General features: G+C 57.5%; 97 protein-coding genes and 2 pseudogenes. 54 read left to right on the top strand and 45 right to left on the bottom strand.

Annotated elements, in window-relative coordinates:
* Window positions 1-150: 150 nt before the first annotated feature.
* The 13 genes from GIV26_RS17230 (at window position 151) to ureC (ending at window position 14127) form a co-directional block, all read left to right on the top strand.
* Window positions 151-2211: a TonB-dependent copper receptor gene (locus GIV26_RS17230; protein ID WP_198791518.1), complete on the top strand. Its 2061-nt coding sequence runs from the start codon at window positions 151-153 to the stop codon at window positions 2209-2211.
* A gap of 118 nt (window positions 2212-2329) precedes the next feature.
* Window positions 2330-3691 carry a PepSY-associated TM helix domain-containing protein gene (locus GIV26_RS17225; protein WP_057977768.1) on the top strand — a complete coding sequence of 454 codons (1362 nt, stop codon included), beginning with the start codon at window positions 2330-2332 and terminating at the stop codon, window positions 3689-3691.
* A gap of 193 nt (window positions 3692-3884) precedes the next feature.
* Window positions 3885-5150: an urea ABC transporter substrate-binding protein gene (urtA, locus tag GIV26_RS17220; protein ID WP_003188149.1), complete on the top strand. Its 1266-nt coding sequence runs from the start codon at window positions 3885-3887 to the stop codon at window positions 5148-5150.
* A 166-nt stretch (window positions 5151-5316) separates the two neighbouring features.
* A complete protein-coding gene (urtB, locus tag GIV26_RS17215) occupies window positions 5317-6819 on the top strand; it encodes an urea ABC transporter permease subunit UrtB (protein ID WP_236281633.1) in 1503 nt (500 codons plus the stop codon).
* The gene (gene urtC, locus GIV26_RS17210) at window positions 6819-7886 is read left to right on the top strand and encodes an urea ABC transporter permease subunit UrtC (protein ID WP_034126400.1); all 1068 of its coding nucleotides are present in this window, start codon (window positions 6819-6821) and stop codon (window positions 7884-7886) included. Before urtB ends, urtC begins: the two co-directional genes overlap by 1 nt.
* Window positions 7883-8716: an urea ABC transporter ATP-binding protein UrtD gene (urtD, locus tag GIV26_RS17205; protein ID WP_236281631.1), complete on the top strand. Its 834-nt coding sequence runs from the start codon at window positions 7883-7885 to the stop codon at window positions 8714-8716. Before urtC ends, urtD begins: the two co-directional genes overlap by 4 nt.
* A 147-nt stretch (window positions 8717-8863) precedes the next feature.
* Complete coding sequence (urtE, locus tag GIV26_RS17200) at window positions 8864-9562, top strand: urea ABC transporter ATP-binding subunit UrtE (protein ID WP_127880441.1); 699 nt, start codon at window positions 8864-8866, stop codon at window positions 9560-9562.
* Window positions 9563-9592: 30 nt separating this feature from the next.
* Window positions 9593-10432, top strand: a complete 840-nt coding sequence (locus tag GIV26_RS17195) for an urease accessory protein UreD (protein ID WP_236281629.1) — start codon at window positions 9593-9595, stop codon at window positions 10430-10432.
* A 158-nt stretch (window positions 10433-10590) separates the two neighbouring features.
* Entirely contained in the window at window positions 10591-10893 is a 303-nt protein-coding gene (gene ureA / locus GIV26_RS17190; protein WP_003171437.1) for an urease subunit gamma, read from the top strand.
* 9 nt (window positions 10894-10902) lie between these two features.
* The gene (locus GIV26_RS17185) at window positions 10903-11415 is read left to right on the top strand and encodes a GNAT family N-acetyltransferase (protein ID WP_127880443.1); all 513 of its coding nucleotides are present in this window, start codon (window positions 10903-10905) and stop codon (window positions 11413-11415) included.
* A gap of 5 nt (window positions 11416-11420) precedes the next feature.
* Entirely contained in the window at window positions 11421-11954 is a 534-nt protein-coding gene (locus GIV26_RS17180) for a GNAT family N-acetyltransferase (RefSeq protein ID WP_034126396.1), read from the top strand.
* Window positions 11951-12256 (top strand): urease subunit beta, encoded by a 306-nt coding sequence (locus GIV26_RS17175; RefSeq protein ID WP_054896379.1) that lies wholly within the window; start codon window positions 11951-11953, stop codon window positions 12254-12256. Before GIV26_RS17180 ends, GIV26_RS17175 begins: the two co-directional genes overlap by 4 nt.
* 170 nt (window positions 12257-12426) lie before the next feature.
* Window positions 12427-14127: an urease subunit alpha gene (ureC, locus tag GIV26_RS17170; protein ID WP_054896378.1), complete on the top strand. Its 1701-nt coding sequence runs from the start codon at window positions 12427-12429 to the stop codon at window positions 14125-14127.
* Here ureC and GIV26_RS17165 read toward each other — a convergent pair.
* From GIV26_RS17165 to GIV26_RS17155, 3 genes are all read right to left on the bottom strand, one after another.
* A complete protein-coding gene (locus GIV26_RS17165) occupies window positions 14124-19295 on the bottom strand; it encodes a dermonecrotic toxin domain-containing protein (protein WP_236281627.1) in 5172 nt (1723 codons plus the stop codon). The two genes, ureC and GIV26_RS17165, sit on opposite strands and share 4 nt — an antisense overlap.
* An 83-nt stretch (window positions 19296-19378) precedes the next feature.
* Complete coding sequence (locus GIV26_RS17160; RefSeq protein ID WP_034126393.1) at window positions 19379-20317, bottom strand: DnaJ C-terminal domain-containing protein; 939 nt, start codon at window positions 20315-20317, stop codon at window positions 19379-19381.
* A gap of 230 nt (window positions 20318-20547) precedes the next feature.
* The gene (locus GIV26_RS17155; RefSeq protein WP_236281625.1) at window positions 20548-27489 is read right to left on the bottom strand and encodes a dermonecrotic toxin domain-containing protein; all 6942 of its coding nucleotides are present in this window, start codon (window positions 27487-27489) and stop codon (window positions 20548-20550) included.
* A gap of 158 nt (window positions 27490-27647) precedes the next feature.
* On the opposite strand from GIV26_RS17155, the gene GIV26_RS17150 reads away from it, so the two are divergent.
* Window positions 27648-28916 carry an Hsp70 family protein gene (locus tag GIV26_RS17150; protein ID WP_054896375.1) on the top strand — a complete coding sequence of 423 codons (1269 nt, stop codon included), beginning with the start codon at window positions 27648-27650 and terminating at the stop codon, window positions 28914-28916.
* 564 nt (window positions 28917-29480) lie between these two features.
* Here GIV26_RS17150 and GIV26_RS17145 read toward each other — a convergent pair.
* From GIV26_RS17145 to GIV26_RS17135, 3 genes are all read right to left on the bottom strand, one after another.
* Complete coding sequence (locus GIV26_RS17145; protein WP_003188124.1) at window positions 29481-30494, bottom strand: AI-2E family transporter; 1014 nt, start codon at window positions 30492-30494, stop codon at window positions 29481-29483.
* A 176-nt stretch (window positions 30495-30670) separates the two neighbouring features.
* Window positions 30671-30970: a PsiF family protein gene (locus tag GIV26_RS17140; protein ID WP_072445911.1), complete on the bottom strand. Its 300-nt coding sequence runs from the start codon at window positions 30968-30970 to the stop codon at window positions 30671-30673.
* A gap of 71 nt (window positions 30971-31041) precedes the next feature.
* Complete coding sequence (locus GIV26_RS17135) at window positions 31042-31830, bottom strand: AraC family transcriptional regulator (protein ID WP_034125676.1); 789 nt, start codon at window positions 31828-31830, stop codon at window positions 31042-31044.
* Between the two features lie 98 nt (window positions 31831-31928).
* Between GIV26_RS17135 and GIV26_RS17130 the strand changes: the two genes are divergently transcribed.
* Together GIV26_RS17130 and GIV26_RS17125 are read left to right on the top strand one after the other, a co-directional pair.
* On the top strand, window positions 31929-32819 hold the full coding sequence (locus GIV26_RS17130) for a DMT family transporter (protein WP_034125675.1): 891 nt from the start codon (window positions 31929-31931) through the stop codon (window positions 32817-32819).
* 97 nt (window positions 32820-32916) lie between these two features.
* Window positions 32917-33447, top strand: a complete 531-nt coding sequence (locus GIV26_RS17125) for a ferritin-like domain-containing protein (protein WP_034125674.1) — start codon at window positions 32917-32919, stop codon at window positions 33445-33447.
* A 113-nt stretch (window positions 33448-33560) separates the two neighbouring features.
* Here the strand turns inward: GIV26_RS17125 and GIV26_RS17120 are convergent, their stop codons facing one another.
* Window positions 33561-35627, bottom strand: coding sequence for an AsmA family protein (locus tag GIV26_RS17120; RefSeq protein ID WP_236281623.1), 2067 nt, complete (start codon window positions 35625-35627; stop codon window positions 33561-33563).
* Between the two features lie 357 nt (window positions 35628-35984).
* Here GIV26_RS17120 and GIV26_RS17115 point away from each other — a divergent pair, with 357 nt between their 5' ends.
* Together GIV26_RS17115 and GIV26_RS17110 are read left to right on the top strand one after the other, a co-directional pair.
* A complete protein-coding gene (locus tag GIV26_RS17115; RefSeq protein WP_003188116.1) occupies window positions 35985-36305 on the top strand; it encodes a hypothetical protein in 321 nt (106 codons plus the stop codon).
* A gap of 151 nt (window positions 36306-36456) precedes the next feature.
* The gene (locus tag GIV26_RS17110; RefSeq protein WP_003188114.1) at window positions 36457-37089 is read left to right on the top strand and encodes a TetR family transcriptional regulator; all 633 of its coding nucleotides are present in this window, start codon (window positions 36457-36459) and stop codon (window positions 37087-37089) included.
* 5 nt (window positions 37090-37094) lie between these two features.
* On the opposite strand, the gene GIV26_RS17105 is transcribed toward GIV26_RS17110, so the two are convergent.
* Window positions 37095-37601, bottom strand: coding sequence for a C40 family peptidase (locus GIV26_RS17105; protein ID WP_060764595.1), 507 nt, complete (start codon window positions 37599-37601; stop codon window positions 37095-37097).
* Between the two features lie 341 nt (window positions 37602-37942).
* On the opposite strand from GIV26_RS17105, the gene ureE reads away from it, so the two are divergent.
* The 5 genes from ureE (at window position 37943) to GIV26_RS17080 (ending at window position 41608) form a co-directional block, all read left to right on the top strand.
* Complete coding sequence (gene ureE / locus GIV26_RS17100) at window positions 37943-38443, top strand: urease accessory protein UreE (RefSeq protein WP_054896372.1); 501 nt, start codon at window positions 37943-37945, stop codon at window positions 38441-38443.
* Window positions 38440-39114 (top strand): urease accessory protein UreF, encoded by a 675-nt coding sequence (locus tag GIV26_RS17095; protein WP_127880448.1) that lies wholly within the window; start codon window positions 38440-38442, stop codon window positions 39112-39114. Before ureE ends, GIV26_RS17095 begins: the two co-directional genes overlap by 4 nt.
* A 14-nt stretch (window positions 39115-39128) precedes the next feature.
* Window positions 39129-39743 (top strand): urease accessory protein UreG, encoded by a 615-nt coding sequence (ureG, locus tag GIV26_RS17090; RefSeq protein ID WP_236281621.1) that lies wholly within the window; start codon window positions 39129-39131, stop codon window positions 39741-39743.
* Window positions 39744-39765: 22 nt separating this feature from the next.
* On the top strand, window positions 39766-40338 hold the full coding sequence (locus GIV26_RS17085; RefSeq protein WP_236281620.1) for a HupE/UreJ family protein: 573 nt from the start codon (window positions 39766-39768) through the stop codon (window positions 40336-40338).
* 160 nt (window positions 40339-40498) lie between these two features.
* Window positions 40499-41608 carry an AGE family epimerase/isomerase gene (locus tag GIV26_RS17080; RefSeq protein WP_236281618.1) on the top strand — a complete coding sequence of 370 codons (1110 nt, stop codon included), beginning with the start codon at window positions 40499-40501 and terminating at the stop codon, window positions 41606-41608.
* A 108-nt stretch (window positions 41609-41716) separates the two neighbouring features.
* Here GIV26_RS17080 and GIV26_RS17075 read toward each other — a convergent pair whose 3' ends face one another.
* The 9 genes from GIV26_RS17075 to amaB form a co-directional block, all read right to left on the bottom strand.
* Window positions 41717-42622, bottom strand: coding sequence for a cation diffusion facilitator family transporter (locus GIV26_RS17075; RefSeq protein ID WP_003188105.1), 906 nt, complete (start codon window positions 42620-42622; stop codon window positions 41717-41719).
* A gap of 229 nt (window positions 42623-42851) precedes the next feature.
* A complete protein-coding gene (locus GIV26_RS17070) occupies window positions 42852-43619 on the bottom strand; it encodes an SDR family oxidoreductase (protein WP_034125868.1) in 768 nt (255 codons plus the stop codon).
* Between the two features lie 823 nt (window positions 43620-44442).
* On the bottom strand, window positions 44443-45159 hold the full coding sequence (locus GIV26_RS17065; protein ID WP_005784287.1) for an ABC transporter ATP-binding protein: 717 nt from the start codon (window positions 45157-45159) through the stop codon (window positions 44443-44445).
* Complete coding sequence (locus GIV26_RS17060) at window positions 45156-46031, bottom strand: ABC transporter ATP-binding protein (RefSeq protein WP_005784285.1); 876 nt, start codon at window positions 46029-46031, stop codon at window positions 45156-45158. Before GIV26_RS17060 ends, GIV26_RS17065 begins: the two co-directional genes overlap by 4 nt.
* Window positions 46028-47305 carry a high-affinity branched-chain amino acid ABC transporter permease LivM gene (gene livM, locus GIV26_RS17055; RefSeq protein WP_003188100.1) on the bottom strand — a complete coding sequence of 426 codons (1278 nt, stop codon included), beginning with the start codon at window positions 47303-47305 and terminating at the stop codon, window positions 46028-46030. The genes GIV26_RS17060 and livM overlap by 4 nt, the downstream gene beginning before the upstream one ends.
* A 2-nt stretch (window positions 47306-47307) precedes the next feature.
* A complete protein-coding gene (locus tag GIV26_RS17050) occupies window positions 47308-48222 on the bottom strand; it encodes an ABC transporter permease subunit (protein ID WP_003188099.1) in 915 nt (304 codons plus the stop codon).
* Between the two features lie 285 nt (window positions 48223-48507).
* Entirely contained in the window at window positions 48508-49644 is a 1137-nt protein-coding gene (locus GIV26_RS17045; RefSeq protein WP_005784282.1) for a branched-chain amino acid ABC transporter substrate-binding protein, read from the bottom strand.
* A 374-nt stretch (window positions 49645-50018) separates the two neighbouring features.
* Window positions 50019-51302, bottom strand: a complete 1284-nt coding sequence (amaA, locus tag GIV26_RS17040; protein ID WP_236281616.1) for an L-pipecolate oxidase — start codon at window positions 51300-51302, stop codon at window positions 50019-50021.
* 144 nt (window positions 51303-51446) lie between these two features.
* Window positions 51447-52937, bottom strand: a complete 1491-nt coding sequence (gene amaB, locus GIV26_RS17035; protein WP_236281614.1) for an L-piperidine-6-carboxylate dehydrogenase — start codon at window positions 52935-52937, stop codon at window positions 51447-51449.
* Window positions 52938-53090: 153 nt separating this feature from the next.
* Between amaB and GIV26_RS17030 the strand changes: the two genes are divergently transcribed.
* From GIV26_RS17030 to GIV26_RS16960, 15 genes and pseudogenes are all read left to right on the top strand, one after another.
* Window positions 53091-53981: a LysR family transcriptional regulator gene (locus tag GIV26_RS17030; protein WP_236281612.1), complete on the top strand. Its 891-nt coding sequence runs from the start codon at window positions 53091-53093 to the stop codon at window positions 53979-53981.
* 207 nt (window positions 53982-54188) lie between these two features.
* On the top strand, window positions 54189-55403 hold the full coding sequence (gene pncB / locus GIV26_RS17025) for a nicotinate phosphoribosyltransferase (protein WP_003188094.1): 1215 nt from the start codon (window positions 54189-54191) through the stop codon (window positions 55401-55403).
* 3 nt (window positions 55404-55406) lie between these two features.
* Window positions 55407-55931, top strand: a pseudogene (gene nadE, locus GIV26_RS17020) (NAD(+) synthase); the annotation flags it as partial.
* A 122-nt stretch (window positions 55932-56053) separates the two neighbouring features.
* Entirely contained in the window at window positions 56054-57316 is a 1263-nt protein-coding gene (locus tag GIV26_RS17015) for a tyrosine-type recombinase/integrase (protein WP_236281610.1), read from the top strand.
* Between the two features lie 332 nt (window positions 57317-57648).
* A complete protein-coding gene (locus GIV26_RS17010; protein WP_236281608.1) occupies window positions 57649-60090 on the top strand; it encodes a tyrosine-type recombinase/integrase in 2442 nt (813 codons plus the stop codon).
* Entirely contained in the window at window positions 60087-62216 is a 2130-nt protein-coding gene (locus tag GIV26_RS17005; RefSeq protein ID WP_236281606.1) for a site-specific integrase, read from the top strand. Before GIV26_RS17010 ends, GIV26_RS17005 begins: the two co-directional genes overlap by 4 nt.
* Complete coding sequence (locus GIV26_RS17000; RefSeq protein WP_236281604.1) at window positions 62213-62719, top strand: hypothetical protein; 507 nt, start codon at window positions 62213-62215, stop codon at window positions 62717-62719. The genes GIV26_RS17005 and GIV26_RS17000 overlap by 4 nt, the downstream gene beginning before the upstream one ends.
* A 66-nt stretch (window positions 62720-62785) precedes the next feature.
* Window positions 62786-63334 carry a hypothetical protein gene (locus tag GIV26_RS16995; RefSeq protein ID WP_236281602.1) on the top strand — a complete coding sequence of 183 codons (549 nt, stop codon included), beginning with the start codon at window positions 62786-62788 and terminating at the stop codon, window positions 63332-63334.
* Window positions 63335-63498: 164 nt separating this feature from the next.
* On the top strand, window positions 63499-63963 hold the full coding sequence (locus GIV26_RS16990) for a hypothetical protein (protein ID WP_236281600.1): 465 nt from the start codon (window positions 63499-63501) through the stop codon (window positions 63961-63963).
* Window positions 63964-64032: 69 nt separating this feature from the next.
* Window positions 64033-64341, top strand: a complete 309-nt coding sequence (locus GIV26_RS27390) for a DUF3223 domain-containing protein (protein ID WP_420793280.1) — start codon at window positions 64033-64035, stop codon at window positions 64339-64341.
* 534 nt (window positions 64342-64875) lie between these two features.
* Entirely contained in the window at window positions 64876-65199 is a 324-nt protein-coding gene (locus GIV26_RS16980) for a DUF7693 family protein (protein ID WP_236281597.1), read from the top strand.
* A gap of 261 nt (window positions 65200-65460) precedes the next feature.
* Window positions 65461-66258, top strand: a complete 798-nt coding sequence (locus tag GIV26_RS16975; protein WP_236281595.1) for a DUF2971 domain-containing protein — start codon at window positions 65461-65463, stop codon at window positions 66256-66258.
* A 591-nt stretch (window positions 66259-66849) separates the two neighbouring features.
* Window positions 66850-67326: a hypothetical protein gene (locus GIV26_RS16970; RefSeq protein ID WP_236281593.1), complete on the top strand. Its 477-nt coding sequence runs from the start codon at window positions 66850-66852 to the stop codon at window positions 67324-67326.
* Window positions 67327-67376: 50 nt separating this feature from the next.
* A complete protein-coding gene (locus GIV26_RS16965; protein WP_329610243.1) occupies window positions 67377-67925 on the top strand; it encodes an SH3 domain-containing protein in 549 nt (182 codons plus the stop codon).
* 89 nt (window positions 67926-68014) lie between these two features.
* Window positions 68015-69055: a DUF4062 domain-containing protein gene (locus GIV26_RS16960; protein WP_150617883.1), complete on the top strand. Its 1041-nt coding sequence runs from the start codon at window positions 68015-68017 to the stop codon at window positions 69053-69055.
* A gap of 44 nt (window positions 69056-69099) precedes the next feature.
* Here GIV26_RS16960 and GIV26_RS16955 read toward each other — a convergent pair whose 3' ends face one another.
* Window positions 69100-69555: a helix-turn-helix domain-containing protein gene (locus GIV26_RS16955; protein ID WP_150617884.1), complete on the bottom strand. Its 456-nt coding sequence runs from the start codon at window positions 69553-69555 to the stop codon at window positions 69100-69102.
* A gap of 157 nt (window positions 69556-69712) precedes the next feature.
* On the opposite strand from GIV26_RS16955, the gene GIV26_RS16950 reads away from it, so the two are divergent.
* Genes GIV26_RS16950 through GIV26_RS16940 form a run of 3 tightly spaced genes read left to right on the top strand, consistent with a single transcriptional unit; the run spans window position 69713 to window position 71011 of the window.
* Window positions 69713-70108 (top strand): DUF6957 family protein, encoded by a 396-nt coding sequence (locus GIV26_RS16950; RefSeq protein ID WP_198711987.1) that lies wholly within the window; start codon window positions 69713-69715, stop codon window positions 70106-70108.
* 40 nt (window positions 70109-70148) lie between these two features.
* On the top strand, window positions 70149-70619 hold the full coding sequence (locus GIV26_RS16945) for a hypothetical protein (RefSeq protein WP_150617886.1): 471 nt from the start codon (window positions 70149-70151) through the stop codon (window positions 70617-70619).
* Window positions 70620-70621: 2 nt separating this feature from the next.
* Window positions 70622-71011, top strand: a complete 390-nt coding sequence (locus GIV26_RS16940) for a hypothetical protein (RefSeq protein WP_150617887.1) — start codon at window positions 70622-70624, stop codon at window positions 71009-71011.
* A 271-nt stretch (window positions 71012-71282) separates the two neighbouring features.
* Here the strand turns inward: GIV26_RS16940 and GIV26_RS16935 are convergent, their stop codons facing one another.
* Together GIV26_RS16935 and GIV26_RS16930 are read right to left on the bottom strand one after the other, a co-directional pair.
* The gene (locus GIV26_RS16935; RefSeq protein ID WP_236281591.1) at window positions 71283-72764 is read right to left on the bottom strand and encodes a Shedu immune nuclease family protein; all 1482 of its coding nucleotides are present in this window, start codon (window positions 72762-72764) and stop codon (window positions 71283-71285) included.
* Between the two features lie 158 nt (window positions 72765-72922).
* The gene (locus tag GIV26_RS16930; protein ID WP_150617889.1) at window positions 72923-73363 is read right to left on the bottom strand and encodes a 3'-5' exoribonuclease; all 441 of its coding nucleotides are present in this window, start codon (window positions 73361-73363) and stop codon (window positions 72923-72925) included.
* Between the two features lie 468 nt (window positions 73364-73831).
* On the opposite strand from GIV26_RS16930, the gene GIV26_RS16925 reads away from it, so the two are divergent.
* Entirely contained in the window at window positions 73832-74164 is a 333-nt protein-coding gene (locus GIV26_RS16925) for a hypothetical protein (RefSeq protein ID WP_139048533.1), read from the top strand.
* Between the two features lie 177 nt (window positions 74165-74341).
* Here GIV26_RS16925 and GIV26_RS16920 read toward each other — a convergent pair whose 3' ends face one another.
* From GIV26_RS16920 to GIV26_RS16890, 7 genes are all read right to left on the bottom strand, one after another.
* On the bottom strand, window positions 74342-74692 hold the full coding sequence (locus tag GIV26_RS16920) for a copper-binding protein (RefSeq protein WP_236281589.1): 351 nt from the start codon (window positions 74690-74692) through the stop codon (window positions 74342-74344).
* Window positions 74689-77847, bottom strand: coding sequence for an efflux RND transporter permease subunit (locus tag GIV26_RS16915; protein ID WP_150617892.1), 3159 nt, complete (start codon window positions 77845-77847; stop codon window positions 74689-74691). The genes GIV26_RS16920 and GIV26_RS16915 overlap by 4 nt, the downstream gene beginning before the upstream one ends.
* Window positions 77844-79328: an efflux RND transporter periplasmic adaptor subunit gene (locus tag GIV26_RS16910; RefSeq protein ID WP_150617893.1), complete on the bottom strand. Its 1485-nt coding sequence runs from the start codon at window positions 79326-79328 to the stop codon at window positions 77844-77846. Before GIV26_RS16910 ends, GIV26_RS16915 begins: the two co-directional genes overlap by 4 nt.
* Window positions 79325-80581, bottom strand: a complete 1257-nt coding sequence (locus GIV26_RS16905; RefSeq protein ID WP_236281587.1) for a TolC family protein — start codon at window positions 80579-80581, stop codon at window positions 79325-79327. The genes GIV26_RS16910 and GIV26_RS16905 overlap by 4 nt, the downstream gene beginning before the upstream one ends.
* 99 nt (window positions 80582-80680) lie before the next feature.
* A complete protein-coding gene (locus tag GIV26_RS16900; protein ID WP_150617895.1) occupies window positions 80681-81022 on the bottom strand; it encodes a hypothetical protein in 342 nt (113 codons plus the stop codon).
* A gap of 98 nt (window positions 81023-81120) precedes the next feature.
* A complete protein-coding gene (locus GIV26_RS16895; RefSeq protein ID WP_150617896.1) occupies window positions 81121-82509 on the bottom strand; it encodes a heavy metal sensor histidine kinase in 1389 nt (462 codons plus the stop codon).
* On the bottom strand, window positions 82506-83189 hold the full coding sequence (locus GIV26_RS16890) for a heavy metal response regulator transcription factor (RefSeq protein ID WP_007247298.1): 684 nt from the start codon (window positions 83187-83189) through the stop codon (window positions 82506-82508). The genes GIV26_RS16895 and GIV26_RS16890 overlap by 4 nt, the downstream gene beginning before the upstream one ends.
* A gap of 278 nt (window positions 83190-83467) precedes the next feature.
* Between GIV26_RS16890 and GIV26_RS16885 the strand changes: the two genes are divergently transcribed.
* On the top strand, window positions 83468-83905 hold the full coding sequence (locus GIV26_RS16885) for a DUF411 domain-containing protein (RefSeq protein WP_191627721.1): 438 nt from the start codon (window positions 83468-83470) through the stop codon (window positions 83903-83905).
* Between the two features lie 48 nt (window positions 83906-83953).
* Here the strand turns inward: GIV26_RS16885 and copD are convergent, their stop codons facing one another.
* From copD to GIV26_RS16860, 5 genes are all read right to left on the bottom strand, one after another.
* Complete coding sequence (copD, locus tag GIV26_RS16880) at window positions 83954-84889, bottom strand: copper homeostasis membrane protein CopD (RefSeq protein WP_010205338.1); 936 nt, start codon at window positions 84887-84889, stop codon at window positions 83954-83956.
* Between the two features lie 2 nt (window positions 84890-84891).
* Complete coding sequence (gene copC / locus GIV26_RS16875; protein WP_007247295.1) at window positions 84892-85275, bottom strand: copper homeostasis periplasmic binding protein CopC; 384 nt, start codon at window positions 85273-85275, stop codon at window positions 84892-84894.
* A 73-nt stretch (window positions 85276-85348) separates the two neighbouring features.
* Window positions 85349-86221, bottom strand: a complete 873-nt coding sequence (locus GIV26_RS16870; RefSeq protein WP_224796365.1) for a copper resistance protein B — start codon at window positions 86219-86221, stop codon at window positions 85349-85351.
* Window positions 86222-86372: 151 nt separating this feature from the next.
* Window positions 86373-88238, bottom strand: a complete 1866-nt coding sequence (locus GIV26_RS16865) for a copper resistance system multicopper oxidase (protein WP_007247293.1) — start codon at window positions 88236-88238, stop codon at window positions 86373-86375.
* 148 nt (window positions 88239-88386) lie between these two features.
* The gene (locus tag GIV26_RS16860; RefSeq protein WP_010205335.1) at window positions 88387-88596 is read right to left on the bottom strand and encodes a co-regulatory protein PtrA N-terminal domain-containing protein; all 210 of its coding nucleotides are present in this window, start codon (window positions 88594-88596) and stop codon (window positions 88387-88389) included.
* Window positions 88597-89017: 421 nt separating this feature from the next.
* On the opposite strand from GIV26_RS16860, the gene GIV26_RS16855 reads away from it, so the two are divergent.
* A complete protein-coding gene (locus GIV26_RS16855) occupies window positions 89018-89344 on the top strand; it encodes a four-helix bundle copper-binding protein (RefSeq protein WP_007247291.1) in 327 nt (108 codons plus the stop codon).
* 203 nt (window positions 89345-89547) lie between these two features.
* Window positions 89548-90105, top strand: coding sequence for an arsinothricin resistance N-acetyltransferase ArsN1 family B (locus tag GIV26_RS16850; RefSeq protein ID WP_150617899.1), 558 nt, complete (start codon window positions 89548-89550; stop codon window positions 90103-90105).
* Here GIV26_RS16850 and GIV26_RS16845 read toward each other — a convergent pair.
* From GIV26_RS16845 to GIV26_RS16810, 8 genes are read right to left on the bottom strand one after another with little or no spacing between them, the layout of a single operon-like run.
* Window positions 90086-91273, bottom strand: a complete 1188-nt coding sequence (locus tag GIV26_RS16845; protein ID WP_007247289.1) for an MFS transporter — start codon at window positions 91271-91273, stop codon at window positions 90086-90088. The genes GIV26_RS16850 and GIV26_RS16845 overlap by 20 nt on opposite strands.
* On the bottom strand, window positions 91273-92346 hold the full coding sequence (locus GIV26_RS16840; protein WP_007247288.1) for an ArsO family NAD(P)H-dependent flavin-containing monooxygenase: 1074 nt from the start codon (window positions 92344-92346) through the stop codon (window positions 91273-91275). Before GIV26_RS16840 ends, GIV26_RS16845 begins: the two co-directional genes overlap by 1 nt.
* Window positions 92347-92383: 37 nt before the next feature.
* Window positions 92384-92806, bottom strand: coding sequence for an arsenate reductase (glutaredoxin) (gene arsC / locus GIV26_RS16835; protein WP_007247287.1), 423 nt, complete (start codon window positions 92804-92806; stop codon window positions 92384-92386).
* 20 nt (window positions 92807-92826) lie between these two features.
* A complete protein-coding gene (gene arsH / locus GIV26_RS16830; RefSeq protein ID WP_055135316.1) occupies window positions 92827-93540 on the bottom strand; it encodes an arsenical resistance protein ArsH in 714 nt (237 codons plus the stop codon).
* A 47-nt stretch (window positions 93541-93587) separates the two neighbouring features.
* Window positions 93588-94058, bottom strand: a complete 471-nt coding sequence (locus GIV26_RS16825) for an arsenate reductase ArsC (protein ID WP_198711992.1) — start codon at window positions 94056-94058, stop codon at window positions 93588-93590.
* Window positions 94059-94074: 16 nt separating this feature from the next.
* A complete protein-coding gene (locus GIV26_RS16820) occupies window positions 94075-95358 on the bottom strand; it encodes an arsenic transporter (RefSeq protein WP_236281585.1) in 1284 nt (427 codons plus the stop codon).
* A gap of 24 nt (window positions 95359-95382) precedes the next feature.
* Entirely contained in the window at window positions 95383-95739 is a 357-nt protein-coding gene (locus GIV26_RS16815; protein ID WP_053177965.1) for a metalloregulator ArsR/SmtB family transcription factor, read from the bottom strand.
* Window positions 95736-96158 carry an arsenate reductase ArsC gene (locus GIV26_RS16810; RefSeq protein WP_150617902.1) on the bottom strand — a complete coding sequence of 141 codons (423 nt, stop codon included), beginning with the start codon at window positions 96156-96158 and terminating at the stop codon, window positions 95736-95738. Before GIV26_RS16810 ends, GIV26_RS16815 begins: the two co-directional genes overlap by 4 nt.
* A 141-nt stretch (window positions 96159-96299) precedes the next feature.
* Between GIV26_RS16810 and GIV26_RS16805 the strand changes: the two genes are divergently transcribed.
* The 3 genes from GIV26_RS16805 to GIV26_RS16795 all read left to right on the top strand — a co-directional run bounded on the left by GIV26_RS16805 (window position 96300) and on the right by GIV26_RS16795 (window position 97768).
* Window positions 96300-96593, top strand: a complete 294-nt coding sequence (locus GIV26_RS16805) for a GNAT family N-acetyltransferase (protein ID WP_236281583.1) — start codon at window positions 96300-96302, stop codon at window positions 96591-96593.
* 230 nt (window positions 96594-96823) lie between these two features.
* Window positions 96824-97192 carry a hypothetical protein gene (locus GIV26_RS16800; protein WP_017337075.1) on the top strand — a complete coding sequence of 123 codons (369 nt, stop codon included), beginning with the start codon at window positions 96824-96826 and terminating at the stop codon, window positions 97190-97192.
* 90 nt (window positions 97193-97282) lie between these two features.
* Window positions 97283-97768, top strand: coding sequence for a GIY-YIG nuclease family protein (locus GIV26_RS16795; protein ID WP_060765759.1), 486 nt, complete (start codon window positions 97283-97285; stop codon window positions 97766-97768).
* A gap of 121 nt (window positions 97769-97889) precedes the next feature.
* On the opposite strand, the gene GIV26_RS16790 is transcribed toward GIV26_RS16795, so the two are convergent.
* The gene (locus GIV26_RS16790; protein WP_236281582.1) at window positions 97890-100487 is read right to left on the bottom strand and encodes an AAA family ATPase; all 2598 of its coding nucleotides are present in this window, start codon (window positions 100485-100487) and stop codon (window positions 97890-97892) included.
* Window positions 100488-100883: 396 nt separating this feature from the next.
* Here GIV26_RS16790 and GIV26_RS16785 point away from each other — a divergent pair, with 396 nt between their 5' ends.
* From GIV26_RS16785 to GIV26_RS16770, 4 genes are all read left to right on the top strand, one after another.
* Window positions 100884-101702, top strand: a complete 819-nt coding sequence (locus GIV26_RS16785; protein WP_236281580.1) for a hypothetical protein — start codon at window positions 100884-100886, stop codon at window positions 101700-101702.
* 939 nt (window positions 101703-102641) lie between these two features.
* Complete coding sequence (locus GIV26_RS16780; RefSeq protein WP_060765755.1) at window positions 102642-103232, top strand: hypothetical protein; 591 nt, start codon at window positions 102642-102644, stop codon at window positions 103230-103232.
* Window positions 103229-103465, top strand: a complete 237-nt coding sequence (locus GIV26_RS16775) for an ABC-three component system middle component 6 (protein WP_060765754.1) — start codon at window positions 103229-103231, stop codon at window positions 103463-103465. Before GIV26_RS16780 ends, GIV26_RS16775 begins: the two co-directional genes overlap by 4 nt.
* Window positions 103456-105150: a DUF2326 domain-containing protein gene (locus GIV26_RS16770; RefSeq protein ID WP_236281578.1), complete on the top strand. Its 1695-nt coding sequence runs from the start codon at window positions 103456-103458 to the stop codon at window positions 105148-105150. The genes GIV26_RS16775 and GIV26_RS16770 overlap by 10 nt, the downstream gene beginning before the upstream one ends.
* Before the next feature lie 71 nt (window positions 105151-105221).
* Here GIV26_RS16770 and GIV26_RS16765 read toward each other — a convergent pair whose 3' ends face one another.
* Entirely contained in the window at window positions 105222-106853 is a 1632-nt protein-coding gene (locus GIV26_RS16765) for an NAD+ synthase (protein WP_177114428.1), read from the bottom strand.
* 353 nt (window positions 106854-107206) lie between these two features.
* Here GIV26_RS16765 and nadE (GIV26_RS16760) point away from each other — a divergent pair.
* A pseudogene (nadE, locus tag GIV26_RS16760) lies at window positions 107207-107518 on the top strand (NAD(+) synthase); the annotation flags it as partial.
* Between the two features lie 136 nt (window positions 107519-107654).
* On the opposite strand, the gene azu reads toward nadE (GIV26_RS16760), so the two are convergent.
* Window positions 107655-108101: an azurin gene (azu, locus tag GIV26_RS16755; RefSeq protein ID WP_003188091.1), complete on the bottom strand. Its 447-nt coding sequence runs from the start codon at window positions 108099-108101 to the stop codon at window positions 107655-107657.
* Window positions 108102-108434: 333 nt separating this feature from the next.
* On the opposite strand from azu, the gene GIV26_RS16750 reads away from it, so the two are divergent.
* The gene (locus GIV26_RS16750; RefSeq protein ID WP_034125662.1) at window positions 108435-108617 is read left to right on the top strand and encodes a hypothetical protein; all 183 of its coding nucleotides are present in this window, start codon (window positions 108435-108437) and stop codon (window positions 108615-108617) included.
* A gap of 131 nt (window positions 108618-108748) precedes the next feature.
* Here the strand turns inward: GIV26_RS16750 and GIV26_RS16745 are convergent, their stop codons facing one another.
* A complete protein-coding gene (locus GIV26_RS16745) occupies window positions 108749-109639 on the bottom strand; it encodes a transglutaminase family protein (RefSeq protein ID WP_054896366.1) in 891 nt (296 codons plus the stop codon).
* The gene (locus GIV26_RS16740) at window positions 109639-112125 is read right to left on the bottom strand and encodes a circularly permuted type 2 ATP-grasp protein (RefSeq protein ID WP_236281576.1); all 2487 of its coding nucleotides are present in this window, start codon (window positions 112123-112125) and stop codon (window positions 109639-109641) included. The genes GIV26_RS16745 and GIV26_RS16740 overlap by 1 nt, the downstream gene beginning before the upstream one ends.
* Between the last annotated feature and the right edge of the window lie 213 nt (window positions 112126-112338).

Below are 112338 nucleotides of genomic sequence, written 5' to 3'. Positions count from 1 at the left end.
GCCCGGCAGAGCATCTTCCCCGGAGCCCGCAGCCGCGCGCCGCCCATCGTTTCGTAAGCCCTTCACCGCGTTACTTCACCCCGGCCGACTTTAGACAGACAGCCGCAGGCTGCTGGCCGTGTTGTTTACGATTGATTGATGGAATTTGTCATGTCCAGGTTTTCTGCTGACACCCGTTTGGGAAGTACTGCCCTGCTCACCGCCTTATGCGGCGCACTATTGGCTGCCCACGCTCACGCCGACGAGCATGAGCTGAGCCCTACCGTCATCACCGCGATCGCCCCCAGCTCACCGCTGACCGTGGTCACCAACCCCAAAGACCCTCGCCAACCGGTGCCCGCCAGCGATGGCGGCGACTACCTCAAGACCATCCCCGGCTTCGCCCTGGTGCGCAACGGCGGCACCAACGGCGACCCGGTGCTGCGCGGCATGTTCGGCTCGCGCCTGAATATCCTCACCAACGGCGGCATGATGCTCGGCGCGTGCCCGGGCCGCATGGATGCGCCAACTTCGTATATTTCGCCGGAAACCTACGACAAGCTCACCGTGATCAAAGGCCCGCAAACCGTGCTCTGGGGCCCGGGCGCGTCAGCGGGCACCATCCTGTTCGACCGTGAACCCGAGCAGTTCGGCGAGCTGGGCACGCGGGTCAACGCCAGCGTATTGGCCGGTTCCAACGGGCGTTTCGACAAGGTCATCGATGCTGCTGCCGGCGGCCCATTGGGCTATGTGCGCGTGATCGGCAACCAGGCCCACGCCGACGATTACAAGGACGGCAACAACGACACCGTCGCCTCGCGTTATGACAAGTGGAACGGTGACGTGGCTGTGGGCTTCACGCCCGACGCCGACACCCTGCTGGAACTCACCGCCGGGCGTGGCGATGGTGAAGCGCGCTACGCCGGTCGCGGCATGGACGGCTCGCAGTTCCTGCGCGAAAGCCTGGGGCTGCGTTTCGAGAAATCCAATATCGGCGAGGTGCTGGATAAGGTCGAGGCCCAGGTCTACTACAACTACGCCGACCATGTGATGGACAACTACAGCCTGCGTGTCCCTTCGGGCACCGGCATGATGGCGGGCCCCATGGCGTCCAACGTCGACCGCCGCACCCTTGGCGCACGCATCAAGGCGACCTGGCGCTGGGCGGATGTGCAATTGATCAGCGGCCTGGATGCACAGACCAATGAACACCGTGCGCGTAGCAGCATGGGCATCGACACGTATAAGGATTTGCCGCGCAACAAGGACGCCAATTTCCACAACTACGGTGTGTTCGGCGAACTGACCTGGTACGCCGCCGACAACGATCGCCTGATCACCGGCGCACGCCTGGACCGCGCCTCGGCCAAGGACTTCCGTCAACGCACCGGCTCGGGAATGATGTCGCGCCCGAACCCGACCGCCGGCGACACCCGCGCCGATACATTGCCCTCGGGCTTTGTGCGTTATGAGCACGACCTGGCGGACAGCCCCACCACGCTGTATGCCGGCCTGGGCCACGCGGAACGTTTCCCGGATTACTGGGAGCTGTTTTCCCCCAACACCGGCGCGGCCGGTTCGGTGAATGCCTTCGACGGCGTGAAGCCCGAGAAAACCACCCAGCTCGACTTCGGTGCCCAGTACAAGAGCGCCGACCTGGAAGCCTGGGTGTCGGGCTATGTCGGCCAGGTGCGCGACTTCATCCTGTTCGACTACAGGCCCGGCATGATGGGCACCACCTCCCAGGCGCGCAATGTGGACGCACGTATCATGGGCGGCGAAGTGGGCGCAGCGTACAAGCTGAGCCAACACTGGAAAGCCGACGCCAGCCTCGCCTATGCCTGGGGCAAGAACAGCAGCGACGGCAAGGCCCTGCCACAAATGCCACCGCTGGACACGCGCCTGGGCCTGACCTACAGCGAAGACGATTGGAGCGCGGGTGCGTTGTGGAGGGTGGTCGCGGCGCAACACCGTATCGATCCGAACAAAGGCAACGTGGTCGGCAAAGACTACGACAAGAGCGGCGGCTTCGGCGTGTTCTCGCTGAACGCGGCATACCGCATCAACAAGCACTTCAAGGTCAGTACCGGGGTCGACAACCTGTTCGGCAAGGCTTATGCCGAGCATCTGAATCTGGCCGGTAACGCAGGCTTCGGTTACCCAGCCAACGACCCGCAGGCCATCAAGGAGCCGGGGCGTACGCTCTGGACCAAGGTGGACATGAGCTTCTAAAAGCATCGCAGGCAAGCCAGCTCCCACAGGTGCAATACAGCCCCATGTGGGAGCTGGCTTGCCTGCGATGACGGCGTAACAGACCAAGAAAAATCAAAAGCCTTATGCGGAGCACCCGATGACCACACAAAAAATTTCCTTCTACAACCTGGCCTGGCGCTGGCACTTTTACGCCGGCCTCTTCGTCGCCCCCTTCATGGTGCTGCTGGCCCTCACCGGCATCATCTACCTGTTCAAACCCCAGCTCGACCCGCTGATGTACGGCCACCTGCTCACCGTGCCCGCCGCCGAACACGCGCTGAGCGCCGACGAGCAACTGCAGCGCGCCCAAGCCGCCTACCCCCACGCCGCGATCAGCAAATACCTGCCCCCTGCCGACGCCACTCGCAGCGCGCAGTTCGTGATGCGCAACGATGCCCACGAAGTGACGGTGTTCATCGACCCCTATCGCGGCACCGTCCTCGGTGAGCAGGACGCAAACAACAACCTGCAAGCCATCGTCCGCGCCCTGCACGGCGAACTGATGATCGGCACCGTCGGCGATCGCCTGATCGAACTCGCCGCCGGCTGGGGCGTGATGCTGGTGGTGTCCGGCCTGTACCTGTGGTGGCCGCGGGGCAAGTCATCTGCAGGCATTCTGTGGCCTCGCTTCAATACCCGTGGTCGGGTGTTCTGGCGTGACCTGCACGCTGTCGCCGGCTTCTGGGGCGCGGCGTTCCTGCTGGTGATGCTGCTCAGCGGCATGACCTGGACCGGGTTCTGGGGCAAGCAATACGCCGACCTGTGGAACACCTTCCCAGCCGCGATGTGGAACAGCGTGCCGCAGTCCGACCAGCAGGCCCGTGTGCTCAACACCGCCACCCAGCAGACCGTGCCCTGGGCCCTGGAAAACACGCCGATGCCAATGTCCGGCGACCACGCCGAGCATATGAATCACGGCGCAATGCACGCAGGCCCGGCCGCACCCACGGTGCGTCTGCAACAGGTGGTCGACCTGGCCAACGCACGCAAGGTCGAGCCCGGCTACAGCATTACCTTCCCCACCACCGCCACTGGTGTATTCACCGTCGCGGTGTTCGCCGACGACCCGCGCAACGACGCCACCCTGCACGTGGACCAGTACACCGGCAAGGTCCTGGCCGATGTACGTTGGGATCATTACAACCTGGTCGCACGCGCCACCGAAACCGGCGTGATGCTGCACGAGGGCAAGATGTTCGGCTGGGTCAACCAACTGATCGTGCTGGTGATCTGCCTGATGATTCTGCTCAGCGCGGTCAGCGGCGTGGTGATCTGGTGGAAGCGCCGGCCACAAGGCGGGCTAGGTGTGCCGCCGCTGCGCCATGACCTGCCCAAGTGGAAAACCGCGATGGCGATCATGCTCGGGCTGGCGATCATTTTCCCGTTGGTAGGGGCTTCGTTGGTCCTGGTGTGGGCGCTGGATCGCTTGTTGCTGTCACGCATCAGCGCAACCGCCTGAAGCATTGTCGCGCAACGCCCTCTTTTGAAGCCTGCCGTGCACTCAACGGCCTCCGTGGCGCCAACCTGGTGCGCCACGGAGCGGCTTTACCTCCCGAACCCGCCGGTAAACCGTGTCTGGCGTAGCAGGCACAGCCTTTGCAAAGCCCTGTGTATCTGCCCCACAACAATTATCGGTACACGGAGATCGCACCATGAAGCGTCGCAGCTTGATCAAGGCTTTCACTTTGTCGGCATCTATTGCCGCCATGGGTTTGACCTGGACCGTCCAGGCCGCCGAGACCATCAAGGTCGGCATCCTGCACTCGCTGTCCGGGACCATGGCGATCTCCGAAACCTCGCTCAAAGACATGGCGCTGATGACCATCGACGAGATCAACGCCAAGGGCGGGGTGAACGGCAAGATGCTCGAACCGGTGGTGGTGGACCCGGCGTCCAACTGGCCGCTGTTCGCCGAGAAAGGTCGGCAACTGTTGACCCAGGACAAGGTGGCCGTGGTGTTCGGCTGCTGGACCTCGGTGTCGCGTAAATCCGTACTGCCGGTGTTCGAAGAACTCAACGGCTTGCTGTTCTACCCGGTGCAGTACGAAGGCGAAGAGATGTCGCCCAACGTGTTCTATACCGGTGCGGCCCCGAACCAGCAGGCGATCCCGGCGGTGGAATACCTGATGAGCGAAGAAGGCGGCAGCGCCAAGCGTTTCTTCCTGCTCGGCACCGACTACGTGTACCCGCGCACCACCAACAAGATCCTGCGCTCGTTCCTGCATTCCAAAGGCGTGGCGGATAAAGACATCGAGGAGGTCTACACCCCGTTCGGCCACGCCGATTACCAGACCATCGTCGCCAACATCAAGAAGTTCTCCGCCGGTGGCAAGACCGCGGTGGTCTCCACCGTGAACGGCGACTCCAACGTGCCGTTCTACAAAGAACTGGCCAACCAGGGCTTGAAAGCCACCGAGGTACCGGTGGTGGCGTTCTCGGTGGGTGAAGAAGAACTGCGCGGCATCGACACCAAGCCGCTGGTGGGCAACCTCGCGGCCTGGAACTACTTCCAGTCGGTGGAAAACCCGGTGAACCAGAAGTTCGTCGCCGATTGGAAAGCCTACGCCAAGAAACACAACCTGCCGGGCGCCGACAAAGCCGTGACCAACGACCCGATGGAAGCCACCTATGTGGGCATCCATATGTGGGCGCAGGCGGCGGAAAAAGCCAAGTCCACCGACGTCGACAAGGTGCGTGAAGCCCTGGGCGGCCAGACCTTCGCTGCGCCGTCGGGTTTCACCCTGACCATGGACAAGACCAACCACCACCTGCACAAGCCGGTGATGATCGGTGAGATCCAGGCCGACGGGCAGTTCTCGGTGGTGTGGCAGACCGAAGCGCCGATTCGTGCACAGCCATGGAGCCCTTACATTCCGGGCAATGACAAAAAACCGGACTATGCCGTGAAGAGCAACTAACGCCCCCACAGCTCGAATGTGGGACATGGTCACTGTGGGAGCTGGCTTGCCTGCGATGCAAACAACTCGGTGTGCCTGACACACCGCAGCGATGCCATCGCAGGCAAGCCAGCTCTTACACACAGCCTGCTCCCACACTGTCCCCGCATGACCAGGACATTTTTATATGCCCACTGCCCTCCACCGCCTCATCCTCGCCCTGCTGTTGTTGCTGCCCTTTGGCGCACACGCCAGCGACGCCGAAGACTTCCTTGCCGCCAACCCGGTGCAGCAAGCCAAACTCCTGCAGGACTGGGCCGCCCACCCCGACCCAACGCGTATCGAGTTGGTGGATGCCCTTGAGCAAGGCCAACTCACGCTCAACGGTGAAACCAAGACCGTGCGCCTGAACAACCGCCTGCGCGGTTTGATCAATAACGTGCAAGCCAGCCAGCAACTGCTCGCCGCCGACCCCAAGGTGCGCCTGGACGCAGCGCGCACCCTGCAAAAAAGCGCGGTGCCTGCACAACTTAAATTCCTCGACCAGCAGGTTGCCGCCGAGACGGATGAGCAGGTGCACAGCGCCCTCAGCCTGGCCCTGGCCAACCTGCAACTGGTCGACCCCGACCCGGTGGTGCGCCTGGCGGCCGTGCGCTTGCTCGGCAGCACCGGCGACCCGCTGGCCCGCACGCGCCTAGAGGCGCTGCTGGCGCCAGGCGTGGAAGCCGACGCCGCCGTACACACCGCCGCTGAGACCAGCCTGGCCCAGGTCAAACGCAAACTGATGATGGGTGAGATCCTCGGCCAGGCGTTCAGCGGCATGTCCCTGGGCTCGATCCTGCTGCTGGCGGCCCTGGGCCTGGCGATCACCTTCGGCCTGCTCGGCGTGATCAACATGGCTCACGGCGAGATGCTGATGCTCGGCGCCTACTCCACTTATGTGGTGCAGTTGATGATGCAGCGCTATGTGCCCCAGGCCATCGAGTTCTACCCGTTGATCGCGTTGCCGGTGGCGTTTTTTGTCACCGCGGCCATCGGCATGGCGCTGGAACGCACAGTCATCCGTCACTTGTATGGCCGCCCCCTGGAAACTCTGCTCGCCACCTGGGGCATCAGCCTGATGCTGATCCAGCTGGTGCGTCTGGTGTTCGGCGCGCAGAACGTCGAAGTGTCGAACCCGGCCTGGCTGTCTGGCGGCATCCAGGTACTGCCCAACCTGGTGCTGCCGTACAACCGCATCGTGATCATTGCCTTCGCGCTGTTCGTGGTGGTGCTCACCTGGCTGCTGCTGAACAAGACGCGCCTGGGTCTGAACGTGCGCGCCGTCACCCAGAACCGCAACATGGCCGTCTGCTGCGGCGTGCCCACCGGGCGCGTGGACATGCTCGCCTTTGGCCTCGGCTCCGGTATCGCAGGTTTGGGCGGCGTGGCGCTGAGCCAGATCGGCAACGTCGGCCCGGACCTGGGCCAGAGCTACATCATCGACTCGTTCCTGGTGGTGGTGCTCGGCGGCGTCGGTCAGTTGGCCGGCAGTGTCATGGCCGCCTTTGGCTTAGGGATCGCCAACAAAATCCTCGAACCCCAGATCGGCGCCGTGCTCGGCAAGATCCTGATCCTCGCGCTGATCATTCTGTTTATCCAGAAACGCCCGCAAGGACTCTTCGCACTGAAAGGACGGGTGATCGACTGATGAACCAGCCATTAATGCTTACGGCCACGCAAAAAGCCGGCCCCAAAGTCACGATTGCAGTCGGTGCAGTCATCCTGCTCCTGCTGCTGGCGTTGCCCCTGTGTTCGTTATTGTCTGCGGACAACCCGCTGCATGTGTCGGCCTACACCTTGACCCTGGTGGGCAAGATTCTCTGTTACGCCATCGTCGCCCTGGCGCTGGACCTGGTGTGGGGTTACGCCGGGATGTTGTCCCTGGGCCACGGTTTGTTCTTCGCCCTGGGCGGCTACGCCATGGGCATGTACTTGATGCGCCAGGCGGCAGGCAGCGAGTTGCCGGCGTTCATGACCTTTTTGTCCTGGACCGAATTGCCCTGGTATTGGGCCGGCACCGACCACTTCCTCTGGGCGTTGTGCCTGGTGGTACTGGCCCCCGGTGTGCTGGCCTTGGTGTTCGGTTTCTTCGCCTTCCGCTCGCGGATCAAGGGCGTGTATTTCTCGATCATGACCCAGGCCCTGACGTTCGCGGGGATGCTGTTGTTCTTTCGCAACGAGACCGGGTTCGGCGGCAACAACGGCTTTACCAACTTCCGCAGCATCTTAGGTTTTGGCATCACTGAACCGGGCACCCGGGCGGTGTTGTTTTTCGCCACGGTGCTGTTGCTGGTGGCCAGCCTCTACATCGGCTGGCGCCTGGCGAAAAGCAAGTTCGGCCGAGTGCTCACCGCCCTGCGCGATGCCGAGAACCGCCTGATGTTCTGCGGCTACGACCCACGCGGTTTCAAGCTGTTCGTGTGGGTGTTGAGCGCAGTGTTGTGCGGCCTTGCCGGTGCGCTGTATGTGCCGCAGGTGGGCATCATCAACCCCAGCGAAATGTCACCGACCAACTCCATCGAAGCCGCTGTGTGGGTAGCGCTGGGCGGGCGTGGCACGTTGATCGGGCCGTTGCTCGGCGCTGGTGTGGTCAATGGCATGAAGAGCTGGTTTACCGTGGCCTTCCCCGAGTACTGGCTGTTCTTCCTGGGCGCGCTGTTCATCATCGTCACCCTGTACCTGCCCAAGGGCGTTATCGGCCTGCTGAAGAAATGAGGAACGTCATGCTTGAACCAATTTTCGACGCAGGCAGCGGCCGCGATGCGATTGGCATCGGCCAGGTCGCGGGCAAAGGGCTCAACACCCGGCACGGCACCATTCTGACCCTGGAAGATATCAGCGTCAGCTTCGACGGTTTCAAGGCCCTCAACGACCTGAACCTGTACATCGGCGTGGGCGAGTTGCGCTGCATTATCGGGCCCAACGGCGCGGGCAAGACCACGCTGATGGACGTGATCACCGGCAAGACCCGGCCCAGGCACGGCAAGGCCTGGTTTGGCGAAACCCTGGACCTGACCCGCATGAGCGAAGTGCAGATCGCCCAGGCCGGCATCGGGCGCAAGTTCCAGAAGCCCACGGTGTTCGAAGCCTTGAGCGTGTTCGAAAACCTCGAGCTGGCGCAGAAGACCGACAAGTCGGTGTGGGCCAGCCTGCGTGCGCGCCTGAACGGGGAACAGAAGCACCGCATCGAGGAAGTGCTCGACACCATCCGCCTCACCGCCTCCGTGCATCGCCCCGCCGGCTTGCTGTCCCACGGCCAGAAGCAGTTTCTGGAAATCGGCATGTTGCTGATGCAAGACCCGCAACTGTTGCTGCTGGATGAACCGGTAGCAGGCATGACCGATGCCGAAACCGAATTCACCGCCGAGCTGTTCAAGCGCCTGGCCGGCAAGCACTCGTTGATGGTGGTGGAACATGACATGGGGTTTGTCGGCTCCATCGCTGATCACGTCACCGTATTGCATCAGGGCAGCGTACTGGCCGAAGGGTCGCTGGAACAGGTGCAGGAAAACGAGCGGGTGATCGAGGTTTACCTCGGCCGCTAACGCTGACACGAACGGCTGATCGTTCCCACGCTCCGCGTGGGAATGCCAGGTTGGACGCTCCGCGTCCCGCTGAGCAACGGTGACGCAGAGCGTCACGGTATGCATTCCCACGCAGAGCGTGGGAACGATCATTGAGGAGAATCGAACATGCTGCAAGTCGACAAGCTGCACCAGTACTACGGCGGTAGCCACATCCTGCGTGGGCTGTCTTTTGACGTGAAGATCGGCGAAGTCACCTGCCTGCTCGGGCGTAACGGCGTGGGCAAGACCACCCTGCTCAAGTGCCTGATGGGCCTGCTGCCGGCCAAGGAAGGCGCAGTGAACTGGGAAGGCAAGGCCATCACCGGCTTCAAGCCGCACCAGCGCGTACATGCCGGCATCGCCTACGTGCCCCAGGGCCGGGAGATATTCGGGCGGCTGACCGTAGAAGAAAACCTGCTGATGGGACTGTCGCGCTTCCCCGGCTCCGAAGCCAAAGAGGTGCCGGCCTTCATCTACGAGCTTTTCCCGGTGTTGCTGCAAATGAAGCATCGACGTGGCGGTGACTTGTCCGGCGGGCAGCAGCAACAGTTGGCGATTGGCCGTGCCCTGGCGAGTCGCCCGCGCCTGTTGATTCTCGATGAGCCCACCGAAGGCATCCAGCCGTCGGTAATCAAGGAAATCGGCGCTGTGATCAAGAAGCTCGCGGAGCGCGGCGATATGGCGATCCTGTTGGTGGAGCAGTTCTATGACTTTGCCGCTGAACTGGCTGACCAGTACCTGGTGATGTCCCGTGGCGAAATCGTGCAACAGGGCCGTGGTGAAAATATGGAACGCGAAGGTGTGCGTGGGCTGGTAACCATCTAATCTGTAGCCTCCTAACGATAAGCACACGCCATGAACCTGCCCGTTACCCCTGCCCTGTTCACGCCCAGCTGGCACGCCGAGCTGGAACTCGGCTACGCGCGTGTCAAAGACACCACGCGCCCGGTGCTGCGCCGCCACCTTGGCCCGCTGCGGGTGCAAAAACACCTGTACGCCGAAGGCCCCGAGGTATGCCAGCACATCATCGTGCACCCGCCCGGCGGGATTGCCGGTGGCGATCGCCTGGACATCAGCGCCCATGTGGGCACGGGTGCCTGGGCACAACTGACCAGCCCCGGCGCCGCCAAGTGGTACCGCGCCAGCGGCCCGGCGTTTCAACACGTCAAGTTGACCGTCGAGGCCGGCGCGACGCTGGAATGGCTGCCTCAGGAAACCATCGTATTCAGCGCCGCCCAGGCCGAACTGACCACGCGAGTGGATCTGTCGGGCGATGCTCGGTTGTTCTACTGGGATGTGGTCGCTCTGGGCCGCCCGGCCAGTGGCGAACGGTTCGACCTTGGCCACTTTCAATCGCACCTGGACATTCGCCGCGACGGCCAGTTGCTCTGGCACGAACGCCAGCGCATTGTGGGCGCCGATGGATTGCTGGATTCGCCAATCGGGCTGGATGGGCAACCGGTGTTTGCCACGTTGCTGGTGACCGGTGAGCTCGACCCTGAACTGCTTGAACAATGCCGCTCACTGCCCCACGCGGTGCGCGGGGATTTGACCCAATTGCCTGGCTTACTGGTGGCGCGCTGTTTGGCCAGTGAAGCACTGCTGGCGCGGGGATGGTTGATTGATTTATGGCGGCTTTTACGCCCGGCGCTGTTTGGGCGTGAAGCAGTCGCACCAAGAATCTGGAGCACATGAAGATGCGCCCTTTTGTAGGAGCGAGCTTGCTCGCGAAAATCGTTAACGATAACGCGGGCATCCTGAATGCACGCGGCGCCCTCGGGTTTTTCGCGAGCAAGCTCGCTCCTACAGGGGTAAGCGCTCGTCTTTTTAACTGCCTTACTACGGACTGAACCATGGACCTGACCCCACGGGAAAAAGACAAACTGCTGATCTTCACCGCAGGCCTGGTCGCCGAACGGCGCCTGGCACGCGGAGTGAAGCTCAACTACCCGGAGACCATCGCCTACATCTCCGCCGCCCTGATGGAAGGCGCCCGCGATGGCCGCACCGTGGCCGACCTGATGCACTACGGCACCACCCTGCTCAGCCGCGAACAGGTTATGGAAGGTATCCCGGAAATGATCCCGGATATCCAGGTGGAAGCCACGTTCCCCGACGGCACCAAGCTGGTCACCGTCCACCAGCCCATTGCCTGAGGCGCAGCCATGATTCGTGATGCAACCGAACACGACCTGCCGGCGATCCGCGCCATCTACAACGACGCGGTGTTGAACACCACGGCGATCTGGAACGAGCAACCGGTGGACCTGGCCAACCGCCAGGCCTGGTTCAGTGCGCGCCAGGCCCAGCAGTACCCGATCCTGGTCGCGGTGGACAACGACGAAGTCACCGGCTACGCCTCATTCGGCGACTGGCGCCCCTTCGAAGGCTTCCGCTACAGCGTCGAACACTCGGTATACGTGCGCAATGACCAGCGCGGCAAAGGCCTCGGCCCGCGCCTGATGCAGGCCCTGATCGAGCGCGCCCGCAGCCGCGGCAAGCACGTCATGGTCGCCGCCATCGAAAGCGGCAACCTGGCCTCGATCTGCCTGCATGAGCGCCTGGGCTTCGTGACTACCGGGCAAATGCCGCAAGTGGGCATCAAGTTCGGCCGCTGGCTGGACCTGACCTTTATGCAACTGACGTTGAATCCGGGCGCCGAACCGCCCCAGGAGTGAGATCGATGAGCGCTGCACAACTGCGTCGAGTCAATGCTGAAAGCTTTGCCCATTACCGCCGGGGCTTGATCGAGCTGTTGCTGGACGCGGTGCAGCACGGCGCTTCGGTGGGCTTCATGGCCGACTTCGATGAGGCCCAGGCCCGGGACTACCTGACCGGCGTGCAAGCCGGCGTCGAGGACACCAGCCTGCTGCTGTGGGTAGTGGTGCGCGACGAGCAGGTGATCGCCAGCGTGCAATTGGCGTTGTGCCAGAAAGCCAACGGCCTGAACCGCGCCGAGGTGCAAAAGTTGCTGGTGCACAGCAGCGCCCGTCGCCATGGCCTGGGCCAGCAATTGATGAATACCCTGGAGCTCGCCGCGCGCCAGCACAAGCGTGGCCTGCTGTACCTGGACACCGAGGCCGGCTCCGGCGCCGAAGCCTTTTATCAGTCGCTGCGCTACACCAAGCTCGGTGAACTGCCCGACTATTGCCAAAGCCCGGACGGGCGTTACAGCCCGACCGCCATCTACTTCAAGACCCTGGGGCAACCTGCATGATTCCTGGTGAATATCAGATCCAGCCTGGCGAGATCGAACTGAATGTCGGCCGCCGCACCCTCATCCTCGGCGTAGCCAACAGCGGCGACCGGCCGATCCAGGTGGGCTCGCATTACCACTTTTTCGAGACCAATGACGCGCTGGAATTCGACCGCGCGGCCAGCCGTGGCATGCGCCTTAATATTCCGGCGGGCACGGCGGTGCGGTTTGAGCCGGGGCAGCGTCGGGAGGTGGAGTTGGTGGAGTTGAGTGGTGCAAGGCGGGTATTTGGGTTTGCAGGGCGAGTCATGGGCGATCTTTAGGGCCTCATCGCAGGCGAGCCAGCTCCCACCGTTGGAATGCAATTAGATCGTTCCCACGCTCCGCGTGGGAACGCCGCCAGGGACGCTCTGCGTCCGCTCTTTACGTCGTGACGCAGAGCGTCACAGGATGCATTCCCACGCAGAACGTGGGAACGATCGAGGACACACCCATGAAGATATCCAGACAAGCCTACGCCGACATGTACGGCCCCACCGTCGGTGACAAGGTGCGCTTGGCCGACACCGAACTGTTCGTCGAAGTCGAGCAGGACTTCACCGTCTATGGCGAAGAAGTCAAATTCGGCGGCGGCAAGGTGATCCGTGACGGCCAGGGCCAGAGCCAATTGCTCGCCCATGAAGTAGTCGACACGCTGATCACCAACGCATTGATCATCGACCACTGGGGCATCGTCAAGGCCGACGTCGGCTTGAAGAATGGCCGCATCCACGCGATTGGCAAAGCCGGCAACCCGGACATCCAGCCCGGCGTGACCATGGCCATCGGCGCGAGCACCGAAGTGATCGCCGGGGAAGGCATGATCCTCACCGCCGGCGGCATCGACTCCCACGTGCATTTCATTTGCCCACAGCAGATCGAAGAGGCCCTGACCAGCGGCGTCACCACCATGATCGGCGGCGGCACGGGGCCGGCCACCGGCACCAACGCCACCACCTGCACTTCCGGCCCGTGGCACCTTGCGCGGATGCTGCAGGCCAGCGATTCGTTCCCGATGAACATTGGCTTTACCGGCAAGGGCAACGCCAGTTTGCCCGAGCCGCTGATCGAGCAGGTCAAGGCCGGTGCTATCGGCTTGAAGCTACATGAAGACTGGGGCACCACACCCGCGAGCATCGACAACTGCCTGAGCGTCGCCGATGCCTACGACGTGCAGGTGGCGATCCACAGTGACACCCTCAATGAGTCGGGCTTTGTCGAAACCACCCTCGCCGCGCTCAAGGGCCGCACCATCCACACGTACCACACCGAAGGTGCCGGTGGCGGCCATGCACCGGACATCATCAAGGCCTGCGGCTTCCCCAATGTACTGCCCAGCTCCACCAACCCGACGCGGCCGTTCACGCGTAATACCATCGACGAACACCTGGACATGTTGATGGTGTGTCACCACCTGGACCCAAGCATTGCCGAAGACGTGGCCTTCGCCGAAAGCCGCATCCGCCGCGAAACCATCGCCGCCGAAGACATCCTGCACGACCTCGGCGCGTTCTCGATGATCAGCTCCGACAGCCAGGCCATGGGCCGTGTCGGCGAAGTGATCACGCGCACCTGGCAGACCGCCGACAAGATGAAAAAACAGCGTGGCCCCCTGCCGGGCGACGGCGTGGGCAACGATAACTTCCGCGCCAAACGCTACATCGCCAAGTACACCATCAACCCGGCGATCACCCACGGTATCAGCCATATCGTCGGTTCCATCGAAGTCGGCAAATGGGCCGACCTGGTGCTGTGGCGCCCGGCGTTTTTCGGCATCAAGCCCACGCTGATCCTCAAGGGCGGCGCCATTGCTTCGAGCCTGATGGGCGACGCCAACGCCTCGATCCCGACGCCGCAGCCGGTGCATTACCGCCCTATGTTCGCCAGCTTCGGCAGCTCCCTGCACGCCACCAGCCTGACGTTTATCAGCCAGGCCGCGCAGGCGGCCGGACTGCCCGAGGCCCTGGGCCTGAAGAAGCAGATCGCGGTGGTCAAGGGTTGCCGCGACGTGCAGAAAACCGACCTGATCCACAACGATTACCTGCCGGATATCGAGGTGGACCCGCAAACCTATCAGGTCAAGGCTGACGGTCAGTTGCTGTGGTGCGAACCGGCCGAGGTGTTGCCGATGGCCCAGCGGTACTTCCTGTTCTAGAGGATGGCGCTGATCGCTTGATCGGTCAGTGTCTGGTTCAAGGTGATCAGTTCGGCATTGATGCGGCCAAAGGTGTCGTCGTAGTCTTGCTGGGACATCAGTTGCCCCGGTTCACTTTGCGAAGCCGGTCGGCCCAGGCGCTGGGCCAACCGGCTGATGGTTTGGCGCAGGGCCTGCCTCGCGCTCTCAGGGAGGTTGGCTGCGGCGGCCCATTGTTCCTGCGCGGCCTGATAGTCAATCAGTGCATCGAACTTTGCGGCAATCGACGCGTAGTCAGCTGGATGAGCCCGCTGCAGAAAGTCGGTCCACATCGGTTGCTCCAGCAGGTTGCCACGCAGCAGCTCGCCTTGGTCCAGTAGCTGTACGCGGTTGAATGCCGCCTCGACCATGGGCTCTGTCACATATTCCTCGTGGAACATCATGCTCCGCGATTGCCAGGGCAGGTCCAGACGGGTTGCCAATGGCGTTGTGTACGCCAGGTAGATCTCGACTTCGTCGATATCGGCGATCAAATTGCCGTGGGCATCGTAATGATCGACGCGTACGCCTTTCGCGTCGTACTCCGGAAACTTGACGTCGTCGGCCTGCAGTTGGGACACGCGCTCATGGGCGATACGGCCCAACTCATCGAGCCGCCACTTGCCCCTGGCCAGGTTGAAGACAGTTTTGCGCACGGAGGCCACGTCCTCGCTGAAGTACGCCGACCAATGCAGCACGGCAACGCCCATCGCATTGAACATCTGGGCTCCGGCGTCCACGCAGGCTGCAGGGTCCCGGGCCATCAGGAACAACTGCTCGCGCAATTCGGCGTCTTCGCCCATCGCCTCAAGTATGCGCCAGACCTTGGCGGTAAGTTCCGGCAACCATACGCCGCCCCCGACTGTCGAGTCCCCGGAGTTTCTGACGGCACGAAGAACATTGAAAAAGCCCTCAGAGCCAAACGAACCTTCAAGCATGTCCCATAACACTTGCCTGGAGGGCCATTCCTGCGCCGAATAACCGGTTTTCCACTGCTCGCTGTCGCGCGCGCCCCTTTTCGGCAATTGGCGATCCGGATCGCGGCCGGCGGCCTCGATGTACCGCTTGAATTGAGCAAGCAGCTCAGGCGTCAGCTCTTCACGGGTGAGGAACGTTTTCGCCACAATCAGGGCCTTATCCGAGCCCGGCGCGAACTCAGGAATCCGCGCTATCGGGTTCTGCCGCATATCCAGAATGAAGTCTTCCGGCCTGGGCACACGGAACACACTGCTAGGCCACTCCACCAGGCTTGTTTCATTGAGCAGCAAGGTATGTAAGCGCGGCATGCGCCCGACATCGGGTGGCAAGCCGAGTGGGTTCATTTCCAAAAATAACTCTTTGAGATGCACCCGATCTTTCAAGCGCAAGACGTCTTCAGGCGTAAGGACAATACTGTTACCGCCCAAATGCAACCGCTGCAAATGCGGCATCTGTTCGATGGCTGACGGCAGGCGTGTCAGTTGAGCGGCCTCGATCCCTAATCGACGCAGACCGCGAAAGTTAGCGAGCAGTGGCCGCACATCCGCATCCGTCAGCTGCGAGCCTTCGGTTCCCACAATGCCCAAGTAGCTGACATGGTCGAAGTTTGCAGTCAGTGCGGGCAAGGTTCGGAGCTGCTGCGCCAGGTCCTCTTCCAACCATTCGATTTTCTGCCCCAAGAGGCGCCCATTTCGATCGTAGTGCCTTGGGCCAACTTTTCTCCAGGCGTCATCCAGCGCCGTATAAATCTTGCGCCTGGCCCTCAGCACCTGACGTTGCTGGTCACCGAACGCCTCCATGCCTTGGGGCGGTGTACTCAGCCAGTTGTGCAAGGTGGACTGCAGGGTCTTGTACTCTTGCTCCAACGCACGCAGCCAGCTCAGGTCCAGCGCGCCGCGCTCGTTGATCAGGGCGAGCATTTCGTCCCGGGTGATTTCCGGGTACAGGCTGCGGACCCGCTCGCGTGTGATTTTTTCCCACTCCGTGCCACCGCGCCCGCTCAATGGATAGCCGCGACGCTCGCCCGGCAACACGCTCGGCGGTCGAAAAAACGGCAGCTTTTCCGGCGACATGCCCAAGGCTTTGCGCAACGGTGCTCGGCCTAATGCATGTTGCTGGATCAACCCCTTCAATTGCTCACCCTGGCCGACATGGGGCAGGCCAATCGCGTTGCGATGGGCGTCGGTCAACGCGTGCTGCAAGGCGCCGTAGAAACCATCGAGGCCATGCAGATCCTGACCGCGCTCATCAAAGGCTTGATAACGCCCATCCTCCATACGTGCCAGGACCTTGCGATTGCTCGCCTCCTGAGGGCCAAAACTGGCACGCAATGGGCCTTCAAACCGACCCTCGCGCACTTCCAGGCACAGATTGTCCGACCAGCCGGGCAGCGCCGGCAGTGTGTGGAGGGCCAGGGTTTCGGTGTCTGGGCCGGCCAACGCATCGAGGTACAAGCCTTCATACGCGAGGGTCAGGCGCATTTGCTGCTGCGCCCGGCGCGCCTTTTCAGCGAGGCGCAGGGGAATGCGCTTGGCGCGGCTCATCGTGTCGCGCTCGGTCGGCGTCGCGTCCGCCAGCACTTCGCGCGCCAAAATCGTCGGCACACCGCTGAAGTCACGCTGGATCAGCATAATCGCGGTGTCGGAGAGTGGCTGCTGCTCGACGTAAATACTCTTCATCAACCGCTCGCGCACCTCGATGGCCCTTTGTTCGAGTTTCAATTGCAGGGCCTCGGTTCTCGCCTCGGGTGTGCGGGCGGTGTAACTGCCCACCAGAGCATCGCGCTGAGGTTCGCTGAACGCTTCGATAATGCGTATGGGCAACTGGCCGCTCATCAATTCGGCGCGGTGGACCTGCACGGTGTCCGCCGCCGCGGCCTGCTGATTACCGTATTTGATCGACGGCCCGCTCAACTCGGTGCCGGAAAATGCCTCGATCGCCTTGCTCGCTGGCCATCCAGGCAACTCCACCGCCAGGGATGCGGCATAGCTGCACAGTGCGCTGCTGAGCGAGCCCTGGCGAATACCCTCGGCGACGCTCACCGCATCGCGATACGCCCTGAACTGGCGCAGGGTGTCGAGCAGGATCGCCGGTACCGGCTCGCCTTCCACATGCACGCGGCGCAGCACGTCCTCACTCACCGCCGCAACGCTGCGCACCTGCTCCAACTCGGCATCACTGAAGCCCTCCGTCACCGGGCCCAATCGCCGCATCAACGTGGCGCCTTCCCAGGTGTGCGGGCGTTCCACTTCATGGTTCCAGAGGCCAGCGCCGTTGCTCTTCAATATCGGTTGATAGGCCTCGGCGCGCGTGGGATGGAGGATGCGGTATTGCTCGGTCAGCGGGTCTTGTTGCACGGCATAGCGTTTACCCTCCAATGGCAGCACGGTCTGGCCGTTGTGCCGGTGCAGGCCTTGCTCATCCACCGCCACTGAAGGTAGGGACGCGGTGTGCTCATAGGTCGACAAGTCGGGTTTCCACAGCCGAGTCTTGCCACTGGGGAGAGTGACGGCCTTGAGCTGCTCGATAAACGGCGACACGGCGAAGTGCACCACGGCTGCCTGCACCGCCAGCGTCGCCAGGTTTTCCACCACGTCGGTGATGTGCGCCCAGCCCTCTTCGCGATCGCCTTCGCTCAGCTCGATGACACCTTCGATGACTTCGTAGAGCATTTGCCCGGCCATCGCCACGGCCATCAGCACGCCAAGCGGTGGCACCGCCATGGCCACCAGGTTGAGACCGAACAGGCCAATGCTCATGTAATGCGCGGCGCGCAGTGAGCGCGAGGCCTCATCGACATCGGCGGTGCTCACCGCACGATGCCGCGCATTCTCGAACAGGCGGGCACGCAGGCTGCCCAGGCGATAGGTCCACAGGTCTGCAACTTGCCATAGGTCCGTCAGGGTGTGGGCGCGAATGTTGAATTCAGGGGCAGTGGCATGCACGCGCACGTAGGGATGTGGTTCGCCCAGTGTCGAAGGCGTGGCAAAGGACGGAGAAGCGAGCAGGCGCCCCCATTCCGATCGCAAGGCCTGTGCGCCAAACGGCTGGGGGGGTGCGTCCAGCACCAGTTCGGTCAGCCGTTTGTAGTAGTAGGCGCGGTCTTTGTCGGCAACGAACCGGGCAAAAAAATGCTGGTTCGGCGTAGCCCTCCAGCCTTGAGAGCGGTCAGCTTCCTGGGTGGTTTTCGCGCTCAGGCGCTCGGTCAATGCAGTGCTGAAGTCATTGAAGGTGTCATAGCGCTTGATGGGATGGTCGGGGTCATCGGGAATATAAACGATGACCCAGCAGGTGTAGCCAGGCTTGGCGCAAGCGTCGATGACCAGGCAATCATGCAGGTGCAGGTTCATCAGGCTCAGGCTGCGATACACGATGGGCTTGCCGTCGCTGAGAATGTGTTTTTCCCCGGCCGCCACACGCATCAGCAAGGCGTGGTCGCTGTCACCAATGTCGCCCTTGAGCAACGCCAGGTACGCTGCCGCCTTGAAGGCGGCTTTCTGGTGCCGGACATAACGCTCGCGCAGTTCGGCCTGGGACTCGGCGTCGTCAGGTTTCAACTGCGCCTTGAGGTGAGCCTGGTACTGCTTGCCCAGGTCCAGTTCTCGGCAAAGCTGGGTGAACGCATGAATCTTCAGGGTCGTGGTGTGGCGCTCGAAATGATCGCGCACGTCCGGTTGGGTGATGAAACCTGAGGCACTGTCGAAATAGCCCTCTCGAGTCTCGCGTTGCTCAAAGTTGCCAAGGGCAGCGTGCAGCAGGGAGAACGTTTTGACCCTGAAGCCACTGGTCTTTACGCCAAAGGCATCTTCGACCGGTACATACAGGCGCAACCAGGTTTGATTGACGTCCAGCTCGTGGCCGATAGCCTTTAGCTTGGCTTCCAACAAGGGTTGGGCAAACGCTTGCTCCGAGCGTATGTGACTGAAGGTTTTCTCCAGTTCGTTGAGCGACTCGCAACGGGCGTCCAGCAACACTTTGAGCTGATCTTTGTGCGCCTGGGAAGCAGCGTCATACCAGCGGGGAATGGCTGGCGGCGTGTCTTTGAGGGCCTTGCGACGGGAGGGCGAACTGTTGACCAGGCAAGTAGGGATCGCCTGTTTGATCAGTTCGTAATGTTGGCCCTGCTCACCAGGAAGCGGGGTGACGGGGTCGGTGACCTGAAAGTCCGGCATGGGATGACAACCTTTTCTTGGAAGAGGTTGTCATCCTAGGCACGCCGTTTTTGCGGCTGGCGCTAACTAAATCAATAACCCGTTCAAAACTGCTCGCGCGGGTTGAACGCAGCCTTTTGCGCCAGGGCCTCCCACAATGCCTTGACCTCATCATCCGCCGCCTTGGGCATGACGGCCTTGAGCTGGATGAACAGATAGCCGCGTTGCCCGGCCTTGTTCAGCAAACCATGGCCCTTGGCACGCATGCGCTGGCCGTTCTGGCTACCGGCAGGCACCTTGAGGTTGATCTTGCCGGTGAGGGTCGGCACGGCCACTTCCGTGCCCAGCGCCAACTCCCAGGGTGCCAGCGGCAGGTTGATGATCAGGTTTTCGCCGTCCACCTCGAACCTGGGGTGGGGCGCAAACTTGATGATCAGGTACAAATCACCATTGGCCCCGCCGCCAATGCCAGGCGCGCCCTGGGCCTTGAGGCGAATGCGCTCGCCATCGGCCACACCGGCCGGGATCTTCACGTTCAGGCTTTTGGTGGTGTTGCTCACATGCCGACCGGAGGCATCGTATTGCGGCACCTGGAAGCTGATCTGCTTGGACTCGGTGGACAGGGTTTCCTCCAGGGAGACCGTGAGCTGCATCTCCACATCCTGGCCCTTGCGCCCGGTAGGACGGCGCTGGCCGCCACCGAAAGCATCACCACGCGAGCCGAAGATCGAACTGAAAAAGTCCGAAAAGTCGCCCGCGTCCTGGCCACCACCAAAGCCGCCACGGCTCTGCCAGCCCGGTGGCCCCTGGAACGGCTGGCCATGCTGGCCGTACTTGCGCAGTTCGTCGTATTCGGCGCGCTTGTCGGCGCTTTTAAGCGCTTCATAGGCCTCGGACGCATCCTTGAACTTGGCTTCGGCGTCCTTTTCCTTGCTGACGTCCGGGTGATATTTGCGCGCCAGCTTGCGATAAGCCGACTTGATCTCTTTGTCATCAGCCGTGGGCTCGACACCGAGAATCTTGTAGTAGTCTTTGAAATCCATGGGGGCATCACCATCCGTTATCGATATCGCGCAGCCCGCCACACGGCACGCCATGGCTGGCAGCCTGGGAATTGATGTCAGGGCGCGTCATAAGTTAATCGGCGGCACACAGGGTCAGTGCAATCACTGTGTACCGCCTGGATATGCCCACAAGATTGGGGCAAAACCCGCCCTTTCAAGATGGGATATGGCTATTTACGACGACAGACCCGTTACTTACTCGGGTAGGATCAAGCGAACAGGTTTTTTATTGCTCCCTCAGTGTACTGATAATCCATGCGCAGCTCGGCGCCCGCGGCAATCTCTTCAGTGGCAAATACCGCCGTCAGTATCAAATTCTCGCGTTTGGTTCGCGCACCTTCCCCTACCCCCATCCAACTGTCTGCCTCGACGTTGAAGCCCACCGCTTCAACGTTGTAGCCACTGGGGGCCTGGCGCAACGGTTTGCCCTGGGCGTCATACTCGAAGAGGGTATTGATTCTGGAAATAATATTATCCCCCGACAGGTGGATCGGCTCTTCCACCAGGGTATTGCCCCTCGCGACCTCCTTGCTTCCTACCCTCATGGTGTACGTCTGCCCGCTGGGTCCGAAGATCCCCATGGGCAATACCGTTCCGCCGTACACGCCGACGATTTCGCCCTTGGCGATACGCCGGTTGGCAACCACCATGGCCTGGCCTATCAACGCGCTTTCACCGGGCGCTTTCATGTCCTGGGCCGTAAACGAACGTAGCTGGAGTTTCTCTTCATAGCGTGCGCCCACCTGCTCATAGCCCTGAAATTGAATGTAGGGCTTGATCTGCTCCGAGGTGTAGCGCACACCGGGATCTATCGTGACCGCTTGCTCCAATTCGCGAATGCGGATCGCCCGGCCTTGATAGTCCCTGAGCGGGTATTTGCCGTTATTGGCACGGTTATAACTGCCGATGCGATTGGGGCTGGCCGTAAAGTGGATATCGCGACGCATATGGCGCAGTTCCTCCGCCGTGTAGGGCGTTACCGGCATGGACTCCGACGCGTCGAAAAACTCATCGTCGGAGCCCTGCGGCTTCATCCCACCCGCCAAACCCCTGCGCTTCCAGACCCCATGGATATCGGGCTTGGCTACCACACCACTGCTGACCAGCGCCAACGGGTTCTGGGGTGCCTGCACCCGCAAGATGTAATGCTCGCCATCGCCAGCATCCGGCATGCTCGCGACAAAATACTGTTTGCCGTTGAAATCGATGGCTTTAGCCTCAGACAGTTGCAGCTCCTGACCCACAGGCTCCACCAACACTTCAAGGCTCGCAGTGGGCATCAACGCCTGCGCCACTTCATCGCGGGACAGGGTTTGAATCAGCTGTGCTTCTTCGATTGCAAACTGCCCCTGCAGTGCTTCGGCCTCACCGTCGAACACCGCCTTGGAGATTGCACCGGACTCGAAATCGCGCAACAACGCATTCATTTGTTCGTGATGGGGTTGGTTCTGCGCCTCGAACCGCGAGCGGTATTTGTTCGCGATGTAGTCTTGCCAGAATTCCCTGGCGAGCATGGCTTGAAACTCATGCACCGAATTATCCAGGCCGATCACCTTATCGTACGCAGCATCCAGCATCGCCTGGCTGACGTTGCCGAAACGAATGAACCTGGTCTGCTGCGCCTGGCCAGGCAAGTCAAGCCGCTCTTTAAGGCCGTAACGATAGGCCAGCCTGATTTCCACTTCTTCCAGAGCCCTTAGAGCGTCAGCCTTCTGCGTCGCCGTCAGGTCTTCGCGGCTATTGATCGCAGTCCGGCGCTGGTCGATATCCGTAAGGGCGATCTTTTCCACTTCCTCCAGACGGAACAAGCCCCTGGACAGCTTCACCAGCGCGGCGCCCTGAGTCGAATCCAACGCCTGGGCCTTGGCATTGCTGGTCATCAGCAGGATTTCCAGATTACCGAAGGTCAACGCGGCACGGTCGCAACACGTCGCCTGGCCCGCCCATTCGAACATCTCCTTGCGCAGCTGCTCCGACTCGGCGCTGTGGCTGGCAATCGCGTCGATCACCTCCCACACCCGCTGCTGCACATCCTCATATTCAGCGGGCGCCACGTTCAGGTCTCTGAGCATGTCGAAAAAACCGTCCGAGCCTGGCAGTGCACGCAGGGTGGACCATTGGCTTTGGCGCTGGGCAAGCTGCTGCGTTGACAACCCTCTGGCCCAGCGCTGAAACGGCGCTGAGTCGCCAGTAACGGCCTGCGGCACAGCCACCTCCAGAGTGCTGCGCACCAACCTGTTGGCCACTCGCTCCGGGTCGGTAAGCCGACGGTTGTAATCGGCGATTCGCGCCTGAGTTTCGGCGGACAAGGGGTTCAGGCCCAGATCAGTGACGCTGGTTACCCGCAGGGATTGCGCCAACGCCTCGTCCGAGGGGGCAATCAGCGCATCGGGCAGCGTTGAAATCCGACTGTCCCTCAGGTACACCGCATCCAGGCTGGGCTGCGCCCCCAGCCCGGTGGGAAAGGTTTCAATATGGGTGTTGCCCATCCCCAGCGAACGCAAATCCGTCATCTGGCTGAAATCCGGCGCGATATCAAGGGGGTTTGAATTGAGGATCAAGGCTCTGAGGGTGCTGCGTGACGCCAGCATCGCAGCCGACTCCGGGTTCAGGCGAATCTGGTTATTTTGCAACGACAGCCGGGTCAGGCCATGCATCTGCCCCAGCGCCGGCGGCAACTCGCGCAACTGGTTGCGCGACATGTCCAGCCAGCGTACGCCCTGATGGCGAGCGAGGAACCCCTCAGGCGAAGTACTGAGGTTCATGTTGCTCAGCTTGAGTGAGCCTACGTGGCTGAAGTCCGCATCCAGGTCGGGCAGGCTTGGCAGCGTCAGGCCGCTGAGGTCCAGCTCCAGGCCGAAGGGCTCGCCGTCGTTGGTGAGCTGTTGCGGGGTTTCACGGCGCCAGCAGCGCATGATGCGGTTGTGCGCCAGGTTGCGATCACGCAGTGACGCAGCATCGGTGGCGCGCTCCCCCACGCGCACATAGCGCTGGCGCTCGCCGCCGCCTGAAAATGCCCACGCGTTCAACTGCCTGAGCAGCACAGAAAACTCCTGCCAGCGCCGGTCCAGCTCGGTATCGGCGCCTTCGCCCCAGCTCCAGACAAGCTCCCGGGCCTTTTGCAGGGAATACTCGGGGTACATGTGCTGCACCATTTCCAGGCGTGGGTTTCTGCTGTCAAAGGCGCCATCGAGAGCGCCTGACACAAGGTCGGGGCGTGACTGGTTCACGTCCTGCCAATACTTATCGAATGTTTCCCAGTAATCGTGTGGGAAGCGATTGCCATCAAGCAAGGTGACGTTATTGATCCGCACGATCGTTTCCAGTTGATCTGCCGGCGGAACAAGATTGTCCTGCGGTACCTGCAGCAGTCGATTGTGACGTAAGTCGACGCGCTCCAGCCCAGTCTGCGTCCTCAACCCCGAAGGCCAACGCTCGATTCGGGTGAACGATAGATTCAGCGCTCTTAAATGCGGCATACCGCCGAAATCAGGCAATGTACCCAGCGGATTTTCCGAAAGATCCAGCACTTGCAAGGCATCCAGAGCACTCAAGCTTGCCGCGCTACGCTCGCTCAGTTTCAGTTCATTGGAGGGCAGTTTCAACGACGTGAGCTGCTTCATATCGCCGATCACCGCCGGCAACTCGACCAACTCGGCACCAGTCATGCTCAGGCTCTTGATATGCGTGAAATTTTCTAGGAACAACGAGCTGGAGTGCCCCTTCCATGTGAGCCCCGATAACGCCACTTCCTGGACATGACTGAAGTCGGCCTTCAGCGGCGGCAAATCCACCCAACGAATCTCGTCTTTTGAACGACGGATATTCAACTGGCTTCCGGTCTCGCGACGCCAGCAGCGTTTGATTGCATCACTCACACGCCATTCGGCGCTGTAGTACGCCAGGGCATGTGGCCCTCTGGAGCGAGCCCACGCTTTCAAGGATTTTTTCAGGTGGTGGTATTCCAGCTCACGACTGGCCAACCCGCCTGGGACATCTTCGCCCAGCGACTGAATAAACGCCGTGACTTGCTCCTCAGTGAACGATGGATACAACCGGCGTACCCGCTCTGCCGGAGAGCGCAGCACGTTAGCCGCCACCCTTGCCATATGCCGAAAGCCCGGAGCGCCGCCCATCAAGCGGACCATCGGATCGTACTCGGGCTTGCGCAGCGGTTGGTCCTCCAGCACCGTGCGCAACGCCTGGCGCGAAAGAGGGTTGCGTTGAATCGCCTGCTTCAATTCGACCGCGCTGCCCAACCCGAGACGCTGACGCTCATCGGGCGCGAGTTGCTCCCAAATGGCGCTGTAGAAATCGCCGGGCATGGTTGCCTGGAACTCACCGCTGTCCAGCAGTATCAGGCTGCGCTTGTGCGGGAAGTCGGGGGAGCCGATGGCGTCCATCAGCGTGCCCTCGGCCGAGTACTGACGCAACTCCACCCGCGAGCCACGGTGCCAGCCCGGCAGGGTTTCCAGGGTGCGCAAGGCCAGGCGCTGACTGTCGAGGTGGGTCTGAGTGTCCAGGTGCAGCCCTTCGTAGGCGCGCGCCACGCGGGTTTCCTGCGCGCACCATTGAGCCTGCGTGGCCAACCGGTCAGGCAGGCGCCCGCTGCTGCGAAAAGCGGTCAGCTCATCCACAGCAGCGCCTTGCAGCAAGCGTTCGGCGGCCAGCGTCGGCAAGGCCGGGTAGGTATCCAGCACGCGTTGCACATCGGCGTCTGGCGTTGGGTTCAACGCACGGTAACGCTCCTCCAGCAGCGGTCCTTTGAGGCTATCAACGGCATCGCCAAGGTACTGGCGCAGCTTGGCGGCGCGAACGTCCAGTGACTCTTCGGGGCTGCCGGGGAATTCCTTGAGCTGCGGGTCGACGCCTTGCAAGGTGTACAGCAACTCCCTGAGTAAACGGCCCTGGGCCATGGCGGTCTCGGTCAACACCATCACGCGCTTGGGCAATAAGGGCGACGCATCGGCGCTTTCCCACACGACCTCGCCCGTTGGGCCGATGACTTTCAGCGCTACGCCATCAGGCAGCAGGCCGCGGCGTTGAAGCAGGTCAAACTGCAGTGCCGGTTCGGCCTTCTGGTAGACCAGCGGGTCACTGCTTTTGATTTGCTCGACAAAGGTAGTCAGTTGCTGATGCAGCTCGAAGCGCTTGATGGTGTCGTCAAGCAACAGCGGCAAGGGTTCATGATCGACCGCAACCTGGCGCAGAGCGTCAGTTTCGACGCCGCTGATACGCAACGGATCCGCCTGCTCGATCAGCCCGAGGCGCTTGATCAAGGTGGGCTCGTCCCAGGTCAGCGGTTCTTCCAGCTCATGGGTCCACACCCCGTTATGGTTGTGTTCCAACTCCGGCGCGTAGGCGTCGGGGCGAGTCGGGTGCTGAATACGGTACTGGCCGCTCGGGTCTTGCTTGACCTGGTAATGCGTATCCTCAAACGACACCCATTGCTGACCGGCATGATCGTACAGGCCCAACGTATTGGGCTTGACCTCTGGCGCCGGTTTGGTGGTAGAGGCATAGGGCCTGAGGTCGGGGTTCCACAGTACCTGCTTGCCCGTGGGCAGCGTCACCGGTTTGAGGTGATCCACTGCGCTTTGCCATTTGACGGCGGGCAGCACCTTGGACCCGGTGGCGATGAACGCTACGTTCAGGGCTACCGATGCAAAATGCGCCCACATCTGGCGGGGCTCGCCTTGATCGTAGGCCTCGATGCCTTCAAATACTTCGTAGCACATCTGCGATGCGCCCACGGCCAACATGATCGGGCCGAGCCCCGGCACCACGAACGCGGCGAGATTGAATACGCTGACGGCCGCCTCGAAAAAGCCTTCCAGGCGTTCAAGCCGGGCCTTGCGGTCCTCATCCTCGGTGGGCACGGCCACTGCGCGTGCATCGCTCAAGATCTTGCTGATATGCGCTTGGCGACTGCGCTGCCACAGCTCACCGGCAAGGGCGAACTCTTGCATAGGCAAGCGCGCCAACGGCGTGCGCAACGGGTAGTCCGCGCCGCCATTGCCGTTACTGGCAGGCTGGTACAGACGGTTGAACCGGGTGAAGAACCCGCCTTGTTCGCGCACCGGCACAAAGCGGCTGAAGAAGCGCCGGTACGATGCGCTGTGCAGACGGGTACGCAAGTCGGCCATGAATTCGCCACTGGACGCATACTCCTTGAGGGGCTGTTGCGGGTCGCCGGGGATGTACACCACCAGAGGCTCGGGGCGGTTGGTGTTTTGCCGATCAGGGCCGATCAGCAGCGGCCCCACCAATACGCTGTCGAACACGTTGAGCGCGGTGTATGTCACAGGCTTCCCGGCCAGTTTCGGCGTGGCGGAGCCCGTGACCACATTCTGGAGCATCTGGCAGGCGTCGGCACTGAGCGGTCCGGTGCTTTGCAACCGGGCAATATCGATGCACAGTGCCAACTGCTCGCGTTGATGCTCTTCCAACAGCTGTTCAAGCGCCTGGCGTTCATCCGCGTCCTGGGGCTCTACAATGGCCTTGATATGCGCCTGATAAAGCGCGCCAAGGTCCAATGTGCGGCAAAGCCTGGCGAAAGCATGGGGCGTGATCGCCACCGCCTGTGCCTGGACGGCCGCGAAGGTCGCAATGATGTGGGGGTTTTCTAGGTTGAAGGTGGTGATCAGTTGGCAATCGGTGCACGACGACGGCTGCTCTTCATCGGCCTCGAAATTGGCCAGGGCTGCTTCCAACAGGGAAATGCCGCGATACCTGTAGCTCAGTGACGGGTCGTTTTGCTGCTCGAAAACAAAGGCACCGTAGAAGTCATCGCGAGCACCTTTTGAGCCGTATTTGCGCACGAAAAATACATTGCGCACATCCAGTTCCAGGTTGAATTCTTTCTTGATCGCCTCTTTGAGCGGCTGTTCGGCGAAGGCCAGGACGTCTTCAATCTGGCCCAGGTGCTCTTCAATTGCATTGAGCGTTTCGCGAAAGCGCGTGTGCCGGACAGCCAGAGTGGTTTTGTCTTGGTGAGTGGCGGCCAGGTACCAGGCAGGAATATCCATCTCGTGCGTGCCTAGCTCTTGCTGGCGTTGCGGCGAGCCTTCCATGAACCAGTTCGGCACGCGTTGTTTGAGAAAGTCGTAATGCACGCCGCGCAGGTCGGCGTTGAAGGTTGCATCAGGCATAGCGATTCGTCCGTGAGGGCAGTAAAACCCGAGCCTAACCAAGCCCCTGCCGGTTCAAGACGTAGCTATATAGCGCGAATTTACGGATCGCCGGTCTACGCATCCGCTCGCGAGTGACATACACTGCGCGGCCGTTTTTTGCCCGGAACCTGTAAGACATGAAAAACGAATCTCCAGCCCGTGCCTGCGGCATCGACTTCGGCACGTCCAACTCCACCGTCGGCTGGATCCGCCCCGGCGAGGAGACGCTGATCGCGCTGGAGGACGACAAGATCACCCTGCCGTCAGTGGTGTTCTTCAACTTCGAGGAGCGCCGCCCGGTATATGGTCGCCTGGCGCTGCACGAATACCTGGAGAACTACGAAGGCCGCCTGATGCGCTCGCTCAAGAGCCTGCTGGGTTCCAAGCTGATCAAGCACGACACGAGCGTGCTCGGCACTGCCATGCCCTTCACCGACCTGCTGGCACTGTTTATCGGCCAACTCAAGAGCCGCGCCGAAGCAAACGCCGGTCGTGAATTCGAAGAAGTGGTACTGGGCCGCCCGGTATTCTTCGTCGATGACGACCCGATGGCCGACCAGGAAGCGGAAAACACCCTGGTGGATGTGGCGCGCAAAATCGGCTTCAAGGACATCTCGTTCCAGTACGAACCGATTGCAGCGGCGTTCGACTATGAGTCGACGATCGAGAAAGAAGAGCTGGTGTTGATCGTCGATATCGGCGGTGGTACCTCCGACTTCTCCCTGGTGCGTCTGTCGCCGGATCGTCGTCACAACGACAATCGCCAGAGCGACATCCTCGCCACCGGCGGCGTGCACATCGGCGGTACCGACTTCGACAAACAGCTCAGCCTGCAAGGCATGATGCCGCTGTTCGGCTACGGCAGCCGCATGAAGAGCGGCGCCTACATGCCCACCAGCCACCACATGAACCTGGCCACCTGGCACACCATCAACTCGGTGTACTCGCAAAAATCCCAGCTGGCCCTGGGCAGCATGCGCTACGACATCGAAGACACCGGCGGCATCGACCGCCTGTTCAAACTGATCGAACAGCGCGCCGGGCACTGGCTTGCCATGGAAGTGGAAGAAACCAAGATCCAGCTCACCCATCAAGACAGCCGCCACGTGCCGCTGGACCGCATCGAAGCGGGCCTGAGCGTAGACCTGAGCCGCGCACTGTTCGAGTCGTCCATCGACAGCTTGCTGGAACGTGTACGCGGCAGCGTCACGCAGTTGCTCAACGACGCCTCGGTGAGCGTGGCGCAGGTGGACACGGTGTTCTTTACCGGCGGCTCCAGCGGCATCCCGGCGCTGCGCCACAGCATCTCTGCAATGCTGCCGAATGCGCGGCATGTGGAAGGCAATATCTTCGGCAGCATTGGCAGTGGTTTGGCGATTGAGGCGAGCAAGCGTTACGGTTGCTGAGTTGTAGCTGACACCGTGGCGCCCCCACTTGACGGTAACCACGATGCGAAGCGAGCCGCTTTTGATCTTGATCTGCTTTTGATCTTAGGCGCCCCGTTAAACCACGCTGGCCGGAATTCGACAGGGATTTGGGGGTAAACCGGCAGGGATGCCGGTTTAGCCGCCCCGCGCCATGGATGGCGCGTGGCGGCGGCCCCCCAAATCACTGGCGAATTACGGGCACACCGAGCCCAAGCGAGGTGCCGAGTGGTGGGGCAAGAGCGTTTTGCTTACTTTTGTCTGGGCCGGCATTCCGGCTTTTCAAAAGTGAGACGCCGTCAGGGCGTAACCCTAAGCGGCCGTTACCTAAATAACGGATATGTACGCGGTCAAATCCAACATCCCGGTCGGCTGTCAGGCCGCCTTCGCGAGCAAGCCCGCTCCCACAGTTTGATCGCGGGGCGTCAGATAGATAGGGGCCGGCTGTGAGGCCGTCATCGCAGGCAAGCCAGCTCCCCCAGGTGATCGCATTTCAACGTGGGAGCGGGCTTGCCCGCGATGGCGTCAGCCCAGGCGACACAAGGCTTAAACCATCCCACCCAGCTTCAGCTCGCTCTTCAGATAGGCATAGTAAATCGGCCCCGCCACCACCCCCGGCAGGCCGAACGCTGCCTCAAACACCAGCATCGCCAACAACAACTCCCATGACTTGGCACTGATCTGCCCGCCGACGATTCGCGCGTTGAGGAAGTACTCGACCTTGTGGATCACGATCAAATACCCCAGTGCCGCCACCGCCACCCAGATCGACAGCGACAGCGCCACGATGGTGATCAGGGTGTTGGAGATCAGGTTGCCAATCACTGGCAGCAGACCGAGCAGGAAGGTCAGCACGATCAGGGTCTTGGTCAACGGCAGGTGAATGCCGCATAACGGCAGCACCACTGCCAGGAACACCGCGGTGAAGGCGGTGTTGAGCGCGGCGATCTTGATCTGGGCGAACACGATATTGCGAAACGCCTGGACCAGCAGGTGCAGGCGGTCGAACAGCGCGGCGGCCAAGGGTTTGCGCTTGGTCAGGTCGGGCACGCGCTGCAAGGCGATGATCGCACCCAGCACCATGCCGATCAGCAAGGTGACGAACATGTGGGCGGCGTCTTTGCCGACCAGTTGCAGTTCGCTCAAGTGCTTGCTTAGCCAATCGCCAATGGCCACGCGAAACTCCGCGGCGCTGGCGGGCAAATAGGCGTCGATGGACGGCGGTAATTGACCGCGCGCGCGGTCGACCACGCCCATGAATTTGTCCAGGGAAGCCCCCGGGTTTTCCGCTTCGTGGAGCAGGAAGCTGATGGCGCCAGCGAAGATCAAGGCCAACACGCTGACGATCAAGGTGCCCAGCAAGGCCACCGCCAGCCAACGCGCGCGCCGGCCTTCGATCAGGCGTTGCAGTTGAGGGGTGAGCATGTTGACCAGTTCATAGACCAACAGGCCGGCCAGCAGACTGGGCAGCAATTTCAGCGGCAGTACCAGCAGCAACCCGCCGAAAATGATGATGTAGCTGGACAGCAACAACACATGACGCTGAGAAAACGTTGGCATACAGCCTCAAAACAAACGGCGTTGAAGGATGTTGTAGGAGCGAGCTTGCTCGCGAAAAACGCAAGAGCGCCTCGTTTAGTCAGGGCGCCCGTGTGATCGTTCACGTTTTCGCGAGCAAGCTCGCTCCTACAAAGGGGCTGTGTGCGAGTGTCGCAGCCTTCTATGGCCCGGGGCTATTATTTCTTCAGGCAGGTGCTCATGAATGTCTTGCGCGCATCACCGGTCAACGCCTTGGTTTTCGCCGACGCATTGCAGTCTTTCATCTTCTGCTGCTGCGGGGTCAGGGTCTTGGCGTCGTTGGCGGCAGGTGCCGACAGGCAGGTCTTCATGAAGGCCTTACGGTCATCGCCCTTGAGCGTCTTGGTGGTGGCCTCGGCATTGCAGGTGGTCATTTTGTTCTGCTGGGCAGTGGCGGCAAAACCCTGAGCACACATCAGCAGGCCCATCATCAACAACGGAATACGCAGCATCTTCATGGAGTTTTCTCCCTGTTACCGTGCCGACGGGCACGACCTACAGCGCAGTGTAGTCAAAACCTGTTACAACTTCACCGGCCACGAATATTCGCCCGCCGGTATTGCTCCGGCGTGCAGCCGGCGTGGCGTTGGAACATGGCGATAAACGCCGAGGCGGTGCTGTAGCCCAGATCAAACGCCACGTGTTGCACACTGCGGTCGCTGTCCAGTGCCTCGATGGCCGCCAGGTAGCGCAGGCGCTGGCGCCATTCGCCAAAGCTCATGCCCAGCTCGCGCACAAACTGGCGCGCCAGGGTGCGCTCGCTCACATGCACCTGCTCGGCCCATTGCGCCAGAGGGCGGTTGTCTCCCGGCTCTGCCTGCATGCCCTCCAAGACCCCAAGCAATCCCGGGTGGCGGGCGTAGGGCAGGAAGCAGTCGTGGACCGGCGCCTGCCTGAGCTGGTCCACCAGCACCTGGGCCAGGCGGATGTCGGCGTCGGTGCGCGGTGCATTGACATCGCGCAGGGCGAAATCCTTGAGGATCGCCTTGAGAATGTCGCTGATCGCCAGCGTGCAAGGCTGCTGTGGCAACTGCTCGCACAGCTGCGGCGCCAGCCCTACGGAGTGGTAGACAATCGCCTCGGCATTGTAGGAGCTGTGCTCAGTATGCGGCGGCACCCACACCGCGTATTGCGGTGGCGACATGAAGCGATTGCCCGCCACTTCCATGCGCATCACACCGCTGGCCGAGTAATCCAGCGAGCCCCAGGTGTGCTGGTGCGGGGTGCATTCGGTGTCCGGGGCAAAATCGGAATACCGAAAGTACACCGGGCTTGGCAGGCGGGCAAAATCGGGCAGGCGCACGGTATGTCGGGACATATTGTCTGGATTCAGCGCTCAGTTGTCTGGATCGCAGTATAGGCTTCGATCCAGACAGAGGATAATCCTGCCTCGTCAACACACTGGATTTCTTTTCAATGCAATACGCGTATCCGCTGCTGGCTATCTTTATCTGGGCCGGCAACACCGTGGTCAACAAATTGGCCGTGGGCTCGATCTTCCCGGCTGAAATCGGCTTTTACCGCTGGCTGTTCGCTGCGTTGCTGTTCACGCCGTTCATGCTCAAGCCGGTGATCGCCCACTGGCCGCAGATCCGCCCCAACCTGGGCAAGATCTTTATCCTCGGCGTACTCGGCATGGCGGTGTATCAAAGCCTGGCCTACTACGCCGCAACGCTGACCAGTGCCACCAACATGGGCATCATCCTCTCGCTGATGCCACTGATGGCGTTGACCGCCGCGATTATCAGCCTCGGCCAACGCCTGACCTTTGGCGCGCTGACCGGCGCGGTGCTGTCGTTCGCAGGCGTGGTAGTGGTGGTGTCGGCCGGCAGCCTGGGCGCCTTGCTGCAACATGGGGTCAACCTGGGCGACGGCATGATGCTGGTGGCGACCCTGGCTTATGCGGTCTACAGCACCCTGCTGAAAAAATGGCAACTGCGCCTGCCGCCCTTGGTGCTGCTGTATTTGCAGGTGCTGGTCGCGGTGGTGGTGCTGCTGCCGCTGTATCTGTTCTCGGCCAAGGCCGGTTTGGGCTGGGCGAATATTCCGCTGGTGCTATATGCCTGCCTGCTGGCTTCGATGCTGGCACCGCTGGCGTGGATGCACTCGGTCAAGACCCTGGGGCCAAGCCGTACCACACTGTTTTTCAACCTGCTGCCGTTGATTACCGCGCTGATTGCAGCCGTGGTGCTGAAGGAGGAGTTGGCGCTGTATCACCTGGTGGGGGGCTTGCTGACCCTGGGTGGAGTAATTCTGTCAGAGCGTTGGACCACACCGGTCAGACGCCCTCAGGACACATCCTGTTAAATCCGATAAAACTTTTCGCCTGGCCCGGGACTCACAACCAATAGCGATCACGCCGGCAGAGCGTGGCGTACAACCGGATTAGCCCCAGGAGATTGAAATGACTGAAGCACGATTGACTGACGTTGCAACCCTGCGCAGCCGCGCCCGCCAGAACGTCGAAAACGGCGCCGTGACCGAAGGCTATGACGCCGACCGCGAAGAAATCATCCGCCTGCTCAACGAGTCGCTGGCCACCGAACTGGTCTGCGTGCTGCGCTACAAGCGTCACTACTTCATGGCCAACGGCCTCAAGGCCAGCGTGGCTGCCGATGAGTTCCTGGAACATGCGACCCAGGAAGCCGAGCACGCTGACAAACTGGCCGAGCGTATCGTGCAACTGGGCGGCGAGCCGGAGTTCAACCCCGACCTGCTGTCGAAAAACTCCCATGCGCAATACGTGGCGGGCAACACCTTGAAGGAAATGGTCTACGAAGACCTGGTGGCCGAGCGGATCGCGGTAGACAGCTACCGCGAGATCATCCAGTACATCGGTGACAAAGACCCGACTACCCGTCGCATCTTCGAAGACATCCTGGCTCAGGAAGAAGAACACGCCGACGATATGGCGGATATTCTGCAGGATCTGTAATAACTAACACCGCAACATCCCCCTGTGGGAGCGGGCTTGCTCGCGATAGCGTTGGATCAGTTGATAAATCATTGACTGATACTCCGCTATCGCGAGCAAGCCCGCTCCCACAGTTACTTCACGGTCTTGGGCGCCTTGCCTTCCTTCATCTGTTGCAGCAACGGTGCGCACTCATTGGGCTCGCCACCGCTTGGGGCAACCAAGGCGAGCAAGCCAGCAGCAGGCCCGGCGATCACGCCGAGGGCGACCATGCCCGCACCGCGTAGCGCCAACGGAATGGCTTTCACGCCAGCATTGGGCTTGATGAAAGGTCCATTGACGTAGAGCGGTGAACGCAGGGAGAACAGGCGAAAGCCCTTGGATTCCGGCGTGATGGTCAGGTCCAACTGCTCGGTGGCCATATTTGCGGTGCCGTCGATGTAGATGATCGCGTTCTCGGTATCGAACACAAACAGCCGCGTGGTCGCCAGGCCCGTCTTGATGCCGAAGTCCGCCGCTGCGCAGTTAATCTTCACTTCCTCGTCGCCGAACAGACGGCCCACCACGTAGTTGCCCACGTTGAGCCCTGCGATTTCCATCAGGCTTCGGCTGATGGCGCCATCGTTGATGAGCATCTTCAGGTCACCGTTGGACGTGCCCAACAGTGCGGCCACCGAGTTGCCGCGCCCGGAAATATCGGCATCGCCGTTGAGTTCACCGAAGCTGGTTTTCATCGGTTCGAAAGTCGGGAACAGCTGCTTGAGCTTGAAGTTGCGCGCCGTCAGCCTGGCGCGGCCCTCCATCGGCGTAGTGCGGCCGTTCAAGCGAATCTGCGCATCGAGCTTCCCACCGGCCACGCCAAAGCGCAGGGGTTCAAGGCTCAGTTGGCCGTCGTTGAGCACCAGGTGGGTGTAGAGGTCGGTAAAGGGCAAGTCGGCACTGTGCACGATACGCTTGCCGGTGAACTCCACATCGGCATCCATCTCGCGCCAGCGTTCGGTGCGGAACTCTTCAACCGGCAGCACTTTGGTCGCCGGTTGCTTGCTTTCACCGCCACGGGCTTTTCGCTCGGCATTGGAATCTGCGCCAATCAGCGGCGCCAGGTCATCCATCAGCAGTTGGTTGGACACCAGCGCGCCGCTGAGCTTGGGCCGTGGCTGGCTGGCAACATAGGCCAGGTCGCCGTGGATGTCGCTGTTGCCGATCTTGCCGTTGAAGTTCTCGTAGCGAAAGGAGGCGCCGCTGGCCTCATGCAGTTTGGCGATCAGGTGGCCGTCAGTGGAATAGGCCGGCGAATCCGGCAGGGTCACGCCGGTCAACGGATAGAGATTGCCCAGGCTGCTGCCCGACAGTTTCAGGCGCAGGTCCAGGGCACCGAGGTTCAGCGGGTCGGTCAGGGTGCCGGCCAGGGCGATGCTGGTGTCCGCGATCTTGACTTGGGCTTGCAGCGGGAACGGCTTGGCCGCGTCCTGCAAGGCCAGCAAGCCACCGATCTTGCCCGTGCCCGCGAGTTTTTGGCCGTGGTACTGGCCTTTGACCTTGAGGCCGAACGCGTAGTCCTGGGGCGCCGAGCCTTTTTCCAGGGCTTTTTTGGCATCGGCATCGCCGACGATTTCACCGAAGGGAATCGGCTTGCCCAGCGGGTCGATGATCACATCCAACTGGGTCTTGAGGCTTTGATCGTCAAGGGTCACATGGCCTTTGTCGAAGCCGATGGCGCCAATATCCACCACCCAATTGGACGGTTCGGCGTTGGGGTCCTTGGGGTCGAACTTGAACGTCCAGTTGGCGCGGCCATCAGCCAGGCGCTGCAACTGGGCACTGGGTTCGGTGAGGTCGATGCGCGGGATCACCACACGCTGCACCAGCAAGGCCAGGGGCGAAATGCGCAGCTCAACCTTCTTGAGCGTGACCATCTGCGGTTGTTTCGACCAATCGGGGTTCCCCAGAGTCAGGTCTTCGGCAATCACATGGGGCCACGGCACCCAGGCGCGCCAGCCGCCTTCATCGGGCTCACGCTGCCACACCACGGCGAGGTTGCCGTTGATGGCGAACGGACGATGCAGTTCTTCGGAGACCTTGGCATTGAGGGGCGGCTTGATGCGGTTCCAGTCGAAGAACACCAACACCAGTACCACGATGGCAATCAACAGAACGAAGCTGGCGCAGCTCCAAGCGAGAATTTTACGAGTGCGCGTCATTGCACAGGACTCCTGAATACGACTGGCTGGGCAACAGCCTTTTAAACAGCTTATAGGACTACGACTGGCAAAGTGCCTGGGGGTTTAACGCAACCGCGGATTTAACCGAAAAAAGCGATTTTCCTGATCAACCAGACAATTTTCCCCATCGACGACGCACCATTGTTACCCAGGCTCGTGTCGAAAATACCCACATCGGTGCAAAGCCGCGGGCTTGAGAGGCTCGATCTAGAGCCTCCGGCGAGAACAATCAATTCTGTTGATTATTACCATTGTGTTTATGAACTTTTATATCGACTTATCAAGGGTAACATTTGCCCTGTACCCACTTTATCGCCCTCCCTAGGAGCAACCATCATGAAACGCCAATTACTCGCTACCGTTCTGTTATCTGTCTTGGCTTCCAGCGCTTTTGCCCTGCCAGCTGCCGAACAGGCCACCCCGCAGAATAAAGCTCAAGCCGTGCAAACCAGCCAAACCGTGGCTCGCAGCGGTTCGCAAGAAGACGAAAACCGTGATTACGCCAAAGGCGCCGTAGCTGAAAATGGCTACAACCGCCTGCAAGAGAAAGGTCTGGTCGAAGGCGGTGCTGAACAAGCCAACAAACGCGCCTACACCGAAGGCGTTGCTGAAGGCGGTGCCGACCGTCTGCAAGAACTGCATCAAGCACAGAGCTAAGCCTGTGGTGGCCCAGAAAAAAGCCCGATCTGCCGATCGGGCTTTTGCTTTTATATAGAACGCGTCACGCCCCGCCCCTGCCAAGTTCGACGCCGGCAAAGCGCTTTTGCTAGAGTGCGTCGCTGTACTTGCCGACAAAGCTCATCCGCTCATGCTGCCCCGCGCCGAACAGAAGCAACAGACCCGCCTCGCCCTGATGGACGCAGCCCGCCATCTAATGGAGTGTGGCCGTGGGTTTGGCAGCCTGAGCCTGCGCGAAGTGGCCAAGACCGCGGGTATCGTGCCCACCGGTTTCTATCGTCACTTTGCCGACATGGACCAACTTGGGCTGGTATTGGTCAGCGAGGTCGGCCAGACCTTCCGCGCCACGATTCGCCTGGTGCGCCACAACGAATTCGTGATGGGCGGCATTATCGATGCATCGGTACGCATCTTTCTCGATGTGGTTTCGGCCAACCGTTCTCAGTTCCTGTTCCTGGCTCGCGAACAGTACGGCGGCTGTCTGGCCGTGCGCCAAGCCATCGCCGCCCTGCGCGAAGACATCACTCGCGACCTGGCCGCCGACCTGACACTGATGCCCAAACTTCAGCACTTGGATGCCGAAGGTTTGCACGTGATGGCCGACCTGATCGTCAAGAGTGTGTTCGCCACCCTGCCCGATATCATCGACCCACCGGCCCACGCCTTGCCGGCCCACCTTACGCCCCAGGCGAAAATCACCCAGCAACTGCGCTTTATCTTTATCGGCCTCAAACATTGGCAAGGGCTGGGCAGCACCGAGTAAGTCAATCAACCCGCCGTGTGGAACCGTTTGGCGGTGGTGTAGTGCTTGTTCCAGTAGCTATTGCTCAATGAATCGATACGGATGGTTTTGCCGGTACGCGGCGAATGGATGAATTTGCCCTGGCCGATATAAAGGCCGACATGGCTGACCTGGCCCCGCCCGTTGCCTTTGAAAAACACTGCATCCCCTGGCTTTAAAGCACTGCGTTTGATGGTCGCCGCCGATGAGCGGTGCATGGCGGCAGTGGTGCGGGGTAGCTGGATATTGGCTTGGGTCTTGAACAAGTACACCAGGAAGCTACTGCAATCGAAGCCCTGCTCTGCCGATGTGCCGCCCCACTTATAGGGCGTACCCAGCAACTCATGGGCGCGATCAATGACATCGTCGATAGAGGCCGGCTTGATGCTTTGCAGCGAAGAGCTGAAGGTGGCGCGGGGTTGAAAATTGGCCTTTGCCGATGAAATAAAGCAGGTCAGGCTGACAAGGCATACACAAAAAATTGATCGAAGCATGATGAACGTCGCGGTGGAATTAAACAGGCCGCATAGCCTAAAGAACCCGCAGGTAATTTCATGAGCTCCAAATCCTGATGACTCGTAGGAAAAATCCTAAAAAAACACCAACAAAGAAAAAGATGAAAGAAACTTCATCAAACTGAGCGGCGCCATCAACGCAGAATGCCCTTCCCCGGTGCTATAAACCTCGGCACGCACCAAATTGATACACGCGCGGAAATCATCCGACGCCCTATTGAGCAGCATGCCTGCCTGACTACAGGGAATTCCTACTCGATTCCCTGATTGGCAAGCCCCTTGCTCTAGGTCTTTCATCGCTCACAGTTGGAAGCTCTCTGATGCTGGTGATACACCGCCGAATCGCCCCCCAAGCCCTCTGGGCCGCCGAGTTGCTGCTCAACTTCGAAGCCCGCAGCAAAAGCCGCCTGCGCTGTTTCAGTGCCGACGGTGAAGACGTCGGCCTGTTTTTGGAGCGGGGCCAGCCGCCCTTGCACGATGGTGAATTCCTGCAGGCAGAAGACGGACGCGTCGTACGGGTATGCGCCCGCCCTGAACAACTGCTGCACGTCACCTGCCGCAACGCCTTCGAGCTCACCCGTGCCGCGTATCATCTGGGCAACCGCCATGTGGCCCTGCAAGTCGGTGACGGCTGGCTGCGCCTACTCGATGACTACGTGCTCAAGGCCATGCTCGAGCAACTGGGTGCCGATGCGCAGACCCTCGAGGCGCCGTTTCAACCCGAGCACGGCGCCTATGGCGGCGGCCATCATCATTCACGGCATGGTGATGAAGACTTCAACTACGCGCCCAAGCTGCATCAGTTCGGCGTGCGTCTATGAACCCAGCCTGGGCGCTGCTGCGCCTGGCCAGTCCGCAACTGCCGATTGGCGGCTACAGCTATTCCCAAGGCCTGGAAATGGCGGTGGACAACGGCCGCGTGCAGGATGCCGCGAGCGCCCGGCGCTGGATCAGTGACCAGTTGCTGCTCAACCTGGCGCGTTTCGAAGCCCCGCTGCTGCTCGCCCACTGCCGTGCAGCCGTCGAACAGGACTGGGCCCAATTGGCGCAGTGGTGCGACGAGCATCGCGCCAGCCGTGAGACCCGGGAGCTGTATCAGGAGAGTCGTCAGATGGGCTATTCCCTGCAACAACTGCTCAACGGCTTGCCGGAACTGGACGACAGCGCCCGTGATTTTCTTGCACAACGCGACGAACCGCATCTGGCCCTGGGCTGGGCCTTGGCCGCGCGCGCCTGGCACATCAACCCCGGCGATGCTCTTGCCGCCTGGCTATGGAGCTGGCTGGAAAACCAACTGGCGGTACTGATGAAAACCCTGCCATTGGGCCAGCAAGCGGCCCAGCGGTTGACCAGCGAACTGCTGCCGCTGCTGCAACAAGCACAGCAGGATGCCGAACGCATTAACCCTAACCATTTGGGCAGCGCCGCTTTTGGCCTGTCCCTGGCGTGCATGGCCCACGAGCGCCAGTACAGCCGCCTGTTCCGTTCCTGATTCTGGAGAAGCACATGAACACACAACCCCTGCGCGTCGGTATCGGCGGCCCGGTAGGCTCGGGCAAGACCGCCCTGACCCTGGCCCTGTGCCTGGCGCTGCGCGATCGCTACAACCTGGCGGTGGTCACCAACGACATCTACACCCGTGAAGACGCCGACTTCCTGGTGCGTAACCAGGCCCTGGCGCCGGAGCGCATCATCGGCGTGGAAACCGGTGGCTGCCCACACACGGCGATTCGCGAAGATGCCTCGATCAACCTGGAGGCCGTAGACCAACTCAACCGCCGTTTTCCCGGCCTGGACCTGATTCTGGTGGAGTCCGGCGGCGACAACCTGTCGGCCACCTTCAGCCCGGAACTGTCGGACCTGACCATCTATGTGATTGATGTCTCTGCGGGCGACAAACTGCCGCGCAAGGGCGGGCCCGGTATTTGCAAATCCGACCTGCTGGTGATCAACAAGATTGACCTGGCCCCGCTGGTGGGTGCCTCGCTGGAACTGATGAACAGCGACACCCGGCGCATGCGCAACGGCAAACCCTTTGTGTTCAGCAACCAAAAGACCGGGGTCGGCCTGGACGACATCGTCGCCTTCATCGAACGCCAGGGCCTGCTGACCGCCGCCTGATCAACCCATAAGGAACCTGTCCATGAGACTCAACAGACTTTTCGCCGCCGCCGCGCTGCTGCTCGCCCCTGCCTTGGCCTTCGCCCATCCGGGACATGGCGACAATGGCCTGGTGGCCGGTATCAGCCACCCCCTGGGCGGCCTCGATCACTTGCTGGCCATGCTTGCGGTGGGCCTCTGGGCGGCCCAGCAAAAAGGCGCCGCGCGCTGGGCGCTGCCGTGCACCTTTGTCGGCACCATGCTGATCGGCGGGGTATTGGGTTTCGAAGGGCTGCAATTGCCGGCGCTGGAAGGCGGGATTGCTGCATCGGTGCTGGCCTTGGGCCTGGCGGTAGCGTTGGCGGTGCGGCCGCCACTGTTCGTGGCCGTGGGCGCCACGGCGTTGTTTGCGCTGTTTCACGGCGTGGCCCATGGCCTGGAACTGCCGGATATGACCAGCCCTTGGGCGTATGCGGCTGGGTTCGTGGGGGCAACAGCCGTGTTGCACGCTGCGGGTTATGCAGTGGTGCGCTTTTTGCCGGCAGCTGCGGCACCCTTGGTGCGCGTGGCCGGGGCGGCTTCGGCGGCGACTGGGGTGTGGTTGCTGGCGGGCTGAGGAAAAGATCGTTCCCACGCTCGCGTGGGAATGCAGCCTAGGACGCTCTGCGTCCCAAAGCATGACGCAGAGCGTCATAAAATGCATTCCCACGCAGAGCGTGGGAACGATCAGCCTGCTACCATGCGCGCCTACACCCCTGCCGTGACGACGCCAGCCAATGCCCATCGCTTCCCCCTCTTCCCTGACGCCTGTGCTCACGCACTTCCATGACCTGATCGTGCCTCTCTGGCAAGGCCCGGGCTGGAATGCCGACCTGGCGCTGCCCTTTGAGGCACTGGATGCCGATCACCAGCCACTGCCCCCACAGCGCTATCGCGCCATGGCTTGCGCCCGGCAGTTGTACCTGTTCGCCAGCCTGATCGGCGAACCCGGCGCGGCTTTCGCCGAAGAACGTGCGGCTGCGCTGTTTCGCTCCCTGCAACGGCACTTTCATGATGCCGAACACGGTGGCTGGTTCTACAGCATCGACCCCGCCGGCCAGCCGCTGGACGAGCGCAAAGACCTCTACACCCACGCTTTCATTATCTTTGCCTGCGCCCATTACTGGGCCAAGGTGCGTGAGCCGTTGGTCGAGTCGGTGCTCAACGCTGCCCTGGAAGTCGTCGCCCAACGCTTTGCCACCGGTGACGGCTTGTACGAGGCCGTACTGGAGCGCAACTGGGCCTCGCTCGACTCCGGCCCGTTGCAAAACCCGTTGATGCACCTGGCCGAAGGCTTCCTCGCCACCCTCGCGGTGCGTGAGGACGCCCAGGTACAAGCGGCCCTGCTGGCACTGGCGACGGCCATGCAGCAACGCTTCATCGACCGCGAGCACGGCGTGATGATGGAAAAACCTGTGGGCGCTGTGGATAACTGGTTTGAGCCGGGGCACCAGTTCGAATGGTTATTTTTGCTCGAGTCTTCAGCTGTGCTGCGCGGCACCGCACTGCATGGGTCGCTAACACGGGCATTTGCCTATGCCGAGCAGAAGGGTGTGGATAAGTTAAGCGGTGCGGTCAGCGGCATGCTCGCGCTGGATGGCACGGTGCGCGACGGTACCCAACGGATCTGGGCCCAGGCGGAGTACCTGCGGGCGCTGACATTGCGGCCAGGCAGCGAGGCGGTGCTGCAGCGTCAGTTGCAGGCGCTGCAAAAGCGCTTTTTGCATGCCAAGGGTTGGCATGAATGCCTGGATGCCGAGGGTAAAGTGAGCCGACGGGATATGCCTTCGACTACGCCCTATCATTTGGCGACTTGCTATCAGGGTTTGGTCCAGCATCTGGGCTGACCTGCAGGGCCCCATCGCAGGCAAGCCAGCTCCCACAGTGGATAGTGTTCGCACATAAAATGTGGGAGCTGGCTTGCCTGCGATAGCCTCACCTCGCTCTAACAGACTTTAGGCAATCCACTTGCGGTCGCCCGTAAAACTGATCGTCAACCACCGCGCCGCATCCGCCGCCCCCAGCCCTGTGGATATCTCTTCACGCAGCCCATCGAGGGTGGCGACGTTATCCACCGGGTAATCCGCTGGCAGCACCACATGAATCTCGATAAACCGCGCCCGCCCGTGCTTCTGCACATAGGACACGTAGTCGTCGAAACCATGCTTGGCCTGCGCCGCGTCCATCACCTCGCGGACCTTGTCGTCCAAGTGATCCGGCGCGATCCCCAACACTTCGCGCAGCGCCGGGCGCAGGATCTTGAACGCCGGCGCCAGCATGCTCAGAGCCAGCAGGATCAGGATCAACGGGTCCACGTAGACCGCCCACTCGCCATAGCCCTGGGACTTGAGCAACAGCGCCGCCAGGAAGCTGATCAGCAAGCCCACCGACAGCATCGCGTCCACCAGCCAGCTGATGTTGTCGAACTGGATCAATGACGATTTGAGTGTGCGATTGCGGTAGCGCACATAAAAGAAGTACGCGAACTCCACGACGGTAAATACCGCCGCATAAATGATCACCAGCCCCAACTCGATTTCGCGCCCGCCATTGATAATGCCGAACACCCCATTGAGGAACGCGTAGATGGCGATCAGCAGCAGGAAACTGCCTTCTATCAGCAGCACCATCGGCTCCAGGTGCCAATAGCCGAATTGGAAACGCTCGTTGCTTTTCTTGGCGATCAGCTTGGCCGTGATCAGCATCAGCACCTTGATGGCGGTGGCGATCAGCGAGAAAAAGCCGTCGAACAGAATGGATTGGGCGCCGGATATCACACCCGTGACAATCCCTGCGATCGCGACTGCGAACATCAGGATAGTCGATTGTTTGAGCAGTGCCTGCTCACCTCGGTTACTCACATTGCCTCCTGTCAAAACCTTTAAACCGCTGGGTGCGGTGGGGTTTTCAGGCGGGCAGTGTACCTTATGCCGCATTTTGACCGATTTGCCACCACTGATCGTTCCCACGCTCCGCGTGGGAATGCATCGCGTGACGCTCTGCGTCACCAGCAGAAAGCGGGGCGCAGAGCGCCCCCGGCGGCATTACCACGCGGAGCGTGGGAACGATCAGCGTGTGTCGCGCAGGCGCTTAGCCCTTGGCCCCACGCTCAATCGCAAACCCAGCCCAGGTCTGGCTCACCGGCATCAACTCCAGGCGGTTGATGTTCACGTGCGCCGGGGTGTTCATCACCCAGAAAATCGTATCGGCAATGTCCTGCGGCTGGATCGGTTCCGCACCTGCGTAGGTGGCGTCATAACGCGCCTGGTCACCGCCGAAGCGCACCAGGGAGAACTCGCTTTCACACAAGCCCGGCTCGATATTGGTCACGCGCACGCCGGTGCCTTGCAAGTCGCAGCGCAGGTTCAGCGAAAACTGCTTCACGAACGCCTTGGAACCGCCGTATACGTGGCTGCCCGGGTACGGGTAGTTACCGGCGATGGAACCCAGGTTGATGATCCCGGCACCGCGGCCATGGGCAATCAGGCGCGGCAACAGCAGGTTAGTGGTGGTCAGCAGGCCCTTGATGTTGGTATCGACCATGGTTTCCCAATCGTCGAGGTCGCACTTGGGCGCAGGGTCGGTGCCCACGGCCAGGCCGGCGTTGTTGATCAGGCCGCGCAGCGTGGCGAACGACGCCGGCAGGTTGGCGATGGCCTCCTCCATGCCTTTGCGGTCGCGCACATCCACCACCAGGCCATGCACTTCGGTCTGCTTGGAAAGCTCTTCGACCAAGGCGTTCAAGCGCTCGGCACGACGACCAGTGAGCACCAGTTTCCAACCGGCCTCGGCAAAGCGACGGGCACAGGCTTCGCCGAAACCTGAAGTAGCGCCAGTGATAAACAGCGTGTCGGACATGGTGTTCTCCTTGCGGGCATCGGGGAAAAAAACAGCCAGCAGAATGCCCTTACGCCGCGTTTGCGGCAACCGCTGTGCACACACACGCATGCCTGACTGATCATTTTTTAACCAATCTTCGCAAAGCCGTATAAACCGTAGCTTGCAGCCATATACGCGCAGGTTATCCACAACTGCGCCCACAGTCTTTGGGGGCAAGTGCAAACGGCTCAAAGCCGCTGTGTACAAGGGTTGCAGGCGGTTTTATAAAGTTTTTTGCTTGACCTGGGCGAGCGCCTATGTAGCCGCTGACAAATGCAGAAAAACACAACGATGGCTCCAGGCCAGTCATTCCGGCCCCTGCGCAAGTCTTTCCAGAGTTTAGTCACAGACTTATCCACAGGCTGGAAGGACTTATTTCGTTCATATACCTGTGTCTTTAAACAGGTTGACAAACCCTTGAGACGGTCGCGAAAAATACCCTGATCGAAAAACAACCAACACGCTACAAGCCACGTGGTTAAAGGCTTTCAGCCAGCTACTCCCACGTTACCCACAGCCGGTTCCACAGTGGATGGGGACAAGTCAAAACTGTGACAAAACAGGGATTTGCGGCGGCTATATGTCGCGCTTTTGAGGTGGGCTGGATTTGTTTTCCACAATTTGGTGGAGGGCTTGTTGACACCGCAAAAACAAATGTGGGAACCGGCTATGGGTGGGAGCTGGCTTGCCTGCGATGCGGCCACCCCGGTATGTCAGCTAAACCGAGGTGATGCTATCGCGGGCAAGCCCGGCTCCCACATAAGGCCCGGTTTCCACAGGGTTGATGCGCCTGGATCTTGGGTCAGTGACCGCCCAGGTAGGCGTTGCGCACTTCCTCGTTCACCAGCAACTCCTTGCCGGTGCCTGTCAGGCGAATCTCACCATTGACCATCACATACGCCCGGTCCGACAGGCGCAACGCATGGTTGGCGTTCTGTTCCACCAGGAAAATGGTCATCCCGGTGGACGCCAGCTCACGCAGGGTGGAAAAGATCTGCTTCACCACAATCGGAGCCAACCCCAGGCTTGGCTCATCGAGCAACAACAGCTTGGGCCGACTCATCAGCGCACGGGCGATGGCGAGCATTTGTTGCTCACCACCGGACATGGTCATCGCCCGCTGGTTGCGCCGTTCCTTGAGCCTGGGGAACAGCTCGAACATGCGCTGCATGTCCTCACTGGCGAACTTGTCGCCAATGGGGATGGTGCCCATCAGCAGGTTTTCCTCGACGGTCATGTCGGGGAACACTCGCCGCCCTTCCGGCGACTGCGCAATGCCGTTGGAAGCGATGTAGTGGGACGACTTGTGGGTAATGTCGACGCCGTTGTACAGAATCTGCCCCGACTCGGCCCGAGGCTGACCGAAGATCGACATCAGCAACGTGGACTTACCCGCGCCATTGGAGCCGATCAGGCTGACGGTTTCGCCTTCGTTGATGTGCAGCGAGACTTTTTTCAGGGCCTGGATCGGGCCGTAGAACACGTCCAGGTCCTTCATTTCGAGGATAGGTGCGCTCATACCAGCTCCTCTTCGTCCGCGCCCAGGTAGGCGGCGATCACTTTCGGGTCGTTGCGGATCGCATCCGGGCCGCCTTCGGCGATCACGTTGCCGTGGTCCAGCACCACAATGTGGTCGGAAATACTCATCACCATGCCCATATCGTGTTCGATCAGCACCACCGTAAGGTCGTGTTCGTCGCGCAGCAGGCGAATCATCGCGCTGAGGGCTTCGGTTTCCTGCGGGTTGAGGCCCGCTGCCGGTTCGTCCAGGCAGATGATCTGCGGCCGCGTGCACATGGCGCGGGCGATCTCCAGGCGGCGCTGCTGGCCGTAGGAGAGCTCGCCGGCCAGACGGTTGGCGCAGTCCACCAGGTCGACCACTTCCAGCCAGTAGAACGCGCAGTCCAGCGCATCGCTTTCGGCCTTGCGGTAGCCCTTGGTGTTGAGGATGCCGGCAAGCATGTTGCGGTTGACCCACATGTGCTGGGCCACCAGCAGGTTTTCCAGCACCGACATTTCCTTGAACAGGCGAATGTTCTGGAAAGTGCGGGCCAGGCCGGCACGGTTCACCAGGTGGGTGCCGCCGAACATCTTGTAGTAAACGCGGCTGAGGAAGCTTTTGGGCGACACGAAGTCGGTGGCCTCAAAGCGCTCACCCAGCAACTGTATGACGTTGGTTTGCTTGCCCCGCACGTTGAGCTCGATCTTGCCGCCACTGGCTTTGTAGAAGCCGGTGAGGCAGTTGAACACCGTGGTCTTGCCGGCGCCGTTGGGGCCGATCAGGGCGAAGATCGAGTTGCGTTCAACCTTGAGGCTTACATCGCTCAAGGCCTTGATACCACCGAAGTGCATCATCAGGTGCTCGACGGACAGCACGACTTCCTTACTCATGGCGCTACCCCCTTGCGTGGCGTCACACCGGTACGGCTGATGCGAATCAAGCCACGCGGTCTCCAGATCATCATCACCACCATCAACACGCCAAACAGCAGCACGCGGTATTCGGAGAAGCTGCGCAGCAATTCAGGCGCCACGGTCAGCACAAACGCGGCGATCACCACGCCGACCGTCGAGCCCATGCCGCCCAACACCACGATGGCGAGGATCAACGCCGACTCGAAGAAGGTAAACGAGGATGGATTGACGAAACCCTGGTAGCTAGCGAAAAACACCCCCGCCAAACCTGCGGTAGATGCCCCAATGGTGAACGCCGAGAGCTTGACCAACACATGGTTCAGGCCCATGGAGCGACAGGCGATTTCATCTTCACGCAAGGCTTCCCACGCGCGACCGACCGGCATGCGCGTCAGGCGATGCTTGATGTACAGCACCGCCAGCACCACCAGAAACAGCACGATGTAGATGAACATGAACTTGATGTTGGGGTTGTAATCGATGCCGAAAAACTCGTGAAACGGAATGCCGCCATCCTTTGCACGCTTGCCGAACTCCAGGCCCAGGAAGGTCGGTGACGGCACCGGCATACCGTTGGGGCCACCGGTGAACGACAGCCAGTTGTTGAGCACCAGGCGAATGATTTCACCAAAACCCAGGGTCACGATGGCCAGGTAGTCACCGTGCATTCGCAGCACCGGGAAGCCGAGTATGCACCCCGCCAACGCCGCCGCGATGGCCGCCAGTGGCAGGACCGTCCAGAAGCCCAGGCCCAGGTATTGATAACCCAGCGCCAGGCCGTAGGCACCGATGGCGTAGAAGGCCACGTAACCCAGGTCGAGCAGGCCCGCCAGGCCCACCACGATGTTCAGGCCCAGGCCGAGCAAAACGTAGATCAGCCCGAGGATCACCACGGTGAGTAGGTATTTGTTGGCGAAGATCGGAAACACGATGGCGATCACGATCAGCGCCGGTATGATCCAGCGCAGCCGCGACTTGTAATCCGGTGGCAGCACGTGCACGCCGGAGCCGCTACTCTCGAACCCCTGCAGGATCTTCACGCCCTTGGGTGTTTGCAGGAACAGGCTGAGGGCAAAGCGCCCGGCCATCACGATGGCGACCAGCACGGCAACCCGCGCAGGTTCCAGGTTGAAGCTGTAGCCGTCGAGCACCACGCCGACAATCGGGCCGAACACGATCAGCGAAATCAGCCCCGCGAGGACCGTATCGACCACACTTTTCTTGATATCAATGGATTTGGCAGCAGACATGTTTACACCTTCGCCACGAGTGGGCGACCAAGCAGGCCCTGGGGACGGAAAATCAGAATCACCACCAGCAGGGAGAAACTGAACACGTCTTTGTAGTCAGAGTTGATCAACCCCGAGAACAGCGACTCGGAGATACCGAGGATGATCCCGCCCAGCATCGCCCCAGGCAGGGAGCCGATGCCGCCGAGTACCGCTGCGGTAAACGCCTTGATGCCGATGATGAAGCCGGCATAGAAGTCGAAGGTGCCGTAATTGAGGGTGATAAGCACGCCGGCCAGGGCAGCCATGGCGGCACCGATGACAAACACGTAGGAGATCACGCGGTCGGTGTTGATGCCCAGGATCGAGGCCATCTTGCGGTCTTGCTGGGTGGCGCGGCACATGCGGCCGAGCTTGGTGTATTTGATGATGTAGGTAAGCAAGGCCATGCCGGCGAACGCCGCCACGAGGATGAACACTTTGGTGTAGGTCAGCTGCACGAACCCAGTGCCGATATCGACGCGCCAGGCGCCGGCCAGCAGGGTGGGAATGCCTTGTTGCTTGGCGCCCTGGGCGATCTGCGCGTAGTTCTGCAGAATCAGGGAGATACCGATGGCGCTGATCAGCGGTGCCAGGCGGGTGGAGTTACGCAGGGGTTTGTAGGCGACACGCTCAATCACCCAACCGTACACGCCGGTGACGACCACGGTGAAGATCAAGGTACCGAGAATGAGCAGCGGGAAGGATTCGATGCCGAAGTAAGCCAGCAGTGCCAGACTGATCGCCGCGAGGTAAGCGGAAATCATATAAACCTCACCGTGGGCGAAGTTGATCATGCCAATGATGCCATAGACCATTGTGTAGCCGATGGCGATCAGGCCATAGACCGACCCGAGGGTCAGGCCGTTGACCAGTTGCTGCAGGAAAATACCATCCATAACGCAATCTCACGCGGTGAGCACCTGCACACCGGTGGGTGTGCGGCGCTTCTGGAGGAAAAGACAGGTTTGTTGCAATAGAGCAGGCAACCACGCCCTCTGTGGGAGCTGGCTTATGTGGCGAGGGAGCTTGCTCCCGCTGGGCTGCGAAGCAGCCCCAAACTGGGCAATCGAGATACATCAGATGTATTTCGGTAAGCGGTTGGGAGTGCTACGCACTCCAGCGGGAGCAAGCTCCCTCGCCACAACAAGCCCCCCCTAACCTTAGGGCCGTGGTGCTTGTACTTACTTCTGCTTTTCCAACTGATGGTATTTGCCGTCTTTGTCCCACTGGTAAACCACGTAGTCAGAGACTTTCAGGTCGCCCTTGGCATCCCAGGCTTTTTCGCCCATGACGGTTTTAACCGGGTTGGCCTTGAGCCACTTGGCAGCGTCTTCGCCCTTGTTGGACTTGGCACCGTTGAAGCCGGCGGCCAGGGCCTGAATCGAGGCGTAGGCGTACAGGGTGTAGCCTTCAGGCTCGGTGCCGTTTTTGCGGAACTCTTCCACCACCGTCTTGCTGTCCGGCAGCAGGCGCGGGTCGGCGCCGAAGGTCATGTACACACCATCGACGTACTGCGCACCGCCGGCGGTGGCTACCAGTTCGTCGGTGACCACGCCGTCATCGGACATGAACTTGACGTCTTTCAAGCCCGCTTCACGGATCTGGCGCACCAATGGGCCGGCTTCCGGATGCAGGCCGCCGAAGTACACAACGTCGGCGCCCAGGGAGCGGATCTTGGTGACCAGGGCGCTGAAGTCTTTCTCACCACGGGTCAGGCCCTCTTCCAGCACCGGCTTGACGCCGCGCTTGGTCAACTGGGCGGCGGTGGCGTCGGCCAGGCCTTTGCCGTAGGTGTCCTTGTCGTTGATCACCGCGACTTTCTTGCCCTTGAGCACGTCGACGATGTAGTCGCCGGCGACGATGCCTTGCTGGTCGTCACGCCCGCACATACGGAACATGGCGCCCAGGCCGCGTTCGGTCACTTGTGGGTTGGTGGAGCCTGGGGTGATGGCGATGATGCCTGCTTCGTCGTAAACCTCAGACGCCGGGATGGTATTGGATGAGCAGAAGTGCCCGACCACACCGATCACTTTGTCCTGGTCGGCCAGGCGGTTGGCCACGGCCACGGCCTGCTTGGGCTCGCAGGCGTCATCGCCCGCCACCAGCTTGATCTGCTCACCGTTGATGCCGCCGGCCTTGTTGATAACGTCGGCTGCCGCCTGGGCACCCTTCATGTACTGCTCACCGAAAGCGGCGTTGGCACCCGTCATCGGGCCCGCCACACCAATTTTCACATCAGCTTGAACAAACGTAGAAACACCCAGCGCCGCAGCAACGGCGAGGGCCAGAAAACCTTTCTTGTAAAACGTCTGGGACATGAGTGGTGCTCCGATATTTTTGATTTTTGGCACGACAACTTGCATTCAAACCTTTCACCGAAAGCTCAGAGCAAGCCGCGTGCCATTACTTTTTTATTCTTCAAAAAGACACGGTGTCATTGTTATTACAGGCGTTTCGACGCCTTTTGCCAGGACGTGCAACCGTCTAGCGTCTAGAGGTGCAACCAACACTTCAAAAAAGTACAACCCTGGCAGGTCGCACCTGCAACCACAGGCATAAACGACAGTTCCTGCAGCTGTAACAATGTGCGTAACGGAACTGCACATTTACAGTGCGTGATTGCTACGACTTGCACCAATACAGATGGGTAGCCTGCTAAGAAAACGCAGGCTTTTGAGGGGTATTTCGCTGATCAGATCACGATCCTCAGGCATTGCCCGGCGTGATAGAGCGAGAAGCCGGCTTCATACAGGCAGCTGCGCAAGCCCACCGCGGCCAAGGGTTGCATGGGCGTAAAAGGGATCGGCAAGGCTTGGGTGTCCTGGTGACACAGGTAGTCGGCAAACGCCTTGCCCACCACGCTGCCGGTGGTCACCCCGCGTCCGTTATAACCGGTAACCGCCACCAGGCCGGGGGCCGGTTCGAACAGGCGCATCAAGTGGTCGGGAGTGAATGCGATGCAGCCGGTCCAGGTGTATTCCCACTGCACCGGTTTGAGGTACGGGAAGTAGTGTTGCTGCACCCGATCGGCCCACGCCTTGAGGAACCACGCCGGTTTCTGGTTGCCGTTACCCAGGCTGCCCAGCAACAGGCGGCCATCGGCATCGCGGCGAATGCTGCTCAGGACCTGGCGCGTGTCCCACGAACCCTGGCCGCCGGGGAGGATCTGCTTGGCCGCGTCATCGGTCAGCGGCGCCGAGGCCACCTGATAGTAATAGCCGGGGAAGAAGTTACGCCGCAGTTCGGTCCATTCGCCTTCGGTGTAGGCGTTGGAGGCGATCACCACCTGCGCGGCCTGCACCGCGCCCTCGGCGGTCTGCACCGACCAATCGGCGCCTTGGCGTTCAAGCTGGGTGACCGGGGAATGATCGAACAACTGCCCGCCCAACGCTGCGGCGGCATTCGCCAACCCAGTGGTGTAGGCCATGGGGTTCAAGATGCCGGCGCGCCGATCCAGCAACGCGGCGGCGATTTTCCGGGTACCGGTGGCCTGCTCGCAGGCCTGGCCGGTGAGTAACTCAACCGGTGCGCCACGGCGTTTCCACTGCTCCTCACGGCTGCGCAAATCCGCCTCGCCACGGGCGTTGTGCGCCATGTGCAAGGTGCCTTCACGGCGCAATTGGCAGTCGATGTTGTACTTGTCGATCAGGCTGAACACCAGGGACGGCGCCGCACCCAACATGCGGTTGAGCTGGCTGCCCACCGCCGTGCCGAAACCGGCCTCGATCTCGTCCGGTGGAATCCACAGGCCGGCGTTGACCAGCCCGACGTTGCGCCCCGAACCACCGTGGCCGGTGCGATGGGCCTCCAGTAAGGCGACGCTTTTACCCTGTTCCAGCAAATGAATGGCCGCCGACAAACCGGTGATGCCAGCGCCGATCACGCACACATCCACCTTGACCGCGCCCTTGAGCGCGGCTCGGTCGGGGCGGCCTGGAGTGAGGTGTTCCCATAAACATGTTTCGCGCAGTGCCATTGCCAGACTCCGGGATGAATTCACCACCGCTCGTTCCCACGCTCTGCGTGGGAATGTAGCCTTGGACGCTCCGCGTCCGCATTGTCGTGACGCGGAGCGTCACAGAATGCGTTCCCACGCAGAGCGTGGGAACGATCAGTCTGGTCAGTCGAACGTGATGCCTTGTGCCAACGGCAGCTCCAGCGAGTAGTTCACGGTATTGGTCTGCCTGCGCATATACCCGCGCCACGCATCCGAGCCCGATTCACGCCCGCCGCCGGTTTCTTTTTCACCCCCGAACGCGCCACCGATCTCCGCGCCGCTCGGGCCGATGTTGACGTTGGCAATGCCACAGTCGCTGCCCACCGCCGACATGAACTGCTCGGCTTCACGCACGTCAGTGGTGAAGATGCAGGATGACAAGCCTTGTGGCACGGCGTTGTTCAGGCGCAGGGCTTCGGCGAAGTCGGTGTAGCCGACCACGTAAAGAATCGGCGCGAAGGTTTCGCTGCACACCACGTCGCTTTGCTCGGGCATTTCCACGATGGCCGGCGATACGTAGTAGGCGTTGGGGAATTTGTCTTGCAGTTGGCGCTTGCCGCCGAACACCTTGCCGCCTTCGCTCAAGGCTTGCTCAAGGGCGTCCTGCATGTTGTCGAAACTGTGCTTGTCGATCAGCGGGCCGATCAGGTTGCCTTCCAGTGGGTGGCCGATGCGCACTTTGGAATAGGCGGCCTTGAGGCGGGTGACGATTTCTTCCTTGACCGACTCATGGGCGATCAGCCGGCGCAGGGTGGTGCAGCGTTGGCCGGCGGTGCCCACCGCGCTGAAGAGGATGGCGCGCACGGCCATGTCCAGGTCGGCGCTTGGGCCGAGGATCATCGCGTTGTTGCCGCCCAGCTCAAGGATGCTGCGGGCGAAACGCGCGGCGACTTTGGGTGCCACTTCACGGCCCATACGCGTGCTGCCGGTGGCGCTGATCAGCGCGACGCGCGGGTCATCCACCAGCGCAGCGCCGGCGTCGCGGCCGCCGATGATCACTTGGCTGAGGTACTCGGGGGCACCGTCGATTTTTTTCAGTACGCGCTCGAACAAGGCCTGGCAGGCCAGTGCAGTGAGCGGGGTCTTTTCCGACGGTTTCCAGATCACCGCGTTACCGCACACCAAGGCCAGCGCGGTGTTCCACGCCCACACGGCCACGGGGAAGTTGAAGGCGCTGATCACGCCGACCACGCCCAGCGGGTGCCAGGTTTCACGCATATGGTGGCCGGGGCGCTCGGAGGCGATGGTCAAGCCGTACAACTGGCGCGACAGGCCGACGGCGAAGTCGCAGATGTCGATCATTTCCTGCACTTCACCCAAACCTTCCTGGGTGATCTTGCCGGCCTCCCAGGAAACGAGTTCGCCCAGGTCGGCCTTGTACTCGCGCAATACGTCGCCGAACTGGCGCACCAGCTCGCCACGTCGCGGCGCCGGCACTTTGCGCCAGGCTTCGAATGCATGCTCGGCGCGACTGACCTGTTGCTCCACCTCGGCGGCACCTTCCCAATGGACGCTGCCGATACGGCTACCATCAATCGGTGAATGCACGGGTTGTTTCCCAGCCTGGTACAGCGCCGGGTTTACCCCGAGACGATCAAGCAATGCGGCAACCATGGGTCACTCCTTCAAATCTGCGTAGAAAAATCGCGCCGCTGCTTGCACGGCGATCCTGAGCCTATTTGTAGCTGGCCCAAGACTTGCCAACAAACGACGATTAGGCGAGATATCATTCCCTTTATTCATGCAAAGAATAAAAAGAGGCATGCCGTGCTGAACAAAAGATATTTGCCCTCGATCACCGCCCTGCAGTGTTTCGAAGCGGCCACCCGCCACCTGAGCTTCACCCGCGCCGCCGAGGAACTGAACCTCACCCAAAGCGCGGTGAGCAAACAAGTAGCGCAGCTGGAAGAGCTGTTACAACACTTGCTGTTTCGCCGCGTGCGCCGCCGCTTGCAGATGACCCCGGCGGGCGACCTGTACCTGGTGGAAGTGCGCAAGATCCTCACCCAAGTGGAAATGTCCACCCACTACCTGCGCTCCTACGGCGGTGAAACCGAAGTGCTGCGCGTGTCCACGCCCTACACTTTTGGCGCACGCTGGCTGGTGCCGCGCCTCAAGGGTTGGCGTTTGCGCCACCCGCAGATCCACCTGGACCTGTGCAACGAACAGGACCCGGACGAGTTACTGCAAGGCAAGGCCGACATGGCGTTCTATTTCGGCCAGGGCGCACGCCCCGGCACCGAGAGCCTGAAATTGTTCAGTGAAGAGCTGGTACCGGTGTGTTCGCCCGACAGCCTGCCCGCCCAGCCCTTCACCGACCCCACACAACTGAGCGAGCTGGTGCTGCTGCAAAACGCGTCACGGCCCCAAGGCTGGCATGACTGGTTCGCCAGCCAGGGTTTCCATACCGAGCACAGCTACCATGGGCCGCGGTTCGACACGTTTTATATGTGTATTCGTGCGGCGCAGGTGGGATGCGGCGTGGCGCTGTTGCCGCGTTTTCTGGTGGAGGAGGAATTGGCCGAGGGCAAGTTGGTGATCCCCTGGCAACATGCGATGCCGAGCCAGGATGCTTACTACCTGGCGTATCCCGAGCATTCGGCGGAGGTGCCCAAGGTGCGCGAGTTTGTGAAGTGGATGATGGAGCACGTCCTTTAGCGCCTGGAGAATCGCCATCGCAGGCAAGCCAGCTCCCACCGTTTGGAATGCACTTCAAATGTGGGAGCTGGCTTGCCTGCGATGGCGCCAGTGGCCTTACTGAAAAAATCACTGGCAAAACCCCACAAGTCTATGCGCCACTAACCCCCTTCCTCAATTGTGCGTAAAGGCCGGCCTCCATCGCCGACCCGTCTGGAGATTCCCGTTATGAGCGAGAGTGTGTTTGCCGATCGCATCGTGCAGAACCTGCTCGACACCGACTTCTACAAGCTGACCATGATGCAGGCGGTGCTGCACAACTACCCGAACGTGGAAGTTGAATGGGAGTTTCGTTGCCGTAACAGTGAAGACCTGCGCCCTTACCTGGCGGAGATTCGTTACCAGATCGAGCGCCTCGCCGAGCTGAGCCTGAGCCCCGATCAATTGGGTTTCCTGGAACGCATCAGTTTTATGAAACCGGATTTTCTGCGCTTCCTCGGGCTGTTTCGCTTCAACCTGCGGTATGTGCAAACCGGCATCGAGAACGGCGAGTTGTTTATCCGCCTGCGCGGACCGTGGCTGCATGTGATCCTGTTTGAAGTGCCAATGCTGGCCATCGTCAGCGAGGTGCGTAACCGCTACCGCTACCAGACCGTGATCCTTGAACAGGCCCGCGAGCAGCTGTATCGCAAGTTCGACTGGTTGACCGCCAACGCCAGCAGCGATGAGCTGTCGGAGCTGCAAGTGGCGGACTTCGGCACGCGCCGGCGTTTTTCCTACCGGGTGCAGGAGGAAGTGGTCAGCGTGCTCAAGCACGATTTCCCTGGGCGCTTTGTCGGCACCAGCAACGTGCACCTGGCGCGCGAGTTCGATATGAAGCCGCTGGGCACCATGGCCCATGAGTGGATCATGGCCCACCAGCAACTCGGCCCGCGTCTGATCGACAGCCAGATCGCCGCCCTTGATTGCTGGGTGCGCGAGTACCGTGGCCTGCTGGGTATCGCCCTCACCGATTGCATCACTACCGACGCGTTCCTCGGCGACTTCGACTTGTACTTCGCCAAGCTGTTCGACGGCCTGCGCCATGACTCCGGTGATCCGATCCAGTGGGCAGAAAAAGCCATCGCTCACTACCACAAGCTGGGCATCGAACCGATGAGCAAGACCCTGGTGTTCTCCGACAGTCTGACATTGCCCAAAGCCTTGGAAATATTCCGGGCGTTGCGCGGTCGCATTAATGTGAGCTTTGGCATCGGCACCAACCTGACCTGTGATATTCCAGGGGTGGAACCGATGAGCATCGTGCTTAAAATGACCGCCTGCAATGGCCAGCCCGTCGCGAAGATCTCCGATGAAGCGGGCAAGACCCATTGCACCGACCCGAATTTTGTCGCCTATTTGCGTCACGTTTTCAAAGTACCTGCCCTATCCAGCAAGGAGTGAATCATGCAAGCCGTACAGCGTGAGATTGCACAACAGCTCAAGGTGCAAGCCCCGTTCAAGGACCAGGCCGCACTCGAAGCCGAGGTTGCCCGGCGCGTGGCCTTTATCCAGGACTGCCTGCGCAATTCCGGGCTCAAGACCCTGGTGCTCGGCATCAGTGGTGGTGTCGACTCCCTGACCGCAGGCCTGTTGGCCCAACGTGCGGTGCAGGAACTGCGCGCCAGCACCGGCGATGAGGCGTACCGCTTTATCGCCGTGCGCCTGCCCTACGAAACCCAGTTCGACGAGCACGACGCCCAGGCCTCGGTGGACTTTATCGAGCCGGATGAACGTCACACCGTGAACATCGGCCCGGCGGTTAAAGCCCTGGCCAATGAAGTGGCCGCCTTTGAAGGCAAGGCCGCGGCGTCCCGTGACTTCGTGCTGGGCAACACCAAGGCGCGCATGCGTATGGTGGCGCAGTACACCATCGCTGGCGCGGCCGGTGGCCTGGTGATCGGCACCGACCATGCGGCGGAAGCGGTGATTTCTACCCCCCTACACTGAAGTGCACAATCACTAGGCGCACTCGCCTCGAGTCCATCCAGAATCTAATCCGTGAGTCATACTCCACACTAGACATTCTGAGTTGATGAGTGGGGCGTCAGATCATGAAAGTGGTTGCTGTACGAGAAAGAGAGCTCGACCTTAGCAATTCAATCCTCGCCAGCGGCCCATACCGTGAGCAATTCTTAGCTCAGCCAGAGGGCAGTGAACCAAGCGTGAAAGTGACAGGGTGCGCGTTGATCGGTAACGATGAACAGCTTCTTCCCTTGGTGTCCTCCTACCTTTGCCGGAACTACAGAAACACCTTACTCGCGGACAAAACCGTTGTGTCCTATGCAAGGCGTATCTCTTACCTGCTAGATGACCAGAGGAGAAAGCCTGAGTACGAGACCACCGTCAGAGACGACCTCCTACTGAGTATCGGATTAGGTAATCTCGAAGTGTACTTGGGTCGTCTGGATGCTGCGGGCCTAGCCCCCAAGACAGTGCAGGGTCGAGATGCTGCATACAATCATTTGTTCAGCAACCACCTGAGCATCAGCCTTAACGATCAGCCACCTCTCCGGACTGATAATCCTTATGAGCACGGGCCGATTCGCCCTGGCAAGGCACACACAAAAGAAATCGTCCAACCGTGCAGCATGCTTGAGCTTGAACAGTTGATCTTGCATGCACACTCAGAACGAGAAAGGTGCATGCTGCAGTTGATATACGACTCTGGCATTCGAGAGTCTGAGCTGCCTCATATCACGCTTCAGGACATCCGCAATGCACTTGAGTACCAGAAGCTCCAGTATGTTTCCGCTGACAGTAATATCCCGGTGAATGCGGATTACAGTCCGTTGCATATCTTGGGAAGCAAGGGTAGAAAAAATGCAAAAAAGCCTAGGATAACACTCGTCAGTAGGACAACCCTGGAGCGCATCGAGAACTATCACAGAACACCGCTCTACCACCGACATAGCCAGCGGATAAGAGACCCAAGTAAGACGCCTGCGTTTTTCAATTCACATGGGAAGCCCTATACCACCAAGAGCGTTGAAAAGCTTATTGAGCGTGTGAGCAAGCGGGCCCAGAAGGCCGGGAAGACCAAGCGAAAGATCTCGGCGCACAAATTTCGTCATGGCTCGGCGTATCTCCTCCTCACAAGCCCAGATCTGGGAAAGGATTATTTCGAGCGCCTCGGAATGCTTTCGATAGGGCATGGTCACAGCCACTCCACGACATCTGAGGGCTACACCCAGATCCCTCATGACATCTACCAAAAGCTCTGCAAGCCTGACTCACTCATCAAGACCAAATGCGGAGAGATGCAGGCACTGCGCGAGCGGACGACCAAACGAATCAAAACCGGTGATAGAAAGTGATATCTCAGACCACACCCGCCAGTACAGTTTTCCACGCTGAACCGATCACTTGAACAAACCAGCGACCTCGCCGTAGTCCCTTACTTTCGTCCGTAAAAACTCCCCAGCAATTTCTGACGCAGCTGGGCACGACATATCGACGAAAAAGCCTGGCAGGACAACGGCTTAGCTTAAGGGTATGCTAACAGCATACCCTTAACTCATTGATTTACATGGCTTTTTTACTTTAACCTGCTTGACCATCGCTTCGCTATGGTGTTCATTTCCGGCTACAAACCGGGAGGAACCCTCATGCTGCTCTGTGCCCACCTGTACGCCCAAAGAAGCCAAAAATGAGCACTACTCATCATTCGCCCGATGAGCTAGCAGCAGCTCATGCTCACACCGAAGCCGAGCTCGCCAGCCAAGCCAGACGCCCGAAACGTTTGAAATCCGAAGTCACTGTGGCGATTCAGACTTGGGCCACAAGGATTAAAAGCAGCCGCCAATCTCTCTTGAACGTGCAGCTTTCTCAAAGGGGAAAGCTGAGGCCGGCTTACACGTATCTCTTAAAAGAGCTGGAAACGAGCGGCAACACCTTCAACACTAGGGAAGACATCCTCGACTCAATCATCCAGCGAATGATCGAGGAAAAGATCGTGATCCCCGACCACCCCTCAATCGCGAATGAGTGGCGCCGCAAACTTCTCTGCTGGTACGAAAACCTAAGTGAGACAGAGAAGCGAAACATCCCAGGGTTCGGCAATACCATCTCGTCGAAAGCCAGCCTTTATCAGGTTGACGGCATGAAAAACCTGAAACAGGCTCGCGCCAATTTCTCCATCGTTGAACAAACCTTCCAAGAGATCCTCCTCGACCTGACGAACCTTGGCGTAATCAATGCTAATTACAAGAACTGCAAAGAGCGGACGGCTGAAGCTGGGCAGAAAAAACAAGAAGCAACGCCAAAAGACTCTATTACCAAGGCGCTCTCTCAGCTAAGGCTGGTTGGGCTTTCGAAGTTCGGTGATCTGGCGGAAGACTCGGGTCGCCCCTTCAGCAAGCTTCTGCATATGTTCGCCGCCGCGTCGATGAAATCGAAATCCTCATCCGGTCAGCAAAAATACAGTGACGCCTTCCGGCAGATGTCCATGCATTTGACCGAGGTAGGTTTTAAGGGAGGTGAGGATCCTCGGGAATACGTCACGGCCCACTACTTAACGCGATTCAGGAAGTACCTTGTCGACCAAATGGAATCGGGCACCCTAACGTCGAATTATGCTAATGGGGTTTTGTCGGCAGTCCGTTCAATGTTAAAGCGCACAGTGAAGATTCGAGGCTTTGGCCTTTCATCTTTTATTGATGTGCAGGGATTCGACACCGGTCGGCAGACCGATATGTATCGCCCTTACCCTAAGTTTACAAGGACGGCGATCCAGAAAGCCTGTGACATGGAACGGCAACAGACCAACGAGTTGGCGAAGGAGTATGTTTCCTTCCATGGCGGCTGTGATCCGTTGGACGTGAATGGACACATCGTCAAAGGTATGGCCACCTTAGAAAACGCTCGGTGGATCTTCGAGAACAAACTCGACTGTCGGCCCATCAGCAGGTGGTCGGCGGATGCTGAGAGCAAATACGAGCAGGGCTTCGCACGTTTACTGAGAATCGGGGGGCTTGGGGTCACGAAAACCTATGCCAGCTGGGGGGTAATCTACCAAATAACATCTAGGACGATTGCCCCTTACATTACTCGCTTGGCACAGGTAACAGGCCTTAACGCCGACTCTCTGAAGAGCCTGGATGTCGATGATTTCGTAGAGAGCCACGAACTGACCCAACGCCCTTATCTTCGTTACTGGAAAGAGCGGTCAGGTGGAGGAAAGGTTCTTCACCTTGATCTCATGTACGCGGATTGGACGTGGCTCACACGGGCACAAAGCATGGAGGTCAGGAAGATCTTCAGCGAGGTCGCTCATCTGACTCGGCACATTCGAGAGCTCGCCGAAAGCTCTGTCAAAGAAAGACTGTTCATTTACGAGTCCCAGAAACAAAGCGAATTCAGGAAGGTGAAGTCGTTCGAAAACTCCACACTTATCAACAATGTGATGAACCAGTTTGCCAAGGATCACAACTTCAAAACTGAGGGAGGTGAGGATCTGAATATCTCGGCTTCTCGACTCCGGCCCAGTCTTGTGGCGGATCTTGTTGAGCAGGGCGTCTCAATCAGGGAAATCCAAGTGATTCTTGGTCACGGATCCCACAAAACCACTATCAATTATCTCGATAAGTTGGAATTCAACAAGACGGCTCGAGAGGTCAACTCCAAAGCTCTTACCGAGATTCACAAAGGTACGATCATCCAGGATGCTAAATCGGCGACCAAGCAGAAGCCAAGTACCTCAGGTACAAGTTCGTCACCGGTGATCATTAAGACAGGTTTGGTCAGTTGCAGGGACGCCCTAAATCCTCCTGATGAAATCACAAAGCTGCCGAGCTACAAAAAAGGCAGTAAGTGCTCGCTGCTGAACAAGTGCTTGTCATGCAGCAACTCCATCATCACCGTATCCAACCTGCCAGACCTATTTGCGATGCAGTGGGACTACATTTCGATTATGTCCACCACCAATGTCGCAGAAACACCATACGGCAGTGTCATCCGTGAAAATCTGGAGGTACTGAACAGCATTCTCACGCCTTCCGAGCAGGGGTTCACGGCGGAGCAGCTGGAGGAGGCTCGCCGGTTGGCAGAGCACATCGTCACTAACCCGATGATTGAGGCAGTTTCCCTATGAACCTTGGATTCGATAAGCTCATTTACAAGATCAAAGCGGTACGTGAGCGGTTCTTGGGCTATTTAGGCAATGAGCTCATTGTGGCTATCTCTCATTCCAACGATGGAGTGAGCGCACTTGAGTTGCTCGAAGCACTGATGAACCTTCCTGCCAGCAAGTTGAGCCTCGTGAAGCATTTGATCTGGGACTTCAACGGTGAGTCTCATATCTTGGCAAGAGACATACAGGGCTCAAAATCCCGGATTGACTTCGGAATCTATGAGAGCCTGAACAGCACAATTCTTTTCGAACTGAAGATCGCTATCCTTTGCATGTTGGAGATCCCTGGAGCTCTTCGCCATACCAAGAAGCCTAGAAGCTACAAACCCCATACCGTGTTGGATATCTTCAAATCTGTGATCCCGTTTATCAATCAGATGTGCGCACGCAAGCGAGTGGAGCATGGGGATCGCTTCTTCGAAGGATCGCATTTCAGCCTCGCAGACTTTACCGACCAAGATTACCGGACTGAGGCTGAGGTCTTCGACCGAGCATTCCGGGGAGTGATGCTCAATGGTTTCCAGGTTCTCAGGTCTCACTTCCTTGTCGAAAATCTTTTTCCCAGGCCGTTGGTGTACGTCGACCTTGAGAATCTTGGGTGGAAGCAAAACAGCGTCAAAAATAAACAAACCCGTACCAGAAGCAAATGGTTCAGCAGCAAAATTTTCGAGAAGAGCTCCCGAGAAGGATCTTTCGCAGTTGTAGATTTCCTTAAAGCGCTGAAAGAGGACATCTCGGATCAGGATACGCTGAGCCGGATCGATATGATGGGCTATGACCAGGCTAAGAAAGCCAAGATCACGCGGAGAAATTACGACATTTATGTGGCAATACGCCTGACCTCGCGCGGTTATACAGGACTCGAAGTGGAGCCTTACTTGTATAACCTAGAGCCTGTTTTTTGGTCGCCTCAAAACCTTGGCATGCTCAAGGACAAAGAAGCGCTGTGTAAATTGACTCGCGCCCCGATGGACAACGACCTGTATGAGTACCTGACACACATCAGCAACAGCGCAAGTTACATCATCGGTCAGTACACCGGTATGAGGCCGTCCGAGCTTTCCGGCTGCTTGATTGATGACTGTCTGACGGTCGACGAATTTGGACACGATCTCATCACCAGCAGGGTCATCAAAAATCGAGAGGCCGTCAGGAAACTCTTTGACGATATGTGGGTTGCAATTCCAATCGTCAAGGACGCGGTAAAGGCACTACAGATCTTGAACCGGTTCAAGCAGAATCCATACCTCTTCTCAAACATGAATACCATCAAGCCGGGCATGCAGCATGAGGCGAATTCGCTGAGCGGGTCTGGTCTAGATCATCAGCTTTGCGCATTTTTGTCTAAAACCTTGACCGTCGAAGAGTATGAGGAGATCGAAGTATCGCCATACACGCTCAGACATTCGTTAGCGAACCAGATGCTCAGGGCTGCCGTGGGTCTGCCGTTCATGTCCTATCAGCTCAAACACTTTGGTCACCATGCCAGCACCATCGGCCAAGATGTGCGCTGGAATCAGTTAGGCACCGTCACGATTGACTATGGCGGTATTGGTGAGGCTCTTACGTCAGGTGGTGGCCCAGATGCTCCTGGTCGAGTGCATGCCGAGACGGAATTCATCATGAACTCCCTGAATCCCGCCGGGGGTTATGCAGGCGAGAACGCTCCCGCGCATCGTGCTCGGCTTGAAAACTATTTTAAAGGTTATCTCGAGGCCGGTTATTCGAACAAAGAAATCTTTGAGCGAATGGCTGAGCTGAATTTCGCGGTAATCAATGTTGGCCAAGGCTATTGCTATGGCAACGCAACGGAGTTGGACGATCCCTCAATTCCTTGCATCGGTTCACTGCGCTGTAACCCCAACCGATGCAAGAATGCCGTGGTAACTGAGGCTAATGCGCCAAAGTGGCAAGAAATCTACATCCAAAATACCTTAGCACTCAGGAGGTATGAGACAGATCCTGCAGCAGCTTATGCGGAGCTGCGAGACTCAGATGACGCGACCTTGTCCATGGAGCAAATGAAGCTCGCAATTTCAGAGGCCAAAGAAGTGCTCCTTCAACTGGGCATCGAGATGGTGGTATGAGCAGCGCCTATGACTCCAAGAATGAGGAAAACTTTGAGGCTGTCAGTCGGGCGATTGATGCAGCGCTGGAAAAAATAGCAAAGGATCCGTCCATTCCGGCAACTATAAGCCGGCTGGCCAAGCTAGCTAACGTGCATCGGAACACCCTCTACTTCCGCCAATGGCCGAAAGCGCGAATCGAAGAGATCAAGACGAAACGTGCCCAGCAGAAGAAAGACCACGCTGCAGCAAAAGCAGCATCTGGCTCACCCGAGGAGCAGTTGGACAGAAGCAGGCTGGAAATCATCTACTGGTTTACTCAGCTTCAAGATGCGAGGGCTGACAGTGCTTCGCAGGCGAGGACGATCAAGCAGACAGCAGCGGCGCGTGATTACTACAAGGAAGAGAATCAGAAACTGCTTCATAAAATCAACGAGATGCACCATGAGAATCAGCAGCTACATAACATGGTCGATGTATTGGAGCAGGAAATTGCCAGCGGACAACGACAGCCGAATAGATAGCTCACAGTATTCACCCCGGTTACTACGACTCTCTAATTCAGTATTTCTGTACGGTTGAGACAGCAGATGCTCCTATTGAATCTCCTCGCAAAGCTGTGGTGCTTTATAAACCACGACCGTCGCCCTGACTGGGAGAAAGCGCGTGAACGCGAGTTCATCCGGGCGGCGAACTCCTTGAAGACCCTCTCGGTGACTGACCGGGGTGGCGTGTCAATCGACCCCGAAGAGCTCCGCGACCACATAAACGCCGCACGTGAGCAGTTGAAGCATCTTGTCCACAAGCCACGAGCGCCTGGCCTGGAATCCACTTCAGTGGCAGATCAGGGAGGGAGTCTTATCGTGGAGGCTCTAGAAAGAGACCTGGACTGTATCGAGGTCGTGGCTTGGCGAAGGCTTACCAGCGGCGCTGCTGTGCGCTACACGTGCCTTCAGGGCTTGAGTACAGGTCGATTCGCGGTAACGGTAGTTAGCCTGTTCTCCAAGGATGCGGAGAGTCTTCCGCGTTGGATCGACAGCGATACACCCACCCGAGTCGCTTATGCCCTGCAGTGTGGTGAACTTCATTGGTTCACGACTGTAAGTGAGGCGATGGACGCTTGGGATGCCGAGCTCTGATGGTCGGGGATGTTACTGGCACCATGGGCCCCAAGTCGGTGGGTTTTCAACGATATCGATTGAGATGCTCAGCTCGCGCTGCATGCGCTCGAAGATGGGAACACCCATGCATGAGCAGTCCATGTAGCCCGCAGAAGTCGCAGGGTTCAAACAGGAGCAGCAGGGTGGAGCAGCCTTCGTTTTTTATTGATTTCGAGGCATCAGGAATAGCCCCGGATAGCTATCCAATCCAGGTGGCTGTGGTGTCGAGTGAGAGCTCCTTCAACTCGCTGATCAAGCCAGCCCGCTACTGGACGCATTGGTCGTTCGACGCGCAAGACATGCATGGTCTTTGTCAGGATCAATTGCGTGAGCAGGGTGATACCCCAAATGCTGTGGCGAGACGTATGAACCAGCTGTTTTCAGGGCAGGTTCTTTGCAGCGACTCGCCACAAGACAGCTTTTGGCTCGATGTCCTGTACGAGGCAGCAGATCTTGTACCTACCTTCGAGCTGAAGCCGTTGGAGGTGTTTGTGGGGCGGGAGGCTGCGAGTGAGATCTACCGCCTACTGCCAACAACCAAGCACCATCGCGCCCTCGATGACGCGAGCGCTTTGATGAGTGCTTGCCGCGCATTTTTCCAAGTTTGAGCTTTCAAGAGATGGTTAACACTTCCTGCTATAACGATTGATTTGCGAGACACTACCTGAGAGAAGACGGTGCCATATCTGATCAATGATGAATGGTTTGCAACGAAGGACGCAGTCAAAGATCGCTGCCGAGAGATCCTGGCTAGGACGCCTGACAGCACACTGGTGAGTGACGCTGATTCTGATTTTCTGTACGAGCTTTTCCAGCACCACGATGAATGGACGGAGAAAGCCGGAGAGGGCGTCAAGTGCATCGCCGAACTAGCCTCGCGCCGCTTGTGCGTCTCGGTGATTCTGCAGATGCCGCATCTCCTGCTCCCATTCATCCAAAAACTTCTTCCAGTCGTGTGCGTATGGCCCTTCTGCTACACGCGTTGACCCCAAGCTCGCATGAAGGAATCGCTCTCGCCACGGTAGTGGGATGTTTTCTTCGCGGACTATGTGCCACCCAATCGGATGAGGCTCGATAGGAATGGCATCACGGAGCTGTCCCACACTGAGTACCGTTACCGGGCGTGAGATTTCATAGGCCTCGCTCAGCTCAATGTCGTCGAGAACGTCCAGGACGTCGAGCGCCCTAGGATCTCCAGGTGGAAGAGAGGCCAACGCCCACAAAGCCTTCCGCCTGGCCTTCTCTCGATTCCGGAGTTCTTCGTTATGACTCATCTACCTGATTCTCCAACTTACCTGGAGGTCGCTCCTGGGCGTTGATAGGACGCAACATATCCTCACACACTGCGATGCATTGCATGGAGCCTAGCCGCTCGCATCTGCGGTGTATCCTTTGCGAAAGTTGTGTGGCGAATTGAAGGGAAGGAGTGGCCGCAGTGCGAACATCTTGCATTAAGCGTATCAGGCTGATCCGTCATGGAGAACTTGCTGCCAAGCCGCGCAGGCCTTCGAGGTTGTCAAATGCCCACTGACACTGCAACTCATCTCTCAGCGAGAGAGGTTTGTCAGGTACTGCGAGACGTCATATTCGAGCGTCATACCATGAAAAAGGTGGGGCATCAGTCCTGGGATGAGATCTATGCAGGTCATTTACTGGTGAACGTCGACGGTTGGCGGCTATCGATTTACAACGACTGCGACGACCTCGACTACTGCGAAGAATGCGTGAGCCCGGATGGTCGGCGCTGGTCGTTTGACTCAGGTGATCGATATGGGACTGATCCTGTTGCCCTGCTCTCCGTCTGGGAACACCAGACGCTTGAGAGGCTTTTGAAGGAAATCTAACTCGATGCATTCATAGTTCGCCCCTGACTGTGACGGCTGTCGTGAACCTTGCCCTAGTTGCCGCCAAGGGCATTTTAGCGCTACCCATGAAAAAGCACGCGGTGGGGGGCCCTCGCCGTCAAAGCCCCACTGCATTCACGCATTGCTGATTTGCTGGAACCATATTTCGTTGCAGCACTTCGAGATCGTCGGCTATAGAGATCAGCCTGGCCCACGCTACCTGCTACAGTTTTTCCATAACTCAGCGCCAGGAGCGACTCATTGATTCTTTATAAATACTACGACGCAGTAGGCGGAAAGCATGCTCTTAACAGCCGTAAGCTGGGCTTCCGGACGCCAACGTTCTTCAACGACCCGTTCGAGCTAACAGCCCTGTCCAACGGCAATGGGCCGCTGGGCAAGCAAGATACCCTTCGAATGCAGATTCAAGCCCTGAAAGAACAGGTGGTTATTCTGAGTCTCACGCGAAGCCCTCTCAACCCGTTGATGTGGGCTCATTACGCTAGAGAGCATACGGGCATCGTCATCGCTTACGATGTCAGTGGCGACTTCCTCAATTCTCAAGATTACAACCTGATACCTGCCGACAGCGGGGACGTTATCTACACGCACACGAAGTCTCCCTTCAACCTGACGCCTCAAACCATGCAAGCGCTGTTGAATGTCTACCAGCAAGGGTTTGGTGCACCTGGGCCAGCGACGTACGAGCATCAGGCTATAGCTCGCCGGCTATTCCTTACCAAGCACGCCAGCTGGGTGTACGAGGAAGAAGTCCGAGTGGTGAAAATCGCGCACAGTCTTTTCGATGAGGAGCATCTGTTCCAAGGTGATCCGTTCCGGGCGAACGATACAGGTGGGCATCTCCCCGAAGGTCTTTATCTTTACGAGAAACAGATGCCCATCACAGGGGTGTATCTGGGAGTGAAGAACACTCTGCTTCGAGACCCGGTTGAACGACCTAAGCTAGAGGCGCTTGCTTGTCCGATCTATCAGTTGGAAGTAGACGATGCGTCCTGGCAGCTGGTTGCAAACCTGATGAATTTCGCTGACGTCGTCTAGGACTGTCCTTCATACGAGGCCCCTCATATGGGCGTATACGGTACATCAGTCAAGGCGTAGGTTCGTTGTCAGGGAATCACTTGGGAGCATAACCATGGACGGCAACCAACGTATGATCGACTGGTCGGCAGCGTGGGCACTAATCGGTGGGTTAGTAGCCTGCACTGGCTGTATGCGTCGTCAGCGGGTCTCAGACGCCGATGAACCATTTCCTCATGATCCGAATTGCACTGCCAAGGATGAAGTTGCGTCAAGGCCGTGGGCAGAACTGCACCAGATTCTTGACGTGGAGCGCGGGTGATTACTAGGGGTTAGACGCTCATGGAGTCCCAATCTACATCACGCCTCTGGCACTCTCATCCCGCTAAGTCTTGGTATTTGGCATCAACAAGGCGCTGGAGCACCACCTTGCCACCTATGTCCCACAATACCTCTTGCAAAATACCCCCGATCCTACCAACGGTGCATTAATTGAGTCCCGCGTTGAGCATCGAATACCCAGTGGATAGTCGCTGCAGCTCACGTCCAAACGGTGTACCGAGGCGTTGTCTCCGGGCAATCAGGTAGCGCAAATGCGTAGGGGTATGTCACATGACGCAACCGCTCTTAGATTTCGACCTTAAACGCGTTTCTCGCGAGCACTACATAACTGGCAAAGCTGCAGTTAATTTCCCCTACCCAGGATGCAGCACGGGGGGGTGGCACTTCTTGTCGTACTTTGACCGAGAGGCAGGGGTCGTCAAAGTATCGCTTGCAGGGATTCACTACCCAGATACCGATATGTTCTTCGGTGATGCGGGCATCACTGACGTAACGGATCAGCTAGCTGATCGTGGATTTCGTGTTGATGGAAGACGGCTCTACATGGCTGACCATCACAGGGCTGCTGCGGATATGATCGTGAAATGGGCGCTGAGCGACTCAAGACACTGCAATGTAGAAGTCGCGGAATGGTTTCCCTCCCCTGAGGCGAAGAGGCGGCTGCTTGAGGTACTGGATCTCGGCAAGCTCAAGCTTTCGGAGCTGAGCAGGCTGCAAAAAGTGGAAGCTTGGCTAAGCTCGCAGTAGGTGGGGACGGCCAGTTTTGTCAGGAAGATAGCCGTTGTAATACGTGCCGAATGAGAGCAATGGATATGCGTAAGAAGTCCCAGTCATGGTTTGTCCCGCTCCTGATTCTTTTCGCCGTTCTGTGGGCAATCGGAAAGAAAGACACGCCTCCAGCCCCGGTACAGCAAAGCGGTCTCAGCACGCCGAGTACGCTCATGTCGATTTCTTCGGCTTCACCGTCAGCACCGACCGCTAGGGCCGTAAATGAGCAGTTCGTGAGCGTCGACAATCTCAATGTCCGGGATCAACCAGGCGGAAAGGTCATCTCAAAACTGAAGCGCGGGGAGAAGCTTCAAGTTTTTGAGACCCGAAAGGATTGGGCGCGCATCAGCATTGACAGCCAACCTTCAAAGTGGCTTTCGTCCAAAAGCCTGTGCAGCGGCTCAGACTGCTACGTCGTCTTAAGGCCAAGATCAGGGATTCAGCCGAAACAGCCTGCTCGCCAACAGACCCCAGCTTATGGTTCATCCTGCCCTTGTTCCTCTGGGAGCGTGTGTATCGGGCCTCGCGGTGGTCGATATTGCATTACCTCTGGCGGTAACAAACGTTACGGTGTCTGAACTGCTGTTCACCATTGAGACAATCTGCAACGATCACACCTAGTTACAGTCCAAGCGGACACATATGCCAGCGTTCAGAGGATGCACTGATGAAGGTGTTCATAAGCTCCGTAGTAAGAGGATTCGAGCAGTTCAGAGCCGCCGCCAAAGATGCGGTGGAGACACTGGACATGAAGCCGGTCATGAGCGAGCACTTCGGAGCGCGAACCTATTCCTCGGAGCACGCCTGCCTGACAGAGGTCGACCAGTGCGACGTTTATATCCTGATTCTTGGCGCTAACTACGGCTATGAACCTCAGCCAGGTCTCTCGGTTACGCAGCAAGAATTCCACCAGGCAGTGAGCAAGCGTAAACCGATTTTGGTCTTCATCCAGCAGACTGACTTTGACGCGAAGCAGATAGTGTTCGTCAACGAGGTGTCTGACTACAAACAAGGTTTTTTCAGAGCCTCATTCTCAGACCCCCAAGAGCTTTTGAAAGCTATTGTCCAGGGCCTGAGTAGAATGGAGAAATCCAAAAGCGCAATTTCTGAGAACGCCTTTCACGAGCGCATTACAGAGGCATCAAGCTCTCGCTCCTACGGCGGTCACTCCTATGCGCCACAGCTTGAGTTCGCGTTTCTGCCACAACCCATTGAGCAGCACGCTGTGCACGGAGCGGCCCAACGCCGTGATGAGATTTTCCATAGCTTCCATAACCTGGGCTTGGCGAAGTTCAAGCAAGGTTACGAAGACTGGGATGACAAGTTGTTCACAGGACTGAAGTCCGGAGATACGTCTTGGCGCGTTTTTGACGACGGGCTCGTCCTTTTGGAAACTGACGCAAGTGTGCCAGTCGAGGGGCGTACGGCTGGTCTCTATTTCGTGTCTCCGACCAACCTATCAAAGCTAATTAAGTCCTGCTTCGAGGTGTCCGGATTCAACAGCGGATGGTATCGCATTACCTTGAAGAATTTAGACATGGCGAAGATAGAAGAGCCGCCGGCGACTGCCCCCAGCAGCTATTCGATGCCTATGCGCCGTGAAAAGCTCGTTAGTGAGTCACGACTTTTCATCCCTGCCACACGGCCCATCGTGGAGCAATGGATACAGGAAAGCATCGTAAGAATGGCCAGAAGTTTGGCTTATTGATCAGTGACACCCGTGCCTCTGTCATTTTGAGCCAAGGGGGGCTTTTAATCGTCAACGTGCCACAGGCGCCCAACAGTGCTTCTGGGTAATTCCAGGTGCCGGCAGACCTCTGCCTGAGAAAGACCTTCTGCCTTTAGTTTGCGTACTGCCTCGAGCCTTTCTGCGGCTGCGATTCTCTGTGGTGTGGTGATCTTCTGCGGCTCGCCAGGCAGCGCTTCATCAAGAACTCCTAGCCGCATGAGTTCTCTCATCGATTCATTCAAGACAGAGCGTGCTGTCTTGCCCTCATCGGCTGCGGCCACCAGAGTGAGCAGCGACAAAGGCGTTAGGCCCAGCGCATGCGCCAGATCCGCACTCAGATCAATAGTCGGTGTCGTCGTCGCAGCCTCCAAGCGGCTTATGTGAGCCTGGTCAGCTTGATGCTGGAGGTCTGCTTGCGATAAGCCATTTCGAATCCTCAGCCACTGTAGCGTCGCCGCATAAGCCTTCCGCAGGGACATCAAACCTACCTCTCCCAAAAAGAGACGGTATGACGCGTTTGATGGATCCCACACAAATGCATATAATCATATCGATGGGATTTCTGGCATGTCGCCCGGTATTTTGCGTGTTCGCAGAGCCTGATTTTTGGGTTCGCACCATGAGGATCATCAATTTATGGGTAATTCTTCGGAGCATGAGTTGCTCCGCGAGGGTGAGATATCGTCCTTTGGAACAGAGCTACCTCAAGCCGAAATAGAGGTATTGGTGTCGGATCGTTTCGGTCGGAAACCATACTGTTTGGTCGAGGATTGGCTGATCTTTCATGTGGACGAGCCTCCTGAATCGCTCGCCAGGGTGCGCGCCATAGGCCTGCAGACAATGTTCCTTTATTCCCATTGCGTGACCTACGACAGCCAGGGCCGGTTCCCTCCAGGGGGCTGGGTGCGCTCGACCCTGTGTAAATCGTTCGACGGTGTTTGCCTGTTCGAGACGCGAAACACGGTTTACGTGCTCGTGGGAAAAGGGCGCGAGATGACTGCCTCGCTGAAGACAATATTTGGCTTATGTTAATCGCAGGCGCTAAGCAGGCCTGCTCCACACGAGATGCACGATGTTCAGGATTAGCATGCAAGACCAGGCCGGCCCGGTGGGTATGTTCGGGGACGGTCTCGCTCACTTCCACGCCATGTCGCGATCCTTGGTTACTCATTGGTATCACGTCAGTCTCAAGCGCCGGCATGAGGGACGGTTCGTAGCCTACGAAGAGATGCTGAACGATGAGCCACGCTTGGTGGAGTTACTGATCTCCCAAGACGAAAACGTGGTCATTCAAGAAGTCCAGGTCGTGACCCCTGCATGGATGAACAAAGGCTCGTGTTGGAAAATGGAAATGCTGACCTCCTTGTCCATGGGGTTCAATCAGGTGGAGGTGCCGGTCTGCGTTCTGCGGGTCGAGAGTGGTGATGTGTACGTCAATACCCATCAGCGCGACCTCGATGTCGATGCCTTGGTTGGTGTCAGGGAGCTATATCGGCGCAGTGCTGCAACCACCGGCGTAGCCTCAGCGTCGGAGGCTCTGTAGCTATGGACGACATCAATACCGTCGCGGTCGATTTACACGAAAAGCGCTACTCGGACTTCGACCTCCTTCGCATCGCCAAAGCAGTGAGTCAAGACTACGACGGGCTGGTCACCGCCTTTCTGGTGAATGTCCATATTCATGCATGCAGTGCCATTGGCGTTGTGTTCGGTCACATTTGCCCAGGGCCGTACCAACGATTTGCAGATGGTAGGCTGATTCGGACATCAGACATTCAGTCCGTTACGAAGGAAGGCAGGTTTTGGGTGATCAACACGGTCAACTCGAAGTACGTCATCGCGACGTTTAGGCGTGATGTCGGACGGCGTAGTCTGCGTGAATTCATGCGCATAGCGGGAGACAGGTATCTGCCAACACCTGATCGCCTCCAGTAGTCGTTGATCGTTGTTTTGGGCTTGCCCCTCTTCAGGGACGGGTGTCGTGAAGTAACCCGGAAAATCCGGGTTTCTGCCTTGGCGGGCGTCCACCCACAGGCCTCTGGCTCATTTAGCGCCTGCGCGCTCCGCTTGCTATCCTGATCGTCAGATTCACGGGGTGCCTTTCAGCCCCTGATCAGTCTGGACACCATAGATCAGCAGCCCGACCTCTTTGGGCGACCCAAAACTGCTGTAAAGCCTCAGCGGCCCCTCTACCAGTGACGGAATTCTAAAATGGTAAGTCTTCATCACTGAGGGGCAAGTGCGCTACTGGCGGTTTTGGCGTCAAAGCTTTATGAATGCCCTCAAGCCGACCTAGCATCTCGTCGAAGGTAATTACCAAGACATCCTTGAGGCTGTTCCGGTACTGCTCGAAGGCTCGCTGCTCACCAATCTTTGATGGGGTACGGCCAATGATGACGATGGCCGCCACGGCATGTGCATGGACACGGTCATCGAGATCCTCGCTCAGACCGAGAATGTTCTTCTGCAGAACGCTTCGCTGGCTAATGACTTGAGCCACGGATCCACCGAGTTCGTAAGATGGTACGTAGGTCTTGCGGTAGGCTTTTCCGAGTAGGTCGTGCTGAGGGTGTTTGATCTCGATCAGAGCAAGGTTTCCGGTGGCCTTCGCAGCCATCACGAAGTCGGAATACTGGCCCCCTTGACCTCTGATGTCCTTACCGCCTACATAGGGCTGTTCTGCAATCATCTTGACGGGATAACCGAACGCCATGTCGAGTACGAAAGAGTGCTCACGCAAGAAGCGTTGCCACTTGTTCTCGGCGGCGTTGCTTTCCAGCATTTTCCGATACACCTCAATGAGTTCGCCGAGCGTTATGAGCTCGATCTCAGACTTCAGCTGATAAAGGGTTTTCGGTGCAGATTTCGCCAGCGCGGAGACGCTTTGCTGGGCAAGCATGACTGCCTGCTTTTGATCTTTGGGTGATAGACGAGGTGCCACTGACCCCAGCGCTACAAGATTTGCAAGAAGATCTGGCGGGAGCTTGCGTTCACGTGGGGGATAAAGCTCGGGGGCCGCTTTGTGCAGGAGCCCCGTGTAGCAAACAAGTTTTTTGTCGGCAGCGGTTTCTCGCTGATGCCGTTGAGTTAGCCGATCAAGGCTTCGCTCCATTTTCTCAAGCTGAGCAACGCCTAAACAGAATTGATTGCCCTCGATTTTCGCATCAAAATTCCCTGGCCCACCGTGCAGAAACAGTGTGTCGATCCCCTCCAGGTCATTTAAAGCCTGGACGATATATCGGTACTCGTAGTGGAAGCCGAGACCGTAGCGCCAGTCTTTGGTGAGTCCTACAGGGAGAAGTCCTAGTAAATCCTCAAGCTCATCCTGATTGTTAGGATGTGGATATTCCTGGAAGACGGGGCGAGTAATCACTATCGACTGGATGGTGTCGTACTTGGGTTTACCGTACTCAGAGTGTTCCGAGCGGGCGTTGATAGGATAAATGGTCAAATACTCGGAGGTGACCATCAATAGGAGATGCCAGCCTGACCCATTGTCCGGCAGGGGTACATCGCTGTAGAAAACGAGTGTGGGGCCATAGTAGTCATTTTCGTCGTATTCGCCCGACTCCAGTGCTTCGAGTTCTCCCTCGCTCAACCCTCTCGCTTCGCTATTGTCGAAACGAAGGAATGGGCCGCCATCCGCGCGCTGTTGCATGGCGTACTGTGAGGGGCGCATGGATGGCATGTGCTTTCGTCCTTGGTCGAGATATGGTTTCTACTTGCCCACGCACTGGCGGGCCGAGTGCGAGTCTAGCGAGCCGCTAGTGTTTTGGAGAAGGGATTGATGAGAGCTTGTCTGGAGAGAGCGGTATAACACTGCGAAAGCTCCAAGTCGTTTATATTTCAACTGAACATGCCAGCGATGATCCTGGCGTCGAGCAAGGCGTGGTGAGGCAGCTCTTCACCCTCGCTAGTCGGAGTAAGTGTCGTCGCGTCAGTGGGGAAATTACGAACGATTCTGGGCCATCGTCCGCCGTCATAGACCAGATCGCAAAAAAGCTCCCAGTCGAACTGGGGAGCATCCGTGACGATCTCGATCTCCTTTTTGAACGACGTCAGAAACCTGAGCAGCGACTTCCTGGCTTCAACTATGGGCAGCGCATAGCTCCCACCCCACAGCTGCGGAAGCACGATTTCCTTCACGAAATCACTGCAGTCTTCTTCTTGCCAACCTTCGAGCAATTCCACGTAGAATTCGCGCCCATCCTCAGCCACCAATGCGAGTGATATCAGCTTCGCTGCTGCTGATAGTCGGGTAAACTCGCAATCAAGAAAGAGTCTCAAGTGGGTAGAACTCCGCAATGACTAGGGGTCGCCTGGATATGGTGCAGGAAGGTCAGTTGTGGGAAATGGCTCTCAAGCATTTTGGCTCAGACGGGCTCCTCAAGGTAGTCATAGAAATGTGGAGTCACGCTTCGCCTCCGCCCAAGCCAGTCGTGGAATACCTGTCCACCAAACAGGTGAGCCGAGAAGTCCTGAATATACTGAAAATTGCCCAGGAGCGAGTGGGTGCATTCGTTGCGGATCGGACACCGGTTCCAGACACCGTAATGCTGTACTCCCGGCACGCCAGTGACCTAGCAGACGGGCTCATTACGCGACTGCCGAAGGTGCAACTTTCCCGAGCCTGGAGGGGTTTTTGTCTTGAAATTGACCTAGGGATTTGAAATCTCCGCCTGCTCCATAGGGCATCTTGGCGTAAGCCTTTCCAAACAACTTGTTGAGTTAATTGCTGTTCTATAGAGACGATTTATGAAAGCTGATTTAACTGAAGAAGAAATGCGCCGCGCCTTATTCGGTACAGCTAAGCCTGAAGAGGTTCTTGCATCTCCAGCACCGGAACCTGTGACAGAAGTCGTCTTCACAAAGCCGATAGCTGACTCTGCAACCAAGAAGAAACCGGCGAAACCGTTCACGCCTAGGCTCAGGGTCACGCTTCGAGTTGGAAACGAATTTGAGGGGAAGATGCACGAGCTGATCCATGAGGCCGACACGCTGAGTTCGTTGCTTGCTGAGCAAGAAGCTGTGAAGGCTGCTAGGAAGAAATACAAATACGTGGAAGTGGAATCCGTTCAGTCGATGTAAAAGACACAGCTGTGAGGATTGCCTACCTGGTAAAGATCGCTGAGCAGCATCGGGGGATATTCTGATTGTTGATCGAAGCGTCGATGCGGCCAGTGGAGATGTCGCTATCGCAACGTTTGGCGATACTTGAACTGCAACCGACACGACGAACCGTGCCGGTTTTTTAGCATCGCAGGCTCATTTTCTTATAGACACGATTGTGGCTTTGCCACCCTCTAGACGAAAGGCAAACGAGACACGGTCTCCGGCTGCCAGCCCTTTCAACTGATCCTCTGTCGCGGAAAACGCCATAGTCATCGGTGGCCATTGCACCGATGGAACAGCGCCGTGAGCAATGGTCACGGTATGCTTCGTAGGGTCGATAGCCCTCACCGTTCCGTCGGCAGTGGCTACTGGAGCCTGCTTTGTTTCGTGCTTCATTTCCATGCCCTCCATACCGTCCATTTTCATGCCCGGCATGTCCGCCGCCAAGGCAGAAAACGACAGCGTAACTACGGTGCTAGCAACTGCAATCAGGGTCAATTTCAAACGACTTTTCCTTGGGTGAGGTTGGGTTCAACTTGGAGGCGACGGCGACGCATCAGGCGATACGCTGCCGGAATGACAAACAGGGACAGCAAGGGTGCCGTGACCATGCCGCCGACCATGGGCGCGGCGATGCGGCTCATGACTTCGCTTCCGGTGCCGCTGCCCAGCAGGATGGGTAACAGACCGGCAATGATCACGGCCACGGTCATGGCCTTGGGTCGAACGCGCTGCACAGCGCCTTCACGAATCGCCGCCACCAGCCCGCGCTCAGTGCTGTCGCCGAGGTCTTCACGCTCGGCCCAGGCGTTTTTCAGGTAGAGCAACATAATCACGCCGAATTCGGCGGAAACCCCGGCTAAGGCGATAAAGCCGACTCCGGTGGCGACCGACAGGTTAAATCCCAATAGATAGAGAAACCATGCTCCACCAGTCAGTGCGAATGGCAATGTGGCCATGATCAGTAAGGCCTCATCGAAGCGGGCGAAAGTGAGGTAGAGCAGCACGAAGATGATCAACAGGGTGGCAGGCACTACCAGTTTGAGGCGTGCGTTGGCCCTTTCGAGAAACTCGAACTGTCCTGAGTAGCTCAGGCTCATACCGGGCTGCAACTTGACCTGCTCATTGACGATCCGGCGTAGATCGGCGACCACCGAGGCAATGTCTCGTCCGCGCACATCGATATACACCCAACCTGAAGGCCGTGCGTTCTCGCTCTTGAGCATCGGCGGCCCGTCGCTGACCTTGATCTTCGCCACTGTGCCAAGGGTGATCTGACTGCCTAGCGGGGTGTAGATTGGCAACTGCTCTAGAGCGCCGAGCGAATCCCGCCACTCCCGTGGGTAACGGACGTTTATCGGGAAGCGTGCAAGCCCTTCAATGGTCTCCCCGACGTTTTCACCGCCGATAGCACCAGCCACAATGGACTGCACATCAGCGATATTCAGTCCGTAACGGGCGGCGGCCTTGCGGTCGATATCTACATCGATATAGCGGCCACCGGTCAGTCGCTCGGCCAGAGCCGAGCTGACACCGGGCACATCCTTGGCCACCCGCTCGACCGCCTGAGTTGCGGCATCGATCTCGGTCAGGTTTGTACCGGCAACCTTTACTCCGATGGGGCTTTTGATCCCGGTGGCCAGCATGTCGATACGGTTGCGAATCGGCGGTATCCAGATATTGGTCAGCCCTGGAACTCGTACCACTCGATCCAGTTCTTCCACCAGTTTCTCCTGGGTTATGCCTGGGCGCCATTGCTCGTGTGGCTTGAACTGGATAGTAGTTTCGAACATCTCCAGCGGTGCCGGGTCGGTGGCGGTTTCGGCGCGCCCCGCTTTACCGAAGACGTGTTCGACTTCGGGCACGGTCTTGATCAGGCGGTCGGTCTGTTGCAGCAGTTGCGCCGCTTTTTGCGCCGACAATCCCGGCAGAGCCGAAGGCATATAGAGCAGGTCGCCCTCGTCCAACGGGGGGAGAAACTCACCACCCAAGCGAGACATTGGCCATAGCGCACTGACAAAAACCAATAGCGCCACCAGCAGGGTGATCTTTGGTCGACGCAAGACTGCGTCCAAGGCTGGCTGATAGATCCGAATCAACCACCGGTTCAACGGGTTCTGTTGCTCACTGGGGACTCGCCCTCGAATCCAGTAGCCCATCAGCACGGGCACCAAGGTCACTGACAATCCCGCCGCAGCGGCCATGGCGTAGGTCTTGGTGAAAGCAAGTGGGCCGAACAGCCGTCCTTCCTGAGCTTCTAGGGTGAACACTGGAATGAACGACAGGGTGATGATCAACAAACAGAAGAATAGCGCCGGGCCTACCTCTGCCGCCGCTTCGGTCATCACATGCCAATGAAGCTCCCCCTTCAGTTCTTCCCCTGGGTTTGCTACATGCCACGCCTCAACCTTCTTGTGGGCGTTCTCGATCATTACCACGGCAGCATCCACCATGGCGCCGATGGCGATGGCAATCCCACCCAAGGACATGATGTTGGCGTTGATGCCTTGGTAGCGCATGACGATGAAGGCAATCAAAACTCCCACCGGCAGGGAGATGATCGCCACCAGCGACGAGCGTAAGTGCCAGAGGAAGATCCCACAAACCAACGCGACAACGATGAACTCTTCGATGAGCTTGTGGCTGAGATTTTCCACAGCGCGGTCGATCAGCTTACTGCGGTCGTAGGTGGTGACGATTTCCACCCCAGACGGCAAACTTTTTTTCAGCTCGTCGAGTTTGGTCTTGACCGCAGCAATGGTCTCGCGAGCATTCATGCCGCTGCGCAAAATCACCACGCCGCCGACGGTCTCGCCCTCACCGTCGAGTTCGGTGATGCCACGCCGCATTTCCGGCCCCAGCTGGATCGTGGCGACATCGCCAAGGGTCACCGGCACACCGCCCGAGCCAAGCTTCAGTGGGATCGCCCGAAAGTCATTGAGTGTCTTTAAGTAGCCGGAAGCACGCACGATGAACTCGGTCTCTGCCATCTCCAGCACCGCACCACCGGTTTCCTGATTGGCCTTGCCGATTGCATCGGTCACCTCAGACTGAGTGATGCCGAGGCTGGCCAGTTTGAGCGGATCAAGCTGCACCTGGTATTGCTTAACCATGCCTCCCACGGTGGCCACTTCCGCAACGTTCGGTAGGGTCTTGAGTTCAAACTTGAGGAACCAGTCCTGAAGAGCGCGAAGTTGTGCCAAATCGTGCCCGCCACTGCGATCCACCAGTGCGTACTGATAGATCCAACCCACCCCCGTCGCATCCGGCCCCAACGCCGGTTTGGCGCTGGCCGGCAAGCGGCTTTGTATCTGACTCAGGTACTCCAACACCCGCGAGCGAGCCCAATACAAGTCAGTGCCGTCTTCGAACAGCACGTAGACAAAACTATCGCCAAAGAAGGAATAACCACGCACGGTCTTGGCCCCCGGCACCGAGAGCATGGTGGTGGCCAACGGATAGGTGACCTGGTTCTCGACGATCTGCGGCGCTTGTCCTGAATAAGGGGTGCGGATAATCACCTGTACATCGGAGAGGTCTGGCAACGCGTCAATGGGCGTGCTTTGCACCGACCAAATACCCCAAGCGGTGACAAACAGTGTCGCGAGTAGCACTAGGAATCGGTTGGCTACTGACCAACGAATCAGGGCAGCAATCATGGCTGGCCCCCCGATTTATTCAGGCGTTCAACACGCAAGCCATCATCGGTCTGGCTCACCGCGACCCGAACCTTGTCACCAGCCTTGAGGCCCTGCATCAGCGCCGGACTAGCGAGAGGGAAAGTCATCGTCATGCCAGGCATACCGAGCGTCTTGAAAGGGCCGTGGGCGAGCGTGACTTCTTTATCGTCGATCTCAACGATCTGGCCATCAGCCTCATGAAAACTGGAGGCTGTTTCACTGGGTGGCGACTCCTCCTCCGTGCGAGCAACAATGCCTTTAAGACTGGCCTCCGAGTCGAGCAGGAACTGGCCAGATGTAACCACCTTCTGGCCTGCTTCCAGACCTTTCACTATCGCCGTTTTGCCATCGCTTTCCTGCCCAAGGAGCACCTCCACGGGACGGTAGCGGCCAGCGTCTTCGGCGAGCATCACCAGCGCTCGTCGGCCAGTGCGAATCACCGCCTCACTCGGCACCCACAATACACTTTGCTCGGTCGAACGATTCAGGCGTACTTGCGCCGTCAAACCCGGCCTGAGGCGCCCGTCCGGATTGGGTAACTCGACACGTACCCGAAGTGTGCGGCTGTCCGGATTGGTCTCGGGCAAAATCGCGCTGACGTTGCCGCTAAGTGTTGTTCCTGGGAAGGCTGGCAGACGCGCTTCGACTGCCTGCCCCACGGTGATAGCTCCGGAATCCGATTCTGGAACGGCCACGGCTAACCAGACACTGCTCAAGCCATTGACGCGGGCCAGAGTATCGCCAGCCGACACGGTCATACCCGCACGTACATTCAGCTCTTGCAGCACGCCGCTGATAGGACTGGTGAGGGTCAGGTTCGGCTGGACTTTGCCACTGCGCTCTACCTGGGTGATCAGCGCAGCTGGCATCCCTGTGAGCCGCAGTCGCTGTCGGGCCGCAGCCAATAGGTCAGCATCACCGTTGTGCTTAATGGCAAGGAACTCTGTCTGGGCAGCCGCCCACTCCGGCACCAGGATATCTGCCAGGGCCGCGTTGGCCTTGAGCACATCACCGGGAGCATGGGCATAGACCCGTTCCACAAAGCCAGGGGTGCGTGCCTGTATCACCGCAACATCTCGTTCGTTGAACGCCAAGACACCCGTCACATCAAGGCTGGAGTCAAAGATTCCACGGGTGACTGTTGCAAAACGCAGACCGAGATTCTGGGTCAGACTCGGATCGATACTGACGGTCGCACGATCTCCTGCGCCACCGGCGTACAGAGGAACCAGCTGCATGTCCATGAAAGGGGATTTACCCGGCTTATCGAACTTTTGCTGCGGGTACATGGGATCGTACCAATACAGAGCCTTGCGTTCCTCTGAGGAGTTGGGACTCTGCTCCGGGCTGGCACCAGGTACTCCGCTCACGCGTTGATCTGCGAACCAGTAACCACCGGCAATACCGAATGCCAGGGAGACGCCTACCAACAATGCCCCATTCCATTTTTTGAGGTTCATTGGCTGGATTCCCCATAAGCAAAATACAGACGCGCACTGGTCAGCGCTCGCTGCTCCTCCACGTCGATCTGTTTGAGGCGGACTTCAATGAGTTCACGCCGGGCGGCAACAACGGCGTTCAAATCGCCTTTGCCGGCGCGATAACTCGCCATGCTGAGTTCGACCTTTTCCTTGGCCAGCGGCAATAGGCTTTCCTGGTTTCGGCGCACGGCACGATTCAGGCGCTCATAGTCAGCTAGTTCGTTTTCCAGTTGCTGGGTGTGCTCGCGAGACAGAGCCTCTCGCTCGGCCTCAAGCTGGCTGAGCTCAGCCTGTTTGGCCGCGATTTTGGGGTTTTGCCGGGAGTCAGGAAACAGTGGCAGATCCCAGGAAAATTGCACACTGACCATGTCGCCAAACTCACGGCCACGGCGCTGGTAATCCAGTTCCCAGCTCCAGTCCGACTGCTTCTCCGACACGGCTTCACGAACCTTGGCTTGCGCTTCACGGGTCATCGGCGCAAACGCTGCCAACTCGGGATGGTGTTGCAGTTTATGGGCGTAGCTTGATGGATCGACAGGCCATTGAGGCAAGCTGCCCACAGGCTTGTCGTTGGCGGCGGAGCCAATCCAGCGTTTGAGGGCTGCTCGCGCCTGTGCTCTCTGGAGAGTCAGATCGTCCTGTTGCTCCGCCAGTTGAGCTGCTTCTTGCTTGGGTGTCACCGCATCGGCAGGTTGAGCGCGGCCACCGGCAATTTGGGCCCGGACGGTATCGCTCAGCAGGCGGTTTTCTTTGTAGAAGTCCTGGAACAGCACATCTTTGCGCTCAACCGAGTAGCTGCTGATCCAGGCCAACGCCGTGGACTGGCGCACCTTCAGACGTTCGACTCGACGCTCCGCAGAGGCACGATCAATAGCTGCATCGGCGACTTCGATACGCGCTTTGCGCTTGTCGCTATTGGGCATCTCCTGTCTGACCCCGACCATCTGCATGGTCATGAAGTCCTGGTCGATACTCCAACGATCCGGGCCGCCGATGGGGTAGTTCTGCACGCCCACCAAGAGCTTGGGATCAGGTAATTCACCAGCAGGGATGGCTGCACTGTTGGCAGCCTGAATTTTCGCGTCTTGTGCGGTCAGCGACGGCGCATTGTTTTCTGCCAGCCGCAACGCTTCATCGAGCGTCAACGCGGCAGCGAAACTCGGCAACGCCAGCACGCTTGCCGCTAGGCCGGCCACGAGAGACCAGCCTGTGCAATTGCACTTGGAGTTCATGTTTACGATTCCTGTAATCATCCACTGCACGCGTCAAAAGACATGCGCGCAGCTAGTCCATCCCGCTAATGCAGAATGAGGCTCAATGTCGGACAGGAATTAAACGCGAGGGGGTCGCCATACTCCGGACGGGGTATGTACAGGCAATGAATCGCTAGAAAAGGAAAGGACTACAGGATCAAACAGTGTGACAGGGGGCTTAAAGACCGAAACTTCCAACATACCGCCTGTTTTGCATTCTTGGCCCGGCTTACAAGGCTTTCCGTGCTCAGGAGAGCTTTTCATGTCGTTGCAGCAGTCCATCTTCATGTCGTCCATCATCGCCATGCCCATGGTCTTCATGGGGCAAGGTTCTGTGGGTGCCTGAACGCCCGCCATTCCGGACAAAGGAAGCGTCAAGCTGATCAGAAGAAGCATGCAAAGCCGCAAATAGCGTTTCATAGAGGCGGAGTGTAGTCGGTGCAAATGGGACTTACAATTGGACAGCTAAAAGTGAAGCTTCGACCTGGTAGCTCTGATTTCGGAGCGCCCCCAGCCTTTCACCCATGCGCAACAGGCCAAGCAGGCAGGCTTATCGTAAAAGTCGTTCGCCCTGCAGCGGAAACACACCCAACGGTGCCGCCATGAGCATCTACTAACGACTTTACAATTGCCAAACCCAGCCCTGCATTGTTTGTAGAGCTCTCCCTTCGCGCAGGGTCAACCCTATAAAACCGGTCAAACAGCCGAGGTAGATGTTCAGCGGCGATTTCTTCGCCAGGATTTTGCACTGATAAACTGATCATGCTGCCGTATGACTCGATTTTTACAGAAATGGTGCCGCCAGAGGGCGTGTACCGGATCGCATTCGATAGCAAATTGGAAACCATCCTGTCCAGCATAGTCCTGTCACCACGCACCTCACCGTATCCAATGACCTGTAGCTTCAAACCGGTGTCATCTGCCAGCAGTTGGTAATACTCCAAGAGTTTCTCCACCACTGACCGAATTTCGACTTTTTCTTTCGCGGGTAGAACCAGGCCGTTATCAGACTTTGCTAAAAAGAGCATGCCATCGATGATGCTTGAAAGTCGGTTGAGATCTTCCAGATTGGAGTAAAGATTCTCCTCATATATTTCTGGCGCACGCTTTTTTGTGAGAATCACTTCAGTATGTGTTCGCAGATTACTAATTGGCGTACGTAGCTCATGGGCGATATCGGCTGAGAAATTAGATAATCGAGAAAACGATTCTTCTAGCCGAGCAAGCATGGCATTGAACGAAGTGACGAGTAGCTCAAGCTCACGGGGCACAAAATCCATCGGAATTCGCTCTTTCAGCGATCCAGCTGACATCGAAGCGGCAACCTGCGTCACCCGTGCGACGGGTTTCAACCCGCTACGCGCAACCAACCAACCCAAGCCGGCGCTGACCAACGCACTGATCGCCAAACCTATTACCAACCACCAACGTAAAGTCTCCACGAAATGCATGTGGCTTGTGATATCCATACTCAGCCAGGCCGTCAGTGGCTCTGATTCATTCACCAAATGAACTTGGGCTTTCATCCCTCGGTACAGATGGCCTCCGTCTGTCCACTCCCACATATCATCATCAGGGGCATCAGGAGGAATAGAAGGATGCTGAGCTGCGTTAGAGGTTGCAAAGATCGTTTTTCCCCCCTGCATGACAATCGAGGCTGAGAGTTCCTGGTGCGCCCCCAACAACGCTTGTAACTGAAGCAATACATCCGAACGGTCAGCTGAGCCAGCTTCACCGTCCATGATTTGACGAATTGATTCGAGCTTTTCTGTCATAGCTTGCCGGTCGAGTGCCTTGAAGTGATGCCGGCTGAAACCGTCGAAGGTAAAGCCTGCTACCACGAGCACTGCGACTACAGCGCACACAAACATCAGGCTTAGACGAAGCGTTAGAGACGGGCGCTTCATTCTGCGTCCGGGGCATCAAGCATGTAGCCCATGCCTCGCGAGGTCTGAATCAGCTTTGTATCGAAATCATCATCAATCTTGGCCCTAAGCCTGCGAATGGCGACCTCAATCACGTTGGTATCGCTGTCGAAATTCATATCCCAGACCTGGGATGCGATGAGCGACTTTGAGAGAACCTCCCCCCTGCGGCGCATCAGCAGTTCCAGCAAAGCAAACTCCTTGGCTGTCAGGTCAATGCGTTGACCTGAGCGCGAGGCCCGACGTTTGAGCAAGTCGACTTCAAGATCGCCGATTTTGATAGACGTCAGATTGGGAGCACCGGCACCCCGACGCAGCAGGCTTCTGACGCGAGCGAGTAGCTCAGAAAACGCGAACGGCTTTACTAAATAATCATCTGCACCAAGCTCTAAGCCTCTAACTCGGTCATCGACTCCGTCCCTGGCTGTAAGGAACAAAACGGGAACCAAGCTTCCCGCTGCGCGAACACTTTGAATGACGTCCCAGCCGTCAATCCCAGGCATCATCACGTCCAGAATCAGAAGGTCGTAACTCTCGTTCAGCGCCTGATGCAAAGCCTCCGTGCCTGTCAGCACCCGGTCGACGTTAAAGCCCGCTTCCAAGAGTCCTTGCTGGAGATACATTCCGGTTTTGGGTTCGTCTTCTGCTACCAGGATTTTCATGGTGGAACTCCAGCTGGGCGTACCTCAAGTGTGCTACGAAACCGACAACGATGCGCAAGCTGACGCAAATGTAATCGCTCTGACAGGTGGCAGAAAGCGCCTAGGCACCATGGCATGGAAGGGCGTAAGCAGCTAGACGGCAGCTTACGAAAATGTAATCGGCAATGATCAGTTTTTGCGCTTAACCTACCTTGGAACGGTGCGGATGCGAGGCCATGGTTAATGGCCAAGGCATATATAGCAACCGCGCAACGAATGTTAAAGAGGGCATCAACATGATGAAGCGCAAGTTATTACTCGCCACGGGGCTGATGTTCATGGGCGTTGCACAAGCTGCGGAGCAGCTCAGTATCGATGTCCACCGTGACGCGAATTGCGGATGCTGTAAGGAGTGGGTCAAGCACTTGGAATCGAATGGATTCAAGGTGACTGACCATGTGGAAAGCGATATGAACGCGATCAAGAAAGGGCTGGGTGTGCCGCAGGGTCTCGCTTCCTGCCACACGGGCATTATTGGTGGGAAATTCGTAGAAGGCCATGTTCCAGCGGACGACATTAAGAAGTTGAATGATCGTCCCGACCTTGTAGGGATTGCAGTGCCAGGCATGCCAGCAGGTTCGCCTGGTATGGACTATGGCCAGAAACATCAACCTTACCAAGTCCTGGGCCTCACCAGGGAAGGCGCGCAAGAGGTGGTCGCTGACTACCCGAAATGATCGTCACGCAGATCTGAGCGACCAGTGTTGCTCAGACCTGCCTAGGCACTACCCTTGGGCCATCTCGATTGAAGGGCTGAGCGTTCCTAGCCAAGCCACCAAGCAAACAATGACAACTGCACAGGTCGATTCGAGCAGCACGCTCTTTTTCAAAGCCGCGACTGCGGCAGAATAATCACCCCCGCTTACAGAGCGTTCCAGTGAGGGGCTCAGGTAGAAACGATTGAGGGTCGCGAGCCCGAGCATGCCAGCGAACAATATGATTTTTGCTAGGAGGAGAATGCCATAGGTACTGGTCACTACCTCTGTAATGATCGGCCCGACAATGAAAAGATAATTAGCGACTCCGGTGAGTATGATCGTACCCACAATGAACCCGCCCGCTGTTTCGAATCCCTTGAGCGCCCGAGTCAAAACCCGTACGAGTTGCTCAGGATTGCCTCCCCTCATGCTCAGCATCAGAGCAAAGGCTGCCAAGGCTCCAATCCAACCGCCAGCAGCCAGTAAATGGAGAATATCCGCTGCGAAATGCCAGAACCGTCTAGCCCCCTCATCCATCGCCCCGTGACCAGTCCATGGGAGCGTAGCTAAGGCAATACTGCCCGCTACGGTAGCTATCCAAAGACTAGCCGATGGCAACCGAGTGCTTTGGCTTGCAGCGATTATCACCACCGCAAGCGAGACCATACGTGCTATCCAGCTGTAACCGATCTCGGTTTCAGAGAGCATCATTTCAAGGTGGGGTAACAGCTCCGCCCAGTTGGATGCACCGCTCATGTTTTTTGTCATGACCAAGAACGTGGCCACAGAAAGAAGAATGCCTATAACGGCAGCCCCACTCAGCAGCGACCCAAAATGCAACACCGTTCCCGAGACGCGCTCTTTCCCGCGAAAGCTGTACAGCCCGAACACTGCGAGCCCGAACAGGAGCATCAAATCCAGATAAAGCGCGAGGCGCAGCGCCACATTCAAAGGGTCGCTCATGCTTATTTCACTTTGAAAGTTACGGCACCGGTAATTGGATGAGTGTCGGACGATACTGCCCGCCATTCTACTTTGTAGGTGCCCGTTGTCAGGGGCGATGAAGGCGTGATTACCATGGTCTTCGGATCATTTCCGCCTGCTACGCTGGCTTTTACGCCCATAGGTGAATTCGGCATGCCTGGCATATCAGTCATGATCAGCTTGGCACCAGAGAACTGGGTAACCAGGTTTTCGGAAAAATGCAGTTCGATTTTGGAAGGGGCCGCACCGGATTCGCCTTCTGACGGAGTCGAAGACAACAGCTTCGGGTGAGCTTGAGCGACCGAGCTCAGCAAAATACCGGATGAAAGAGCGACAGCCACTACGCAGGATTTCAAGAACGACATGCAAGGCTCCTCACAGCGCATAGCTGTTGTAATGAGGTTGAGTAATTATTTTTTTGGTGCCATTAACTCTGGTTTAGAACCAGACCCGAACGCCTAGCACCAGGCGTGCTTCGTTATTGTCTTCGCCTTCCTCGCTGGCGTAGTCAGCCGTTTTTCCATAACTACGATTCCAGGTTACGCCCACGTAAGGAGCGAATTGTGGACGGATCTCGTACCGGAGCCGCAGACCAATCTCACTTTCTGATAACCCGGAGCCAATGCCACGCTGGGGATCGTTTTTCCCGTAAAAATTGAATTCTGCAGTCGGTTGCAAAATGAGCTTATTGGTCAAAAGGATGTCGTAGTCTCCTTCCAGCCGCGCCGCAGTCTGGCCACCTTCGCCCAGATAAGCAGTAGCCTGGGCTTCGAAGTTGTAGAGCGCCAAGCCCTGGATGCCGAAAGCCGCCCACGTTTGTGGATCACCTGGTTTGAAGTCTTGGCGAACCCCACCGACGAGATCCCACCAAGGGCTGATAGCGTGCCCCCACAGAGCTTGAATCTCGGCTTCCTCTGTCTTCCCATTGGTGCGCTCACCTTCAGAACGCAACCATAGGCGATCCACATCACCGCCTATCCAACCTTGAGCTTCCCAGTTCAGCACGCTCCCTTCATCAGCGTCCTGCCATTCCAATTTTTCGAAAATGAAATACGAGTTAAGAGCGGTGTCATGAACCTCATGGCCGCCAGGAGCTTTATAAACTGCGGCTCTCGCAGCATTTGTAATTGGGGGTATTGGAGTTCGGCTCTCAGTTCGACCCTGCTGCTTGGCGGGCTGCATCCCCTGCATCTGGCTATGATCCATGTCCTGCATTTGGGAGTGATCCATGCCCTGCATTTGGGAATGATCCATGCTCTTCATCTGGCTGTGATCCATGCCCTGCATTCGGGAGTGATCCATGCCCTTCATCTGGCTGTGATCCATGCCCTGCATTTGCCCGTCGTCTGCAGACTGAGTGGTGTCAGCGGCTGCCGGCAGGACAAAGCCAAGGCTGAGAGCGAGCGTAGCTACAACCGAGTGAATGCGAGTGCCACAAAAATAGTTGCTCATAGTCGTCCCCTTATTCCTCTACTCGCACTTCTCGGAACATGCCCATTTCCATGTGATACAGAAGATGGCAGTGGTAGGCCCAGCGACCTAGCGCATCGGCGGTGACTCTGTAGCTGCGCTTCGATCCTGGCGGCATGTCGATGGTGTGTTTTCGAACAAGGAACTGACCATTTTCGTCTTCAAGATCGCTCCACATCCCATGCAAATGAATGGGGTGCGTCATCATAGTGTCGTTAACGAGCACGAACCGAACCCGCTCGCCATACTTCAGTTTCACCGGTTCGGCGTCAGAAAATTTCACGCCGTTGAACGACCAAGAGAACTTCTCCATATGCCCGGTCAGGTGCAGTTCGATAGTGCGGCTTGGCTCACGGCCATCAGGATCCTCAAACGTGCTCCTGAGATCTGAATATGTCAGCACCTTGCGACCATTATCACGAAGGCCCATACCAGGGTCGTCAAGCTTCGGCGAGGTGGACATTGCTTGCATGTCGACCAGAGGGTTGTTGGATTCCGTCTTGGGGTGCGACTGCATGTCCCCCATTCTATCCATGCCTTCCATAGACATTTTGCTGTGATCCATTCCGGCCATGCCTTCCATGCCGGACATATCCTGCTTAGCGCCATGGTTCATCGATGTCATGGAGCCGCCGTCCATTCCCGACATGCCATCCATCGAACTATCACCCACGCTGGCCATTTTGCTGTGATCCATCCCAGCCATATTGCCCATACCCCCCATCGAGCCATGATCCATACCCGCCATACCCATGTCGGCCATGGTGACGAGAGGACGAGGATCGAGCTCGGGTACAGGTGCGACTAAGCCTGATCGAACAGCCAAAGTACCTCGGGCATATCCCGACCGATCCATCGACTGTGCGAACAACGTGTAGGCTTCTTGGGTGGGCTCGACTATTACATCGAACGTCTCAGCTGTGGCTATTCGGAACTCATCCACGCTCACGGGTTTTACATACTGGCCATCGGCGGCCACAACAGTCATCTTCAGCCCAGGAATACGGACGTCGAAGTAGCTCATTGCCGAACCATTGATGAATCTCAACCTGAGTTTTTCGCCAGGTTTGAAGGTGCCTGTCCAGTTCGAATCAGGAGCTTGGCCGTTCATCAAATAGGTGTAAGTTGCGCCACTGACGTCTGCGATGTCAGTGGGGTTCATCTTCATTTCAGCCCACATCTTGCGATCAGCAACGGTGGCTGACCAACCTTTGTCAGCCACGTCATTTATAAAGTCGCTAACCGTTCGCTTGTGGGTGTTGTAGTAGTCAGCCTGCTTCTTTAGCGTTTTCATCAACGAGGCCGGATCTTCATCCGTCCAATCGGTGAGCATCACGACGTAGTCGCGGTCATACACAAACGGTTCGGGGTCTTTCGCTTCAATTACTAACGGGCCATACACACCGACCTGTTCCTGAAAGCCGGAATGACTGTGATACCAGTACGTTCCATTCTGGGTTACCTTGAATTGATAGACGTATGTACCGTCCGGCTCAATCCCGTGGAAGCTAAGGCCAGGTACACCATCCATATTGGCGGGGAGAATGATCCCGTGCCAGTGAATGGAAGTCATGTCCTTCAGGCGGTTTTTGACGCGCAAAGTTACCGTGTCACCCTCACGCCAGCGCAGGAGGGGCCCCGGAAGCCCTCCATTGATCGTCAGCGCTGTACGGCGATTGCCAGTGATGTTTACCGGCGTTTCTCCAATAAACAGGTCGAACTCCGTTCCTGACAGGACATTCGCTTCCCCAGGGCCAGGTGCAGCCCATACAGGGGTACGCCAGAGCCCTAAGCCTGCAAGAATTCCGCCTGCGGTGAGTCCTTTTACGAAGGTGCGCCGAGAGGTGTTGGAGTGCATACCGATTCGTGTCCCGTCAGTCGGAGGGAGGCGCGCACTACTGCGCACATTCCAATGGTCAATCACTTGATCGCCTGCGCGATTTCATACATCGAAAGATGCCACAGGCCAGCAAACGAGGTAATTACATTTCCGTAAGCTGGGCGACTCAGCAGTGATGGTTTGGCTTTTCAGCCACAGGTTTTTCCTGCGCAACGTCCCCCTCTGGCTGTGTTCCCGAACTCGGGGTAAGCGTGGACATCGCCGTCTCGCGGGCTCGCTCCATGCGCTCAGCGGCGCGGTCGCCACCGCCCTCAGCAAACGCCAGCGACGATATAGCCAAACTGAACGTAAGAATCAGAACATTGGTTGCTTTCATGGCGCATCTCCTCAACAGAGTCAGCTCTCAGGTAGTCCAGAGAGATTGAGCATCGGCTCAGTGAGGATGATGGGGGCTCGCACCTGTCAGCAGGCTTAGCCTGCGATTACAACTTTGACAGCGGCGTTGGCCGGGACTGATCAACATAACGGGAGCGCCAAAGATGGCTTAGATCGCTGACCGTCTACTCCAGCCGTCCACCTGCTCCACGCATTGCCTACGCCTGCATGGAAAGCTGAACTTTTCAGACCTATGCCTAAAAGCGACTGCTCAATGAGGCGAGCTGAGATGCGGAGGCGTGCCTACCTTACGAAACTGTAATTATTTTCACGAAACCCGGCCAACCAGCCTGGGTCGGACGGAGTGTACCTTCAAGAAAAGTACATCAACTGAATCGACCGTCGACCTCGGAGAATTAGTTATGAACAGTAGCTATGAAGATTGCATTTCGGAATGCCTACGCTGCGCATTGGCCTGTGAAACCTGCGCATCAGCCTGTCTGGAAGAGCAGGACGTTAAGATGATGGCGAACTGCATAAAGCTCGATAGGGATTGCGCAGATATCTGTAGGCTCGCAGCGACCCTAATGGCACGGGGAAGCCCTTTCGCGAATGAGATTTGTATGCTTTGCGCAAAGATTTGTAGAGCATGCGGTCAGGAGTGCGGCGCTCATGAAGCAGAACATTGCCAGAACTGCTCCAAAGCGTGTTTAGCTTGCGCACAAGCATGCGAATCAATGGCTGCTTGAGCCTTCCTTTGGCCAAGAAATCATTAACCTAGTGGCCAACCATTGAATGATTGGGTGGCCTCCAGGTTGAAAAAAACCGACACGGCGTTTTTTGGGGCATCCAAATCATTGCATGCTCCAACCCCACTACAAGAAAGCGCGGAAGAATCGAATATTAGCTCCGAAAAATGTACTGTTAACACTTTCCATCATGGACGACCGATATGGCTTTAAAGATCCGCACGGCGGTGACAGCAGATGCAGAAGCCATCCAGCGCATTTATGCCCCCATAGTTTCGAACACGGCGATCTCGTTCGAAGAGACCCCGCCAAGCGTTGAGGAGATTGCTCAGCGAATAGCGACGACACTTCAGACATATCCCTACCTTGTGGCTGAAGAAGGTGGTGAGATCAAGGGATATGCATACGCAAGCCAGCATCGTGCACGTGCAGCCTACCGATGGGCTGTTGACGTGACGGTGTACGTAGCTGAATCAGCTCGCCGCCAGGGTGTTGGCCGCGAACTTTACGAGACTCTACTTCCAATACTTGAGAAACAGCGGTTTCGCGCCGCTTACGCTGGAATCGCACGGCCCAATGAAGGCAGCGTGGGCCTGCACGAGTCGCTAGGATTCACCCATATAGGGACGTATCCAGAGGTAGGCTTCAAGCTTGGGAAATGGCACGACGTCGGCTATTGGCGGCTCGGGCTGTGCCAGGCAACCCCTCCACTGGAACCTATTCTCTTCCCCCAGGTTGAAATCAAGCCAGTGATGGGGTGAAGGCTGGTAGTTTGGTGAATGCGACCAAAGCGCCGATGCCCAATATCCCGGCCATGATCCAAATTAGCCAGTTTGGGCCAAGCTGCACCAGGATGTATGCGCATGCCATGGGCGCTACCGCTTGTGCAACCAACACTGGGCGAGCGATCAGGCCAAGGTGCATGCCTAGGTTGGTGCTGCCCAACAGTGTAAGCGGGACTGTTCCTCTGGCGATGGTCATGATCCCATTTCCACCGCCGAAGGTAATCACTGCGATAAGGGACAGCATCACCATCCCCGGCCCCAAGGCCAACAGTCCGACGATGCAAGCCAGAATCCCTAGCCTTGCTATCCATACCGGATGAGCGCTGCGGCCAAACGCATATTCCAAAAGTCGAGCAACAACTTGAGACGGCCCCATCAGCGCTCCGAGCGTTACTGCCATGGCGGCGGAAATTTCATGGCTACGCAGGAGGGCTATTAGATTGACCGCCAAAGCTGACATTACGAACGCATGTAATGTGAACAGCAAGGCGATCCACGCTAAGCGTGGATCAGCAGGCGCGTACGATGCTTTGGCGATCTTGGCGGACTCAGTTGCTCGCGGCGTAGGCAATGGAACCGTTAGCAGGTGAAGGGGCAAACCTACAGCGAGATGGATTAAGGCGAGCACCCTGCAGGTGGTTTGCCATCCATGGCTCGCATCCATCGACGCCAGGAAAGGCCAAGCGACCGTGCTTGCGAAGCCCGCTATGAGTGTCAGTCCGGTCATCGAGCCTCTCGCCCTTGCCCCCATCAGTCGGCCCAGTGTCGCGAATCCAGCGTCATACAGGCCTGCGGCCATGCCCAAACCCAAAACTGTCCATGCGATGTAGTAGACGAACAGCCCTGATGCGAAAGACATGGTGATTAAACCAAGGGCCAGCAAAAGCGAACTGCTGGCGAGCACCCATTTTCCGCCATGCTTATCAATAGTCCTGCCGACTACAGGCGCGCATATTCCAGCGACAAGCAGAGACCACGATAAGGCGCCCACTACAGCGGGAACGGATGTATTTAGTGAGTGCGAAACGGGTTCAGCTAGAACTGCCGGCAGATAAAACGTGGAGCCCCACGCAAGAATTTGGTTACAACCCATTGAGCCAATCAAGGTCGCATGCTGCCTTGTCGTCGGGGCTGCGGTAGACATCAGTCAAACTCAGCGAGATAGCTTTGCACTTGCTTGACTACATCTCGAGCGGTGCGGGTTACTCCGATCAATGTCGCGGAAGCGAGCCCCGTCCAATCGCCGTAACCCACCAGCCACAGATTGGGTGAAGCAACACTCCGGTTTTCGTCCACAGCCACTTTGCCATCCTGGCCTACAATGCCCAGGCTGTTTAGGTGGTCGAGCGCTGGAGAAAACCCAGTGCACCAGATGACGACATCCACCGCTGTTTCGTCTCCTGATGACCAAACAACGCCTGTTGAAGTGAAGTGCGTGAATGGCCGTACTGCGCTCAATACACCGCGTTCACGAGCGTCCTTCACCGATGGCACCATTACGATGTCGCCCAGCCCCCCAGCGGGTTGTTCAGGCTCCACACCTTCCTGTTGCGCCTTCAATCGAGCAGTAGCTCGTTCGAACAGGGCGCGCCCATCAACCTCATCAGGTAGAAACTTTGGAGCCTCTTGAGTCACCCAGGTTGCCTGAGCCACTTTAGAAACCTCGGCGTAAATCTGGGCTCCCGAGTTGCCACCACCCACGACAAGGACGGTTTTCCCCTCAAACTCATCCGGCCCAACGTAATGAGCGGAATGAAGCTGCTGCCCTACGAACAACTCCTGTCCGGGATAGCTCGGAGTAAATGGGCGGCTCCAGGTGCCTGTTGCACTGATAACCGCTTTGGCATCCCAGTTTCTATCCCCGGAGACAACCCGTAATCCTTCTTCGATTTTCTCGACACGGGTCACCCTGGTGGATCGGATGATGGGGAAGTCATATCGACGCTCGTACAGAGTCAGATAGTCGATCACATCATCACGGTGAGGTGTTTCTTCTGATACGGCAGGCATCGGCCAGCCTGCAATCGAGCTCCATGCCGATGGAGAGAAGAGTCGCAACGAATCCCAGCCATGCCGCCAGGCTCCTCCTGGTGCCGACTCCGCATCGAGCAGCACGTAAGACAAGCCTGACCGCTTCAAAAAATAGGCGACTGTCAGCGCGGATTGACCACCGCCAATGACCACAACATCAAGTTTCGAATTCTGACTCACCAGCATCCTCCAGGCTCAATCGCGGCACCTCACCGTCGTCGTATCAGACTCTGCGACCGTGCTCATCAATGACCACTTGGCCGTCCTCTTTGACGAAACTCCCACGCTGCTCTTGCGGTAACAAATCGAGCACAGCTTCTGACGGACGACACAAACGCGTCCCCAAAGGCGTCACGACGATGGGGCGATTGATCAGGATAGGGTGAGCCATCATGGCATCGATGAGCTGTTCGTTCGTCAGTGATGCATCGCCCAATCCTAGCTCTTCGTACGGAGTGCCTTTGATACGCAAAAGAGCCCGCACCCCGATACCCATATCCTCAATGAGTCTGACAAGTGTGGTGCGATCAGGCGGGTTCTTCAGGTACTCGATAACCGTCGGTTCTTCCCCGCTGTTACGGATCAACTCCAAGGTGTTGCGAGAGGTGCCGCATTCGGGGTTGTGGTAGATCGTGATCTGGCTCATATCGCTTCCTCGTACTGACGTTAGATGGAGCGCTGGTTGACGCGTTTGGAAAGCTCTTCGGCGGACTCTTTACGCTCGGAGTACCGATCAACCAAATAATCCTGGCGATCCCGCAACAGTAGGGTGAACTTCATCAGCTCTTCCATCACGTCCACGAGACGGTCGTAGTACGAGGACGGCTTCATACGACCTGTCTCGTCGAACTCGGTAAATGCCTTGGCCACCGAAGATTGGTTTGGGATGGTGAACATCCGCATCCATCGACCCAGTACGCGCAGCTGATTGACCACGTTGAAAGATTGCGAGCCGCCGCAGACCTGCATCACAGCAAGGGTTTTGCCTTGCGTAGGTCGTACAGCGCCAATCGCCAGCGGAACCCAGTCAATTTGGGCTTTGAATACTGCACTCATGGAGCCGTGACGCTCAGGGGAGCACCACACCTGTCCCTCAGACCATTGCATCAGCTCGCGCAGCTCAGCGACCTTGGGATGTGTATCGGGAGCGTCATCCGGAAGCGGCAGACCCGATGGGTCAAAGATCTTGGTTTCAGCACCAAACTCATTCAGCAGGCGTGCCGCCTCTTGCGTGACTAACCGGCTGAATGAGCGTTCTCGCGTTGATCCGTACAGCAGAAGAATGCGAGGTTTATGGAGCGAAGGAGTACGAGGCGACAGTTGCTCCAGCGAAGGAATGTCGATCAGGTCGGCGTGTACGTTCGGCAATGTGTCTTGCATATAAACTCCTACGGCGGCGCCTGGTTGGGTGCCGCCTCGGTAGATCTTTAAAGCGAACCGATGCGGTTCAGTTCAGCCTTCAACTGTTCAGCGCTGATGGTCTTCAGTGGCAGCGCAAGAAATGCGCTCACGCGCTCGTGAATTTTGGCGAGTGTGGTTTCAAAAGCTGCGGTGATCTCGGCTTCCGAACCGCTAGCGTCAGACGGGTCGGCCAGACCCCAATGCGCCTTCAAAGCTGGCCCAAAGAAGATTGGGCATGCCTCACCCGCTGCCCGGTCACAGACAGTGATCACGATGTCTGGCGGTGAGCCTTCAAAAGCATCCGAAGCCTTGCTGCTCAAGCCCGCCGTGGGGATACCCGCCGCCTCCAGCGTTTGCAATGCCCGTTGATTCACCCGGCCAATGGGAAAGCTTCCTGAGCTGACGGCTTCTACACCCTCGGGCGCCAAGTGGTTGAAAAGCGCCTCGGACAGAATGCTGCGGCAGCTGTTGTGGGTGCACATGAACAAGACTTTCATCAGACGATTCCTTGATTCAAAAACTGAGGCGCAGTGCCAGAGCGGACAATGTGGCGACGAGGATGGGCACGGTCAGCACGATCCCGGTCTTGAAGTAGTAACCCCAACTGATCGTTATATTTTTCCGGGCGAGCACGTGCAGCCACAACAGAGTTGCCAAGCTCCCAATTGGGGTGATCTTCGGGCCCAGGTCGCAGCCGATGATGTTGGCGTAAACCATCGCTTGCTGGACAACACCATCGACTTCGGCGGCATGAATGGATAAGGCGCCTACCAGAACGGTGGGCATGTTGTTCATGATCGAAGACAGCAACGCTGTCAGCAGCCCTGTACCAAGGGACGCCCCCCAAACGCCATAACCGGCGAACACGTTCAGGATCTGCGCGATGTGGTCGGTCAGGCCGGCGTTCTTCAGGCCATAAACAACCAGGTACATACCCAAAGAAAAAATCACCACCTGCCATGGCGCCTCTTTGAGCACCTTGCTTGTGTTGATGGCGTGACCACGAGCCGCGATGACGTAAAGAATGAATGCACAGACCGCTGCAATGGCGCTGATTGGCACCCCCAATGGCTCAATGACAAAGAAGCCGATCAGCAGTAGTGCCAGCACCCACCAACCGGCTACAAAAGTGGCCCGGTCGTGGATTGCCTCGTCCGGATTGTCCAGTTGGTTGAGGTCATAGGTCTTTGGTAAATCTTTGCGGAAAAACCACAGCAGCATGGCTAACGTCGCCGCCACGCTGACGATGTTTACCGGCACCATGATCGAAGCATATTCGTTGAAGCCGATATCGAAGTAGTCGGCAGAAACGATGTTGACCAGGTTGGAAACCACCAGCGGTAAGCTCGCCGTATCGGCGATAAAACCGGCTGCCATGACGAATGCCAAAGTAGCCGCAGGAGAAAAACGCAACGCCAACAACATCGCGATCACAATGGGTGTGAGGATCAATGCTGCTCCATCATTGGCGAACAGGGCCGACACCGCTGCGCCCAGCAGGACGATAAATGCGAAGAGCTTGCGGGTGCTCCCGCCTCCCCATCGGGCCACATGCAGCGCAGCCCACTTGAAAAAACCTGCCTCATCAAGCAGCAGACTAATGATGATGACCGCGATGAAAGTCCCAGTGGCATTCCAGACAATGCGCCAAACCTCTGGTATGTCGGCAAGGGTAACGACACCTGCCAGCAACGCTACGATGGCACCGAACATCGCACTCCAGCCCACCCCCAGCCCCTTGGGCTGCCAGATGACAAGAACGATGGTGGCGATAAAGATCAATATGGCAATCAGCATTTCATTAATCCGGTTGGGCGTGAATCAGCTACACACGGCTTGATTGATCGGACGGTCGTTCATGCCGCAGAGGCGCTTAGCCTCGGTTTCCAGCCATTGCTGATTGGCGTCTACCACTTCCTTCAAAACTGCAGTCACCCATGTGGGCAAATCAGGATTCAGCCGGTAGTACACCCATTGGCCTTGGCGACGATCCAACAACAAACCGGCAGAGCGCAGCAGCGCCAAATGACGAGAAATCTTCGGCTGACTCAGGTCGAGTGCTGCCGTTAGCTCGCATACACACAGCTCACCTTCACTCACGACAAGCAGCGAAATTTTTGCTCGGGTGTCATCCGCCAGGCACTTGAATAAGGTGGTGGGGTTCAAGGGTTCTGTCATAGATCCTCCAGGTGTTTGGTCTTGACCAAAACGAAGAGCTTGATGCGCTCGTGGATGTCGTGGAGCGTATGGCGAAATGCGCCAGGATCATCGCTGGTTACTGGGTCAGGAAAATCCCAGGCAATGACTTCACCTGCGCTGCGCATTGGTAGGCATTCGCTTGCGGATTTATCACAAAGAGTGATTACGTAATCGAATCGATCAGCTTGAAACTCGCTGATGGACTTGCTGCGCAGGCCCGTTGCATCGACTCCAACCGCCTCCAATGCTTGAGTCGTGCGCAGATCAACCTCAAACGGTTCAGATCCTGCGCTGAAGGCCTCGAAGCGCGGGTCGGTGTGCCGCAGCAAAGCCTCTGCAAGCAGGGAGCGGGCTGAGTTGGCAACGCACACGAAAAGCACTTTGATAGCAGGGCTCATGGTGGAACTCGATGCATATGGAGAATCGAATATACGCTTTGGCGAATATTCGGTAAAGCGAATATGATGTCTGCTGTTTCGGCATGTGCTTTAACGTTCCATGCGTGTCGGCATAACGGAGATGAGAGGATTGGGGGGGATATGATGATCCAGGCAACGGAAATAGCCGGAGGGCAGTCGCAGCGATTTCGCGATGCGCTGAAATTTGCTGACCTTCCAGCAGACGATATTGATCTTCCAGGCCGAACCTTTTTTGAATTCACACTGGATAGCGAGACGGTCGCATGGGGAGGATTCGAAACGCATGGTACGGACGGGTTGTTGCGTTCTCTGGTCGTAGTGTCGACATTCAGATCGAAGGGGGTCGGTGTGGCGGTGCTTCGGGTCATTGAAGCGAAAGGGCCGAGCAGGGAATCGCTCGATTTCATTTGCTGACAACAACTGCGTCAGGCTTTTTTAAGCAGCAGGGCTATGCAGTAAATCAACGAGGCTCTGCGCCACCTCTTATTTCTCAGACGGAGCAGTTCAGGGGGCTTTGCCCTGGCTCGGCTTGCTACATGTGCAAAGCATTATCTGCGAATGCACGAAAGTAGCTGATCACCTTGGTGATGGCTTTTAGCCTCGATGCCAGCTAGATTTGGAGCTTTCTACGATCAAGGATGGATATGAAAAAGCTCATCGCAGTAATGGGGATCTGTGTCGCACTTGGCGGTTGCGCTACGTCCCACTACACCGCAGGGCGAGACTTTCCGTCGGCCAGTGTAGCGAGCATCACCAAAGGTAAAACGACGACTACTGAGTTGAAGTCCCTGTTTGGTGAGCCCTACGCCAAGAGTGCTGTCAGCGAGACTGACGAAAAGTGGATCTACACCTATACCAACGGCTCAGCCCATGCCCAAAGCTACGTGGTCACCATGAAGGTGACGACTACGGGCACTCAGAAAACCCTCGACGTCTTGATCCGAAATGACGTGGTCATCAACTACACGTTCAGCGAAGGCCCCGCTCCTGGTTCGACCACCGCGACGAACTGAGACTGGCACCTTGCGCCGGGCAACTTGTGTAGCGATCTCTTTGTTGTTTAGTGCAATGGCAAGGAAAGGCGATCTACGGAGAGCGCAGCGATGATCTATTTCTTCATTGAAGACAGTAATGAGCAGGTGAAGATAGGCCGAGCTAAGGACATCGAGCGCCGCAGAAAAGGCCTTCAAACCGGGAATCCAAGAAAGCTTTTACTTCTGGGTTGGATTCGTACAGATGATGACGTTCGGCTGGAGAAGGAGATCCATCAGAACTTCTCTCACCTACGTGGTACTGGCGAATGGTTCGATTTGGATCCTGCAGACATCTTGCCGATCCTCGAGCATTACGGCATCGATGGGTTTGTCGGTACGACCGGTGATTCTTTCGAAGTCATCGGCAATGATCGGGATGGTGTGCCCGAATATCTCGGCGTCTGGAACTGGGGCAATCTGGAATGGAGCGAGTGCTGCCCTTTCTGCGGAAGCTTTTGTGGCATGCACTTTCAAGACGCGTCGAGTATGTACCACTGCCTAAACTGCGACACACTTACCACCTTTGATTTTCTGAGTCATCAGGAGGAAGAGTGACAGCTCCCGAACGAGCTTTTGCATTGGTAATGCCGAGCTTGATTTGATGTCTGCTGCTGTCCAGAATCAGGCCAGAATCAGGAGTTTCATCATGATTCTGACCATCGCTCAATGAGCCGTGCTAGCAAGCTCTCGATCCAAACTCGGCAATCCATTTCTGCAGGGCTGTTACGTCGGCTTCAAAGACATCTAGCTCAAGAGCGCTGCTGGGCATCTCCTCGGACTGAGCATGCTCATACACCGAGTAGCGTGTCATCAAGTCATCAATGAATACGCAGTCGTCATTTGTTACCTTCGCGACCTTGTGTAGCTTGCCTTGAGTGTTGATTGCACGTCTGAAGCGGCCTACGACGTCTGCCAGCAAAATGTACTCAATCGTCTTCTCGACGATGATCCTGAAGTCACTGCAAGCGCTCTTGGCAAGCGACTCATAAGCCTCGACTTCGGCTTTCTCCTGGTGTTTTTTCAACCGCGTAATCGTATTGTCGATCAACCCACGGACAGCACTTTCTGGTCTCAGGTCTCGAGCGCTCGCAGTGGCGACGATACCTGCAGTCTTCGCCATCCTCTGCAGTGACGTGAGTGTCGGCTTGATTGAAGGCATCCCTGGAGTCTGTTCCCATTTCTTGGTAACAGCTTCTACTTGGGCTACAAGAGACAGTCGGTGGGTGAATATGATGACCTGCCTGGTCTGTGACAAAGACACGAGACGTTCGACAACCTTCTCTTCAAAGTCTTGGTCGAGTGAGGATATCGGATCATCGAAAATGAACGGAGCCAACTGGTTTGATCCTGTCGTGTCCGCAAGGAACGCGGCGAGTGCCGCAATTCTGGTTTCACCCTCACTCAAGATATATTCCAAGCCATGGGAGCCGTGCGCGCCCACGAGATTTAAACCAAAGGTGATCTTGCCTTTGCCGCCCGACTTGCTTAGTGGAGCTATTGGAATGCGGTGGCCACCGAGTAGCTTCAGTTCTTCGATGAATCGAGCTTGGTAACCAGCATCCAGTTCAGTTTTGGCCAAGTCATTTTTTTTGGTGGTCAGAGCGTTGGTGGCCGCTGAGCGTGAGGCTTTGTCTATCGCTGCGACTGCTATCAGCCTCGCCCTTTCGGCGCTAATAGAGGTCTTGTTTTGTGAGAGCCATTGCTTGGCTTGAAGGTGCTGAACTCGGTCATACATTGCTTGACGATGCTCATCCTTCAGCAGGGATGAAAGGCTCCCTTCTTCGGCAATCAAGTCTGCTGACTTGGTTGTAACCGCCTCGCTGATGCCCTTCCAGTCGAAAGCTGGCAAGGTGCCGGCAGGGCTTCCCAACACGATTTGATCGCGCCTCGCTTTGAGCACGCCTAGCCAATTGAACGCATCGGCTTCCTCGAAGCCCAGAGTGGACATGTGAACGATCCAGTCGGCTAGCCCAGGAAGAGTTGGCAACAAGTTTTTTTGATCAGTAAAACTCTTTTCAGCCTTCTTGGCGGCTGTCTCGAGGCCATCAGTGACGAACTTTTCAAACCCCGTCAGGCGGACTTTAGCATCCTCATCAAGGCTTTGATGGCAAAGCACACAGCGTGAGACAGCTGCAATATTGGGAAACTGAGATTCTGTGTAGGCCGTGCCATTGGAGTATGCACGTGCGTATTCCCACATATCCTGCCAGGTCGCAGAGCCAACACCGTCGAGCTCGGCTTTACCGAAAATCGCTGCCGCTGCCTCTTCGCTCGAACTCCTGGCCTTAACAGCGGCGTTTTTCAGGGTCTGTAGCGTACCTGCCATCGCATCGTTCAACCCCTGTTGAAGGGTCGACATTGTTGTTTCAATACTCTTCAGCGCAGTTTTTTCTTTGTTAATGCTTAGCAGCCGGCCTGCAATGTTTTTCTCTGCGAGTAGGGCCTCCTTCTCGATGCGCTCCCGATCAAGCAGATCCGTGTATAGACACTCTTTATCAATACTCGCAGTCGTGGTCGCGCTCTTCAGGCCCTGAAGCCATTTTGCTTCGGCGGTGTGACTCAGCGTTTCTGGGATGGCAGGTAGCGCTTTGCTGAGTAGTGCCTTCTCTCTTGAAAGCTCTGCGCTAACAGCGTCCGCTGTGACGATCAGTGCCGATACAAACTTCATCCGACTGGGCTCATAGCATGCCTCAGTCCTGCCCATGTACTGCTGCGCGGCCTTGCTATCGAACACCTGTGCGTGCCGTAAAGCTTTGTGAGGGCCGCTTGGGACGTCCCAGTGAACATCCGCTGGCGTACCGTCTATAGACACCTTGAAATGAGCACGGCAGGGGGTGGGCGTTGGATCGAAGACGTTGCTGCGTATCTCGTCCTTGGAGCGTGATCCGCAGATCTCCTTCAACAGCCGCGCAAATCCGCTCTTGCCAGTTCCGTTCTGCCCGTAGATCACCGAGAGATTGCTCTTGCCAAACGGGAGGTTGGCGCCAGCCTTGATGGCATTCAGCCCATGCACATCCAAAATCTCTTCAAACCGGAGCAACGGTCTATTGGCAACCTGCGATAACGTGCCTGGGGTTACGGTCAAAAAACCTGGATCAGCTTCATCCTTGGCTTCGAGCTTGCAAAGCCTAGCTATCGCTCTAATTTCATCCGGGCTCAACTGCCGCTTCGAGTCGATGATCCTTCGAGCTGCAGTCTGCAACCACTTGGGGCGCGCATTCAGCCATGTCTCGAAATCATCTGCTGCTACTGGTGCTATCTCAATCTTCGACATGGCAAACCTACCTCAAGTGGGAATTCTTTAGCGTAGGCGCAAAGTGGCTTATTGCTATTATTTCCCCATTGAGCTGATTGCAGGATGTAACCGGAAGGCAAAAAATGGTGCAACCAACGCTTTCTAAGCTGCGCCGGCAGCACGATGAGGAAGGAACCCTTGGGCCGAAACCTTGCCCAGCCAGTATTCGTCTCACAACAGCCGCACGAGACTGAATCAAACAAAAGCTTTTTATATAATGATCCCGAAAGGGTACATTAAAGCGGCTTATGGTACTTAATGATCCCGAAAGGGTACATTAGGAGTGGCGCCGCCTTGCATAGCCTCAACTAAGCTACTGGCGTAAGACCACCTGCGACCTATACTAGAGGCTTTGTTGAACTACAGGTAGCAGCCATGGTGACTTTGGGCCAGATTCAAATGCGAGGATTCTCCACGCTCTCCCCCAAGGGGGTTAAAGATTGGTTAGAGCATTGTGCTACCTGTGAAAAAACTACTCAATGGAGCATGCTTGAAGTTCTTGCGATGTTCGATGCATATCTCACCATTATCGAATTTAATCCGACCAATCTGTGCTCGGACGACTTCGCTGGCCTAAGAGGTTTTCTGAGCACAGAGATGGGGTTTTCCGAAAAAGCTTCTAAAGGTATTACATCGCAGCTATGCGAAATGATTATCGCCATCGATGTTTTAAGTAAAGAAAAAATTTCATTAGCCCTGAAAAAGCCAGCACTTGAATGCAAGGAAAAATATGTAGCACGTCAACCGTCTAATTCTCAGCTGTTGATTTATAAATCTCTGTTCCCAACCATGGAATCGGGCGGCGTCGTATATGTGGATTTCGCCTCCCTTGGCTCCGCACTCAACGAATCATCATTACAATTTCTGAGTGGTTTGCTTTCAAAATACTTTGCTTCACTTAACATTGATCATGCTGAAACTGATGCAGGTCTCATCATCGCATTAACGCAAGGCCTGCTGCATCAAAACCCTAGCCTCGACCTTGGCGATATCAGCCTCTCGCTGGCTAAATCAACGAGCTTCATTTCAGGTGCTCGCATCCATGCTGAATGGCAAATGCACAATGCAGGCTACTTCCGTGGGGACGCATATGAAAACTGGAAGCTCATATCAGGGGTAATCCTAAACTTCTTTGTAGCCAATAATATTCTACACCTGAGTAAAGCCGGTCGCCAACTGCTAGTTACTGACTAACTCAACGCCACATTAAAATCCTGCGCTTAGCGTCAACTGCTTTTAACAGATACTCAATGGCATTCGTTTGTAACCGGAGAGCCTTACGGCATCGTGCTTCATCACGAGCTAAACTTGCAGACAAAGCTTCAGCTTGCAAATAGTCTATTTCGCACTTTAGATGAGCGATCATTTTATTGACAAGACGCTCACGCATACTAAATCCCTCAATAGAACATGGGTTGAAGTCACTACGTTGCCGTGCGACATAGATTCATCGATTGCAGTATAGCCGCGATGAACGCTTTTGCTCGGCCTCGAGTGATCTCGTCTCCCTCGCATGACCTAGGCACACCAGAATCTAGGCAGAGCGTTCTGGCGAGTCCTATCTCGACCCGGAGACAGTAGCCCAGGCGCAGCTATCGAGAGACATCGGCACGAGAAACCTTGTCCGTGCAGAGCCTCGGACTCAACCTTGCGGGAGGTCATCCACACCGGGGTACTCAGCCTCCTACAGAGGATCTGGCAAACCTGGGGCCTCTGGGCTGCAGTTACTACACCCAAAGCTGCTGTGCAGTTAGAGCGCCCTTGTGGAGCAATACGTGAAATCTGTAACATCACACTGATGGCACTCGGTGCCGGGTGAACAACTACCATGGAGAAAGGAATGTTCAGCTTCTTGAAGATCGTCGTAGGCGCAGGTGGAACCTTCGCAGCTCTGGGGGCTGCGATGCTCTACTCACTGTACGCCGGTTGGTTCAAGTCAGACTTGCTCAAAAGCTTGCCAAGCGAATCAATCTATAAGCTGTTTCTGTATTCCATTGGAAGCGGTGTCTTCTGCTTTGTATTATTAATAATTTTGCAAGCGTGTAGCAGAAAGCCTTCAATCATTACGAAGGCGGATAACGGGGGCACTGCGGTCACCTCTACGGGTAGCGGTAGCGTCACTGTACACAAGCCATGAGCTTCTTCCCACCTAAGCTTGAAGCTGAGGCAACACACGGTGGCATAGCAGTAGTCAACAACGGAAGCGGGCCTGTCACGATTGCAGCAACCACTGCTGCAATCTCATCCTTGCTCAATCCACTACTGATTAAAATTGTGTCAACTCACACTCCGTATGATGAGATCCCAGACGTGGAACTGGACTACCCTGGGGTCGATGAAAAAATCGAGTACAATAGGGTCTCGGTGTATTCAGAAGTCATCGTTGATAATGTGGGCTACATGGAGCTCATTGAAAATCTTATTTCGACTATCGATGACGAGGAACCTGGCGCACAAAAAAGATTTCTTTTCGCCATTAACCAGAAGTACAAATCTGCAAGGCGCGAATTATTCTTGAACCAGACTGAGCGCCCAGTTACGCCTGAGCAAAAACTCAATATAACTCGGATAGGCTCGGATGAACTCATACTGAAAGTCTCCGAACTTATCGTTGACATCAAGACCGGTTTCCATGGCGCCCCATCTGAGCTAGTTGATTGGGCCAGACAGCTTATAGTTTGCTATGGCTTCATTCACTGCAAGATATTGGAGCCGCCCAAATGATCATTCAAAATACCAGCTCCCCGCTTAAAAGCCTCTACATCATTGGTGGGCGGATACTAATAGTCTTAAACTCTAGTGATCTTGGCGCCATGAGCCCACTTGCACTTCTTGAAAAATATCAAGAAAAATTTGATCGCGTTTCTTTTGCTTACATTCTGTATGCGCTCGATTGGCTTTACATCACTGGATGTGTAGAGCTCACGAAGCAAGGTGATATTTCTTTATGCAACTAATTAAGCTATCTGTATTTGATGGAAGCAAAGAGATACGCACCATCAACTTTAAAGAAGGACTGAACATAATCACCAACCTGGGCGAGACTGGTAACCAGATTGGAAAAAGTACATCGCTTCGAGCCTTGGCATTTTGTTTGGGCGGGAACTCCGAACCACTGTGGAAAGACCCGGACAACGACAAGGTAAACGAAGGAGTTAAAGGCTTTCTGACTAAAGGCGATGTAAAATTTGAGCTAATAGTAAAGATCGCTTCTATTACTCATACTATCACTCGAGTGCTCTCAATAAAAATAGGCGCCCGACGCGAGAGCATCACAGCCATCAGCACCATCGATGGTGTCACATATAAAAGCCGCGCAGCTTTCACTCGCGAACTGCCACGCCTGTTTGGATACACTAGAGAACATCCCAAGTTCAACTCAATAAGAAGCAAGTTCTTCAGAACCAATAGAGCCACGAGCAACAACACACTTAAATACCTGCACACATATACAAGCGACAATGATTACGATCTGATCTACGCCTACCTTTTTGATTTTGAGTTTATTGATTCCGTTCGCCAGATCAATCTAATTGAGCACCAAATACTCCTAGAGGACACTCGCATCAGGACATTGCTTGGGGGTATTTCTTTGGAAGGCCGCCATGAACATCTTTATGAGATCGACTCAAAAATAGCTGACCTTCAAGTAAAAGAGGATGAATATGACATCTTTGAATCTCAAAGCTATGCGATCTCACAACTCCGTGAATCTCGAAGAAGCGTAGCCATTTTAACATCACGCATTGTTAACTTGGAAACAAAGCTTTACTACAATAAAAAAACAATTGATCGCTACAAGAACAGTTTAGTAGAGGTCAACGTAGATGAGATCACCTCCCTTTACAATGAAGCTAAATCATTAGTCCCAGACCTAAGCAAAACCCTGGAAGAAACAATCGAATTTCATAACTCGATTATGAGCCGTAAGGCTGCTTATGTCGAAGAAATGTCCATCGAAACGGCAGATGAGCTCGATAGCTTAAGATTGAGCTTAGGACGACTGCTGACTGAGGAAAAAAGCAAGGTTAAAGATCTTTCCAGAGATAGTCACTTCAGTGGTTTGATGCTGGTTGAAAAACAGATGCAAGACTTGCGAGAAGCTCGAGGCAGGCTTGCCTATGTCATAAGCGAGGTAGAGGTCTCTCGCAACAGGATTGCGGATTTGGAAACTACATCCGAAGACGTGAAGCGTAGTATTGCAGTCCACTACTCAGACCTAAACTCTAAGCTTGATGTTTTCAATGAGGCATATGCCGACATTACCAAAAGATTGTTCATCACCCATCATAACGAACTTCTAGTTTCCCCTAGCCAGAATGGCAAGGCAGATTTTACAATCGTCAACGAAGAACGCAATACTGGCGACGGCGTTCCTCGGGCTGCAGCTATGGCATTCGACATGTCCTATGTCTATTTTTTAAATAAGTTTAAATCAAAGCTTCCAGCATTTACCGTCCAAGACTATCTAGAAGTCGTCGATGAAGACAAACTAATCAAGCTATTCAACTTCGCAAACGAGAAAAAAATTCAGACTGTGGTAGCCATATTGAATGACAAATTGGGTAGCTTTGACAAAAAGTTTATTAAAGAAAACACTATCCTAGAACTGACGAAGAAAGAAAAGTTTTTCAAACTTTAGCGAAACCGCACCAGGCAAAGAAAAAGGGGCGCAACGGCGCCCCTAGCATATTCAATCATCTGCCGAAGCTATTAATCTCCAATGCTCCAGCCAGAAGTAATTGGATATCGGCGGTCACGGCCAAAGCCACGCTCGGTCACACGTGGGCCAACTGCAGCCTGGCGCCGCTTGTACTCGTTCAGGTCGACCAAACGAATTACCTTCCTCACCACCTCCTTGTCGAAGCCCTTCTCGGTGATCGCATCGGCAGACAAATCCTGCTCGATGTACAGGCGAAGGATTTCATCAAGGACTGGGTATGGAGGCAGGGAATCTTCGTCCTTCTGATCAGGAGCAAGCTCAGCAGAAGGTGGACGATCAATGACGCGTTGCGGAATAACGTAGCCCAGGGTGTTGCGGTATTCACAGAGGCGGAATACCAGAGTCTTCGGCACATCCTTCAGGACGTCGTAGCCACCAGCCATGTCTCCGTACAAGGTCGCATACCCCACAGCCATCTCACTCTTATTACCGGTGGTCAGGACGAGATACCGCTTCTTGTTGGAGATCGCCATCAGCATCGTGCCGCGACACCGCGCCTGGAGGTTTTCCTCGGTGGTGTCCTTTCCCAGACCTTCGAACATTGGCGCAAGCGTTGATAGAAATGCTTCTACCATGGATGCGATGGGCAGTACGCTGTACTTCACGCCTAAAATGTCGGCTTCTTTTTTCGCATCGTCCTGGCTCATCTGGGCCGTGTAGTGGTAAGGCATCATCACGGCTTCGACGTTTTCTGCGCCCAGCGCATCAACAGCAACAGCAAGCACCAGCGCCGAGTCGATACCACCCGAAAGGCCCAGCACAACCCCTTTGAAACCATTACGCTGCACGTAGTCCTTAACTCCCGCTACCAGTGCCTTGTAAACGCTGGCCTCCAGGCTCAGAAGTTCGGTGGTCTGAGCTGGAACCGGCACCAAGGCACCCTCCTTGATCTCAAACTCCGTTACGAAGAGTCCCTCTTCGAAAGCAGGGGCGCGTTGAGTGACCTTTCCGTCGCCATTCACCACAAAGCTATTGCCGTCAAAGACGAGCTCGTCCTGACCACCTACCTGGTTGACGTAGATCATCGGGATTGAGCATTCACTGGCGCGTTTGGCTAGAAGTTCTTCGCGTTCAGCCTGCTTCCCACGATGGAACGGAGACGCGTTGAGGGTGAGCATAATTTGAGCACCGGCATCACATGCCTGCTTAAGAGGCTCGGAGAACCAAATGTCCTCACAGATGGTGATACCGACCGGTACGCCGAAAAGTTCGACCACACAAGGGCCGCTGCCTGACTCAAAGTATCGCTTCTCGTCGAACACACGATAGTTCGGCAGACGCTGCTTGTTGTAGCGGGCGAGCTCTTCGCCGTCCGAGATTACAGCGCAGCTGTTATAGCGTGCTCCATCCTCGACCCATGGGAAGCCGATTACTGTAACGATGCCTTTAACTGCATCCTTAACTTGCTGTAGCGCCTTCTCGATACGGCTCTGCATGCTGGAGCGAAGGAGCAAATCCTCTGGAGGATAACCACAAAGGGTTAGCTCAGGGAAAACGATGACCTGGGCGTTGAGGTCGTCGCGGGCCTTACGGGCTGCTTCAATGACCTTCTCGACGTTGCCGTACACATCCCCAACGCGGATGTTCAGCTGGGCCATTACCACTCTCAAACGTTGCACCATGGTTCCTCCAGAAATGTCTAGATCGAGATCGGCAAGATGCAGCTTTGTCCTGACATCTGCGATCAAGGGAAGCATCATCGGAAGCTCCACGCCGAGCGATGAACTATCGGACTACTGCTAGCCATTGCGGTTCATCGAACATCGGTCAGAACTGCCCGGAGGGTCGCGGGCATCTTGCGAACTAGGACATTATGCCCTATCCAAGCTGCGCCCCCGCGACCGAATTTGGGCGGAGGTTGGGAGTGATGAAAATCGACGAGCTGCCATTTTGGGCAGATGCAGAATCTGCACATCGGAAAAATCAGTTAATTGCTTAGCAGACACAGCGGATTGGGCACTATTTGGGGGGCAGGAAGGTGATGGGCTTCTATACCAAGTTCGGTGATGGCGCGTGCGATCTGGCACCGTTGAGCGGGCTGGTGAAGCATCAGGTGCGGGCCATTGCCCGTCACTTTGGTGCGCCGGAATCGCTGGTGGAGAAGGTGCCGACCGCTGACCTCGAAGACCTGTCGCCGGGCAAGCCGGACGAGGCGTCACATGGGGTGACCTATGCCGAGATCGATGCGTTCCTGCAGGGGGAGCCGGTGCGTGAGGAGGCGTTCAGGATTATCTGCGAGACCTATCGCAAGACTGAGCACAAGCGGGTGATGCCGTTTGCGCCTTGAGGTGAACCCGATGGTTTTGCATTGATTGTCAGATCGCCATCGCAGGCAAGCCAGCTCCCACACTTGACCGGATTCCAACATGGGAATGCGGTCGAATGTGGGAGCTGGCTTGCCTGCGATGAACGGTAACGCGGTCTTACTTCAGGACCACAGCACCTTTCATCATCGAGATGTGGCCTGGGAACGAGCAGAAGAAGCTGTATTTCTCATCGGCCTTCAGCTTGGAGACGTCGAAGGTCACCGAGTCTTTCTCGCCGGCACCGATGATCTTGGTGTGGGCGATGATGCGCTCATCACCGGCTTTCAGGTAATCCTTGTCGATCCCCGCAGCCATGCCGTCGGTTGCCACCGGTTGCATATTGGCTTCGGTAGTCAGCACCCAGTTATGGCCCATCACGTTCTTGGGCAGGTTACCCGAGTGAGTCAGCTCAACGGTGAACTGCTTGCAGCTCTTGTCGATGGTGATTTCTTTAGTGTTGAACGACATTTGGTCGGTGGAGTCGACAGTGACCTTGCACTCTGCAGCAAGCAACTGGCCGCTCGCCAGAGTCAGCAGGGAAACAGCAACGAGTTTGGCAAACATGTGAATCTCCAAGGCAGGGTTTTAAAAACGCGGATTGCGGTAAGGGTGCCTCAATCAGGCTTGAGTTCTTATGATCTGAATCAACAGATTGTATACAACTTTAGGCTATCAGCTTCATCAACACAATCAACCAGCCAAACTGCCGCACCCTGATTATGATCGGCACATCACTCACGGGAGTTCATGCCATGCACCTCAATCACCTGTTCAACGGCCTCCTGGCTGCCTACGCCTGCGGTAAGTGAAAGCAAACGCCCCCCCGAAGCTGCTACCATGACGACCCGAGGCAGCTGCGCGCCGCCCACCCTCACCTTCGACCCTAGAGGATCGCCCATGGCCAAACCTAATTACTCCTTCGCCAAACGTCAGAGAGACTTGGCCAAGGAACAGAAGAAAGAGGAAAAGCTGCAACGCAAGAAAGCCGCTGCTGAGGAAGAAGCCGGCGCGCTGAACCCGGATGCCGAAGGTGAAGCGGCACCTGACGAGACCGAAACCCCGAAAGCCCCAACTGAATGATCGTTCCCACGCTCCGCGTGGGAATGCAGCCCCGGACGCTCCGCGTCCCGCACCAGGCTTGAAGCCAGCGCAAGGGTGACGCAGAGTGTCACAGCAGGCATTCCCACGCAGAGCGTGGGAATGATCGTTTTTCATTCCAGCGGCATCACCGTCACCCGCACCTCCGGGTCGTGGCTGCCTCCCCCCAGAATCACCCCACGCAACGGCGACACATCGGAGAAATCCCGGCCCCAGGCCAGGGTGATGTGCTCCAGCGCCGGCTGCACATTGTTGGTCGGGTCAAAATCCACCCAGCCTGATACCGGGCAAAACACCGAGACCCACGCATGGGACGCATCCGCGCCAATCAGCCGTGGCTGGCCGGGCGGTGGCTGGGTCAGCAGGTAGCCGCTGATATAGCGCGCCGCCAGGCCCCGCGAACGCAGGCAGGCAAGCATCAGGTGAGCGAAGTCCTGGCACACGCCGCGACGGCGCTCCAGCACTTCAACCAGCGGCGTGGCGACCTGGGTGGCTTCGGCATCGAAGGTAAATTCGCTGAAGATCTTCTCCATCAATGCCTGCGTGCCCAGCAGTAAAGGCTCGCCGGGCGGGAAGCAGCTTTCGGAGAACTCGACGAAAGTTTTCTTCAGATGGACATAGGGCGACTCGAAGCGATAACGACAGGCTTCGATCAGTTCGGAGCTCAATGCCTGGCTGCTGTAAGTCAGGCTGTCGCGGGTGTGGTCCCAGGGCGGCGACCGCTGGAAGTCCAGAGCGGGTCGCGCCAGCACTTCCACGGTGAGCCCGGCGTTCACCAGCAATTCATCATGGGGCCGTTCGAACGCCAGGCGAGTGATCGGGTTGCCGAATACGTCCAGTTCGTCGCGGCGCGAGGTGGGTTCCGGGCTGATATCCAACTGCTGCCAGGTGCACTTCTGCCAGGCGCACGGCCTTGGCCAGAGGTGCGCCAGTTGCTGGGCCAGGGACACCGGGCTGTCATAGTGGTAATGGGTATCGTGGAAAATCTGGTAGCGCGCGCTCATTACACCGACACCGTTTGCTGGCTGACATCATCCACGTGGGCAAAATGGCGCAGCGCCAGGCGATCCGACACTTGCCCGCTTTCATCGGCCACCGCTTGCAACAGGTCGGCCAGGCCGTCCAGCGCGGCACGCACGCTGGTTTCGCCAAACAGGCCGTTCTCCAGGCAGCCCAGGTCAAAACGCGCCATGCACTCGACCAAAGGCGCCAGCCCGGTTTCACGGGGCACGCCAAAATCATCATTGAGACGGCGCAGGGTGCGGCTCACCAACTTGAGCTGGAACAGCACCGCATGGGGGTTCTGCTCGTCGAGCAGCAGCAAGTCGAGCACCGGGATCAACTGCGGCACCGCCAGGTAGCGCGAGCGGTAGGTGATGCTGCTGTTGCCCAGCTCCAGCAGCCATTCCAACCCGGCCTGATCAAACACCGCCACGCCACGCAGGAACGCCGCAAGGCTGCTGCTCAGAAATTGTAGACGCTCGATGCGCCGGCCCATCATCAAGAAGCGCCAGCCTTCATCGCGGGTCATGTCGTCCAGGGCAAAACCGGACAGTGCCGCCAGGGACATCACCAGGCGGTTGAGAAAGTCGAGCAGCTCGCCAAAGTCTGCAGTGTCGCTTTCCAGTTCCATGGCTTCGCGTTGCAGCTCCACCAGGGCTTGCCAGTTTTCCCTGGACAACTTGCCGCGCACCTGGGACGCCGCCCACTGCAGACGCTGCAGGTTGGCGCGCAGACTTGAAGGCCAGTCATCACCCAGCAAAGCGGCGAGCAGGCGCTCAGGCAGCTCGCCCTCCTCAGGCAACAGGCGCAGGCTTTCGCCGAGTTCGACGGCGGCCTGCAACGCCAGCGGATCGTCGCCATCGACATACCGCGCCAGCACAATGCGCAGCCAGCGCGCACTGTCGTCGCAGCGCTCGCAGTAACGACCAAACCAGAAGAGGTTTTCCACCACGCGCGAGGGCAGATAGGGATCGCGGCGCACCAGGTCATAGGCGCCAATGGTGCGTTGGGCGCGCCACTGCTCGCCACCCGGCACACGTTCGCCGAGTACCCAGGTGTCCTTGCTCGCCCCGCCGCGCTGCATCGACACCACCTCGGCATCGGCGTCGGCCGCCACGCGAGTCAGGCCGCCGGGCAGTACCCGATAACCGTCTTCACTGGCCACGGCGTAGACACGCATACCAATGGCACGGTGTTGCAGGTGGTCATTCACGGTGTGCCATACCGGCGCCTGAGACAGTTGCGCCAGCTCTTGGGCGACATAGGCATAGGGCCGTGCACGCATGCGTTCAGCCAGGGCCTGGCGCTGTTCGTCGTCAAGGTCGCGACCAAACACCGGGGCGAAACTTTGTGAGGGAAATGCCGGCTTGATCAGCAGCTCCGGGAGTTTTTCCAAGGCTTCGGCAAGCACCGGCGCTTCGCCGCACCACCAGGTGGCAATCGACGGCAGGATCAAGGCTTCACCGAACAAAAACTCGTTGATCTTGGGCAAAAAGCCCAGCAACCCCGGGGACTCCAGCACGCCGCTGCCCAAGGCATTGGCCACCAGCACATTGCCTTGGCGTACGGCGTCGAGCAGGCCCGGCACGCCGAGCGCGGAGTCGGTGCGCAGCTCCAGCGGGTCACAGAAATCATCATCAAGGCGACGCATGATCGCGTGCACCCGGCGCAGGCCGCTAAGGGTTTTCAGGAACACGGTGCTGTCGCGCACGGTGAGGTCGCCGCCCTCTACCAAGGGGTACCCGAGCTGGCGCGCCAGGTACAGGTGTTCGAAATAGCTTTCGTTGAAACGCCCCGGCGTGAGCAGCACGATCAGTGGCGGCTGGTCATCGCCAGGGGCCTGACGCGCCAGGGTTTCCTGCAGCGTGCGAAAGAAACCGGTGAGGTGCTGCACCTGCATATCCCGGTACAGGTCCGGGAAGGCGCGGGACACGATGGTGCGGTTTTCCAGGGCGTAGCCGGCGCCCGATGGGGCTTGGGTACGGTCGGCGGTGACCCACCAGCGGCCGTCCGGCGTGCGCGCCAGGTCGACCGCGTACAGATGCAGGAACGCACCGTCGGGCGGATGGATGCCCTGGCACGGCCACAGAAAATTGTTATGCCCGAACACCAGTTCGGCGGGCAGCAAGCCTTCCTTGATCAGGCGCTGCGGGCCATACAGGTCGGCCAGCACCGCATTGAGCAGGCGCGCACGCTGGGCGATGCCGGCCGACAGTTGCTGCCACTCCTCGGCGGCCAGCACATGGGGCAACAGGTCCAGCTCCCAGGGGCGGTCGGCGCCCTTGGGGTCGGCGTAGACGTTATAGGTGACGCCGTTTTCCTGGATCTGGCGCGTCAACAACGCCTGGCGCTGGGCCAGTTGTGCGGGCGTGCTGCGTTGCAGGTGATCGAACAAGCGTCGCCAATGGGCACGCACCGCGCCGCTGGCGTCCAGCAGTTCGTGATAGGTGCCCGCGGTGAGCGGGTAACGGTCGAGCAAGTCGGACATGGAACGCTCGGCAGAGGCAAGGGAAGTCAGGTTAACTCAAATTCACTACGATCCAATGTGGGGGGCTGGCTTGTTGTGGCGAAGAAGCATGATGCCGGTCCCCCTCGCCGGCGGCGGCCGCTCCTGGGGGGGGTGCCCCCCCCCCCCCGGGGCAGGGCGCTCCCCCCCACCCACCGCCCCCCCCACCGTTCAGCTCGTGTCCTTTTTTTTTTT

The sequence above is a fragment of the Pseudomonas sp. PA-1-3F genome (assembly GCF_021609665.1).
GTDB classification, from domain to species: domain Bacteria; phylum Pseudomonadota; class Gammaproteobacteria; order Pseudomonadales; family Pseudomonadaceae; genus Aquipseudomonas; species Aquipseudomonas paracarnis.
This window is presented reverse-complemented; position numbering and strand designations above follow the sequence as displayed.

Coding starts and splice junctions, on each gene's coding strand:
- GIV26_RS17230 (WP_198791518.1), top strand. CDS start 151: ATGTCCAGGTTTTCTGCTGACACCCGTTTGGGAAGTACTGCCCTGCTC.
- GIV26_RS17225 (WP_057977768.1), top strand. CDS start 2,330: ATGACCACACAAAAAATTTCCTTCTACAACCTGGCCTGGCGCTGGCAC.
- urtA (WP_003188149.1), top strand. CDS start 3,885: ATGAAGCGTCGCAGCTTGATCAAGGCTTTCACTTTGTCGGCATCTATT.
- urtB (WP_236281633.1), top strand. CDS start 5,317: ATGCCCACTGCCCTCCACCGCCTCATCCTCGCCCTGCTGTTGTTGCTG.
- urtC (WP_034126400.1), top strand. CDS start 6,819: ATGAACCAGCCATTAATGCTTACGGCCACGCAAAAAGCCGGCCCCAAA.
- urtD (WP_236281631.1), top strand. CDS start 7,883: ATGAGGAACGTCATGCTTGAACCAATTTTCGACGCAGGCAGCGGCCGC.
- urtE (WP_127880441.1), top strand. CDS start 8,864: ATGCTGCAAGTCGACAAGCTGCACCAGTACTACGGCGGTAGCCACATC.
- GIV26_RS17195 (WP_236281629.1), top strand. CDS start 9,593: ATGAACCTGCCCGTTACCCCTGCCCTGTTCACGCCCAGCTGGCACGCC.
- ureA (WP_003171437.1), top strand. CDS start 10,591: ATGGACCTGACCCCACGGGAAAAAGACAAACTGCTGATCTTCACCGCA.
- GIV26_RS17185 (WP_127880443.1), top strand. CDS start 10,903: ATGATTCGTGATGCAACCGAACACGACCTGCCGGCGATCCGCGCCATC.
- GIV26_RS17180 (WP_034126396.1), top strand. CDS start 11,421: ATGAGCGCTGCACAACTGCGTCGAGTCAATGCTGAAAGCTTTGCCCAT.
- GIV26_RS17175 (WP_054896379.1), top strand. CDS start 11,951: ATGATTCCTGGTGAATATCAGATCCAGCCTGGCGAGATCGAACTGAAT.
- ureC (WP_054896378.1), top strand. CDS start 12,427: ATGAAGATATCCAGACAAGCCTACGCCGACATGTACGGCCCCACCGTC.
- GIV26_RS17165 (WP_236281627.1), bottom strand. CDS start 19,295: ATGCCGGACTTTCAGGTCACCGACCCCGTCACCCCGCTTCCTGGTGAG.
- GIV26_RS17160 (WP_034126393.1), bottom strand. CDS start 20,317: ATGGATTTCAAAGACTACTACAAGATTCTCGGTGTCGAGCCCACGGCT.
- GIV26_RS17155 (WP_236281625.1), bottom strand. CDS start 27,489: ATGCCTGATGCAACCTTCAACGCCGACCTGCGCGGCGTGCATTACGAC.
- GIV26_RS17150 (WP_054896375.1), top strand. CDS start 27,648: ATGAAAAACGAATCTCCAGCCCGTGCCTGCGGCATCGACTTCGGCACG.
- GIV26_RS17145 (WP_003188124.1), bottom strand. CDS start 30,494: ATGCCAACGTTTTCTCAGCGTCATGTGTTGTTGCTGTCCAGCTACATC.
- GIV26_RS17140 (WP_072445911.1), bottom strand. CDS start 30,970: ATGAAGATGCTGCGTATTCCGTTGTTGATGATGGGCCTGCTGATGTGT.
- GIV26_RS17135 (WP_034125676.1), bottom strand. CDS start 31,830: ATGTCCCGACATACCGTGCGCCTGCCCGATTTTGCCCGCCTGCCAAGC.
- GIV26_RS17130 (WP_034125675.1), top strand. CDS start 31,929: ATGCAATACGCGTATCCGCTGCTGGCTATCTTTATCTGGGCCGGCAAC.
- GIV26_RS17125 (WP_034125674.1), top strand. CDS start 32,917: ATGACTGAAGCACGATTGACTGACGTTGCAACCCTGCGCAGCCGCGCC.
- GIV26_RS17120 (WP_236281623.1), bottom strand. CDS start 35,627: ATGACGCGCACTCGTAAAATTCTCGCTTGGAGCTGCGCCAGCTTCGTT.
- GIV26_RS17115 (WP_003188116.1), top strand. CDS start 35,985: ATGAAACGCCAATTACTCGCTACCGTTCTGTTATCTGTCTTGGCTTCC.
- GIV26_RS17110 (WP_003188114.1), top strand. CDS start 36,457: ATGCTGCCCCGCGCCGAACAGAAGCAACAGACCCGCCTCGCCCTGATG.
- GIV26_RS17105 (WP_060764595.1), bottom strand. CDS start 37,601: ATGCTTCGATCAATTTTTTGTGTATGCCTTGTCAGCCTGACCTGCTTT.
- ureE (WP_054896372.1), top strand. CDS start 37,943: ATGCTGGTGATACACCGCCGAATCGCCCCCCAAGCCCTCTGGGCCGCC.
- GIV26_RS17095 (WP_127880448.1), top strand. CDS start 38,440: ATGAACCCAGCCTGGGCGCTGCTGCGCCTGGCCAGTCCGCAACTGCCG.
- ureG (WP_236281621.1), top strand. CDS start 39,129: ATGAACACACAACCCCTGCGCGTCGGTATCGGCGGCCCGGTAGGCTCG.
- GIV26_RS17085 (WP_236281620.1), top strand. CDS start 39,766: ATGAGACTCAACAGACTTTTCGCCGCCGCCGCGCTGCTGCTCGCCCCT.
- GIV26_RS17080 (WP_236281618.1), top strand. CDS start 40,499: ATGCCCATCGCTTCCCCCTCTTCCCTGACGCCTGTGCTCACGCACTTC.
- GIV26_RS17070 (WP_034125868.1), bottom strand. CDS start 43,619: ATGTCCGACACGCTGTTTATCACTGGCGCTACTTCAGGTTTCGGCGAA.
- GIV26_RS17065 (WP_005784287.1), bottom strand. CDS start 45,159: ATGAGCGCACCTATCCTCGAAATGAAGGACCTGGACGTGTTCTACGGC.
- GIV26_RS17060 (WP_005784285.1), bottom strand. CDS start 46,031: ATGAGTAAGGAAGTCGTGCTGTCCGTCGAGCACCTGATGATGCACTTC.
- livM (WP_003188100.1), bottom strand. CDS start 47,305: ATGTCTGCTGCCAAATCCATTGATATCAAGAAAAGTGTGGTCGATACG.
- GIV26_RS17050 (WP_003188099.1), bottom strand. CDS start 48,222: ATGGATGGTATTTTCCTGCAGCAACTGGTCAACGGCCTGACCCTCGGG.
- GIV26_RS17045 (WP_005784282.1), bottom strand. CDS start 49,644: ATGTCCCAGACGTTTTACAAGAAAGGTTTTCTGGCCCTCGCCGTTGCT.
- amaA (WP_236281616.1), bottom strand. CDS start 51,302: ATGGCACTGCGCGAAACATGTTTATGGGAACACCTCACTCCAGGCCGC.
- amaB (WP_236281614.1), bottom strand. CDS start 52,937: ATGGTTGCCGCATTGCTTGATCGTCTCGGGGTAAACCCGGCGCTGTAC.
- pncB (WP_003188094.1), top strand. CDS start 54,189: ATGAGCGAGAGTGTGTTTGCCGATCGCATCGTGCAGAACCTGCTCGAC.
- GIV26_RS17015 (WP_236281610.1), top strand. CDS start 56,054: ATGAAAGTGGTTGCTGTACGAGAAAGAGAGCTCGACCTTAGCAATTCA.
- GIV26_RS17010 (WP_236281608.1), top strand. CDS start 57,649: ATGAGCACTACTCATCATTCGCCCGATGAGCTAGCAGCAGCTCATGCT.
- GIV26_RS17005 (WP_236281606.1), top strand. CDS start 60,087: ATGAACCTTGGATTCGATAAGCTCATTTACAAGATCAAAGCGGTACGT.
- GIV26_RS17000 (WP_236281604.1), top strand. CDS start 62,213: ATGAGCAGCGCCTATGACTCCAAGAATGAGGAAAACTTTGAGGCTGTC.
- GIV26_RS16995 (WP_236281602.1), top strand. CDS start 62,786: ATGCTCCTATTGAATCTCCTCGCAAAGCTGTGGTGCTTTATAAACCAC.
- GIV26_RS16980 (WP_236281597.1), top strand. CDS start 64,876: ATGCCCACTGACACTGCAACTCATCTCTCAGCGAGAGAGGTTTGTCAG.
- GIV26_RS16970 (WP_236281593.1), top strand. CDS start 66,850: ATGACGCAACCGCTCTTAGATTTCGACCTTAAACGCGTTTCTCGCGAG.
- GIV26_RS16965 (WP_329610243.1), top strand. CDS start 67,377: ATGAGAGCAATGGATATGCGTAAGAAGTCCCAGTCATGGTTTGTCCCG.
- GIV26_RS16960 (WP_150617883.1), top strand. CDS start 68,015: ATGAAGGTGTTCATAAGCTCCGTAGTAAGAGGATTCGAGCAGTTCAGA.
- GIV26_RS16955 (WP_150617884.1), bottom strand. CDS start 69,555: ATGTCCCTGCGGAAGGCTTATGCGGCGACGCTACAGTGGCTGAGGATT.
- GIV26_RS16950 (WP_198711987.1), top strand. CDS start 69,713: ATGGGTAATTCTTCGGAGCATGAGTTGCTCCGCGAGGGTGAGATATCG.
- GIV26_RS16945 (WP_150617886.1), top strand. CDS start 70,149: ATGTTCAGGATTAGCATGCAAGACCAGGCCGGCCCGGTGGGTATGTTC.
- GIV26_RS16940 (WP_150617887.1), top strand. CDS start 70,622: ATGGACGACATCAATACCGTCGCGGTCGATTTACACGAAAAGCGCTAC.
- GIV26_RS16935 (WP_236281591.1), bottom strand. CDS start 72,764: ATGCCATCCATGCGCCCCTCACAGTACGCCATGCAACAGCGCGCGGAT.
- GIV26_RS16925 (WP_139048533.1), top strand. CDS start 73,832: ATGAAAGCTGATTTAACTGAAGAAGAAATGCGCCGCGCCTTATTCGGT.
- GIV26_RS16915 (WP_150617892.1), bottom strand. CDS start 77,847: ATGATTGCTGCCCTGATTCGTTGGTCAGTAGCCAACCGATTCCTAGTG.
- GIV26_RS16910 (WP_150617893.1), bottom strand. CDS start 79,328: ATGAACCTCAAAAAATGGAATGGGGCATTGTTGGTAGGCGTCTCCCTG.
- GIV26_RS16905 (WP_236281587.1), bottom strand. CDS start 80,581: ATGAACTCCAAGTGCAATTGCACAGGCTGGTCTCTCGTGGCCGGCCTA.
- GIV26_RS16900 (WP_150617895.1), bottom strand. CDS start 81,022: ATGAAACGCTATTTGCGGCTTTGCATGCTTCTTCTGATCAGCTTGACG.
- GIV26_RS16895 (WP_150617896.1), bottom strand. CDS start 82,509: ATGAAGCGCCCGTCTCTAACGCTTCGTCTAAGCCTGATGTTTGTGTGC.
- GIV26_RS16890 (WP_007247298.1), bottom strand. CDS start 83,189: ATGAAAATCCTGGTAGCAGAAGACGAACCCAAAACCGGAATGTATCTC.
- GIV26_RS16885 (WP_191627721.1), top strand. CDS start 83,468: ATGAAGCGCAAGTTATTACTCGCCACGGGGCTGATGTTCATGGGCGTT.
- copD (WP_010205338.1), bottom strand. CDS start 84,889: ATGAGCGACCCTTTGAATGTGGCGCTGCGCCTCGCGCTTTATCTGGAT.
- copC (WP_007247295.1), bottom strand. CDS start 85,275: ATGTCGTTCTTGAAATCCTGCGTAGTGGCTGTCGCTCTTTCATCCGGT.
- GIV26_RS16870 (WP_224796365.1), bottom strand. CDS start 86,221: ATGAAGGGCATGGATCACTCCCGAATGCAGGGCATGGATCACAGCCAG.
- GIV26_RS16865 (WP_007247293.1), bottom strand. CDS start 88,238: ATGCACTCCAACACCTCTCGGCGCACCTTCGTAAAAGGACTCACCGCA.
- GIV26_RS16860 (WP_010205335.1), bottom strand. CDS start 88,596: ATGAAAGCAACCAATGTTCTGATTCTTACGTTCAGTTTGGCTATATCG.
- GIV26_RS16855 (WP_007247291.1), top strand. CDS start 89,018: ATGAACAGTAGCTATGAAGATTGCATTTCGGAATGCCTACGCTGCGCA.
- GIV26_RS16850 (WP_150617899.1), top strand. CDS start 89,548: ATGGCTTTAAAGATCCGCACGGCGGTGACAGCAGATGCAGAAGCCATC.
- GIV26_RS16845 (WP_007247289.1), bottom strand. CDS start 91,273: ATGTCTACCGCAGCCCCGACGACAAGGCAGCATGCGACCTTGATTGGC.
- GIV26_RS16840 (WP_007247288.1), bottom strand. CDS start 92,346: ATGCTGGTGAGTCAGAATTCGAAACTTGATGTTGTGGTCATTGGCGGT.
- arsC (WP_007247287.1), bottom strand. CDS start 92,806: ATGAGCCAGATCACGATCTACCACAACCCCGAATGCGGCACCTCTCGC.
- arsH (WP_055135316.1), bottom strand. CDS start 93,540: ATGCAAGACACATTGCCGAACGTACACGCCGACCTGATCGACATTCCT.
- GIV26_RS16825 (WP_198711992.1), bottom strand. CDS start 94,058: ATGAAAGTCTTGTTCATGTGCACCCACAACAGCTGCCGCAGCATTCTG.
- GIV26_RS16820 (WP_236281585.1), bottom strand. CDS start 95,358: ATGCTGATTGCCATATTGATCTTTATCGCCACCATCGTTCTTGTCATC.
- GIV26_RS16815 (WP_053177965.1), bottom strand. CDS start 95,739: ATGACAGAACCCTTGAACCCCACCACCTTATTCAAGTGCCTGGCGGAT.
- GIV26_RS16810 (WP_150617902.1), bottom strand. CDS start 96,158: ATGAGCCCTGCTATCAAAGTGCTTTTCGTGTGCGTTGCCAACTCAGCC.
- GIV26_RS16805 (WP_236281583.1), top strand. CDS start 96,300: ATGATGATCCAGGCAACGGAAATAGCCGGAGGGCAGTCGCAGCGATTT.
- GIV26_RS16800 (WP_017337075.1), top strand. CDS start 96,824: ATGAAAAAGCTCATCGCAGTAATGGGGATCTGTGTCGCACTTGGCGGT.
- GIV26_RS16795 (WP_060765759.1), top strand. CDS start 97,283: ATGATCTATTTCTTCATTGAAGACAGTAATGAGCAGGTGAAGATAGGC.
- GIV26_RS16790 (WP_236281582.1), bottom strand. CDS start 100,487: ATGTCGAAGATTGAGATAGCACCAGTAGCAGCAGATGATTTCGAGACA.
- GIV26_RS16785 (WP_236281580.1), top strand. CDS start 100,884: ATGGTGACTTTGGGCCAGATTCAAATGCGAGGATTCTCCACGCTCTCC.
- GIV26_RS16780 (WP_060765755.1), top strand. CDS start 102,642: ATGAGCTTCTTCCCACCTAAGCTTGAAGCTGAGGCAACACACGGTGGC.
- GIV26_RS16775 (WP_060765754.1), top strand. CDS start 103,229: ATGATCATTCAAAATACCAGCTCCCCGCTTAAAAGCCTCTACATCATT.
- GIV26_RS16770 (WP_236281578.1), top strand. CDS start 103,456: ATGCAACTAATTAAGCTATCTGTATTTGATGGAAGCAAAGAGATACGC.
- GIV26_RS16765 (WP_177114428.1), bottom strand. CDS start 106,853: ATGGTGCAACGTTTGAGAGTGGTAATGGCCCAGCTGAACATCCGCGTT.
- azu (WP_003188091.1), bottom strand. CDS start 108,101: ATGTTTGCCAAACTCGTTGCTGTTTCCCTGCTGACTCTGGCGAGCGGC.
- GIV26_RS16750 (WP_034125662.1), top strand. CDS start 108,435: ATGGCCAAACCTAATTACTCCTTCGCCAAACGTCAGAGAGACTTGGCC.
- GIV26_RS16745 (WP_054896366.1), bottom strand. CDS start 109,639: ATGAGCGCGCGCTACCAGATTTTCCACGATACCCATTACCACTATGAC.
- GIV26_RS16740 (WP_236281576.1), bottom strand. CDS start 112,125: ATGTCCGACTTGCTCGACCGTTACCCGCTCACCGCGGGCACCTATCAC.